A 90,716-nucleotide genomic window follows, 5' to 3' on the forward strand; every position below is an offset into this window, starting at 1 on the left:
GAATACGACCGTGTCTTCCACCATCCCCTCGCCCCACCCCGGACTGGCCGAACCCAGTGAACTGGCCCGACGGCTGGGACACGCCGGGCTGATTCCCTTCGTCGGTGGTGCGCTGTTCGTGTGGCTGCTGGTGGGCCGCATGGATCCACAGCCTTTCGCGTTCGTGGTCAGCGCCTTCACCAGCTACGCAGCCTTGGTCGTGGCCTTTTTGGGTGGCCTGCCCTGGGGCCTGGGCATGTTGAGGCAGCACTACCACCAAGCCGCCTTGCCCGCCGAAAAGCGTGGACTGGCCTGGGGCGTGGGCTACGTGATCGCCTCATGGGTGGCCCTGCAGATGCCGCCCCACGCCGGGCTGGCGGCCCTGGGCGGCCTGCTCATTGGTTGCTACCTGGTGGACCGCAAGTGCTACCCGGACCTGGGCGCGGCCGGCTGGCTCAAATTGCGTTTCCGGCTCACCGTGATGTCCAGCCTGAGTTGCTTCCTGGCCGCCGCCCAACTTTGATTTGATGGAAGAGCACGCATCCATGATCGATTACCGCATCGAGGTGGGCAGTGCCCACGCCCATCGTTTCGTGGTCACCCTGCGCATCGCGCGGCCGCAAGCCCGGCAGCGCCTGAGCTTGCCGGTCTGGATCCCCGGCAGCTATTTGGTGCGCGAGTTCGCGCGCCACCTGTCGCCGCTGTCGGCGCAGCAAGGTCAACAGGTGGCCGAGGTGGTGCAACTGGACAAGTCCAGCTGGGAGGTCGATTGCAGCGGCAAAGGCGCCTTGACCGTCAGCTACGAGGTCTATGCCTTCGACACCTCGGTGCGCGCCGCCTTCCTGGATTCGCGCCGCGGGTTTTTCAATGGCACCAGCGTGTTTCTGAAGGCCGAAGGTTTGGAAGATCAGCCCCAGCGGCTGAAGATCACCGGCCTGCCCAAGGGCTGGGGCGTGGCCACCGGACTGGCCCCGCTCAAGGTGAATGCGCAGGGCCTGGGCGACTACCAAGCGCCCGATTACGACAGCCTGGTGGATCACCCCGTCGAACTGGGCACCTTCTGGCGTGGCAGCTTCATGGCCAAGGGTGTACCGCACGAGTTCATCGTGTCCGGCGCCAGCGCCGACCTGGATGGCCCCCGCCTGCTGGCCGACACCCAGCGCATCTGCGAGGCCCAGATCGCGTTCTGGCATGGCCGCCGCAAACCGGCCTTCGACCGCTATGTTTTCATGCTCAACGCCGTCGATGATGGCTATGGCGGGCTGGAGCACCGCAACAGCACGGCCCTGATCTGCGCTCGCCGCGACCTGCCGCGCACCGGCCGCCCGGTCAGCACCGAGGCCTACCAGACCTTGCTGGGCTTGATCAGCCACGAGTACTTCCACACCTGGAACGTCAAGCGGCTCAAGCCCGCCGAGTTCGCGCCTTACGACTACACCCAGGAAAACTACACGCGCATGCTGTGGTTCTTCGAAGGCTTCACCTCGTATTACGACGACCAGTTCCTGCTGCGCACCGGCCTGATCGATGCCAAGACCTACGTCCGGTTGCTGTCCAAGACGATCAACCAGGTGCAGGCCACACCGGGACGCCACCTTTACAGCGTGGCCCAGGCCAGCTTCGACGCCTGGACCCGCTACTACCGGCCCGACGAGAACACCGCCAATGGCACGGTGAGCTACTACACCAAGGGATCGCTGGTGGGCCTGTGCCTGGACCTGAGCCTGCGCCAATGCCCCGCTGAAGGCAAAGCCACACCATCGCTGGACGGCGTGATGCTGCGCCTGTGGCAGTTGCAGCGCCCCATCCACGAATCGGACATCGCCCAGGCATTGCAACTGGAAGCCGCTGGTGGCCCTCCGGCGTGGACCGGCGAGCGCTCGTGGGCCGAACTGCTGCAGACCTGGGTGCACGGCACGGACGAACTGCCGCTGCAATCCTTGCTGGGCGCCGCGGGCGTCAACTGGATCAGCAAGCCCGCCCCCCTGGCTCAGCGCCTGGGCGTGCGACTCGGCGACGCGGGCGGCAGCCTCAAAGTGCAAGCGGTGATGCGCCATGGCGTGGCCGAGCGCGCGGGCTTGAGCGCCTCGGACGAGTTGATCGCCCTGGACGGATGGCGCCTGCGCAAGAGCGACGACCTGGCCTTGTGGCACAACGAGCGCCAAGACCAACCGCTGCTGATCTGCCGTGACCAGGCCATGTTGACCCTCACCTTGCCGGCCTTGTCGAACGGGGGCCAGGCGGGCAGGCCCAAAGGGGCCAGCGGAGACACCATCGCCTTGACCTTGGCCGAGAACCTGGACGCCCAGACCGCGCAGCGGCGCCACCAATGGCTTAAAAGCTGAACATGTCCGGGGTGCAGTCGGGTTCGCGTCGCTGGTGGTTGCTGGGTCTGGTCCTCGGGGTGGTGCTCGTGCACGCCTGGTTGACCTGGTCGATGGCCGCGTTGCTGAAAGACATGCAGACCAGCGAATCCCCCGGCATCAAGCCGATGGAAGCCACCTACCTGAGCGAACTCAAGCTCAGCGATCCGCCGGTGCTGCGCCCTTCGCCACCGCTGGCCAAACCCGGCCAGCCGCCTCGCCAGCAAGCCGCCAAGGCCATGGCACAGGCCGCTTCCACACCGGAGCAGCCACCGCCACCGGCCGAAAGCGAAAGCGCCAGCGAGCCCGAAGCCGCCTTGACCGTGGCCGAGGCGGCCAGCCCGGCAGCCTCTCCCGCCTCGGCCGATCCCATCCTGCCCGTGGCCGAGTCCGCCACTGCGAGCGAACCCAGCCAAGCCCCTGGGCCCCCTTTCGTCTGGCCGGTGGCCACGCGCGTGAGCTACAAGGTGCGCGGTTATTTCCGGGGCGAGGTGCATGGCAGCGCCAAGGTGGAGTGGGTTCGCCAGGGGCTGGACTACCAGGTGCGCGTCAACGCCATCGTCGGCCCCAGCTTCGCCCCCATTGGCTCATGGCACCTCATCAGCGCGGGCACCATCACGCCAGCCGGTTTGTCCCCCAAACGCTTCGAGCAGGTCGATCGCCTGCTGATCCGAACCTCGCTACCCCGCACCGTGGTCTTCGAAGAAGAGCAGGTGGTGCTGGATTCCGGTGAACGCGTGGCGCGGCAGCCCAACATGCAGGACGCCTCCAGCCAGTTCATCCAGCTGGCCTACCAGTTCATGATGAAGCCCGAAGCGCTGAAACCGGGCAACACGATCTACCTGCCGCTGGCCTTGCCCAAGCGGGCGGAAACCATCGCCTACGACGTGGTCGACGAGCAGGTCCTCGACACCCCCATCGGCAAAGTGCCCACCTTCCACGTCAAGCCGCGCAAGCTGTCCGCGGAAGGCGGCGTGCTGCCGGTCGAGATCTGGTTCGCGCCGGGCCTGCAGTACCTGCCGGTGCGCATCCTGGTGCACGGCAAGGATGGCAAGTCCTACATGGACATGCAGATGGAGCGGGCCCCCGAGCAGACCAAGACCGAGGCCGACGCCGCGCGCCCTACGCCGTCTAACTGAATCAAGACGCGCCGCCGACCTTGGCGGTGGCCTTGGTCAGGCGCTGCTCGATGACATTGACCGGGGCGGCCGAAGGCAGGCGCGTGCCGTCCTCGAAGAACATGGATGGGGTGCCATTCACGCGCAGCTTTTGCGCCAGGGCATTGTTGCGCTGGAGCGGCGTGGCGCACATGCCGAAGGCCTTGGCGGGCTCGGCGCCATTGAGCATCCAGTCGCGCCAGGCCTGCGTGCGGTCTTTCAGGCACCAGATGTTGTTGGCCTTGACCTTGGAATCGTCGCCCAGGATGGACACCACGAAGGTGTACACCGTCACGTCCTTGACCTGCTGCAGGTCTTTTTCAAGGCGCTTGCAGTAGCCGCAGTTGGGATCGGCGAACACCACGACGCGGCGCTTGCCGTTGCCGTTTTTCCAGACCACGGCGTCCTTGAGCGGCAGGCTGGCGAAATCGATCTGGTTGATCTCGTCCATGCGCTCTTCGGTCAGGTTGCGCTGGGTCTTGGTCTCCAGCAGATTGCCCTGGATGACGAACTCACCCTTGGGATCCGTGTAGATGATGTTGTTGCCCGAGCGCAGTTCGATCAGCCCCGGCATCGGCGTGGTCTGGGCCGAATCGATGGGCGGAAAGTCCGGCAGGTTCTGCGTCAGTTTCTGTTTGAGTTGGGCCAGTTGGGCGGCCGACAACTCGGCGGCCCACGGTGAGGAGGTCGCGGCCAACAAAACCAGGCCAGCGCCCAATGCAACGGCGCGCAGGGGGCGTTTGAAAACGGAGGGGCGATTCATGGTGGACAACCTTCTTGTGGATTCAGGCGTCAAGCGCACGGCCAACCAGCCAGCGTTTGACAGGAGACATCTGGTCTAACAGAGCCATGCCGGTGTTGCGAAGTTCCTTCAATGGTGCACGATCGTCGGCAAAGAGGCGCAGCAAGCCATCGGTGACCCCGGCCATGGCGCGGGTTGGCAACTCGCGCCGGCGAGCATAGCGCCGCAGCAAACGTTCGTCACCCGCCGTGCGCCAAGGCTCGATCTGGCGCGATTCGGTCAAGGTGGAGACCAAGGTGTCCACGTCGGCCAGGCCGAGGTTGAGCCCCTGCCCCGCCAAGGGGTGGACCTGGTGCGCGGCGTCGCCCAGCAGGACCCAACCCGGACCACTCCAGCGGTCGGCCTGGGCCAGGGCCAGGGGCCAGGCCGCCACATGGGACGCCAGGGACAGCGCCCCGACCACGGCTGAGGCGCCGGGATCGACCTCGTCCAGCGATTGCCTCAAGGCCGCCTCGAACTCGGCGGCCGGCAGCTTCACCACCTCTTGCGCGCGCGCCTTGGGCAGGGACCACACCAGCCCGTAGGATGCGCCGGGCTCGGGGTCATGGAAAGGCAGCAAGGCCAGGACATCGGGCGAGCGGAACCACTGCCGGGCAACCCCCAGGTGAGGCTGGCTGCTGCGCAGCCTGGCGGCCACGCCCCAGTGGCCGTAATCCGCCTGGGTGAAGTCCACGCCCAAGGCCGCCCGGGTGGCCGAACTCTTGCCCTCGCAGACCGCCAGCAGCTCCGCGTCCACCGCCGGGCGGCCCTCTGCCGGCGTCGGCACCACGGTGACATGCGGGGCGAACTTCAGGGCCTCGCCCAACAGCCGCTCCAGCGCCGCCGCATCGACGATCCACGCGAGCTCGGACACGCACTGCTGCCAGGCCGAGAAAGCCAGGTGGCCACGCCCATCGCCCCGAATCTGCATGTCGTGCACGGGGGTGGCGGCGGATTGCAGCGCCGGCCAAATGCGCAGCCGATCCAATAAAGCGACAGACCGGGAATTCAGCGCGTAGGTTCGAATATCCTCGGGCCTGTCCTGTGGACCCTGTTCGGTACCGGCCCAAGCCACCCGCCAGCCATTGCTGGACAGCGCCAGAGCAAGACACCGTGCCACCGCGCCCGAGCCGCTGACACACACGTCGAATTTTTTTGTCGTCATCTAGGGATTCTAGGTAATCCGGTGGCCCAAACATCAAGCCACCATCAAGTGTCGGGAACACGACATTTTTTGACCGATCAACAGGGACATTGCATTGGATCAAGCCGAACGGCCGGAACCCGCTGGCGAGATGCGCCGGGACAGGTTCTTGTCATTGATTGAGCGAAAGACCGCGCTGGGGTTCTACCTCATCGCGGCCATCGCCTGCCTGCTCGTCTGGGGCAGCGAAATGATCGCCGGCATCAGCACGCCCCATGACCGCTGGTTGCAGCCCATCCTGGCCCTGCTGATGCTGTGGATGTGGGCCATGCTGCGGCGCAACCCGCAATCCCTGATGTTCACCCAGCGCGTGGCCGTGGGGGCCATGGGCCTGTATTTCGTCATCGCCACGCTCAGCGTGCTCATTTTCAACACGCAACCCGCCTCGCCTTACTGGATCGCCACCATGTTCCAGTGGATGCCCGTGGTGGCGCTGCTGATGCACATCGCCTGGCCCTGGCGCTGGGCCGTCGGCTTCTCGGTCGGGCTGCTCGCCTTGGTGGCCATCCCCGCCTGGCTCGTGGAAGTCGATGCGCGCGATCAGATCTGGTCCGGCGTGGTCCGATCATTGGTCGTCAACGGGGTGCTGATGCAGGTGACTTTCCTGGTCAGCCTGCTCAGCGTGACCCGCCTCAAGCACGGCGTCAGCCTGGTCGTGGCGGGCGACCCCCACGGCCCCACCGACGCGCGCGATGCCCTCAATGCCTGGGTTCAGGAGCGCACCGCCGAACTGGCGCAGGCTCGGGACACCGCCGAAACCGCCTCGCTGGCCAAAAGCCGCTTCCTGGCCGTGATGAGCCACGAGCTGCGCACGCCCTTGCACGCCATGCTGGTGTCGGCCGACCTGCTGGCCGACCACCCCGAACGCGCCCGCGATCCGCGCGATGCATTGTTGATCCAGACCATCCACAGCAGCGGCCAGCATTTGCTGACCCTGATCGACCAGGTGCTGGAGCTGTCGCGCATCGAATCCGGCAAGGTCGAACCGACCCTCTCGCCCATCGACCTTTCGGCCATCGCCGACAAAGCGTTGGCCGCCGTGTCGCCCCAGGCCACCGTCAAGGGGCTGGAACTGCGCCGGCACGTCAGCCCCAGCCTGGCCTTGAGCCGCATGGGCGACGAACTCCGGCTCACCCAGGTCCTGATCAACCTGCTGGCCAATGCCATCAAGTTCACCGACCGGGGGCACGTGTCGCTCAGCATGGGCCCCAGCCCCGCCAACTCCACCGGCGGCATCGCGGGCGTGCGCCTGTCGGTCAGCGACACGGGACAAGGCATGTCGCAATCGGAGCAATCGCGCGTGTTCGAGGCCTTCTTCCAGGTGGACACCCACAGCACCCGCACCAATGGCGGGGTCGGCCTGGGCCTGACCATCACCCAGGAACTGGTGGGCCTGATGAAAGGCAGCATCAATGTGAACAGCCGCGAACGCCAGGGCACGCGCATCGACGTGGACCTGCCCCTGGCCGTGCTGGCCGATGACAAGCACGTGCCCGCGCCACGGGCGCTGGGCCGGCCCGATCTGAAAGGCACCGAAGTGCTGGTGGTGGACGACGACCCGGTCAACAGCATGCTGGCGAGCGAGGTGCTGCGCGCGGCGGGCGCCACCGTGTTCACGGCGGACACCGGCCCGGCCGCCCTGGCCTTCTTGCGCCAGCACACGCCCAACGTCGTGCTGATGGACTGGCGCATGCCGGGCATGGATGGCCTGGAAGCGACACGGCGCGTGCGCCAGGGCGAAGCCGGCGCCGCCTCGCTGGACGTGCCGGTGCTGGGACTGACGGCCAATGCTTTCTCGGAAGACCGGAGCGCCTGCCTGAACGCCGGCATGAACCACGTGCTGACGAAGCCGGTCGACCGGCAGCAATTGCTCGAAGAAATCGGATATTGGGCGACACAGTCCGCCTGAACCCGCGCCGACCGGTAAAATGGGGGGTTATCCACCCTCCTCTCCAGGAACGTCCATGAGCCTCAAATGCGGCATCGTGGGTCTGCCCAACGTCGGCAAGTCCACCCTCTTCAACGCGCTGACCAAGGCCGGCATCGCCGCCGAGAACTACCCGTTCTGCACCATCGAGCCCAATGTGGGCATCGTCGAGCTGCCTGACCCGCGTCTGGCCGCCCTGTCCGAGATTGTCAAGCCCGAACGCATCGTGCCGGCCATCGTCGAGTTCGTCGACATTGCCGGACTGGTGGCGGGCGCCTCCAAGGGTGAAGGCCTGGGCAACCAGTTCCTGGCCCACATCCGCGAAACCGACGCCATCGTGAACGTGGTGCGCTGCTTCGAAGACGAAAACGTGATCCACGTGGCCGGCAAGGTCGACCCGATCTCCGACATCGAAGTGATCCAGACCGAGCTGTGCCTGGCCGATTTGAGCTCCGTCGAAAAGGCCATCCACCGCAATGCCAAGCTCTCCCGCGCGGGCGACAAGGATGCGGCTGCATTGGTCAAGATCCTGGAAAAGATCGAAGCTGGCTTGAACGAAGCCAAGCCCGTGCGCACGCTGGGCCTGAGCAAGGACGAACTGGTGCTGATCAAGCCTCTGTGCCTGATCACCGCCAAGTCGGCCATGTTCGTGGGCAATGTGGACGAAGGCGGCTTCGAGAACAACCCTTTCCTTGACCGCCTGAAGGAATACGCCGCCGCGCAGAACGCGCCCGTCGTGGCCATCTGCGCCAAGACCGAGGCCGAGATGGCCGAGATGGAAGACGAAGACAAGCTGATGTTCCTGCAGGAGATGGGCCTGGAAGAACCCGGCCTGGACCGCCTGATCCGCGCGGCCTTCAAGCTGCTGGGCCTGCAGACCTACTTCACCGCCGGGGTGAAGGAAGTGCGCGCCTGGACGGTGCCCGTGGGCGCCACGGGACCGCAGGCCGCTGGCGTGATCCACACGGATTTCGAAAAGGGCTTCATCCGCGCGCAGACCATCGCCTTCAACGACTACATCCAGTACAAGGGCGAGCAAGGCGCCAAGGACGCGGGCAAGATGCGCGCTGAAGGCAAGGACTACATCGTCAAGGATGGCGATGTGCTGAACTTCCTCTTTTCGCCCTCCTAGCCCGTCCAAAAAAAGGGCGCCCTCCAAGGGCGCCCTTTCAGACTGGCAAGCTGTGGCGTCAGATCAATGGCGCATCGACCAGCAGGGCATCTGGTTCAGGCTTGGGGCAGGTCACCGGAACGTTCTGGCCGTTGCCATTGAACTGCAGTGTTCCCGCAGCGCTGCCCATGCCGATGACCATCGACTCGGCGGTCCCGTCAGGCTTGAACGGCCCCGCGGTCACCGTGCCATTGACCGGCAGGGACACCACGACCGGCTTGTCGCGCTGCAGCGTGGTGGCCGGAATGTCGGTTCCGCCTGGCAGCACGTTCGGGTTCGCCGGCGTGCCGTGGTCCACGATCAGCTTGAGCTCATTGACCTTGCCCTGGACAGAGGTGATGCCGGCGTCCAGCAGCCGGTTCACGGTCGAGGCCGGCAGGGTGAAGGCACCGGATGCCTGCGTGATGGACAAGGTGCCTGCGCGTTTCACGGCCAGGGGGATGACGCCGCCGACGGCCACGCCAACGTCGTACTGCTGGCCTCCGATGTCGCACTTGTAGGGCGCGTGAACAATGCCAACCAGGTTGCCCGCCGCCGCCTTGGGATAAGACAGCGGTTCACCCTCGTAGAGGGCAGGTTTGCTGGCATCCACTTGGTTTCCAACCGCGACCGACAGCAGGGCGTTGCCCTGTGAGGCAGCGCATTCTGCGTGGACTTTGACCTTGAAACCAATCTTGGATTTCAGCGTCACGTCCGCCGCGGCACCCTCGAAGCGGAACTGGATGCGCCCGTCGGCTGGTGCCGTGTATGGCCCCACGCGAAAGTCGCCCGTCTTCGGCAAGCCGACGGTGATGGCTTGCCCAGCGGTGACCGGGACGTCCGCCACGCTCAAATCGTAGAGTTTCGCCAGGTCGACGGTGGCCGGGGTCGAGCGTGTCGCACCAATGCGCAAACTGGACACCACCGCATCGGCCTTGTCGATGGCCACGAGCCCCCCCAGCGAAGAAAGCCAGGCGGGGAGCGTCAAAGCCCCGCTTCCCTGCGACAGGTAGAACGTCTGACCGGGCCCCAGTTGGACAGGCGCGATGCCCTGGATGTCAACGGTGCCTGCGATCTTGATGATCTTGAGGGTGCCCACGCTGATCTGGCACGAGATGGGCAGTGTGAAACGGCCAGTGTCGGCCCCAATGGAAGGCACCAGGGCCGGATCAAGGGCACTTGCCGTGGTGGGGGTGAGCGTGATGGCGGCCACGGCCGCCAGCGCGAACGCCGTTCGCATGCGGTTCAAGAGGGTCAAGGGGTTCACGGTATCAACTCCTAAGAGTGGTTTGAAGGAAGAGCAGCCTGCGCATTCGGACAGCGCGCGCAGACCGGCAGTAAACCGTGGCCCCGATAGGCTCGACACCGAAAATAACATATGCGTTAAACGTTACTTGAATTACGGTGAATTACACGGTGACCGCCATGCCCCACGGATCAAGCACTTATCGCCATGCGGGAATAGAGAGGAGGTTTTCTGCGACGCACGACGGAGTCCACGCCTGCGCGCAGTCGCCCCCGATTTGCACCATTCAGGCATTCGGCGTTGGTTTTGACCGACGCTCTCTCAAGGATCGCTCCCACCTGCCGAAATCCAAGGTCAGCATTTGGCGTCGACGATCGCGGCGCCTGGAGAACTTCAGATGTCGTCGAGCACCGAATCCGAGCCGCCCAGCACGGCCACCCAAAGGCAGAAACTGCGCCTGGGCGATGTGCTCGTTCAACAAAAGCTCATTTCCGAAGAACAGCTCAAACAGACGCTGGAAATGCAGCGCACGACCGGCAAAAAACTGGGCCGGCTGCTGATCGACGCGGGCGTGATCACCGAAGAGGCTTTGGCCAATACCCTGGCCCGGCAACTTCGCGCGCCCTTCGTCAACCTGAAAAGCTTCCCGCTGAAAACGGAGATGGTGCGCCTGTTGCCCGAGGCGCCAGCCCGGCGCTTCCGCGCGCTGGTGCTGGGCGAACGGGGCGAGGACTTGCTGGTGGCCATGTCCGACCCGCTGGACCTGCAGGCCTACGATGACCTGGTCAAGATCCTGAAACGCACGGTGCAGATCGCCGTGGTGGCGGAAAGCCAGTTGGCGGCCGCCTTCGACCGCCACTACCGCCGCACGGAGGAAATCTCCGGCCTGGCCAAGGCGCTGGAAAAGGACATCGGTGACGCGGTCGACTTCGGCACCTTGCAAGCCACGGCGGGCCAGGAAGGCGCGCCGGTGGTCCGGCTGCTGCAATCGATTTTCGAAGACGCCGTCCAATGCGGCGCGTCCGACGTGCACCTCGAACCTCAGGAAAACGAGCTGGTCGTGCGCAGCCGCATCGACGGTGTACTGCAGACGCAGACCCATGCCGACAAGCGCATCGCCGCCGCCATGACCCAGCGACTCAAACTGATGGCCTCGCTGGACATCTCTGAAAAACGCCTGCCGCAGGATGGCCGCTTCTCGCTGCGGCTGCGCGACCGCACGGTGGACGTGCGTCTGTCGACCCTGCCTTGCCAATACGGCGAATCGGTCGTCATGCGGCTGCTGGGCCATGGCTCGGGCGTGCGCCGCCTGGACAACATCAACATGCCCCGGGACATCCTGGACCGCTTCAAAGAGATCCTGGGACGGAGCTCAGGCATGGTGCTGGTCACCGGCCCCACTGGCTCGGGCAAGACCACCACCTTGTACGCGGCCTTGGCCGAGGTCGATTCGGAGCAGCACAAGGTCATCACGGTGGAAGACCCCGTGGAGTTCCGCCTGCCAGGCCTGACGCAGGTTCAGGTCAACGACAAGATCGACCTGAGTTTTGCCCGCGTGTTGCGCGCCACGCTGCGCCAGGATCCCGACGTGATCCTGGTGGGCGAAATGCGCGACCCCGAGACCGCCGAAATCGGCCTGCGCGCGGCCGTGACCGGCCACATGGTGCTGTCCACCCTGCACACGCGCGATGCCATGAGCACGCCTTTCCGCTTGCTGGACATGGGCGTGGCGCCCTTCATGGTGGCGACCTCCCTGCAGGCCGTCATCGCGCAGCGCCTGGTGCGCGTCAACTGCGAGACCTGCCTGGAACCGCACACCCCCACACCGCAGGAAACCGCCTGGCTGACCTCCATGATCGGCAGCGAGGTACCGGTGGCCCGGCCCATGCGGGGCCGGGGCTGCTCGGCCTGCAATGGCGGCGGCTACATCGGCCGCCGGGGCGTGTACGAGATGCTGGAGATGGACACCGTGCTGGCCCAGGCCACCACGCGCAGCGATCCCACCGAGTTCATGAAGCATGCCCGCGAGCGGATGAAGGGCAAGACCATGGCCCACCGCGCGCTGGACCTGGTCTGGCGTGGCAAGACCACGATGTCCGAAGCCATGCGACTGAGCAGCGAGATCGAATGACATGACGGCCTTTGCCTGGAAGGGCCGCAACCAACGCGGCGAATTGATGACCGGGGTGGTGGATGCGACGACCGATGGCGCGGTGGCGGATCAGTTGTTTGCCAATGGGATCACGCCTATTGAGGTCGGGTACGCTGGATCGGTGGTGGCTGAAAAGGCGGTGGACCAGCCGGCCTGGTTGAAGGCACTGACGGAAGTGCCCGTCAAAGAACTGGACGCGCTGATGTTCTCTCGGCAGATGTACACCCTGCAACGCGCGGGCGTGCCGATCTTGCGCGCCCTCGCCGGCCTGGAGTCATCCACGGACAAGCCCGCCATGAGGGCCTTGCTGGCCGACGTCAGGTCCAGCCTTGACCAAGGCAAAGACATGGCCACCGCCTTGTCGCGCCACCCCACCGTGTTCGGCAGTTTCTACATCGCCATGATGCAGGTGGGCGAGATGACCGGGCACATGGCGGAGGTGTTCTTGCGCCTGGCCGAGCACATGGAGCTGGAGATGGACACCCGCGCCCGCATCAAGCAGGCCATGCGCTACCCGACCATGGTGCTCTCGGCCATTGGCATCGCCATCGTGATCATCAATGTCTTCGTGATCCCCATCTTTGCCAAGGTATTCGCGGGCTTTCATGCCGAGCTCCCACTGATGACCAAGATCCTGCTGGGCTTTTCAGCCTTCATGGTCCAGTCCTGGCCCATGCTGCTTGCAGGCTTTGCCGCGGCCTTCTATGGCGTAAAAACCTACATCGCGACCACGGAAGGACGTTATCGCTGGGATCGCTTGAAACTCAAGCTGCCCATCATGGGGCCCATCATTCTGAAAGCCACGTTGTCACGCTTTGCCCGCAGCTTCGCGCTGTCGTCAGCCAGCGGCGTGCCCATCAGTCAAGCCTTGACCGTGGTGGCATTGACCGTGGACAACGCCTTCATCGGCAGCCGCATCGAGCTCATGCGCGATGGCGTCGAACGCGGGGAAAGCATCACGCGCTGCGCGGTGACCACCGGTGTCTTCACACCCATCGTTTTGCAGATGCTGGCCGTTGGCGAAGAAACTGGTGAGTTGGACAGCTTGCTGACCGAGGTGGCTCACATGTACGAGCGGGAAACTGACTACGCCCTCAAAGGCTTGTCCGCCGCGATCGAACCGATTCTTTTGACGGTGGTGGGCGGCATGGTGCTGGTGCTCGCGCTTGGTGTGTTCCTGCCACTGTGGAATCTGGGGCAGGCGGCCATGGGAAAAGGCTGACCATGAAATATGCCCTAAACATACAACGTTTACCGCCGATACAAGAAGCATCGGTTTCCATTTTTTGTTCTTTGCCGCTGCACATGCAGCATCATTTTCGAAAGCACATCATGAAAAAACAAGCTGGCTTCACGCTGATCGAGCTGGTCATGGTCATCGTGATCATCGGCATTTTGTCGGTGGTGGCCTTGCCCAAGTTCGTCGACTTGTCGACCGATGCCCAGAAGGCGGCCGTCAAATCGGTGGCCAGCGCGCTCAGCTCTGCCGCCGCGGTCAACTATGCGGCGCGCAAAGCCAATGTGGCCAATGGCGTGGCCGTGACGAACTGCACAGGCGTCGCCGCCGCATTGCAAGGCGGCGCTCTGCCCACCAATGGCAGCATGACCTACACCATCACGGCGGCCGCCGTTGCCGCAGATGCTTCGGTGAACTGCACGCTTTCGGACAACGCCACCACGCCCAACACTGCGACCTTCGTGGCCATCGGAATCCTCTGACTCGGCCATTTTCTGTTGGGTTTCGCCTCTTATCCAGCAAAGGGCAACATGCATCGCCAGAACGGTTTCACCCTGATCGAATTGGTGATGGTCATTGTCATCATCGGCATCTTGGCGGTAGTGGCCTTGCCCAAGTTCGTCGATCTGAGCACCGATGCCCAGGTGGCCTCACTCAGGGGCCTGAGGGGCAGCCTGGAGGCGGCTGCTGCCGCGAACTATGCCGCGCGCAAAGCCAACGCCAGCAACGGCGTGGCGATCGCGGACTGCGCTGATACCGCAGGTACGTTGGTCGGAGGCACACTCCCGACCACCAATGGCCTCACCTACACGATCACGCCGACGGCCATTGCGGCGGACGCTTTTGCGACCTGCACCATTTCTGACAGCGCCTCCACCCCCAATACCAGTACCTTCTTGGTTCAAGGCATCCCATGAGCGAAGGCCCCACCACTCAGGCGGGCTTCACCCTGGTTGAAATGGTGATGACCCTGGTCCTGGTGGGCATCGTTTCGGTCTTCGTCCTGCCACGCGTGCTGGACCTCACCATGTGGCAGCTGCGCGCCCATGGGGACGAAATGGTGGCGCAGACGCTGGCGATGGGCCGGATGGCGCTGGCACAACGCCGAGCGATCGTGGCCACCATCGCCCCCACAGGTGTGACGTTCGCCTATCAAACCAGCGGCACCGTCGTCGCCACGGTGACCTGCCCGGCCACGATCACTTCATGCATCGCCGAGGCCGCCACCCGCACCGTCACCTTCAACTCAGGCAACTCCGGCAGCGCCGTGACCTCGACCGGGGCAGCGCTCACCGTCACCGTGTCATCTGGCTCCTACAGCCAGGCCTATCAGATCGAGTCGGAAACGGGCTTGATTTACCCCTTACCTTAGCCACTTGCCAAGACCGCGGCGCCCTAGCATGAGGTCGCTCGAGCCCACCCACTGGAGTTCTCTCGTGCCAACCATGCCCGCCCATTGCCGCGCATCGCCGGCCCGCCGCGCCACTGCGGCAGGCTCCGGGACGCCTGGGCGCGAACGCATCCGTGGCATATCGCTGATCGAAGTGGTCATGTTCATCGTGATCGTCGGCGTTGCCCTGGCCGCCATCACACCAGTGTTCGTGCAGGCCACCGCCAGCAGCGTCGACCCGGCCATCAAGCGTCAGGCTCTGGCCATTGCCGAATCGGTCATGGACGAGGTTCTGCTCATGTCCAACACTTTTTGCGACTCGGACGACGACAACGCCGAGACCGCCACCAGCAGCGCCGCTTGCGCCACCCTTGCCGAGACCATGGGGCCGGAGTCGGGTGAAACGCGCTACACCACACCGCAGTTCGACAACGTCAACGACTACAACGGCTTCTCGATGACGGGCATCAAGGACATCACCAACACGGCAATGACCGGCCTGTCGAGCTACAGCGTTTCGGTGGCGGTGGCTTCTGCCGCGCTGGGCTCCATCACTGCAGGAAGCGGTGATGCGCTGCGCGTCACGGTGACGGTCACGGGCCCGTCCAACACCACCGTCGTTCTGGATGGCTACAGGAGCCGGCATGCGCCCAACGCCCCGTAGCAGCACTGCTCACCAGCGAGGGTTCACGCTGATCGAGATGATCATGGCCATCGTGATCACCGGCATCATCGGCGGGATCGTGGCCGTGTTCATGGTGAATCCGATCAAGGGCTACTTCAGCACGGCCGCCCGGGCTGGCATGGTCGACAACGCCGACCTGGCTTTGCGCCGCATGGGGCGTGACCTGCGTAGCGCGGTGCCCAACAGTGTTCGCGTGGCGCCTGGGAACCTGGCGGTGGAGTTCATTCCGCTGACCAGCGTGGCTCGCTATTACACCGAAGGCTCTGGAAAACTGGAGTTCGGCGTCACCGACACCTCGTTCGACATCATTGGCCCAGGGCTGACCCTCACAGCTTCGCAAAACTTGGTCTTCTACAACCTCGGGCCTTCGGTGACGGATGCCGATGCCTATGCCAGCAACTCGTCCGCCTTGGCCCAGGCCAGCTCCAACCGACGCACCAGCACCAATGGCGCCGGCATCTTCACCACCATCACCATGTCATCCCTGGCGGGGCTGCCGGTGAACGACATGGCCCCGCCCTATCGGGTCTATGCCGTCAATCAACCCGTGACCTACCGATGCGATCTGGCTGCGGGCACCTTGACGCGTTACTGGAACTACGGCTTTCAGGCATCGCAGCCGGACCCACCCACTGGCGCGACCACCGCCCTCGTTGCCAAAGGCGTGACCGGCTGCACCTTCAGCTATGACAGCTCAGTGGTGGCGACCCGCGCTGGCCTTGTCACCATGCGCCTGACCCTGGCTGCCCCCCCCACTGGCGGCTCCGCCGAATCCGTGAGTCTTTACCATGTCGTCCACGTCAGCAACCTGCCCTGAACCGCGCCAGCGCGGCTTCACGATGGTGAGCGCGCTGTTCATCATCGTGGTGCTGGCCGCGCTGGGCACGGCGCTTGGCAACATCAGCATGCGCCAGCATCTGGGTTCGGTTTCGGAGCTTGATGCAGCCCGTGCCGTGCTCGCCGCCCGCGCCGGCCTCGAATGGGGCGCCTTCCAGGTCCTGCGCAATCCTGCCGCCCCAGCCGCCGCGCCAGCCTGCTTCGGCGGCACGAACATGGTCCTGGCCGGTACTTTGTCCGGAATGACCGTGACGATCAGTTGCACGAGGACGCCCGGTGCCGGTACCGTCACCGATGGAGACAGCGCCCTTGTTTTCTACCAGTTGGTGGCCAACGCGTGCAATGCCCCCACCTCTGGCGCCTGTCCCGCCACGGGCACCGTGCAGCCAACGTACGTCGAGAGGCAACTCACATGGGTTCTCAGCCGATGAACGCCCGCCGCCTGCCAAGCCGGGCCACCCACGGCCTGGCCGTGCTGGTGCTGGCCTGGGTGGCCCTGCTTTGCATGGTGTCATCCGCCCGTGCGACCGCCTACGTCTTTCCCGGCACCTTGCCCGCAGGATGCAGCGGCAGCGGACCCGCATACACCTGCTCCAGCACCGTGACGCTGGCCAGCGCCGACACCGTCACGGTCAACTCGCCCAAACCCGCCACGATCACGATCAGCGGCGGCTTGACGATGAATGGCGCCAAGATCAACAACGCCGGCACCGCAGCCGACCTGACCTTGACCCTCAGCGGTGCGCTGTCGGCTTCGGCCGGCGCAGTGGTCAACGCCAATGTGACCGCCGGCAGTGTGTCAAGCAGCGGTGCGGTCACCTATGGCGGCTCTTTGACCACGACGGGTGCCGGCGCTGTCTCCCTTGGCGCCGGCACCACCGTGACCGGAACCCTGACCACCGTCACCGGCGCCATCACCTTGCTCACCGGGACGGTCAGCACTTACACCACCGTGGGCAGCATCAGCAGCGGCGGCACGGTCACGCTCAACTCCTACAACAGCGTTCTGGGGAACACCAGCGGGTACCTGATTTCTTCGGCCGGCCACAACGACTATGGCGGCAACATCACCTCCACCACCACGTATGTGAGCTTGGGGGGCTATGCCACGGTCACGGGTTCCATCACATCGCAAACCTACGTGGACATCGGCTCCAATTCGTCCGTGGGCGGATCGATCACGTCGAACTCGTCCTACATCGACACGGGGTCCTCGTCGTCCATCACGGGTTCGCTCACGACCACGGGTGCATCGGCCACGTACATCGACATCCACGGCAACACCACCGTCGGCGGCTCGATCACCTCGAAGACCTACATCAGCATGGTCAGCGGCAGCACGGTCGGTGGCGACATGGTGGCGGGTACCACGATCACCATGGGGACGGGCAGCTCGGCGACAGGCTCATGCCTGCGCTCGACCAGCTCGGGCGCGATCACCATCCCTTCGGCAGCATCCGTGGGCAGTGCCTGCTGCGGTGTCGCCCCGGCCTGCAGCAGTGCCTGCGTCAGCGGCACCCCAAAACCGCCAGCCTGCGCGGGGTCGTCCGTCTCGGCCACCTTCCAGCAGGGCGTGAACAGCTACACCGGCACGGTGGACACCATGCTGGACCCGGTGGCCACCACGGCCAACAATGGCGCGGCGACCAGCTTCATACTGGACGACGACACCGACCCACAGATCTTGCTGCGCTTCGACAACATCTTCGGCGCGGGCGCGAGTCAAATCCCTTTGGGGGCGACCATCACTTCGGCCACCTTGTCCGTCTATGTGTACGACGGCGACGCCGCCGAATCGGTGCAGCTTTACAGGATGCTGACCAGTTGGACCCAGGCTTCGAACTGGACCACGATGAGCGGTGGCGTGTCCCGCGACAACGTGGAGGCCAGGAGCGCCGAAGACTCGCACATTGGCGACACAGCACTCACCGGCTTTCAGAGCCTGGACGTCACCGCCACCCTGTCGGCCTGGTCGGCTGGCGCCACCAACAACGGCTGGCTTCTGCGGGGCGATGACGCCGCCTGGGGCATCTACTCCGCGGACTACGCCACGGCCGCCAACCGGCCAAAGCTCACGGTGGTCTACACCATGCCGGCGTCCGGTGTGGCCAGCTACACCGTGGTGCCCGCCACCACCTCGCCGTCAACCTGCTCGGCCGTCACGATCACCATCACCGCCCGCACCTCCGCGCCCGCCACCTACACGGGCTACACCGGCACCATCAACCTCACCACCTCGACCGGCAAGGGCGACTGGGCCCTGGGCGCCACGCCCACGCCATCGGGCACGCTGAACAACGGCACCGCCAACGACGGCGCGGCCACCTACACCTTCGCGGCAGGCGACAGCGGGGTCGTCAAGCTCACCTTGACCAACACCCAGGCCAACAGCCTGACGGTCAACGTGGTGGACAGCGTGATCGCCGGCTCGTCCACCACCTCTGCCTCGATGTCCTTCAGCGACAACGCCTTCATCCTGGCCGAAGACCTGTCCAGCAAGATCGCGGGCAGCGACGTGGTGGTGGCTGGCCGCAACCACGACTTCCAGGTCACCGCCATCAAGAAAGACAGCGTGACCGGGGCCTGCGGCACCGCCACCACCTACACGGGGGCCAAGACGCTGAAGATGTGGCGCACGGACTCCGGCAGCAGCTGGACCTCGCCCACGGTGGTCTCACCTACCTTGACCATTCCCAGCAGCACGCCCGGCGCCAGCAACCTGACCCTGACCTTCACCAACGGTGTGGCCACCTTTGACCTGGGCACCACCGACATCGGCCGCTACAGCCTGACCTTGCGTGACGCGACCGGCGGCTTCGCCACCGGCAACATCGACGGCTCGACCGGCACGCTCACGGTGCGCCCCTTCTCGGTGGTGATCAGCGGTATTTCGCAGGGGGCCACGAGCAACCCCAACGGATCGGCCGCCACCGACACGGTCTTTGCCAAGGCGGGCTCCAGTTTCCAGGCCACCGTGGCCGGCTACCGGTGGTCTTCCACGGCGGACACCAACGTGTCCGGGGGCGATGGCGTGCCCGATGCCAGCGCCACCCTGGCGCAGACCACGGCGGGTGGCGTGGCCCCCTCGTTCGCGAGCACCGTGACCCTGTCACCTGTGGCCGCGAGCCAGACGCCCGCGACGGGCGTGCTGGGCACCTTGAGCAATGGCACGGTGAGCAGCTTCTCCAGCGGCAGCAGCACCCCCGCCACGCTGCAATACAGCGAAGTGGGCAGCTTCCTGCTCAACACCACAGGCGTGGTCAGCAACTTCATTGCCAGCGGCCTGAGCCTGGACGCCACGGTGTTCAACGCCGCCGGCAGCCAGAACGCGCGGGTTGGCCGCTTCAAGCCTTCGCATTTCGCCTTGAGTTCGCCCAGCGTCACCCACCGATCGGCGCTGGCGTGCAGCCCGGCCTCGACCTTCACCTACCAGGGTGAACTGTTCCAGTTGGGCTTCACGCTGACAGCCCAGAACGCCAGCAATGTCACCACGGCCAACTACACCGGCACGTTTGCCAAGCTGGACCCGACCACCCCCGCGAACTTCGCGTTGACCGGGGTGGCTGGCACGCTGCCCTTGCGCACCACGGGTGGCACGCCGCGCCTCAGCCTGGGCACATCCACCGGCAGTTGGAGCAATGGCGTGGCCAGCGGCATCACCCTGACCGCCCTCGTGACCCGGGCCGCCGCCGCGGAAGACGTGCTGAGCGCCAGCCTCGGCGTGGCGCCCCAGGACAGCGACGCCACGGTCCTTGGCAGCTTCAACCTGGACAGCAGCTACCCGGCCGACTCCAGCGATGCCGCCCTCATCGGCACGCTCGACGTCCGGTTTGGCCGTTTGCGCCTGACCCCCGCCATCGGCCCTCAGGACCGCGATCTGCCGCTGTCACTGGCCGTCCAGCACTGGAACGGATCCACCTTCGTCACCAACACCCTGGACAGCTGCACCCGGATCGCCTCCACGGCGGTCAACTTTGGCCAGTACAGGCGCACCATCACGGCCACCGACACCAGCCTGAAGACCAGCCCCGTCATCCTGGCGGCGGGCACAGGCACGCTTTGGTTGAACAAGCCGTCCGGGGGCCGCGCGGGCACCTACGACGTCACCTTGAGCCTGGGCAGCAGTGCCGCTGACGCCTCCTGCATCGCCAGCCTGGGTTCAGGCACAGGCGACAGCGCCACGGTCGGCGCCAACCTGGCCTACCTGCGGGGCGCTTGGTGCGGTTCGACCTACGACAAAGACCCCTCGGCCCGGGCCACCTTCGGCCTGTTCCGGGGCTCCAACCACATGATCCATCAGCAGGAAAACTACTGATCCGATCGGAGGCCTGGGCGACCAAAAGGTTTCGCCAGCCAAAAAGTCTGGCGTCGTTCCTGCCAGTTATTCGGTCGTTTGCCGTGAATCGTCCGCCGTTACGCTCACGGACAAGGATGCCATTTCGCCATCCGCAGCAGCCATGACGACGCCCGTGAGTCCCTCCCGCCCATTCACCTTTGACGACCAGCACGCTGACTGCCAGGCCATCGGCATGGGCTGGCGCGGCCGTTCTGGCACCAAGGGGCGTGCACCATGACGACACGGTGGCCCTGGAAGCGCTCCAGCAACCTGAACCGGTTGGTGGTGGCCTGCACGAATGACAGCTTTGCCTACGTCGAGGCCAGCATCGACCTGAAACGGCCCTACGTCATCAAGCGCTGTGGCCTGGAACGCCGCGGCGAGGACAGCGCCAACGCCTTTGCCCGCCGCATCAAGGCCCTGAAGCTGCCCATCCAGGGCGTGATCGCCGTGCTGCCCTTGAACCGCACCCAGATCCTGCAGATCGAGGCGCCCGCCGTCCCTCCAGAGGAATTGAAGGCGGCCGCCCGCTGGCGCATCAAGGACCTGGTCGAGGCCCACCTGGACGACCTGACGATCGACGTCATGCGGGTGGGGGATGGCCGTCCGCGAACCCTCCAACACCTGTACGTCATTGCCGCGGCCAACGCTGCCATCCAGGACACCACGACCTTGCTGGCGGCGGCGGGCATGGAGCTCGCCGTGATCGACATCTGCGAGACCGCCCAGCGCAACCTACAGAACGCTTTCTCGGACCTGCAAGGACGGCGCGAACAGGCCTCGGCCGCGCTGATGGTGCATGAATCGCAATGCCTGCTCACCATCAGCGCCAACGAGGAGATGTTCTACACCCGTCGGCTGGACTGGGACGAGGGCGTTTTCGGGCACCAGCCTGAAGCCCGCGTGCCTGGCACCAGTCCGAGCTTTGGCCAGGAGGTGCTGTCACAGCAGGTCCTTGAGTCGGTCGACATCGTCGACTACAGCGAGGAAGTGCCCGAGTTCGGCAACGCCCACGACACACCGCGCCTGGTGATCGAGATCCAGCGCTCGATCGACGTGTGGGAGCGCTCCTGGCCGGACCTCCCATTGGCCAACCTCACGGTGCATGCCGGCGCGGGCTCGGCATCACTGGCCAGCATCATCAAACGGGATCTGGGCCTGCCGGTCGAGCCCATGGACATCCCCTCGCTGTTCCCTGGCCTGGAGGCCTCCACGGTGACGGCCGAGGTCCTGGAGGCGTGCGTGCCCCTGCTCGGCGCGCTGTTGCGCCAAGAAGTGCGCAAGCTCTGAGGTCACCCAGCATGGCCCAGCAAATCAACCTCCACCGCCCGATTCTGCTCAAGCCGAAGCTGATGTTCTCGGCCGAGACCATCGTGCAGGCCGCCGCGATCTTCAGCATCGCCGTGGTGGCGGCCTGTTGGTGGGTCACGGCCCGGGTCAACGCCTTCAAGCAAGAAAGCCTCGCCACCGAACAAAGGTACACCCAGGAGCGCGAGCAATTGCAGACGACCCTGGCCCTGCGCCCGGCGCTCGGCACGGATGTCAGTGCCCTTCAGCAGCAGTTGAAGACCATGCAGGACGCGCTGGACCAGCAGCGCCTGTCCTTCCAGGACCTGAACCTGGGCCGGACGGTGGGCGGGCGAACTTATTCGGCGATCCTCAAATTGGTGTCCGAAACCGTGCCCCCGCCTGTCTGGGTCACAGACGTCAAGGTGTCCATCGAGCGGATGGAAATCACCGGCATGACCCTGGACCCAGCCGCATTGCAGGACTGGAACCGGCGCCTGTCTGCGCACCCGCTGCTGCGCGGCCTGCACCTTGCCGCGGTCCGCGTCGAACGCGCGCCCTGGCACGCCCCTGCCGCGGCCTCTGGCGCCTCGCCTGCCGCACCGCGCGAAGCCTGGGCATTCACCTTGGTGACGGACAACTCGGTTGACGCGCCAGCGCCGGTGACCGCTTCCACCATCGCATCGGGGGCGAAATGAGCTTGAAAGCACGGTGGACCCACTACGCCGCGAAGATCAACGCGCTCAGCCTCCGTGAGCGAGGGATCCTGTTTGGGTCGGCCATGCTGGTGCTGGGCGCGGCCGCGGATTCGCTGGTGCTGTCGCCGGCCTACGCCGAACAGCAGCAGATCAAGGCCAAGCTGGCCAAGCTCTCCAATGAACTGATCGTGTTGCGGGCGCAGGTCGCCATGGGCCATCAACCCGAAGAAAAGGGCAGCCCCCGCGCAGCCCTGGTGACCGCGATCAAGCAAACGCAGCAGGCCAAGGACGCGATGGACACGCAGCTCAAGCAGGCCCTGGCCAGCCCCGAGCAAATGGCCAGGCTGCCCGATCTGATGGCCAAGGTGATGCAACAGCAAACAGGCCTGACGCTGGCCAGGCTGACCACCGCTGAACCCGACCAGGACCGCGCCCTGCTCGACAAACTGACCGCCATCTATGGGCCATTGCCCAGCCTCATGGCGCTGTCATCGACGTCCACCCCCGCGACGCTCGACGAAAAAGGCGTGCGCATGCAGGGCGTGAACGTCGGTGTGATCGGTCCTTACCTTGAATTGGCACGATACCTCGGCGACATTGAACGGGCCTTGCCGGGCCTGCGCTGGGGCGAGCTTCACCTGCACGCCGAACCTGGCAGCACCGAATCGCCACTGATGGAAGTGCGCGTCTACCTCATGGGGGCCTCGTCATGAGCCGCCATTGGCTTGTCTGGACCTGGATACCGCTCGTCGGCAGCGCCTTGGCCGCCGAGGGTCCTGCCGGCCTTGGCCGGGATCCCACCCAGATCCCGCCGTCGCTGCAACAAGCCGCGGGCCTCGGCGCCAACGAAGTCAATGGGCCGTCCGGATCGAACGCCGACACGCCGGCCCAGCCCTTTTTCATCATGACCCACGGCGGCCGCCTGGTCGTCATTCACCGGGCACATCGCCTGAAAGTGGGCGACGAGATGGACAACGCCCGCATCGTGCGCATCGACAACGACGCGGTCTGGCTCCGCGAAGACGGCCTGGTCAAACGGATGTCCATCTACCCCGACGTCCTCAAACGCCCCGCGGCCAAGCCCACCGCAGCCCCCTCCTCACCACACTCCGCGTCGTCCCGCCAACGGCACCGCCGCCCCGCCACGACAAAGAAGGATGCGCCGTGACTTCACCTCGATTCCCGATCATTTCTCATCAAGCCACACGGTGGGGGCGCACCTTGGTGGCCGGCACCTGCGCGGTATCGCTGATGGGCTGCGCCACGCCAGAACGCCATTTCGCGCGGGAGAACAGTCCCATGCTGAGCCTGCGCATGGACCTGCCCACCCGACTGGTCAGCAACGGCCTGCCCGCAGACGCATTGACCCCTGCGCCCCAGCCCCCCGTGCAAGCCGCCCCCGAGGCCCCGCGCGAGGAACGTTTCGACCTGGTCGTCAACTCTGCCGCAACGCGCAATGTCTTTCTGGCCCTGGTGGCCGACACCCGCTACAGCATGCTCCTGCACCCCGAGGTCGGCGGCACACTGTCGGTCACCCTCAAGGGTGTGACCCTGCGGGAGGCACTGGAGTCCATCCGCGACGTGTATGGCTACGACTTCAAGATCGATGGCCGGCGCATCACCATCTTTCCGCCGACCTTGCAAACGCGGCTGTTCAACGTGAACTACCTGAACTCCCAGCGTCAAGGCCACAGCGACGTGCGCGTCACCTCGGGCCAGGCACCCGCCCCGACACCCGCCGGTTCCAGCAATGGCTCGACCCCGACCACGCCCAACCCCGACACGGCCACACAACGGCAGGACAGCAGCCAGGTCTCGACCAGGTCCTCGACCGACTTGTGGTCGGAAATCACCTTGACGCTCAAGACCATGATCGGCACCGCCAACGGCCGAAGCGTGGTCACCAGCCCGCAGGCCGGCGTGATCGCGGTGCGCGCCATGCCCGACGAACTCCGGCAGATCGAATCGTTCCTGAAATCCGCCCGCTTCTCGGTCGAACGGCAAGTGATGCTGGAGGCCAAGATCCTGGAGGTCGAACTCCGGGATGGGTTCCAGAGCGGCATCGACTGGTCCATCCTGGGCACGAAGTCGGCGATCGGACAAGCCAGCGGGTATGGCGGCAACCCCTTGGTCGCCAACGGCAATGGCCTGCCAACCTTGCCAACGCCTGGCCTGGTCCTGGCCACCGACCACGTGCCCCTGCCAACGGTCGGTTCCGGCATCCTCGGCCTGTCCCTGGCCACCAAAGGCTTCGAGGCCGTGCTGGGCTTCCTGGAAACGAATGGCGAGGTGCAAGTGCTGTCCAGCCCACGGGTGGCGGCCATGAACAACCAGAAAGCGGTGCTCAAGGTAGGCACCGATGAGTTCTTCGTCACCGCCGTGCAAGGCGGCTCGATCCAGGCCGGCACGGGCACCAATGGCGGAACGGCCACCACCCTGCCCACCATCACCCTGACCCCCTTCTTTTCGGGCATCGCCCTGGACGTGACGCCCCAGATCGACGACGGCGGCATGATCACACTGCACATCCACCCCTCGGTGACGGCCGTGTCGACGGTGACCAAACAGATCGACCTGGGGGCCGTGGGCAACTACAAGTTGCCGCTGGCGTTCAGCAGTGTCAACGAGACCGACACCGTGGTCCGCATCCCCGATGGCAACATCGTGGCCATCGGCGGCTTGATGCAGATGGAATCGAACCGCACACGGTCCGGCCTGCCGGGCACGGGCGACAATCAGGTGACCAGCAGCCTGTTCGGCAACAAGGTCGAGAAAAACCGCAAGAAAGAAGTCGTGGTGCTGATCAAGCCCACCATCATCCGCAGCACCGAGGATTGGCAGGCCACGGCCTTGCAGGCGCGTGACTCGCTGGACCAGATGGATCGACAGCAACGGCGTGTGATCAAACTGGACGAGAGCGTCGAGCCCGAGGCGAAACTCACGCTGCCACCACCTCAGCCGCCTCAACCGGCCGCCAAGCCCCCGCGCTATTCACGGCTCAAGCCGCCCTCGGTGTCCGCTTCCGCGCCCACTTTGGTATCGGAGTCTTCAAGACAAGGCAGCGTGCTCCCCTGATCCAGAAAGTTGGGCAAGCCCAGCTTGTCCAGCAGGGCCGCGGCGTCGAAAGGCGCCTTCACTTTGATGTCGTTGTCGAAGTAACAATGGATGTCCCGGTGTGCTCGCTTGGGCGGCGCATGGTCTTTGTCGACCAGGTGGGCATCTTCTGGTTGCGATCCCCTTGACCAGGCCACGATGCGGTCCGCCCAGCGGTCCAAGGCCTTGTCGGTGTAGCCACTGGCGTACAACTCGGCATCGCCATGAAGGCGCAAGTACATGAAGTCGGCGGTCACGTCCTCCAGGTAGGGCCACTTGCCGGCCGTGTCGGCCACCACCAGGGCCACCTTGTGGTGGCGCAGCAGCTTGATGAAAGCCGGGTCGGCGAAACTGTCGTGGCGGATCTCGATGGCGTGGCGCACCGGGCGCTTCGCGTCGATCTCAAGGTGTTCGCGCTTGGCCATGAAGGAGTCACGCTGACGCGCCAAGGCCAGCGCCGCTTCGGTGTCGTGTGGCAAATCTTTCAGAAAAGCTTCCATCAGCTCGGCATTGAAGTGGAAGCTGGGTGGAAACTGCCAGAGCACCGGCCCCAGCTTCTGCCGCAGGCCCAACACCCCGGAGGCGAAGAAATTGGCCAATGGCTGGTGCACGTCCTGCAAGCGGCGGATGTGGGTGATGTACCGGGGGGCTTTGACACTGAAGACGAAATCGTCCGGGGTCTGCTCGTACCACTGCGCGAAGCTCGCTGGTTTTTGCATGGCGTAAAACGTGCCATTGATTTCGATGCTGGGCAGGGCATGCGACGCGAACTCCAGTTCCCGGCGTTGAACCAGCTTCTTGGGATAGAAGACGCCGCGCCACGGTTCGTAGCGCCAGCCTGAAATACCGATGCGGACAGTGCTCTGGGGAGAGGGCTTCTTTTTCATGTCCCCTTCTTTGGCAATCGGCGCGCCCACTTCCCGGCTCAAGTTTTAACTCAGCCAACCGACATTGCTGGGAGACCATTTCTTTTCGATCGAGGACGTGTATGGAAGCCCTTCAAGTAGCCGCCCCCAAGTCTGCCCCCGCAGTTCGGCCCGGCGCGCCCGGTAGTTTGTCCAGCCGGGGCAATCCAGCCCGTCAGATCCAGCACGCGGTGTCGGGCCGTGAATTCCTCACGTTCCGCCTGGGCACCGAAGAGTACGGCATCGACATCCTGAAGGTGCAGGAAATCCGCTCTTACGAGCCGCCCACCAAGATCGCCAATGCCCCGTCCTACCTCAAGGGCGTGGTCAACCTGCGCGGCGTCATCGTCCCCATCGTCGACCTGCGCGTCAAGTTCAACTGCCTCAACGCCCAGGGCGAGGTCGACATCAACGACTTCACCGTGGTCATCGTGCTGAACGTGCGCGGCCGCGTGGTCGGTGCCGTGGTCGATTCGGTGAGCGACGTGATCCAGTTGGCCGAACAGATGATCAAACCAGCGCCCGAGATGAGCGCCTCGATGGTCGACACCACCTACATCACCGGCATCGCCAACATCAGCGAACGCTTGCTGATCTTGATGGACATCGAGTCGCTGATGAGCAGCTCGGAAATGGGCCTGATCACCACCCTGGCGCCCTGAATCCGCCGCACATCACTGAGCCGCCCGTCGCAAGGTATTGACGACGGGTTGCTCCAGCACACCGCGCAGGCTCCACCAGCCTGCCAGGGCCGCCAGCACGGCGCCCACCGCCGCACCCGCCAAAGGCCACCAAAGCGGCGCACTCCAGTCGAACTCGAAGACCCAGCCGGCCAGCGCCCAGCCCACGCACAGCGCCGCGGTGGACGCCAACGCGCCCGCCAGGGCGCCCACGCCCAGCAACTCGACCCGCTGCACCTTGGCCAGCATGTGCTGAGACGCGCCCAGGGCCTTGAGCACGGCCCAGTCCTTGGCCCGCCTTTCCCTTGAAGTCAGCAGGCCCGCCATCAGCACGATCAGGCCCGCCGCCAAGGTGAAGGCGAACAAGAATTCAACCGCGGCGATCACCTGGTCCATGATCCGGCGGATCTGCAGCAAGGTGGCCGACACGTCCACCACCGTGACATTGGGGTAGGCCTGCACCAGGGTGCGGTCCAGCTTGCCGTCGGTCGGTGAGCGGTAGGAGGTGATGAAAGTCGCAGGCCAATCAGGCATCGAGGCCATGGGCGACATCACGAAGAAATTGACCCGCATGGACGACCAGTCCACCTTGCGCAAACTGGTGATGCGCGCCGTGTGGCGCATGCCGCCGATGTCGAAGGTCATGGTGTCGTGGAGGTGCAGGCCCAGGGTCTTGGCCAGGCCGGCCTCCACGCTGAGCGCACCTGGTTCGTTGGGCTGATAACGGCCTTCGACCACGGGGTTGTAGGCCGGCTGCTTCGAGGCGTAGCTCAGGTTGAACTCGCGGTCGGCCAGGCGCTGGGCCCGCTCGTCGGCGTAGTCTTCGGGGCGCACGGTCTTGCCGTTGATTTCGACCAAACGCCCGCGGATCATGGGGTACCAGTCGAAATGGGTGACGCCAGCCTTTCGCAACTGCGCCTGGAAAGGCTCGGCCTGGTCAGGCTGGATGTTGATCACGAAACGGTTGGGCGCATCGGCCGGCGTGGCCGCCCGCCAACTGGCGATCAGGTCGGTGCGCAACAGCACCAGGAGCACCAACGCCAGCAGGCCGATGGCCAGGGCGCAGACCTGCACCACGGTCTGCCCGGGCTGGGCCGTCAGCTGCCGCGTGGCCAGCACCAACCAGGGAGGCGCCACGCCACTGAGCTTGTTCAGCAAGCGCTGCAGGATGAACACCGCGAGGGCGCTCAAGGCGGCAAAGGCCACCACGGCCGCGGCCACGCCGCCCAAGGCGATGGCCCCCAGCTTGACGTCACGCGCCACCATCATCAGCAAGGCCAGCAGCGCCAGGCCACCCGCGCCCACGGCCAGCACGGAGGCGCCCTTGAGTTCGCCCACGTCACGGCGCAGCACGCGCAAGGGCGGCACCCGGGCCAGTTGCAGCACCGGCGGCAGGCCAAAGCCCACGGTCAACACCACCCCCACCCCCAGGCCCAGCACCACGGGCCAGATGCTGGGCGCCGGCAAGCCCACCGGGACCAACTCCGACAGCAGCACCACGAAGACCTGGTGGAAGCCCCAACCCAGCACCAGGCCAATGACGCTGGCCACCAAACCCACGATCAGGAACTGCAAACCATAGGTCAGGGCCATCTGGTTTTGGGGCACGCCCAGCACACGCAGCATGGCGCAATCGTCCAGGCGCCGCTGGGCAAAGTCGCGCGACACCAGGGCCACGGCCACCGCCGACAGCAAGGCGGCCAGCAAGGCCACCAGGCGAAGGAACAAGCCGGCGCGGTCCAGCGTGGCGCGCATTTCAGGGCGGCCCTGCTCCAGGGTCTCGACACGCAGGCCACGGGTCGCCTTGGATTGCTGCTCGGCCGCGGTGATGAAGGTTTTCAAAGCCTTGGCGGTCTGAGCGGTGTCGCTTGCCTTGGTCCGCGGATCGATGCCTGCATCGCCCGAACGGCCAGGCCCGGCCACCAGCAATCGGTAGGTGACGCGGCTGGCGGGCTGGATCAACTGCGTGGCCGCCAGGTCGGACTGCCGGATCATCACGCGGGGCGAGAAACTCATGAAACCGGCGCCCCGGTCGGGCTCCATGGCGATGACGGAGGCGATCAGGAAGGAGGCATCGCCCAGCCAGAGCCGGTCCCCCACCTTCAGGTTCAGCACGGGCAGCAGGGAGGCGTCCACCCAGGCCTGGCCGGCGGGGGGGCCGCCCAGCGGCGCCTTGCCGGCAGGCACCACGGTGCCGTCGGGCTTCAGGGTGCCCAGGGTGATCTGGCCTCGCAAGGGGTAGGTTTCGCTGACGGCTTTCAAAGCCACCAATTTGCTGTCGCCGCCCAACTCGTCTGGGGCACGGGCCATGCTGGGAAAGGCGGCGGTACGGGCTTGGCGCAACCCCAGCTTCCGGGCTTCGGCCGGCAGCGCTTCGGGCATGGGCTGGTCGGCCACCACCAGGGCATCCGCGGCCAGCAACTGGGCAGCATCGCGCACCAGGCCTTGCTCGATGCGGTCGGCGAAAAAACCCACGGCGGACAAGGCCGTGACGGCCAGCACCACCGCCACCAGGAGCAGGCGCAGGCTGCCCGAGCGCATGTCGCGCCAGGTCTGCTTGAGGGCCCAGCGCCAGGCTGGCACGGAGGCCGAAGGATTGATCGCCATGGGTTCGTGTCCGACCGTGTTTCGACAAGGAACGGTCATTAGAACCCAAAGCCCTTCCCCGCCAGGGCAGCGGGTCTTGCCCCGGCTCAGGCCGCGAAGCTTTCGAAGGTGCGGTCGAGCTGGGCGATCCAGCCGGCCTTGTCTTCTTTCGAGGCGAAGCTGGCCTCGAAGCTGTTGCGTGCCAGGGTGTAGGCCGCCTTGGCATCCAGGCCCAGCGCCGCGAAAGTCTCGGTGTAGTTCTGGTTCAGGTAGCCGCCAAAGTAGGCGGGGTCGTCTGAATTGATCGTCACCTTCAGGCCCAGATCGAGCAGGGACTTGAGGTTGTGCTTGTCCAGTGAGTCGAACACGCAGAGCTTGACGTTGGAGAGCGGACACACCGTCAGGGGCATGGCCTCCTTCACCAGGCGCTGCACCAGGGCCGGGTCTTCCACGCAGCGCACGCCATGGTCGATGCGCTCGACCTTGAGCACGTCGAGCGCATTGATGATGTAGGCCGGCGGGCCTTCCTCGCCTGCGTGGGCCACGACGTGCAAGCCCAGTTCGCGGCAACGCGCGAACACGCGGGCGAACTTCTCGGGTGGGTGGCCGCGCTCGCTGGAGTCCAGGCCCACGCCGACGATGAGGTGGCGCCAGGGCATGGACTCGCCCAGGGTCTTCAAGGCGTCCTCCTCGGACAAGTGCCGAAGGAAACACATGATCAGCGTCGCGCTGACCCCCAGCTCGGTCTTGGCCCGCTTGCAAGCCCGGTCCAGGCCCTTGATCACGACCTCGAAAGGCACGCCGCGGTCGGTGTGGGTTTGCGGGTCGAAAAACAACTCAGTGTGCAGCACGTTCTCCGCCGCGGCCTTGGTCAGGTAGGCCCAGGCCATGTCGTGGAAGTCTTCTTCCTTGAGCAAGACCGAGGCGCCCGCGTAGTAGATGTCGAGGAAGGTCTGCAGGTCGGTGAACGCGTAGGCAGCGCGCAAGGCCTCGACGCTGGGGTAGGACAGCGCCACGCCATTGCGCTGCGCCAGGGCGAAGATCAACTCAGGCTCGAGCGAGCCCTCGATGTGGATGTGCAACTCCGCCTTGGGCATCGCTTGCAGCAGTTCAGGCAAGCGGTCTTGTGCAATGGTCATGGCGCTCACCTCACTTGCCCGAGGGGATCGAACCGTCCACGCCCTTGACGTAGAAATTGATGCCGCCCAGGAACTTGTCATCGGCCACGGCGTCTTTGGCCAGCACGTCCTTGCCATCCTGGCCCACGATGGGTCCCTTCCAGATGACGAAGCTGCCGTCCTTCAGGCCGGCCTTGACGGTGTCCACCTTGGCTTTCAGGTCGGCCGGCACCTTGTCGGACACGGACACCAGGTCGATCGCGCCTTCCTTCACGCCCCACCACACGCCACCGGTCGACCAGGTGCCTTCCAGTGCGTCCTTGGTGGCCTTGATGTAGTAAGGCGCCCAGTTGATGATGGCCGAGGCCAGGTGCGACTTGGGACCGAACTTGCTCATGTCGGAGTCCCAGCCGAAGGCGTACTTGCCGGCCTTCTCAGCCGTTTGCAGCACCGCGCTCGAGTCGGTGTTCTGGAACAGCACGTCGGCGCCCTGGTTGATCAGGCTTTGCGCGCCTTCGGTTTCCTTCGGGGGATCGAACCAGTTGTTGATCCAGACGACCTTGGTCTTGACCTTGGGATTCACGCTTTGCGCGCCCAGGGTGAAGGCGTTGATGTTGCGGATCACTTCAGGGATGGGAATGGAGCCGACCACGCCCAGGGTGTTGGACTTGGTCATGCCCCCGGCGATCACGCCGGCCAGGTAAGCGCCTTCATAAGTGCGTGAGTCGTAGGTGCGCATGTTCGCGGCCGTCTTGTAGCCGGTGGCGTGCTCGAACTTCACGTCCTTGTTGTCGGCCGCGACCTTGAGCATGGGCTCCATGTAGCCGAAGGTGGTGCCGAAGATCAGCTTGTTGCCCTGGCCGACCATGTCGCGGATCACGCGTTCGGCGTCGGGGCCCTCGGGCACCTTTTCCACGAAGGACGTCTTGACCTTGTCGCCAAATTCTTTTTCGACCGCCAGGCGCCCTTGGTCGTGGGCATAAGTCCAGCCGGCATCGCCCACCGGGCCGACGTAGGCAAACGCGATGTTCAGGGGGCCGGAGGAAGGCGCGGCGGCCGCGGCGGAAGCCGGTTCGCTGGCGGCCGAAGCGGCCATGGACGCTTCGGTGGCGGCTTCTTTCTTGCCGCAGCCCACCAAGGCGGCGGTGGCGGCGATGCCGGCCCAGCCCGCCGCTTTCAGCCAGGAACGTTTGGTCATTGGTCGAGTCATGTCATCTCCAAGTGGGGAAAGTCAAAACACTGAGGGAATCGACAGCAGGGGCGATGATGCCCTGTCAACTGCCTGGATGGAAGGGCTTGCCCAGCGAGGCGGGCATGTTGACGCGGATCCACGTCGGATTGCGCGAGATCAGCACCAGCACCACGATGGTCGCCAGGTAGGGCAGCATGGTCAGCCACTGGCTGGGGATCTGGATGCCCTGCCCCTGCAACTGGAACTGCAGCATCGTCACGCCACCAAACAGGTAGGCCCCCAGCAAGACCCGCGCCGGGCGCCAGGTGGCGAAGGTGGTCAATGCCAGCGCGATCCAGCCTTTGCCGGCCACCATGCCCTCGACCCACAACGGCGTGTAGACCACCGACAGATAGGCACCAGCCAGCCCGCACAGCGCGCCACCACACATCACCGCGATCAGGCGGATGCGGCGCACGGGGTAGCCCAGCGCATGCGCCGATTCAGGCGATTCGCCCACGGCACGCAGGATCAGGCCCGAGCGCGAGCGGTACAGGAACCAGGTCAGGCCCGCCGTGAAGATGATCGCCAGGTAGACCAGGGGGTGCTGCTTGAACAGCGCGGGGCCGAAGAAAGGGATGTCCGACAAATAAGGGATGGCGAAATTGGGCCGCTCGGGCAATTTTTCTTGCGTGTAGCGGATGCCGGCAAACGCCGACAGGCCGGCGCCGAACAGGCTGAGGGCCAGGCCCGTGGCGTACTGGTTGGTGTTGAGCCAGATGACCAGCACCCCGAAGACGGCGGCCAGCAAGGCGCCCGCGGCCGCCCCCGCCAGGAAGGCCAGCGTGTCGCTGCCGGTGTTCACCCCGGTGGCGAAGCCGGCGATGGCGGCGACCAGCATCAGGCCCTCGGCCCCCAGGTTGACCACGCCGGAGCGCTCGTTGATCAGGAGGCCCATGGCCGCCAGGCCGAGCACGGTGCCCGCGTTCAGCGTGGCGGCCAGCAGCAAGGCCAGCGAATCGGCGGTGAAGAGGCTCATTTGGAAACCCAGCGCAGGCGTTGGTGGATGAAGGTGTCACAGGCCAGCAAGCAGAACAGCAACAAGCCCTGGAAGACACCGGTCAAGGCCTTGGGCAGGCCCAGGCGCGACTGCGCCAGCTCACCACCGATGTAGAACATGCTCATCAGCAGGGCCGAGAAGACAATGCCCACCGGGTTCAAGCGTCCCACGAAGGCCACGATGATGGCCGCGAAGCCATAACCCATCGGCACGAAAGGCGTGAGCTGGCCTTGGGGCCCCGCCGCTTCGAGCGCCCCGGCGAGGCCGGCCATGCCACCCGAGATCAGCAAGCCGGTCCACAAGGCCCGGCGCGAAGAGAAGCCCGCGTAACGCGCGGCGGCCGGTGCCAATCCCCCCACCAGCAGCTGAAAGCCGGCATAGGTGCGTGCCAGGAAAATCGCGAACACCGCCACCGCCCCCAGCGCGATGAAGATGCCGATGTTCATGCGGAAACCGCTGACGATCTTGGGAATGCGCGCGGGGTCGAGGAAGGTGATGGTTTGCGGGAAGTTGTAGCCCTGCGGGTCTTTCCAGGGGCCGTAGACCAGGTAGCTCAGCAGCATCTCGGCCACGTAGACCAGCATCAGGCTGACCAGGATCTCGCTGGCGTTGAACCGGTCACGCAACAAGGCCACGATCGCCGCCCAGGCCATGCCGCCCAGGAGGCCGGCCACCAGCACGGCCACCACGATCCAGCGGCCAGTCTCGGGCGTGGCCTGCATGGCAACCCAGCCTCCGCAGATGGCCCCGAGCACGAACTGCCCCTCGGCCCCGATGTTCCACAAATTGGCCCGGAAACACACCGCCAGGCCCAAGGCGATCAGCACCAGCGGCGTGGCCTTGATGGTCAGCTCGGTCAAGGCGTAGACATTCTTCACCGGCTCGATGAAAAACATCCGCAAGCCATCGACCGGGCTTTTGCCCAGCGCCATGAACAGGCAGGAGCCAATCAGCACCGTGACCAGCAAGGCGATGACGGGCGACCCCACCATCAGCAGCCTCGACGGCTCGGCGCGCGCTTCAAGCTTGAACATGGGCGCCCTCCCAGAGTCCACTCATCCAGATGCCGATCTGAGGGGCCGTGGCCTCGCGGGCATCAATGCTGGGCGACAAACGCCCCTGGGCCATCACCATCAACCGATCACTCACCTCGAACAACTCGTCCAGTTCTTCGCTGACGACCAACACGGCACACCCAGCGTCGCGCAGCTTCAACAACTCACCGCGGATCTGCGCAGCGGCGCCCACGTCCACGCCCCAGGTGGGTTGGGACACCAGCAGCAGTTTCGGCGAGGCGGCGATCTCGCGGCCCATGATGAATTTCTGCAGGTTGCCGCCCGACAGGCTCTTGGCCGCCGCGTTCGACCCGCCCGCTTTCACCTTGAAACGGTCGATCAGGTCGGCGGCCATGCCGTGCGTGCCCTTGATGCGCAGCCAGCCTCCCCGCCCGACGGCATCGGTGCGCGTGAGCAAGGTGTTCTGCGCCAGGGACATGATGGGCACGGCGCCCCGCCCGAGGCGCTCTTCCGGCACGCTGTGCAGGCCCTGCCGGCGACGTTCGCGCGGCGAGGCCTGGCTGATGTCCCGGCCAAACAGGCTGACCATGCCCGGCGTGGTGCGCGGGTCTTCGCCGCTCAACGCCGCCATCAAGGCCTGCTGGCCATTGCCCGACACGCCGGCGATGCCCAGGATCTCGCCAGCCTGCACGCTCAGGCAGATGTCCTGCAGGTTCACGCCAAAGGGGTCCTGCTTGGGCAGGTTCAGGTTCCGGACCACCAGGGCGGTCGCTCCCAAGACGGGCGCCACGCGGTTCAACTGGGGCGGCTCGGAACCGATCATCAGGCGCGAGAGGCTGGCATTGGTCTCTTGCCGAGGGTCGACCTCGCCGGTGACCTTGCCACCGCGCAGCACCGTGCAGCGGTGGCACAGCGCGCGGATCTCGTCCAGCTTGTGGCTGATGTAGAGGATCGAACAGCCGCGCTCGGCCAGTTGGCGCAGTGTCACGAACAGTTTTTCGACGGCTTGCGGCGTCAGCACCGAAGTCGGCTCGTCCAGGATCAGCAATTGCGGATTGGTCAGCAAGGCGCGCACGATCTCGACACGCTGTCGCTCGCCCACGCTCAAGGTGTGCACCGGGCGCCAGGGGTCGACTTCGAGGCCATAGTCGGCGGACACGGCCTGGATGCGCTCGACCACCTCGGGCAAGGTCCATTTTTTGTCCAGGCCCAGCCAGACGTTCTCGGCGGCGGTGAGCGTGTCGAACAAGGAGAAGTGCTGGAACACCATGCTGATGCCCAACGCACGCGCCTCTTGCGGCGAGCGCACCTGCACCGGCGCGTCGTTGAAGAAGATCTCACCGGCGTCCGGCTTGACGACGCCGAAGATGATCTTCATCAACGTGGATTTGCCGGCGCCGTTCTCGCCCAGCACGGCATGGATTTCACCGGGCAGCACGTGCAGGCTGACGTCGTCATTGGCCCGCACCGCGGGGTACTGCTTGGTGATGTGTTTGAGTTCTAGGCGGTACGACATAAAGGGCGCCAGAAGCGCTTCATTGATCCACTGCCCGGGGGGCCGAATGAACACATTGGCCGGCCACATACGTGCTCACCAGATTGCGCTCATCGCCCATGGTCACCCAGGCAAAGACACGCTCGTGCAAGTCGCGGGCCAGCTTGTCTTGGGCGACGCGATCCCGATGCTCGGCCACGGGGCCGTGGGCCACATGCCATGCCACCACGTCGGCCATGCAGCCGGGCTCCAGGCGTCCGATTTCATGGGCCAGACCCAGGTGGCTGGCCGCCCCCAGGGTGCAGGTGTGGAGTGCCTTCCAGGCCGACAGGCGCACGCCCTGCAAGGCCTGGATCTTGTAGGCATCGGCGATGTTGCGCAGCATGGACAGGCTGGTGCCGCCGCCCACGTCGCTGGCCAGGCTCACGTGCACGCCTTCGCGCTCGGCCTCAAGCCAGTTGAACAAACCGCTGCCCAGGAACAGGTTGGACGAGGGGCTGTGCGCGATCTGCGCGCCGTGCGCCTTGAGCACCGCGCGGTCGTTGGCGTCCAGCCAGATGCCGTGGGCCAGAACAGCGCGAGGGCCGATCAGGCCTTCGCGGTCGTAGACGTCCAGGTAACTGCGGGCGGTGGGAAACAGTTCGGCCACCCACTTCACCTCGTCCCGGTTCTCGGCCACGTGGGTCTGCATGTAGGTGCCGGCGTAGGTCTGGCACAAGCGGCCGGCCATGGTCAGTTGCTCGGGCGTGCTGGTGGGGGCGAAACGCACGGTCACGGCGAAAGACAGGCGGTCCTGGCCGTGGAAGCGATCGATCAGGTCAACGCAGTCCTTCTCGGCCTGCTCCACGTCGTCCAGCAGTCCTTCGGGCGCATGGCGGTCCATCAGCACCTTGCCGGTGATCAGGCGCATGTGGTGGGCCCTGGCCTGGTCGAACAACGCTTCAACGCTGACCTTGTGCACCGTGGGGAAAACGACCGCGCTGGTCGTGCCGTGGGCCCACAAGGCGTGCAGGAAGCGCTCGGCACCTTCATGGGCCACGGTGGGGTCGATGTAGCGGCGTTCGGCGGGGAAGGTGTAGGTGTTGAGCCAATCCAGCAACTCGGTGCCGTAGCTGGCGATCACGTCAAGCTGCGGACAGTGCACATGGGTGTCGATGAAGCCCGGCATGACGAGCTGGCCTCGGTGGTCGGCCACGGGAACATCGGCCCAGCCGGCGGGCAGTGCCTGGCTGGCGGGCTGGATGGCGGCGATGCGCTCGCCTTCGATCATCAGGAAGTGGTCGGGACGCCAGCGAACGCCCGTGGCCTCGGCGGGCGGTGCAAAGCCCGGGTCGGCGGTGAAATCCAGCAGGTCACCACGCAGCACCTGTCGGGTGGGCGCGGGCTCGGGATGGGCAAGGGGCGGGCTGGATTCGGGCATGGAAGGAAGCTCACTGCTGTCTGGCCGACGCACCCAGCACGGGCAAGGTCTCGGCGCGCAAAGGGGGACGAACCTGGTGAAGACCACGAACCACATCGCGCACTTGCTCTCGCAACCAGCGGCTGGCCGCTGAATGGTGCGTGAGATCGTGCCACAGCTGATAGTAATTCATGGCCGGGAAAGACACCGGGCACCGGACGATCTTGACCCGCAACTGTTGCGCATAGCGCTCACAAAAGCGGCGCCCCGTGGTCAGCACCAGCAGGGAGCCTGCCACCATGTAGGGCAGTTGGGCGAAGTGCGGGTTGCGCACCACGATGTTCCGGCGCAATCCTTGCATGGCCAGACGCTCGTCGATCACGCCCACGGCCCCCGGGTGCAGGGCTGGCGGCGAAATGTGTTCCGCGGTCAGGTACTGCTCGACCGACCAGGCGCGTTTGCCCTCCTTGGGCAGCCGCGCCGCGGGGTGGTCTTCAGACACCAGGCAGACCACTTCGTCGGTCAGCAGGCGGCCCAGGTGCAACTCGTCTGAAGGCTCCAGCCAGTTGCCGATGACGAGGTCGACTTCGCCCCGGGCGAGGCTGCGGCGGTGGTCGAGTTCGGCGGTCAGTTGCACGACCTCGACCTTGATGTTGGGCGCCAGCCGGCGTAGCCTCAGGGTGAGTTCGGGCAGGAAGAAAGGATCGAGGTAATCGGTGGCGGCGATGCGGAAAGTGAGCGTGGTGTTGGCCGGGTCGAAATCGCGCACGGAGTTCTTGTGGCCAAACATGCTCTGAGCATGTTGCAGGATCGCCGAAGCCGGCTCCAGCAGGCTCAGGGCGACATCGGTGGGGGCCATGGCCTGGCCGCAGCGCACCAGCAACGGGTCGCCCGTGATCTCGCGCAGCCGCTTCAACTGGGTGCTGACGGCGGGCTGGCTGGATTGAAGGCGGATGGCGGCCCGCGAGACGCTGCACTCGGTGATCACGGTGTGTAAGACCCGGATGAGGGAAAGGTCGATCTTGTCGAAAACAGCGTCCTTGCTCATATGCGCCAACTGATAGTTATTATCAGCATCATCGTATAGCGACAATGCCCGACCGCAGTACCCTCCGAAGCGGGACCCCCACTCCTTGGGTGTGCCATTCAATGAATTTTTGCTGTTCAGGAGTCTGACCATGAGCGACCCGACACCCCGTCCGATTCGCTTCTTCCACCAAGGGCAGATTCACACCGTGGAAGGCTTGCCGCCCACCACCACCGTGCTGCAATGGCTGCGCGAACAAGCGCATTGCACTGGCACCAAGGAGGGCTGCGCCGAGGGCGATTGCGGTGCTTGCACCGTCGTTGTCGGCGAGGTCGACGAATCAGGCCAGGCGCTCACCAAGACCACGGTCAATGCCTGCATCCAGTTCCTGCCCACGATGGATGGCCGCGCCTTGTTCACGGTCGAAGACCTGCAAGGCATGAACGACGGCTCGTTGCACCCTTGTCAGCAAGCCATGGTCGATTGCCACGGCTCGCAATGCGGCTTCTGCACGCCGGGCTTCGTCATGTCGCTGTGGCAGGTTTATGAAGAACAGGTGCAGCCCCTGCCCCGCCAGGATCTGGCCGATGCGCTGTCGGGCAACCTGTGCCGCTGCACCGGCTACCGCCCCATCCTGGATGCGGGCCAAAAAATGTTCGACGCACCGCGCGTGGCTTTCGATCCGGCCCCGGCATTGGCCGCCTTGAAAGCGCTGGATGCTCGCGACGAGACCTTCGTCCACGAAGCGCCAGAAGCAGGCCACCCCACCAGACGCGCCCGATTCGTCGCCCCCATGACCTTGAGCGAACTGGCCCGCTGGCGGCTGCAGATGCCGCAAGCGCGCATGCTGGCGGGCAGCACCGACGTGGGCCTGTGGGTCACCAAGCAGATGAAACCGCTGGGCGACATCCTCTACCTGGGCCGAGTCAAGGCCTTGAAGTCCATCGAGGTGAGCAGCACCGGCCTGACCATCGGTGCCGCCGCTTCGCTGGAAGACGCCTGGGCCGCCATCGTTCAGCACGTGCCCGCGCTGCGCGAGATCTGGCTGCGTTTCGCTTCGCCCCCTGTGCGCCACGCGGGCACCCTGGGCGGCAACCTCGCCAATGGCTCGCCCATCGGCGACAGTGCGCCCATGTTGCTGGCCCTGAACGCCGACGTCACCCTGCGCCAGGGCGAACGGCAGCGCACCCTGCCCTTGTCGGCCTTTTACCTCGACTACATGAAGAACGCGCTGGAGCCCGGCGAATTCCTGCAGTCCATGCACATTCCCCTGCCCAAAGCCGACGACATCGTGCGCGGCTACAAGATCTCGAAGCGGCGTGACAGCGACATCTCCGCCGTGTGCGCCGGGCTGATGCTGCGCCTGGAGGGCGAGGTGATCGCCGAAGCGCGCCTGGGCTGGGGCGGCATGGCGGCCACGGCCAAACGGGCGGCCTTGACCGAGGCCGCGCTGGTCGGCCAACCCTGGACCAAAGCCACCTTGCGCCGTGCCCAGGCGGCTTTGGCGCAAGACTTCCAACCCATGACAGACCTGCGCGCCAGCCAGGGCTACCGCTCGCGCGTGGCCGCCAACCTGCTGGAACGCTTCTGGCTTGAAACCCGGCCAGCGCACGCGCTCACCGCTGAAAAGGTGCAGGTATGGACCGCCTGACGATCAATCCCCCCATGGCCAGCAGTGCCGCTGGCAAGTCACTGCCGCATGAGTCGGCCCACCTGCACGTGGCGGGCGCCGCCCCCTACATCGATGACCTGCCCGAACTGGCCGGCACCTTGCACTGCGCGCTCGGCTTGTCCCCGGTGGCCCATGGTCGCCTGATCGGTGTTGACGTCGCCACCCTCAAGGCCATGCCGGGTGTGGTCGCGGTGCTGACAGCGCAAGACGTGCCCGGCAAGAACGATTGCGGCGCCATCATCCACGACGAGCCCATCCTGGCCGATGGCGAAGTCCATTTCCTGGGCCACCCGGTGTTCGCCGTCATCGCCACCGACCGGGAGTCGGCCCGCCGTGCAGCTGCCCGCGCCAAGGAGGTCATCCAGGTCGAGCCCCTGCCCTCACTGCTGACCATCGAGGCGGCCCACGCCGCCGGGGCTCACGTCGTCCCCCCCATGCATTTGCACCGGGGTGATGCCGCTGGCGCCATGGCCCGGGCACCGCACCAGCTGAAGGACCGTTTCTACCTGGGTGGGCAGGAGCAGTTCTACCTCGAGGGCCAGATTTCCTACGCCATCCCGCGCGAGAACAACGGCATGCTGGTGCACTGCTCCACCCAGCATCCCAGCGAAATGCAGCACCACATCGCCCAAGCTTTGAAGCTGAATTCGCACCACATCCAGGTCGAGTGTCGGCGCATGGGCGGTGGTTTCGGCGGCAAGGAATCGCAGTCGGCCGTGTTCGCCTGCATCGCGGCCATCGCCGCCCACCAACTCAAGCGCCCGGTCAAGTTGCGCGTGGACCGTGACGACGATTTCATGATCACCGGCCGGCGCCATTGCTTCATCCACGACTATGAGATCGGCCACGATGATCAAGGCCGCATCCTGGCGGCCCAGGTGAAGATGGTGTCACGTGCCGGCTGGTCGGCCGACTTGTCCCCCCCAGTGATGACGCGTGCGCTGTGCCACTTCGACAACGCCTACTGGCTGCCGAATGTGGACATGCACGGCTACTGCGCGCGCACCAACACGCAAAGCAACACCGCCTTCCGCGGCTTTGGCGGACCGCAAGGTGCGCTGGCGGTGGAAGTCGCGCTGGACAGCATCGCCCGCAAGCTCAAGCTGGATGCGCTGGACGTGCGCCTGGCCAACTTGTATGGCCTGCAAGAGAACAACGTGACACCTTATGGCCAGACCGTTGAAGACAATGTGCTGCGGCCCTTGATCGACCAGTTGGTGGCCAGCAGCGACTACCGCGCGCGCCGCGATGCGATCAACACCTTCAACGCCAGCAGCCCAGTCTTGAAGAAAGGCCTGGCCCTGACGCCCCTGAAGTTCGGCATCTCCTTCAATGTGGTGCACCTGAACCAGGCCGGCGCGCTGGTGCACATCTACACCGATGGCAGCGTGCTGGTGAACCATGGCGGCACCGAAATGGGGCAAGGCCTGAACACCAAAGTGGCGCAGATGGTGGCGCACACCTTGGGCGTGAACATGGCCAGGGTGCGCGTCACCGCCACCGACACGAACAAGGTGGTCAACACCTCGGCCACCGCCGCGTCCACAGGCTCTGACCTGAATGGCAAGGCGGCCGCCGATGCGGCAAGGCAGATCATCGAGCGGTTGACGACGTTTTTGGCCGAGCGCGAAGGCGTGCCGCTGGATGCCGTGCGCTTTGTCGACGACCACGTGGCGATTGGTGAGCAGAAGCTGCCTTTCGAACAGGTGATCAGCGAGGCCTACTTCGCCCGTGTGCAGCTGTGGTCCGACGGCTTCTACACCACGCCCAAGCTGCACTGGGACCGCGCGACCATGCAGGGCCGGCCCTTCTTCTACTTCGCGTATGGCGCAGCGGTGAGCGAGGTGCTGGTCGACACCCTGACCGGCGAATGGAAGCTGCTGCGCGCCGACGTGCTGCACGACGTGGGCCAGTCCATCAACCCGGCCGTGGACATCGGCCAGATTGAAGGCGGCTTCATCCAGGGCATGGGTTGGCTGACCAGCGAGGAGCTGTACTGGCACCCCGAAACCGGCCGCCTGATGACGCACGCGCCATCGACGTACAAGATCCCCACGGCCAGCGATTGCCCAGCCGACTTCCGCGTAGAGCTCTTCGACAATGTCAATGTGGAGGACACCATCCACCGTTCCAAAGCCGTGGGCGAGCCGCCCTTGCTGTTGCCCTTCTCGGTGTTCTTGGCGATCCGTGATGCCGTGTCCAGCGTGGGCCAGCACGCCATCGACCCGCCCCTGCGCGCACCCGCCACGCCCGAAGCCATCCTCGACGCGGTCGACGCCGTCAAGGCCGCGCTGGCCTGATGGCCATGAACAGCCTGAGCGCCCGGGCCTTGCGACGCACCGCCGAGCAATGGCGGGGATCTGGTCGGCATGCGCTGGTCATCTCGGTGGACCAGATCAAGGGCTCGACCCCGCGCGGCACTGGCACACGCATGCTGGTGTCCGCCGACCGGGTGGACGGCACCATCGGAGGGGGCCACCTCGAATGGCAGGCCATCGACCTGGCACGCCATGCCTTGCTGGAGAACGCCCAGCCGAGCACACCGTGGACGCGCACCTTTCCGCTCGGCCCCACGCTGGGCCAATGCTGCGGTGGCGTGGTGACCTTGCGCTTCGCACCGCTCGATGACGCCGCCCTCGCCGACTGGACCTTGCCCCCGCCCCGTTTCCACCTCGAACTGCACGGCGCCGGCCACGTTGGCCAGGCCATCGTCCGCCTGCTGGTGGATTTGGACTGCACCGTGCGCTGGATCGACGAGCGCGCCGAAGATGCCAGCCTGCCCAACGCAGAACAACCTGGCCTGCCCAGTGCGGACATGCTGGCCCACCTGCCGCCCCACATCCAATGGCTGGACACCGAGGCCGCCGAGCAGGAAGTGCTTGACGCTCCCCCCGGCGCCTGCCACCTGGTGCTGACCCACCGCCACGACCTGGACCTGCGCATCATCAACGCCGTGCTGCGCCGCGGCGACTTCGGCTTCGCAGGCCTGATCGGCTCGCAGACCAAACGCGCCAATTTCCTGCGCCGCCTGAGCGAGCAAGGCATCGAGCCCGAGACCCTGGACCGCCTGACCTGCCCCATCGGCCTGCCCGGTCTGCAAGGCAAGGAGCCCGCCGTCATCGCCATCGCGGTGGTGGCACAACTGCTCCAACACACTTCTGGCCACCCCGGGTAAATGCTGTCATCACAAACCCCGCCTTTGTCGATCCTCAGACACTCCGCTCGGGCCCTTCTGCGCACGATGAGCGACTCGAAGAATTCAACCAACACGCCAGGAGCCATCGATGCCATTCCGCCCCACCGCCACCAAGCTGCTGATGACGGCCACCCAAGCCGCGGTGACCGCACTCATGGTCACCGGCATGTCGAACGCCGCCACCACCACGCCTGACCCGTTTTACCAATACACGGACAGCACCCCCTTGTCCAGCATCGAGCCGGGCACGGTCCTCAAGACGCGCACGATTTCGCTCACGGTCGTGGGCATCAAGACCTCGGTGAAGGCCCTGCAACTGGTGTACCGCTCGACCGACGCCTTGCAGCGGCCCAGCACGAACGTCACGACCGTGATCCTGCCCAAGTGCACGTCCACCTGCCCGAACAAGGACAAGGTCATTTCATACCAGTCGTTCTACGACTCCTTGAACCCGGAAGACTCGCCTTCGCGGGCCTACGCTGGTGGCAAAAGGCTTCAAGACCTCATTCCAGGACTGGAGGCGCTGTTGGTCTCGCCCTATCTGCAGAAAGGGTTCACCATCATCGTCTCCGACACCGAAGGCCAGAACGCCAACTTTGCCGCGGGCCCCGAGTACGGCTACAACACGCTGGACTCGATCCGTGCCGCGCTCAATTCACCAGAGACCGGCCTGACCTGGAATGCCAAGGTCGCGATGATGGGCTACTCGGGCGGTGCGATCGCCACCGAATGGGCGGCCGAACTGGCACCGACCTACGCGCCAGACCTCAACCAGAACCTGATCGGCGCCACCTTTGGCGGCGTGCTGGTGAGCCCCGAGCACAACCTCGGCTACGTCGAAGGCGCTCCGCTCTGGGGCGGTGTGGTCGAGATGGCGTTCATCGGCATCGCGCGCTCCTACGAACTGGACATCACCAAGTACCTGTCCGACAAGGGGCTGGAGATCTACAACAAGATGAAAAGCCAGTCGATCGTGAACGTGCTTGGCCAGTACCCGAAGGTCACCTGGCAGGGCATCGTCAAGCCAGAGTATTGGGATCGGGCGAAGGTGCCAGAATATGTATCCTCGGTGAACAAGGTCATCATGGGCACGGGCGGCACACCCACCATCCCGCTTCAAATTGGCCAGGGAACGGGCGGCATCTGGGAAGGCACGAAGACATCGCCGGTCTATGGCAAGGGCGATGGTGTGATGCTCGCGGGTGATGTCCGTTCTCTCGCGCGCCAGTATTGCGCGCAAGGCGTGAAGGTGGAGCACAAGGAATATGGATCAAGCCACTTCATCACCGCGGTCAGTTGGCTGCCAGGCGCAACGTCCTGGATCAATGACCGGTTCGCCGGCAAGCCAGCGCCAGAAAACTGCGCGAGCATCGCGCCCGGCAATTCGCTGGCGCCACTGGTCTACACGCCCTGAGCGTGACGCCAACGCAACCCTTCATCCAGGAGTCGAAGGGTTGCCGGTCACGCACGCACACCATGACCATTGATGTCGCGGGCATTCTGGGCACGGACCCCTGGTTCAGGGAGGTGCCCCAATTGCTGCAGTCGACTTTGCTGCGGATCGGCGTCACACGGCGTTTGTCCCAAGGGCAGCGCCTGTTCTCGCGCGGCGATGCGACCAATGGGGTGTACGCCGTGCTTGAAGGGCGGCTGGCGGCCCTGGACGTGAACGAGCAGGGGGATGAAGCGATCCAGCTGCACCTGGAGCCCGTGTCGTGGTTCGGCGAGATGGGCCTGTATGACAGGCTGCCTCGCGTTCACCACATTCGCGCCGAGCAGCCGTCCACCGTGTTGTGGCTCAATGATCCCTTGCTCAGGGCCCACCTCGAGCAGAGCCCGCAGCATTGGCATCACTTCGGTTTGCTGTTGACGCAGAAACTTCGGCTTGCACTGTTCATGCTGGATGGGCGCAAACTGGACTCCAACGACCTGGTCGTGGCCCGCACGCTGCTGATGATCGCCCAGTGCTATGTGCCGGGCGGTGGTCCGGCCAAGTCGCGCGTGACCATCCAACAGCAGCAGGTGGCCGACATGCTGGGCATGTCGCGGCAAACGGTGAACCAGGCGCTCCAGAGCCTGAAAGCCGAAGGCATCCTGCAGCTGGCCTACGGCAAAGTCGAGATCATGGACGTGGCGGCCTTGCAGGCCAAGGTGCGCTACGAGAACTGGCTGCCGGTCACCTCCACCGGCAGATGATGTTCCCGATGCCCATGCTCACACCCGCAACTCGGTCGTGCACGGCACGTGTTCGCGAGGTGCTGGTGGACGCGGGCCGGTGAGTTCAGTGTCTGAACGGAAAACCAGCGCCTCGAATTGGTCGAGCGGCACTGGCCGGCCGAACAGGTAGCCCTGGAAGAAGTGGCAATCGTTGTCGCGCAGCCAGGCGTGCTGGTCTTCGGTTTCCACGCCCTCGGCGATCACGGTCAGGCCCAGGCTCTTGCCCAGCGCGATCAGGGTGCGGACGATGGCCATGTCGCTTGAATCGGTCGACAGGTCGCGCACGAAGGACTGGTCGATCTTGATCTGGCCCAGGGGCAGGCGCTTCAGGTAGCTCAGCGACGAGAAGCCGGTGCCGAAATCGTCCAGCGAAAAACCCACCCCATGGGCCTGCAGGGTGCCCATCTTGTGGACCACGTCCTCGATGTCCTTGACCAGCATGCTTTCGGTCAACTCCAGCTTGAGCCGCGCGGGCTGCACGCCGCTGAGCTTGACGACGTTCAACACCTGCGCCACGAAATCGGGCTGGCGAAACTGCGAGGCGCTGACGTTGACGGCCAGGGTCAGGCCAGCGGTGCGCGGGTCGTCCGCCCAGGCCACGAGTTGCGCGCAGGCGGTCCGGAGCACCCAGTCGCCGATGGGCACGATCAAACCGGTCTCTTCGGCCAGCGGGATGAATTTGCCGGGCGGGATCAGGCCCCGCTTGGGGTGCTGCCAACGCAGCAGCGCCTCGGCACCAATGATGCGGCCGTCGTCGCCGATTTGAAGCTGGTAATGCAGCAGGAAGTGCCCTTCGGCCACCGCCGTGCGCAGGTCCGCCTCGATGGCGTTGCGGGCGGTGACGTCGGCTTGCATGATCGCCATCACCAAGCCCAGCATGACCAGGCAGACGGCGTTGTTGATCCAGACACCGACAGCACGGACCTCCAGCGGCGGCAGGAATTGCAGTTCACGGAAGCCGAAGTTGCTGCCCGAGAAGAAAAGGCAGGTGGCGAAGCACAGCAAAGGCAGGCCGATGCGGAGGATGGGCTTTTCGCCACGGAACAGCAGGATGGCAGCAGCTGCCAGCGTCAGCAGGTGCATGTGCACCGAGCGCGGCACACCCTCCCAGGGCACGTCGATGAACAGGCAGAACGTGCAGATCACGACGAACAATGCAGGCACCGACAGCAGCGAGGCCGTGCGCAGCCGGTCGGTCAAGGTGCACACCAGGGCAAAACTGCCGATGGCGGCCACCGCCGAGTTCAACGCCATCGGAGCCCAGTGCGCATTCAGCGTGAAGTAAACCGCCCAGGCGCCGCCCACGGCCATGACCATGCAACTGCCCAACAGCAGCAACAACTTGACCCTGCGGCGATGCTTGTCGCTCACGCCAAGGCTGTGCAACGGCAAGGGGTCGGAAAAGATCTTCCTGAAAAACATCAAGAAACGCGGCTCAGCGGAAATTCAGTGCGAGGTTTCCGTGGCTATCGACGCCTGGGCCGCCTTCTTGACTCAGGTAAAACCCGAACCGGGGGAGCGTCCTGCCCAGCTTCGGCAAATTCACGCAAAGCGCTTGTGCACCATCACGCACAGGCCCACGTCGACCGCCATCAGGCTGGCCCGTTCTCGTCGTACCGAGGCGCGTGGCCGTCGTCCTGCGGCGTCCACCAGTTGGCCTTGGACGCGTCGAAGATGTGCAAGCCCACCTTGGTCTTGACATGGCCCTGCAGCGCGCCCGCCCGCAGGCGCAACACGCCAGGCACCGAGGTGCGCTGGCTGAACAAGGGCGAGCCACAGGTCTTGCAGAAACAGCGGTATTTGCCGGGCGAGGACTCGTAGCGCTGGATCAGGCTGATGCCCGAAAGCCAGTCCACCTGCGATTCGTCGACCGGGATGTTGGTGACAAAAGGCGTGCCCTGCGCACGGCGGCATTGGCCGCAGTGGCAGACCTGGATGGGCGGCAGATCGCCGGAGATGGTGAAGGTAACGCCTCCGCAGAGGCAGCTGCCACGGTGCATGACCGTCCTCCTGAAACTGGCGGTTTCAGGAAGTTTGACAGATGTTTTGCTTCACATCACTTGCAGTTGTTCGGCGCCGCCTTGCCGTCGAAGCGGTCCAACAGGTAAGTCATGCCACCACTCAGGCCCAGGGCGCCCAGCACGTGGTCGGTGCCCTTGACCGGCTTGTATTCCACCGTGGTCTTGCTGGCACAGTAGAAGGCCACCAGGTTGTCGACGTCGGCGATGGGCATCAGTTGATCGCCGATGCTTTCAAAGATGTGCAACGGGATCTTGGGCGCGTGCTGGCCCATCGTGTTTTCGCGGTTGACGGCCTGCATCTCAGGCAGGTCCAGGAAGTTGGGATCCTTCAGCAGTGTCGAACCCTTCTTGTAGGCGTAAGCCGTCAGCAGATTCGGCGAACCCGTCAGGCAGCGCGTGCCGATGTCCTTGATGGCCTCGACACCTGCGGGCGTGGCGTAGTCCTCGACCTTGAGCTCGGGATAGCCGCGCGACAGGCCGACCACGGCGCCCAGGTAGGCACCAGCCCAGAAGGTGCCATCGACCTTCTTGGCAACATTGATCGGATTGACTGGCAAACCGCCCTGGGCCGCACCGATGATGTTCAGCTCAGGCGCATAGGTGCCCGCCAGCTCGGCGGCCCAGGCCGTGGCGAAGCCGCCACCGGAGTAACCCAGCATGCCGACGGGCGTCGAGGCGTTCAGGCCGCTCTTGGTGAAGCGCAGGGTGGCGCGGATGCTGTCGAGCACGCCCTGGCCGCTGTTGCGCGCCACGATCCATTGCGACTCGAGGCCTTCGTAGTCGGCCATGGTCACGATGTAGCCCTTGTTCAATGCCGACTGGAAGAAGGTCTTTTCCAACAGGCTGTTGGACGTGGCCTGGCCCGAAGGCGAGCAGTCCAGCGTCAGGCTGTCATAGAAGGATTGGTAAGACAGGAGCTTGCGGCCCGTGGCGGGCGCGGCCTTGGGGATCAGGACCGTGGTCACCATGGCGACGGGCTGGCTCTTGGTGTTGGCCGAGCGGTACATCAACTGCCAGCCTTCCTTGACGCTGCTGCCCAGCGAAGCGGCTGGCAAGGCGCGGTAGCGCAGCACATTGCCTGGTGCCGCCGCGACCAACTCACTGCTCGACGGCGAGGTATAGAAGGCATCGGCGGTGGGTTTGAGCTTGGAATCGACCGTGGGGTAGATCTGCTGAGCCTGGGCCAGGCTGGTCATGGACAGGGCGCCCACGATGGCGAGACCGGCGAAATTTGTCAGATGTTTCATGTTGCTCGTTCCTTATTCCATCAGTTCAAGGCGATTGGAAAAGGAATGCGCGGCCGAGCGCTTGGCGTTTTCCCCTTGAACCAGGGAAAACACACCCACCAAACGGGGGGTTGAGCAGCCCTACTCGGCCAGCCAGCCCTCGAGCGATTGCAGCAGCACCTCGGGATCGATGGGCTTGGTGAGGTGGGCATCGAAGCCTGCCGCCGCCGTCTTCTCGCGATCCTTTTGCGCGCCCCAGCCGGTCAGGGCCACCACGCGGGTGCCTGTGAGGCCAGGCTTCTCGCGCAGCTTCGCGGCCACCGTGTAGCCGTCCATGTGGGGCAGGCCCAGGTCCAGCAGCACGACTTGAGGTTGCCAGGCGGCCGCCACCTCCAGCGCCTTGACGCCTGAGCTCGCGCCACGCACTTCGTGCCCTTCGGCTTCGAGCAACATCATCAATGTTTCGAGGCCATCCTCGTTGTCCTCCACCACCAGGATGCGGCCTCGGCCCTTGTCCATCAGCGCGGGCTCCGGGAGCGGGCCGCCCACGGGCGCTTCAGGCACGGGCACCACGCCCAGCGGCAGCTCCAGCGTGAAGGTGCTGCCTTCGTCCAGCCCTGCGCTGTGCACGCGCACCTTGCCGCCATGCATCTCCACCAGGCGCTTGACCAGCGACAGGCCGATGCCCAAGCCCCCCTGAGTGCGGCTGCCGGTGTGGGGCAACTGCGTGAAGAGCTGGAACAACTTGCCCTGGTCTTGCGGCGGGATGCCCACGCCGTTGTCCACCACCTCGATCACCACCTGGGTGCCCGACACCCAGGCGCTCAAACGCACCTCGCCACCATCGGGGGTGTACTTCGCGGCGTTGTTGAGCAGGTTGGTCACGGCCTGCACGATGCGTGCGGGGTCGGCATCGACTTTGGCGGAGTCATCGGGCAATTGCAGCGTCAGTCGATGGCCCGCGCGGTCCAGCACCGACTTCGAGGCCTCGACCGCCTGCAGAAGCAGGCTCGACACCGGCACCACCTCGCGGCGCAGCTCGATCAAGCCGCGGTTGATGCGGGACACGTCCAGCAGGTCATCGATCAACCGGGCCAGGTGGCCCGACTGCCGTTCGATCACGTCCTGGGCGTGGGCCAGGCGATGCGGTGTGTCGGCCGATTTGAGCAGTGCGGTGGCATAGCGCAGCGGCGCGATGGGGTTGCGCAGTTCGTGCGCCAACGTGGCCAGGAATTCGTCCTTGCGCTTGTCCTGCTCCGCCAGGGCGGCGGCGTCGCGCACACGTTCGATGTGCGCCCAGCAACGGTCCACCACTTCTTCCACGATGCCGATTTCATGAGCCGTCCAGCGGCGCGGCGTGGTCTGGTGCACCGCCATCATCGCCACCAGGCGGCCTGCCTTCATCAGGCCCGCGCAGATGATGGCCTTGATGCCGATGGCATTGAACATGCGGCCACCACCCTCATCGCCCAATTCGAGGTCCACGTCATCGACCACGAGGTTGTGGCCTTGGCGCAGCCTGGAGGTGGCTTGTGGCCCGAACAAATCGAGCGAATAGACGCCCGCGCTCGATGGCAAGCCCGGCACGGACCAGTCGGCGCGGATGGTGAAGCGGTCGTTGTCGGCCTCCACGTCGGCATAGGCGCAGCGCGAAGCGCCCAGGTGCTCGCCCAGCAGTTGAGCGGTCACCTCCATGAGTTGCATGGCGTCGGTCAAGGGGCGGGTGGCCTGGCCGATGCGGTCGAGCAACGACAATCTGGCCGCACTTTCGTGCCAACGGGATTCGGCCTCCTTGCGGGTGGTGATGTCGATGGCGGTGCCCAGGATGCGGGTGCACTGGCCCGCGTCGTCGAACAGCGCCCTGCCCTTGGCGGCCACCCAGCGCAGCACCTGGTCTTCTTTTCCGATGGTCCGGTATTCCACGTCGTAGACGGTGCGCATTTGCGGGTCCTGCGCCTGCTCGAAGGCCCGAACCACGTGCGCACGGTCATCGGGATGCAAGCCGTTGTAGAAGTCGCCCAGGCTGACATCGACCTCGGGGGAGATGCCGAAAATGGCCTTGACACGGGCCGGCCAGAACAGGTGGTTGGTGCGGACATCCAGGTCCCACAAACCGACCTCGGCGGCATCGATCGCCAATCGGAATTGCTCCTCTTTTTCTTCCAGCGACATGGGCTGGCGATGGACATCGGAGGGGGAGTGGTGGTTCATGCCTTCATTGTGATTCAGGAGGCGGGCATCACGGTGCAGCCTCTGGCCTGGTCCGCATCGCATTGCCATGGGCAAACAGCGTGCCTTGTCATGCGGGATCAGCTTTTGCCCTTCGATGGGCATGAAACCTGTCACCACCGAGATCGACCACACGCAGCTTCCCCAAGCCTCCTTCACCTGGCGCCCTCGCTTACGCCGACTGCTGCGAGAGACTTTCGGCCTCCACACGCTGAGGGAAGGACAAGACGCTGTCATTCAACGGATCATGCAAGGCTTGCCCACGCTGGCGGTGATGCCCACCGGCGCGGGCAAGTCGCTCTGCTACCAACTGCCGGCCTTGCTGTTGCCAGGACGAACCCTGGTGGTCTCGCCCCTGATCGCCTTGATGAAGGACCAGTGCGATGCCCTGCAGGCCATGGGCGTCCAGGCCGTGCAACTGCACAGTGCCATGACGGTGTCGGACCTCGCGGAGGCCCAAGACGCGGCGGCGTCTGGCAAGGCTCGCCTTGTGTTCACCACGCCCGAACGCCTGACCGCCCCGGACTTCCTGGCGCTGCTCGCTCGGCACCCCACCAGTTTGCTCGTGGTGGACGAAGCCCATTGCGTGTCGCAGTGGGGACATGACTTTCGGCCCGACTTCCTGGAAATCTCATCCGCACGCGCAGCGCTGGGGCAGCCCACGCTGCTGGCCCTCACCGCCACCGCCACCCAGGAAGTCATTGACGACATCGCCCGGCAGTTGGATGCCCACGACCTGGGCGTGATCAACACGGGCATCTACCGCCCCAACCTCCACTACCGCGTCAAACAGGTGGTCAATGAGTCTGAAAAATTGACACAGGCCCTGGAATTCGTGCGATCGACGCCAGGGCCTGGACTGGTCTATGGCGCCACGGTCAAGGCGGTGGAACTGGTGCACCAGGCGCTGCTGGAAGCAGGCGAGTCGGTCACCATTTACCACGGTCGGCTGGCCAAGGCCGAACGCCACGCCAACCAGGAGGCCTTCATGCGCAACGAGGCCCGGGTCATGGTGGCCACCAATGCGTTTGGCCTGGGCATCGACAAGCCCGACACACGTTTCGTGCTGCACTACCAGATGCCCTCTGGCCTGGATGCCTACTACCAGGAGTCGGGTCGGGCCGGACGTGACGGCGGGTCAGCCACCTGCCAGTTGCTCTACCTGCACCAGGACCGGGCCGTGCAGAGGTTTTTCCTGGCGGGGCGTTACCCAGAACTGCAGGACATCGACGCCTTGTACCGGGCCTTCGTGCAGGGGCCTCCCGAGGGCCAACGCTGGACCTTGGAAGGCCTCCAGGCCAGCCTGAATCGCCCAGCCAACAAGCTCCAGGTGGCGCTGCGCCTGCTGCGTCAGCAAAAAATCGTGGCGCAAAACCGATCGGGCGAACTGCGCCTGGTCCGCCAGGGCTTGAGCGATCTCGCCATGGACCAGTTGCTCGCGGCCTACCAAGACAAGCGGGAGCACGACAAAGCCAGGCTTGAGCAAATGGTGTTCTACGGACAGACCGGACTCTGCCGCTGGAAAGTTTTGCAAGCGCATTTCGACGAAGGCCAGGACTTCGAGCGGTGCGGCGGTTGCGACAACTGCCTGCGCCTGGCCACCTTGCAGCGCAAGCAGGAGGAGCGCGCCGTCGAGCCCGAGGAGCCCTCCGCCTCACCCCATGCCGTCTTTGCGGAAAAAGACCTGGTCCGCGTTCCCCGCTATGGCAAGGGCCAGGTCACCCAAGCCGATGCGGAGTCGGTCACCGTGGCCTTTCCGAACGGCGCCACCCGCTGTTTCCTGGCTTCCTTCGTGCGACACGCCAAACCCGCCGCCCGAAGTACTTCAGTTCCATGACAAACGGCCGACAGACCCCGGGCGCCTTCCTTTACCGCGCGGGAACTTTCGGGAACAAGCGCGGAAAATCAGCCATTGATGTATGATGAATATCATGCGAAATGAAAAGCCGAACAGCCGAGCTGCCTTGAAAGAGGAAACGCACGCCAGGATCGTGTCGGTCGCGGCGAGCGCGATCCGCCGCAGCGGCTATGACGGGACCGGCGTCGCAGACATCATGAAAGAGGCCGGATTGACCCACGGCGCGTTTTACGCACATTTCACCTCCCGTGAAGCCATGCTGGCCGAGGCTGCCAGGCAGGCTTGCGCGGACTCTGCCCATGCCGCGGCTCAGATGGCCGCGAGCCTGCCTGCCAAGGCGGCACTTTCCTCCATGCTCAAGGCCTACCTTTCCAAGGAGCATGCCGAGCACATCGAGGCGGGCTGCCCCCTCGCGGCGCTGGGCTCCGAAACATCACGTCAGGCACCCGAGGTGCGCCGGGTGATGACCCGCCACATCAAGGAAATGATCGACCTCATCGCCCGGCAGTCGCCGGATTGGGGACAGCCAGGTGCGCATGAGCATGCCCTGGTCATGATGTCCACGATGGTGGGTGCCCTGCTGCTGGCCCGTGTGGTGGACGAGCCCAAGCTGTCGGAGGGACTGCTGGACGCCGCCCTCAAGCACCTGACGTCTGGTGTCGGTTGAACGCACCTGCTTCATCCTTTTTTTGCCAATTCATATGATATTCATCATACCAAAATCTTCACCCCTGGACCTGACCTCACCCACTGAAGGATGGACATCATGACCAAGACAAGCCAAGTCGCCCTCGTCACAGGCGCCTCGTCGGGCATCGGACAGGCCATCGCGGAGCGCCTCGCCAAGCTCGGCTACAAGGTCTACGGCACGAGCCGGCGCGGCATTCAAACGGCGGGGCAACCGTTCGAGATGCTGGCCCTGGACGTGACCAGCGACGAGTCGGTCGATGCCGCGATTCAAACGCTCATCCGCAAGGAGGGGCACATCGATCTGCTCGTGAACAACGCTGGTTTTGGTCTGGCACCTGCCGCTGCGGAGGAAAGCTCGCTGCAGCAGGCCCAGTCGATCTTCGACACCAACTTCTTCGGCATCGTCCGCATGACACGCGCCGTGGTGCCCCACATGCGCCGCGACGGACGTGGGCGGATCATCAACATCGGTTCGGTGTTGGGCTTTCTTCCCATGCCCTACATGGCGCTTTACTCGGCCACCAAACATGCCGTCGCCGGCTACTCGGAGTCGCTCGACCATGAACTCCGCACTCACGGTATCCGCGTCTCGGTCGTCGAACCCGCCTACATCAAGACGCCCTTCGATGCGAACCAGATCGAGCCCGATGCCCCGCTTGAGACGTACCGCCGAGTCCGCGAAGGTGTGCAAAAGCGGGTCAAGGAGGTGCTGGCTGGGGCCGATGGTCCGGGGTTCGTGGCCGATGTCGTCGTGAAGGCCGCCCAGGCTGCGCGTCCGAAGACGCATTACACGCCCGGCCTCGCCGGCCGCATGCGCATGCTGCGGAATTTCGCGCCTGCGAGTGTGCTGGACGCCGGGGTTCGCAAGGATTTGCGGCTCGAAGCTTGAACCACGAACGAACGAGGAAACGCCATGAAAGCATTCATGCTGGATCGACATGGGAAGCAGCGCGCACTGCGGTTGACGGACACGCCGGAACCCGAGCTGCGCGACAACGAAGTCCTGGTGCAGGTCCATGCCGCCGGCGTGAACCTGCTGGACGCGAAGATCAAGAGCGGCGAGTTCAAGCTCATCCTGCCATACAAGCTGCCATTGATCCTGGGCCACGATGTGGCGGGCATCGTCGCCAAGGTCGGCTCATTGGTCAGTCAGTTCAAACCTGGCGATGAGGTTTTTGCGCGGCCGGATGACTTCCGGATCGGCACGTTTGCCGAGTTCGTCCCGGTCAAGGAAGCGTCGCTGTCGCTCAAACCCAAGCAGCTCACGATGGAAGAAGCAGCGTCCATCCCCCTGGTGGGCCTGACTGCCTGGCAGGCCTTGGTCGAGAAGGCTGGGTTGAAAGCGGGGCAGAAAGTCTTCATCCAGGCCGGGTCTGGCGGCGTCGGCAGCTTTGCCATTCAACTGGCCAAGCACTTGGGGGCGACCGTCGCCACCACGGCCAGCGCGGCCAACACCGCACTGGTGAAAAGTCTGGGTGCCGATGTGGTGGTTGACTACAGGACACAAGATTTTGAAGAGGTCCTCAAGGACTACGACGTGGTCCTGCACAGCCAGGATGCCGAGACGCTGCTGAAATCACTCCGCGTGCTCAAGAGAGGCGGAAAGCTCATTTCGATCTCCGGCCCACCTGACCCTTCATTTGGAAACGAGATCGCCGCGCCTTGGTTCGTCAGACTCGTCATGAGGATGTTGAGCATGCGCGTGAGAGGCCAGGCCAAACAGCGTGGCATCGACTACTCGTTCCTGTTCATGAAGGCGAATGGCGGCCAATTGCGAAAGATTGCACACCTCATCGAAGCTGGCGCTTTGCGCCCGGTGATTGACCGCGTCTTCCCCTTCAAATCCACCAATGAGGCACTGGCCTATGTCGAGGCGGGACGCGCGAAAGGCAAGGTCGTCATCACCGTCAAGTGAGACCGCTCGTCAGCGAACCTCCGACTTGGCCCGCGCCAGGATGAGCGCCCCCAGTCCCCCCGACAACAAGGAGCCGCCCAACACACCGAGCTTGAGCCGCATTTCATAGCTGGGATCCAGGCCCGCGAACGCCAGGCCACCGATGAACAGGCTCATCGTGAAGCCGATGCCGCACAGAACGCAGACCCCGAAAAACTGCGTCCAGCTGGCGCCCATCGGCCGCTTGGCCAAGCCGAAGTTGATCAGCAGCCAACTGCTGCCGAACACACCGATTGCCTTGCCCAGCAACAGACCGGCTGCAATGCCCAGGGGCAGCGGCTCCAAAAGATCCGTGGGACGCAGGCCAGCCAGCGACACGCCGGCATTGGCGAAGGCGAACATCGGCAGGATCAGGAAGGCCACCCAGGGGTGCAGGCCGTGTTCCAGCGATTCCAGAGGCGAGTGGCCGGACTTGGGGTCATGCAGGGGGATGAACAAAGCCGTCGCGACACCAGCCAGGGTCGCGTGCACGCCAGACTTCAGCACGCACAGCCACAGCAACAAACCCAGCGCGATGTAGACGTCGACGCGCATGACCCGTGCGCGGTTCAGCAGTGCCATGCCCACCAGGCACAAGGCCGCACCGCCCAGCATCGCCAGTGACAGCTGCGAGGTGTAGAACAAGGCGATCACGACGATGGCCCCCAGGTCATCGATGATGGCGACCGCGGTCAGGAAAATCTTCAGGGAAGCCGGCACCCGGGAGCCCAGCAGCATGACGATGCCGATCGCAAAGGCGATGTCGGTGGCAGCGGGAATGGCCCAGCCGCGCAAGGCGACCGGATCGCCGTGGTTGATCCCGGCGTAGATCAATGCCGGCGTCACCATGCCACCCAGCGCGGCCACCGCCGGCAATGCAGCCTGGGCGCGAGTCCTGAGCTCGCCAGCGATGAATTCGCGTTTGATTTCCAGGCCCACCAGGAAAAAGAAAATCGCCATCCAGAGGTCGTTGACCCAGACGATCAGCGGCTTCTCCAACACCAGCCCTTGCTCGCCGATGATGACGGCGCCCGGGATGCGGGTGAAGGCCAGGTAGTGCTCGGCCCACTCCGAGTTGCTGATGATGAGCGCCAGCAGGGCGGCCGCGGCCAGCACGATGCCGCCGGCTGATCCGCTGGCAAAGAACTTCTTCAAGCTTTCGGTCATCGGTGTTTCTCTAAGTTCGGTTGTCCAAAGTATCTCTGGTTCTGGGCCTTGTGCGCCAAGCTTTTGGCCTGGCGTGCAACCCACTCAAGCCTTCGGCGGTGGCACGAAGCCACCCACCAAGCCCGCCAGCAGCTTCGCAAAGTGCATCGTCACCCGATCATGGCATGGCGCCCCCAGAATCTGCACATTGACCGGCAACCCCTCTGGCGTCTGTCCCACCGGCGCACTTGTCGCTGGCAAACCCATCAGCGTCGCCGGGGCAATCCACATGAACAGGTCCGAGTAATGACGGCGCTGCCCTTTCACGTTCACCCGCCGAGTGGCCATGAAGCCGTGGTCGTGCGCAAACGCCGACGTGTAGGTGGGCGGCATCAAGACCACGTCGTAGCGCTCGAACACGGTGCTGAAGGCTTCGCGCAGGCGGTTGCTGTGTTCCACCACCGTGAACCAATCGCCCAGCTTCATGGTCATGCCCTTGGCAAACTGGTCCGTGCTGTGGGGCAGCTCCACCAGCTTGCCCAAAGCGCTCAAGATGGGCGCCGTCGCTCGACCAAATGGAGCCACCATGCCTTTGGCACGGCGTTCATCGGCCCGCAGCCACGCGGCCATCAGGCTGCCCATCTGCGTGAAATACAGTGGGTAGATGTCCTGGAGGCCCATGCCCAGCGGGCTGCCCACGTCCACGTCAACGCCGGCCGATTCCAGCGTCGCGCCCAGTTGGCGGTACACCTCGGCCATGTCGGCATCGATGGGGCAATCGGGATCGTCCACCCAGAGCAGCACGCGGTACTGATGGATGTGCTCGTGCCGTGGACGGGGCAGGTTCCCGGTCCAGCCAGGCTGCGTTGCAGGTGACGCCCCGACCAGGATGTCGAACAGCAATTGAAGGTCGTCCGCCGTGCGGGCCATCGGACCGGCCACCGCCAAGGGCGGTTCGGACACCTCGCCAGGCTCGCCGGGAATGTGACCGCGCAAGGAAATGAGGCCGTGGGTGGCCTTGTGGCCATACACGCCGCAAAAGTGGGCCGGAATGCGGATGGAGCCGCCAATGTCGCTGCCGATCTCCAGCGGCGTCATGCCAGTCGCCAAGGCGACGGCTGCACCGCCGGATGAGCCGCCGCAGGTCTTGCGCACGTCCCATGGGTTGTTCGTGGTGCCAAAGACGGGGTTGTAGGTCTGCACGTCCAAGGACTTGTAAGGCACGTTGGTTTTGCCGAAGACGATGGCACCCGAGTTCAGCACGCGTTGAATGGCGGGACCGGCTTGTGGGGGCTGGTGGTGCCGGTACTCTGGCGCACCGCCGACGCAGGGCATGCCGGGCACTTCCCAGGCGTCTTTCAGCGTCATGGGCAAGCCGTGCAAGGGGCCCCAGCTTTCGCCACGGCGGGTGGCTTGGTCGGCTTCGTCCGCGCGGGCGCGGGCGGCCTGGCGGCCATCGGCGATCACGGCATTCAGACGGGGGTTCACGGCCTCGACGCGGGCGATGCACGCTTCCAGAAGATCGCGCGAGCTGGTGGCCTGGGAACGCAGTTGGGCCAAGGCCTCGGTGGCACTGAGGTCACAAAGATGGGGTGAAGTCACGGGCACAGTCTCCGGCAGGGTGGTTGGCAAAAATTGTGCGGGCGGCATCGCCCGGCCCGGCATCCCCCTGGGACAAGTCACCAATCATTTTTGGCCAAGGCGGGACTATGCTCCGAGCATGGACTACCGCCTTCAATCGCTGCCCAGCGTGCTGCCTCAGACCTACCTCGAACTGGTGTCGGAGCTGGGTTTTTCACCGCGCGAGGTGTTGCGAAAGGCCCAGCTCACGACGCGTGATGTGAACTCGGCCAATGGCCTCGGGCCGGCGCAGTACGAAAGGTTGCTGCTGGCCGTGCGCGACACGGTGGGCGACATCGGGATTGGCATGGAAATGGGTTGGCGCTTGCCGCCCACGGCTTTCGGGGCCTTGGGCACGGCCATCCTGTCATCGGCCACCTTGCGTGATGCGCTGGCCTTGACCGAAAAGTACTGGCCCATCTACGGCATTGGCCTGACCTTCGCGGTTCGCCAGGAGCCCGGGCTTCGGGCCCTGGAATTCAACACCCTTCCCGTGCTGGTACCTCCTGCAGTTCGGCCCATGGTCTTGGAAACGGTGGTCACCAGCATGTACCGCAGCACCTTGGCGCTGGTCGGCCTCACCGCCCTGCCCTGCCAGGTGTGGTTTGATTTTGAGGAGCCGCCTTATGCGCACGAGGTGCGCCGCCGCCTGGGCGATGTGCGCTACGGCATGCCCGCCACGCAGTTGCGGCTGGATGCTTCGCGGCTGGACCAGCCGCTGCCGATGGCCAACCCGGTGAGCCTGCGCCAGGCCATGGCGCAATGCGAGGACGAGATGGCGCGGCAATCGCAGGCCAGCGCGGGGCTGGCGAACCTGGTTCAGCAGTTGTTGGCGCTGGGCGACGGTGGCTACCCCAACCTGGAAAGCGTGGCGCAGACGCTGAGCCTGTCGTCGCGCACTTTGCGGCGGCGTCTGAACGACGAGGGTGTCAGCTATCTGGAGTTGCTGAACCTGGCCCGCGCACGGGATGCGAAGACGCTGCTGATGCAACCGCACCTGGAGGTCCAGCACATCGCCGAACGGTTGGGGTATCGGCACGCGGCCAACTTTGCGCGGGCCTTCAAGGCGTGGGTGGGCGAGGCGCCCGGTGCATACCGGCTGCGCTCCAGTCACGCAACCCTGCCATGACAGATCGACTAACATGCCGCCCACGGCTGCAAGCCGCGACGTCCTGCTCAATGCGTCCATGCACAGACCTGGCAAATCCCAGACCTCAACTCAGGAGAATCCAATGGCCAGCAAGAACACGATTTGTCTCTGGTACGACGGCACCGCCCTGGAGGCCGCGAAGTTTTACGCCGACACCTTTCCCGACAGTTCGGTGGACGCCGTCCACCACGCGCCCGGCGACTTCCCTTCGGGCAAGGAAGGCCACGTGCTCACGGTCGAGTTCACGGTGATGGGCACCCCCTGCGTGGGCCTCAACGGCGGACCGCAGTTCAAGCACAGCGAAGCCTTCTCGTTCCAGGTGGCCACCGATGACCAAGCCGAAACCGACCGCTTATGGAACGCCATCGTCGACAACGGCGGCCAGGCAAGCGCCTGTGGCTGGTGCAAGGACAAATGGGGGCTGTCGTGGCAGATCTCGCCCCGCATCTTGCTTGACGCGGTCACCAACCCGGACCGCGCGGCCGCCAAGCGGGCCTTCGACGCCATGATGACGATGGGCAAGATCGACATCGCCAAGATCGAAGCCGCGTTGCGCGGCTGAGCGCCCGGCTCAAACAGGGGATTGCAGGACCGCCAGGCAAGCGTCGGCGTGGCTGGTGACCAGGCCATGGCTGGCGCCTTCGATCTCCCAGTGCCGGCTGTGCGGCAGCAGGCGGTGCAGATGGTCCACGATGGCGTGCGCCACGGGATTGGACCGCGTGCCGCACACCAGGCGCGTGGGCACGCTCAGGCGGGCCAGTTCGGCCGCGGTGTGTTCAGCGCGGGTGCAGATGTCCCAATGGCGGAGGTTGTTGTCCACCATGGTGGACATCGCTGCCTGGATGGGCGGCGGTAAGGCGGCAAAGTCATTCGCGCCGCCCCAGAAGTCGATCACTTGGCCACACACGCCGGGCAAGCCTTGGGCGGCATCATGCCGGTAGCGGCTCAAAAAAACCTGCACCTCGGCCTGCATGGGCAAGTCGTTCACGGCGTCCAGCACCCAGCTGGCCACGGGCTCGAACAGGGTCAGTTCCGCCAGCGATAAATCGCCTTTCAGGGCCTGCGCCAGCGCCACCACACCCCCGTACGAGTGGCCCACCAGGTGGATGGGGCGGTCGGTGAGTTGCGTCACGATCGCGCGCAGCACGCTCAACTCGGTGTCGATGCGGGGCGCATCGAAGTCTTGCGGATCGGGCATGCCGCCATGGCCCGGCAAACGGATGGCGATGCAGTGGTGGCTCGGCGCCAGGCGCTCCATGAGCTTCTTCCAGGTCGACGGCGTGGCATAAGAGCCGTGCACGAACACCACGGGCTCACCAGCCCCTTGCTCGACCACCCAGGGGCGAATGTCCATTCATGTCCTTCTCAGATCACCGACCCGGGATTGTGTCACCGCGGCAAGGACCTCGGCCATGGGCTCAAAACAAGAACTTTGTGCACAATCGACCAATGCACTCAAACGTCCTCACCAAACCCTCCTTGCCCTCGGTCTTGATGGTGTTGGCCATGCTCGTGAGCATGGTGCTGGCCATGCCTTCCCCAGCACTGGCCCAGACCGAAGAAGCTTCCGAGCCGGCCACCCTCCTGGAGGTCGCGCGCAAGGACCTGGACACCGTGCGGGCCACCGACGAGGACAAGCTGGACGACGCCGGCATGCTCGCGCTGCGCAAACGGGCCTTGTCTGCCCAGACCAAGGCCGAGGAAGCCGCGACCTTGATGGCCCCGGAACTGACGGCGGTGCAAGCAAGGCTGGCTGAACTGGGCACACCCGCCGCTGGCGTCAAGGAGTCGCCCGACATCGCTGCCCAACGGGCGCATTTGCTGAAATCGGTGTCCACGCTGGACTCGCAAATCAAGCTGGCGCGGCTGGTGGCGGTGGAGGCCGAACAGGCGGCAGCCACCGCGTTGGCGAATCGCCGCTCGCTGTTCAGCGCTCGCCTCGAAGAGCGCATCCCGGCCGTGCTGGGCCCTGCTTTCTGGGATGAATTGAGCGATGACTTGCCCGCGGATTGGCGCCGCCTGGAACGGTGGAATGAAGAACTGCGAGAAGGCATCGTTGTCGTGTCGCTCAGGGCCTGGCTCGCCGTGGCCGCGGCGATCGCCGTCTTGTTGCTGATGTGGGCGGTGCTCAAACGCAGTGTTGTTCACCTCAGCACGACGCGTGTGCCACCGGGCCGCCTGCGGCGCTCCCTGTACGCGGTCGGCGTCCTGGCGGTGGGCACCTTGATTCCAGGCTTGATCGCCCATGCCGTGATGCTGGGCCTGCACTCCGGTGGCGGCATATCGGAAGCCTTGACCAAGTTGGCCGAGAGCGTGGAATCCATCCTTTGGTTCGGCGGGTTTGTCACTGCCTTGGGTTCGGCCCTGCTCATGCCTGGCAAGCCTTCGTGGCGGCTGCCCCCCATCGGCAACGACACCGTGGCCAGGCTGCGCTGGTTTCCACTGGCCCTGGCCGTGGCCATCGTGCTCAGTTGGGTGTCCTCGCGCCTTTCATTGCTGGTCGATGCCAGCGTGCCCACGACCTGGGCCCTCAAGGGGCTTGGATCACTGACCTTTGTCCTGGTGCTGGGCGCCGCCCTGCTGCAACTGAAACGCTCGCACCGGGCGCAAGCGGCGCTGGCCGAAGCCGACCATGGCCATGCCCAGGATGAACCATCCCCAGGCCCGGCCACACCCCTTTGGCTGCCCACACTGCGCACGATCATGTGGGTGGTTCTGGTAGCGGCCACCTTGGCCTTGCTGTCGGGCTACATGGCCTTGGGCAGCTTCATCGTCAGCCAGTTCGTCTGGGGCCTGATCGTGCTCAGCGCGGCATACCTTGTGGCAGTGCTGGTCGATGACCTTTTCATGACGCTGCTCGCGCCCACCAGCCAGCCGTTGACATCGCTGGACAAGCCATCGTCCGCCGAGGACAAAAGCACCGCCGCCACGCCAAAGACCCGGGAGCAAGCCGCGGTGCTGCTGTCGGGCATCAGCCGCATCTTGGTGGGTCTCGTGGCCATGATCCTGCTCCTGGCGCCCTACGGCGAGGGGCCAACGGATCTGTTCCACCGAACGGGCCTGCTCAGCGAGGGGCTGTCCATCGGCGAGGTCAGCGTGAAGCCTTCGGCGCTCTTCCAGGCGGTGCTGGTGCTGGTGGTGGGGCTGTTCTCGGTGCGCCTGTTCAAGGACTGGGTGGGCACCCGCTACATGCCCACCACGCGGATGGACGTCGGCATGCGGCTGTCGGTGACGACCCTGATTGGCTATGTGGGCGCCGTGGTCGTCGTCGCGCTGGCCATGTCGGCCGTGGGGGTTGGGCTCGAACGCGTGGCTTGGGTGGCCAGCGCGCTGTCGGTGGGCATCGGCTTTGGCCTGCAGGCCGTGGTGCAGAACTTTGTCTCGGGGCTCATCTTGCTGGCCGAACGGCCCGTGAAGGTGGGCGACTGGGTGTCCCTGGCCGGGGTCGAGGGCGACATTCGACGCATCAATGTGCGCGCCACCGAGATCCAGATGGGGGACCGCTCCACCGTCATCGTGCCGAACTCCGAGTTCATCACCAAGATCGTGCGCAACGTGACCTACACCGACCCGCTGGGCATGGTGCAGATCAAGTTGCCGATGCCCCTGAGCACGGACACCCGCAAGGCCCGGCAGGTGTTGCTGGAGGCCTTCCAGGCTCATCCCGGCGTCCTGGACACGCCGGCGCCGAATGTGCAGCTCGACGGCATCGATGGCGGCAACCTCGTCTTCAATGCCACGGGCTTCGTGAGTTCGCCCCGCGCCGCCTATGGCGTGAGGAGCGACCTGCTGTTCGACGTGCTGGAGCGCCTGCGCGATGTTGAATTGCCGCTGGGCAAGCCGCCGACAATGCTGTTGTCACAAGCCATGGCGGCGTCTGGCAGCGCCCCTGAGCAGCCGCTTCCGATCTGAACCATGCCCGCCCTCCCTCTGCAGGATCCAGCCCTGCTGCGCCGGCTGCTGCGCGCCAAGGACCGCATGGACGCTGCCTCGCACGAGGCCTGGCCGGTGGAAAGGCTGGCCAGCGTCAGCGGTGTCTCGGAGGCGCACTTCGCGCGGTCGTTCAAGCAGGCTTTCGGCGTTCCACCGCACCGCTATTTGCTGACCCGCCGCATCGAACAGGCGATCACCCTGCTGCGCGACACCGAACTGGGGATCACCGAGATCGCCTTTGCCACGGGCTGGGAAAGCCTGGGCACCTTCGGCCGCACCTTCCGCGACATCGCCGGCCACAGCCCGAGTACCATGCGCCAGCAGGCCAGGGCATCGGCGCAACAGATCGAGCTGGTGCCCGGCTGCATCATGAAGGCCACGCAACGGCCCCACCTCGACACAGCAGTTTCGGAGAAGCGCAGGCGGCTGGCCCAAGGTACAAATCCGTCTTCGATCAAGGAGATGTGATGATGAACCAAGGTATCAATGTGGTGGGCTTGTACGTGGAGGACCAGGACGAGGCCCTCGCGTTCTACGTCGACAAGCTCGGGTTCCGTGTCCACACGGATGTGCGCAATGGCCAGTACCGCTGGCTGACGGTGCAGCACCCCGAGCAGTCATCGTTCCAGCTTGGCTTGTTCACGCCCGGACCGCCAACCCACGACGAAGCGACGGCCCACATGCTGCGGGCCCTCGTGGCCAAGGGCGCCATGCCACCGCTGGTGCTGAACGTGGCCGACTGCCGCGCCACCTTCGAGCAACTCCGCGCCCGTGGCGTCGAGTTCACGCAGGAGCCGGTCGAGCGCTATGGCAACGTGGATGCCGGCTTCCGCGACCCGGCCGGCAATGGCTGGAAGATGATCCAGGCGGCCGAGCGCGGTCCTTCAACCGACCGGTGAGGACGGCGGCAAGCAGTCCCACCACGGCACATCGCCGATTTCCGAGCGCAGGTGCTCGATGAAAAGCCGGGCCTTGGTGGCATGGCTGCGGCCGGGCAAACGCACCGCGTGGATGGCCGGCATGCCGGGGATGGGCGGTGCCATCGCCTCCTCCGGAAACAGCGCCACCAATTGGCCTGAGCGCAGGTGCTGTGACACAACCCACGTGGCGATGTGGAGCACCCCGATGCCTTGCAAGGCGGCTTCCAGCATGCCGTCCTTGCTGTCGGTCCGCAGGTTGCCCCGCACGGGCAAAGGCTGGTTGCGGTTGACCCCCGCATAACGCCAGATGAAGCCTGGCGATGGCGGTGTGGCCACGGTGATGCAGTTGTGCCGGAGCAGGTCCTCCGGGCTCGCGGGCCGACCCCAACGGGCCAGGTAGGCGGGGCTGGCACAGGTCACGAGGCGCACGGGTGACAGCGAAGTGGCATGCAGCTCACTGTCCGGCAACACACCAATGCGGATGGCGACGTCCATGCGCTGTTCGGACAGGTCGAGGATCTGGTCGGTCAGGTGCAGGTCTAACTCGATGTCGGGGAAGCAGCGCAAAAAGCTGGCCACCGCGCTGACCACGTGCTGCCGACCGAACACCGTGGGTGCGGTCACCGACAGCAGTCCACGTGGTTCGGCGTCACTGGCGTGGATCGACTCCTTGGCACCCGCGACCTCGCCCAGGATGTTGCGCGCCCGGGGCACGAACTGCTGGCCCGCATCGGTGAGCGACAGCCGCCGAGGGCTGCGGTGGAACAGCTTGGACCCCAACTCGCTCTCGAGCGCATCGATCTTGCGGGTCACCGATGACACGGCCACGTCCTGACGACGGGCCACTTCGGAGAAGTTGCCGGCGGTGGCCACGGCGAGGAAGGTTTCAAGGGCGTCGAACATGTCACTTCTTTGCAAATTTCGCAAACTCAATTTGCGCTCAATGGGATTGTTCTATAAAACGCAAAACTGAACAATGCCTGTTCGTCCACCCACAAACCGCGAGAAAGACCGATGAACGCTCCTGCCCCCATCCGCGCCCACGCCCGCCGTCGACTCAGCCAGCTCACGATGGCCGTGTGCGTGGCGCTGGGAAGCCTGGCCCTTGCCAGCCTGCCCAACACTGCCCGCGCGGCCGCGCCACAGCTCAAGACCCAGGCACCCGGCTGGTACCGGCTGATGGTCGGCACCGTCGAGGTCACGGCACTCAGCGATGGCACGGTGGAATTGCCGGTCGACAAGCTGCTTCACACTTCGGCCGCGCGCATCGCCAAGGGATTGAAACAAAACTTTCAGAAGGCCCCGCTGGAAACCTCGGTCAATGCCTTCCTCATCAACACCGGGGATCGCCTGGTCCTGGTGGACGCCGGCGCGGGTGCTTTGTTTGGTCCCACCCTGGGCAAGCTCGCATCGCAGATCCGCGCGGCCGGCTACCAGCCGGAGCAAGTGGACGACATCCTCATCACGCACATGCACCCGGACCATGTCGGCGGCCTGTCGGCCGATGAACAGCGGGTGTTCCCGAACGCCACGGTGCGCGCCGACAAGCAGGACGCCGACTTCTGGCTTTCGGAAGCCAAGCTGAACGCGGCGCCTGCCGAGATGAAAGGGTTCTTCCTGGGCGCCATCGCGTCGCTGACCCCCTACGTGAAAGCCGATCGCTTCAAGCCATTCGAGAAGGACGGCGAAGTGGTGCCAGGCATCCGCAGCCTGGCAACGCACGGCCACACGGCAGGTCACACGGCCTACGTCGTCGAGAGCCAAGGCCAGCGCCTGGTGCTCATCGGCGACCTGATCCACGTGGCCTCCGTGCAATTGCCCTCGCCCGAGGTGACCATCAATTTTGACTCGGACCAACCGAAGGCCGCCTCGGCGCGCGCCCGCACCTTCGCCAAGCTGGCCAAGGAAGGCAGCCTGGTGGCGGTCAGCCATTTCAGCTTCCCAGGCCTGGGGCATCTGCGCCAAGATGGCAAGGGATGGGTCTGGGTGCCCGTCGATTACAGCAGCCAGGTCCGCTGACCCGACTGGCTTGATCCGTCAACCAATGTTGACATCCGGGCATTCGTCAACCAACTTTGAAGCAAGGCTGGAGCTGGGCCGACATCGCCGAAGCCCTGGGGGTGAGCAAGCAGGCCGCGCACAAGCGCCTGGCCGGATCCGTCGGGCCCGCGGGCAGCAAGGATTAGCCAGGAGATCACCACATGTCATTCATCCATCGCCTCAAACAGCGCGTGCGCGACATGGGCACCATCAAGTCCTTGTGCCTGGGTGCTGAAGAGCACGCCCAGCAGGACGGCCAGGACAAACCTGGCGCTGAACACTTCCTGCTGTCTGCCCTGGACTTGCCCTGAAGCACGGCGTGGCACCACGCTCCTTGGCCGCCATGGGGATCGACCTGGAGGCGCTCGGTTCAGCGGCGCAGGCCGAGGTCGAGGGCATCGTCACCGCGGCCCTGGGCTGACCGACAGGAGCGCCTTGGCCGCCTCGATGCGCAGCGCCAAGGCCACGGTCTCGTCGTTCATGACCTCCAGCAGGAAGCGCCGGGGATCCAGCCCCGGACCCTGCGCTGGCGGACTGGTCGGAGCCGAAGGCAGGCTGGGCGCCAAAGGCGCCGGCCGCAACTTCGCCAAGGCCGCTTGCCAGGCGGCGGGTTGGATGCGCTGCAGGCGCGACAGCAATTCCGCCTGTCCTTCGGGGCTCGGCGGGATGTCGAGCCAGGGCGTCTCGGCGAAGATGGGGGCAAGGTCGGGCGCCACGAAAGCAGACCATTGGCCCGCCAGCACTTCACGGCCAGGCAGCATGTCTTCATGCCAGGATTCCTGAGGGAGCCGCGCAGGCGCGACGTGGCTCAGGTAACGAGCACGCAGGCAGGCCAGGAAGGCACTCGCCTCGGCCAAGGGAACGGCCTCTTCCAGCGAAAACCAGAGCTGAAAACCGTCCACGCCCGACACCGCGATGGCAGGCGCCGGCAGAGAAAGCTCGGACTGCACCGCCCGCCACACGAGCGACAACGCGTCCCAGTCGGCAGGCCTGCCCAACAGCGACAGAACCATGGCACGGACCTGCCCATCGGGCGCGGTCAGCGGATCGTACAGGCGGTGCAATTCGGAGGGCAGTCTGGTCATGGTTGGCTCACCTCGGGCGACGCACGGCGCGAACCTTACCACTGCCGCCACCGCCGCAATAAAGCAAATCGGCCCCGTCTGATTCCAGCCCGCTGACACCGGTGCCCTGCGGCATCTGCAAGCGCTCCAGCACAGCGCCAGTCTCGGCGTCGATCCGGCGCAGCTCGCTTTCGTCGTTCTCCCAGGTGCCGTGCCACAGGTCGCCATCGACCCAGGTCACCCCGGTCACGAAGCGGTTGGATTCGATGGTGCGCTTCACCGCGCCCGTGGCGGGGTCGATCTGGTGGATCTTACGATCACGGTACTGCCCTACCCACAGGCTGCCCTCGGCCCAGGTCAGGCCGGAATCGCAGCCCTTGCCGGGCGCCGGGATCGAGGCCAACACGTCGCCGCTGGCGGGATCGATCTTGTCGATGCGCGCTTCGGCGATTTGGTAAAGGTAGGTGCCGTCGAAGGCGGTGCCGGCATCGCAAGCACGGTCGAGGGTGCGGGTCGGCTCTCCGCTTCGAGGATCGAAGGCCACCAGCTTGGCGCCGGTGGCCGCCCAGACGCGGTCGCCATCGTGGGTGACGCCATGCACGTGGGTGGCGCCGGCAAAGGGGCCGTACTCGCGCACGATCTCGGCGGCGTGCACGGGGGCATCGGTGTGGTCTTGGCGGGTGGTGGTGTGGTTCATCGCGGGCGTCCTTGTGGGTGTTGATGCGCCTGAAATCGGCGCGGCAAGGTCACTTTATTCAATCGGCAGCGCAGCAGGGAGTAACAAGATTGTCGTGAATCCCGACAGCGGTGGCGACAACCAGCGCTGCGCCCGGGCCCGCCCGATCGAACGCACCTGACCGGTGGCCTCGAGCTCGGCCAACGACCGCTGAACCGTGCGCTGGCTGGCGCCAAGGGCCAAGGCCAGGGCCGAGGTCGACCACGGCGCGCCATCGGAAAACAGCGCCACCAGCGAAGCCTGCTCACCATCGATGGGTGGTGCCAACATGACGACCTCGCGCCCCCCAAGGGGCTTGAGGACAAAGCCGCGCGCGGTGGACTCGATCAGGGCCAAGCGCTTGACGAGCGCGCGCAAACGGCCGACCTCGACCCGCAGACGGGCACGGTGTGTTTCGTCCGGTCGGCGGGTGTTGAACACGCGGGCGATCAAGGCTTCCCGATCGACATCGCCTGGCCAGGCTTCGGCCAGGGCCTGTGCCAGGGCGAAAAGCAGCGGTCGGCGAGCCAGCGGCTGCCATGCTGCCCCGGTGCCCATGCCTCGCCGGCAGGCGTCCAACACCAGCGCCTCGGAAGTCAGAAGCGCTTCAACCTCGTCCAGACGCAGGGGCTGATCTCTCCCAGCCCCGAGGCGCCGGGCCGCGGTGTGGCCCAGGATGGCCCGCGTGTCCGCCACCTCCGCCAGAAGCGCTGGCACCCCTGCCCGACAGGCCGCTTCGTGAGCGCGATCAAGCGCCGCCTTGGCCGGACCGGTGCGCAAGGAACGCAGCGCCAGTTCGGCCGAGCTCAACTCGGCCACGGCCAGGAGCGATGGCGGCAGGCCCCTCTTGGACAGCAAGGCCAGCGCAGCCGCAGCTTGGTCGAGGCGCCCCATCAGCAGCCACTGGCGCGCCGCGATCAAACGCGCGTGCAAGACATTGGCAAGGTCGGCATGGGCCTCCAACGTGGCCAGCGCCGTGGCCAGCAAGCGTGGTGAACCGCCCAGATCGCGCATGGCCAAGGCCACCTCGGCTTCGGCCACGACGCAGCGCGCGCGGGCCAGCTCTTCGCGCGCCCCGAAGCCACGCGCGGCCCGGCGCAGCAACTCGCGGGCACGTGGGTGCTCGCCCAACTGCGCCATGGCGATGCCGCGCAGGGCCAGCGCAGGCGGGTCATCGCGCAAGGCAACGCGTTTGAGCGCGCCAAGCGCATCACCAGTGGCCAGGGCCCGCGCGGAGGCGGCAATCAAGGAGTCCATGGCGGGAGGTTAATCGCGCTTGACCCACAATCCCGTTCGCTCGCCAGGATTTTGCCCAAGACGCATAATTGCCAAAAACTCAAAAAGGGAGTCCGCTTGCAAAAGAATCGACCCCATGAAATTCCGCCAAGTCACACTCGCCACTGGTCAGACCTTCGACGTGCCTCAGGGCATCCAGCGCATTGATTCCAGCTCAACCCATGGCTGGCAGGTTCGTTACCAGGGCACCAAACTTTTCTCCGATGGAGAAGGTGATCCACAGCAGTCGCTGGCCAAGGCCGTGAAGGAACTGCTGGCACGCACGGCCGCGATGCCTCCGGTGCTGACCCGGGTGAACAACGGCCCCAGCATCAACAAGACTTCGGACTTGCCCGCAGGCATCTCAGGCCCGATTGTCCGGGCCCGTCCCGGACGAGCCTTGATCGCCGAGCTGTCGGTGTTGCTGCCTCGCCTGGGCCTGCAACCCAAGATCAAAAGCATCTACATCGGCAGCCAGAACACCTACACCGAGGCACGTTACCTGGCGGCCTTGGCCAAAGGCATTGAGCTGCGCAAAGCCGCCCTGGACAGCTATGAGCAGGATGCTTTGAAAGCCCACCGCCAGAACATCAAGGCGCTGAAGACGGAACTGTCGTCCCTGCGCAGCAGAGGCTGAAGTCGGGTTCAGCCTCGCTTGGCGCCCGCGGCTTTCTTGGCGCCTTTGGCACGAGCGGGCAGCCCCACTTCCCGGGCCGCTTGCTCGTTGATCCGCTCCAGGCAGAGCAGCGCATCGACGTGCGAAATGAACAGGTCGAAGTACTCCGGCGACAACTCGCGCATCACGTTCAAGGAACGGTGCACCAGGTGTTGCGAATTGAGTGGGCCTGCATTCTCGGGCAAGGATGAGCGCGACTGTGCCAAGCGTTGATCGGCGCTCAAACGCGACCACGTTCGCCTGAAGAACTGCAGGGTCTTGGGGTCGACCGGCGAATCGGGCTTCGCCTTCGTGGAGGCCGCCGGGGTCGATGGGCCGGTGGCCGCGCCCGGCTTGTGCTGTGCAAGGTGCTCCAGCAGCTTGGCCAATGCGCTTCGCCCAGGCGGCGAATCCTGCCCGACAGGGATGGCGCCCGGTGGCTCAGCCTCCGCACGGTCCACCGCCTCATTCAGGGCTTGGAGCAGCACGACCACCTTCTCGTCCAGCATGGGCCGCGCCGCGCCACCATGGTCATCGGCACGCCGCAGCAAGGACTCGATCAGGCGAAAGCGGACCGGGTCGATGCGCTGCGCGCCACGTTCACGCAAAGCGTGCAGCATGGACGTGACATCGGACGAACGGTGTTCAGTCATGCGGCGCCGAGGCCGACGACACCGTGCGCGAAGGCCGGGAGGTTGGGGCCATCTCCACGCGGCGGTTTTTTGAACGCCCTTCGGGGTTGGTGTTCGGCGCCACGGGTTGCTGGGCGCCAAAGGCCGCCGCGAACACGTCGGACGAAGGCATGCCTTCTTCGATCAGGGTCCGGGTCACGGTCAAGGCCCGCTGGGCGGAAAGCTCCCAGTTGTCGGCAAACTGTTTGCTGCCTCCACGCATTTGCCGGTCGTCGGTGAAGCCGCTGACCATCAGGATCTCGTTGCGCGACTTCAGGTAGGTGGCCAGCGGTGCGGCCAGGCTCTTGAGCAACTGCCGGCCTTCGGGTTGCAGGTCGGCGGAGCTGAGGGCGAACAGCACGCTGCCGCTGATGCCGATGCGGCCATGGTCCAAGGTCACGCGGCCCGCGGCCAGGGGGCCGGCCAGGGCCTGCTCGAGGGCCTGGCGGCGTTGCTCTTCCACTTGGTGCTGCCTGATCTCGTCCTGCAGCCGGGTCGCCAGCTCCAGTTGCGAGGCCAGCGCGAACAGCAGGATCAGCACGAAGGCCCCCAACAGGCCCGCCATCAGGTCACCGAAGACCGCCCACACGGGGGTGGACGCTTCCACGCCAGCGTCCAGATCCAGGTCGACGTCGTCCGTCGTCATGCCAGGGCTCCCTCATTGGCCGCCTTGCCGGCCAGCCGTTGCAGGTCTTCCATGATCTGCCTTTGCGACAGGATGCTCAGGTCGATCACCTCGCGGGCCTGGGCCACGTAGTAGGCCAGTTGCTCGTCGCTGCGCGACAGGGAGGCCCCCAAGGCACCCTCGATGCGCTGAAGTTGCGCCCCCAGCTTGTCGTTTGACTCGCTGAAGAGCTGCACGGCGTGGCCAAAGGCCTCACCCAGGCTGGCGACCTCGATCGCGCTGCCCGTGACCTGCGCGGCCACCTCGGCCAGCTTGCCGGCTTCGGCATCGACCTGCGCGCTGAACCTCGCCCCCACACCTTCAAGCGCGGCGGATGAGGACGCGACCATCGCATCGATGGCACCGCGTTGTTCGGTGGCGGCGCGGTTCACGCCATCAAGCAAGGTTCCCAGCGTGTCGAGCATGCGGGCACGCTCGTCCAGCAGCGCGTTGTCGCGCGCCATGCTGTCGGACAGCTTCTGACGCAGTTCAGTGATCACCTCGGCCGCGGCGCGTGGCGCTTCGGAGGCGGCCTGCACCAGCCGGGTGATCTCGGCACTGGTATGGCGAACCTGGGCCTCGGACTGGGCGGTGATCTCGCGCGCCGTGCGTTCCATGGTTTCGCACACGCTTTGCTGTTGCGCCAACGTTTGGGCACCGGCCTCTTGCCACTCACGTCGCAGAGACGCGGCCATGGCTTCCAGGGATTTCGCCATGGCGTCCACGCGTTGTTGATCTCGTTGCGCCGATTCGGACTGCAGTTGGGCATGCGCCGCGTGCACGGTGCCCAGCAAGGAGGCCGAATGCTGCTCGAAGGTCGCCGCCGCCGTGGCCAATGCTTGTTGCGTGTCTTTCGAGACCTGCTCGCTGACCCGCGCATGCTGGTCGAGCGCCTCGCTCCAGGTGCTGGTCACGCGCTGCACCGTGCTGTCCAGGCGCTCCGAGACGCCATCGAGTTGCCGGGTCACTGCGCCAGCCATCAACGCCTGCATGGACGCGGTTTCGCGCGTCATGCCCGACAACGCGGCGGCCATCTCACCCTGCCAGCCCGCGTGGCGTTGGGCCACGTCGTCCAGCAGTGAAGCGGACCGCTGCTCGAAGGCCTGGGCAAAACGCTCCTGCGATGCGCTCAGCCTGTCCGCCAGTGCCTCGCTGGAACGTTCATGGCGCGCCAGCAAGGTCTGCCAGGCCTCGGCCACGGTCGTGGTGCTGGTCTCGAAACGCGTGGACAACTGGTCAAGCTGGCCCTGCATCGTCGCGGCCAGGGCGGCATGCAGCGATGCCGTTTCACGCGCCACCCCTGCCAGCGTGGCCTCGGCCACCGGACGGATGGTGTCACCGGCGATGCGGGCGCTGTCGGTCAGGCTGGTCTGGAGCGTGCTGGCCACGGACGATGCCAGGCCGGCATAGGCGGCTTCGGCGTTCGCGTGGAAACGTGCCTGGCTGTCCAGCAAGCGGGCGTTCGAGGTCTCGGCCTGGCGCTCCATGGTCTGCATCATCGCGCGCAGGCCATCGACCAAGGCCGGCATCAATTCCGCCTGTTTTTGCAACAGGCTCAACGAGCTTTCGCGCTGGTGAACCGCCGAGAAAGTGCGCAAGGTGGTTGCAATGCGCTCATTGAGACGCTGCGCCACCTGCACCCGTTCGCGCCGGCTCAAGGCCGCCAGCAAACCCAACGCGGCCGACGCGGCCACCCCCGCCACCGAAGTGCCGAAAGCCAGGCCAAGGCCTTTGACGGGCTCGACCAGGGCATTGCGAACGGTGACCAGGTCCGTCGCCCCTTCGAGCGCCAAACCCGTGCCGCGAAGGGTGACCACCATGCCCAAGAAGGTGCCCAGCATGCCCAGCAGCACGAGCAGGCCGGCCAGGCTGGACGCCAGCGCCGGACCCGGCAAGCCGACCGGCTCACCTTCGATGCGCCGACGCACCGCGTTCTGCAAGGGCGCGGGCACCCGGTCCAGCCAGGAGCGCAAGCTGTCCAGGGGCTCGGCCATGTCTTCCAGCGCCAACGCCAGCGCGGCCGTGGTCTGCTGGAAGCGGTGGAGTTCGAACACCCCCATCAGGTAGAAAGCACCGATGAGCAGCGTCACGCCCAGGGCCAGCGGATGCCCGAGCACATAACCGGCGCCCACCCAGGCGATGACGGCCAGGCCTGCGATGACCGTGGCGTGGCGAAAAACTTTATTCATGGCGATCTGATGACGGTGTGCGTTGTGCGGCGAGCAAGCCTTCAGCAGGTTGCAGGCGCAGGTCCAGTTCAGCGAGCAGCAAGGCCCGCATGTCTTGAAGGAAGGTGTTGAACCAGGGGCCGTCCGGCTCGTTCGCCTGGCGGAGTTGTTCGAAGCGCGGCTGCAGCAGGCCCGGCACGGTGGCCAGCAGTGCCCGCTCCTGAACACCGATGACCTCTTCCATCACGCCATCCAGTTTGGCGAGCTTGACGAGTTTCGGCACCGCACTGGCCGCCAGCGTGGCCCGCAACCGGCGCCGCAGCGGTCCGATCTGGGATTCCATGGCCTGCTGGCAAGCGATGTAGCGCCTCCGGCAACCGGTGAACTCGGCCGCCATGTCCGTCGGCGGCGCGGTGATGAATTTGAGCAGCGCAGCCCGCACGCGGGCACATTCGCGCTCGTCCGCGCTGGCATTCACAGGCGCGTGCGCCCCCCCGTCGGACGGGCCAGGCGCATCGCTCAAGACCGCCGACAGCGTGAAGGTGTGCGTCCAACCGAACCACTGGGTCACCCTCTGCGCAAAATCGTCCTGGTGAGCCGTGGCACGAACGTCGTTCAATGCGGCAAGTGATCGGATGAACGCCGAGCCAGTGAATGGGGGGCTGCGCGATTCGCGCGCCATGCTGCTGCTCAAGATCGTGGTGGGGGAAAAGGGCGAAGTCTACTACCGGACAGGACGGCGCCTCCGTTCAATGCGCCGCCTGGTACCACTTGCCCAGCAACTCGCGCTCTTCTTCGGTGATGCGGGTGGCGTTGTTCATCGGCATGGCGCGCAGCATCACGGCCTGCTGGTAGATCTGCTGCTGGTGCTGGGTGATCAATGCGGGCGTGTGCAGCATGACGCCCTTGTTCGACGTTTCGGCGTTGTGGCACATCACGCAGCGCTGCTGGATGACGGCGGTGACCTGCGGCAGCATCTCGTCCTTGGGGCCGGCCGCCACAGGCGCTGATGCCGACGCGGCTGGCGTGACAGATGCCGCAGGCTTGGGCGCCGGCGCCAGCCAGATCACCACGCCCAGCAACACCGCAGCACCCGCCGCCGCCCAGCCCCAGGGCGCCGGCTTGCCGGCCACCTCGGTCTTGTGCCTGGCCACGAAAAAGTGGCGGATCAAGGCGCCCGCCAACATCAGCAAAACCAGGGCCAGCCAGTTGTGGTCGTGGCTGTAGACCCAGCCATAGTGGTTGCTGAGCATCGCGATCAGCACCGGCATCGTGAAATAAGTGTTGTGCACGCTGCGCTGCTTGCCACGCTGGCCATGCACCGGGTCCACCGGCTGGCCGTTCTTGATGCACTCGACCACGGTGCGCTGACCAGGGATGATCCAGAAGAACACGTTGGCGCTCATGGTCGTGGCCATCATGGCGCCCACCAACAGGAAGGCCGCCCGCCCCGCGAAGAGCTGCGCGGCCGCCCAGGCGGCGAACACCACCACGCCGAACAACACGGCGCCCACCAGCTTGTCGCCACCGGGCTTGCGGCCCAAAGTGCGGCAGATCAGGTCATAGACCACCCAGAAGCCGACCAGGAACAGCAAGGCAGAGGTGGCCGCGGCCATGGGCGTCCAGTTGTAGACGGACTTGTCGATCAGAAATGTGCCCGCGTTGAACAGGTAAAGCACCGTGAACAGTGCGAAGCCCGTCAACCAGGTGGAGTAGCTTTCCCAATAGAACCAGTGCAGGTGCGACGGCACTTTCTTGGGTGCCCCCAGGTACTTCTGCGGGTTGTAGAAACCGCCACCGTGCACGGCCCACAATTCGCCCCCCACGCCCTTGTCTTTCAGGGCCGGGTCAGGCGGTGGGGTCAGGCTGTTGTCCAGCCACACGAAGTAGAACGAGGAACCGATCCAGGCGATGGCCACGACCACGTGGGCCCAGCGCAGCAAGAGGTTGGCCCACTCCAGGGCGTAGTTCAGCCAGGGTGCCAAGTCTGCAAACATCGATCAACTGCCTCGGTAGGTGGAATAGGCCCAGGGGCTGACCAGCAGGGGTACGTGGTAGTGGGCCGCGTTGTCGGCGATGCCGAAGTCCAGCGGCACCTGGCCCAGGAAAGCAGGCTTGGGCAGGTCGACACCCATCTGGCGGAAATACGCCTCCACATCGAACACCAGGCGGTAGCGGCCTGGCACCAGCTCGTGGCCGGACAGCAAAGGCGCGTCCAGGCGGCCATCGGCGTTGGTGCGCGCCTGCTTGAGCAAGGCCCATTCGCCTTGCATGACGTACAGCGCCACGGACATGCCGGCGGCCGGGTGGCCATGCACGGTGTCCAGCACGTGGGTGGTCAGGCGCCCGGTGGGGCCAGCATGGGAGTGGGTGGATTCGGTCATGGATCTTGCTGTCCTGGCACGGCATGTGCCTTCAAAAAAGTGCGAATGCAAGTCGCGGGCCGTGCCATGGGAAATGATCCTGGACTTGCCTGCGGCGCACAAAACTGTATACACTTTAACCACGATGAGCGCTTCACGCAAGAACCTCCGATTGACCAAAGTCGACGCCGAGACTCTGCAGGCCACGGACCAGGTGTGCGCGGACGAAGGCGAGTTCTCAAACACTGAAGTCATCGTGGCGGCCGTGACACGCGCCATCGTGGAACACCGCCTGCAGCCCGGGGCCAAGCTGGTCGAGCAGACCATCGGCGATCGCTTCGGGGTCTCGCGCACCATCGTGAGGCAGGCGCTGATCCGCCTGTCGCAGCTCAAGCTGGTGCGCCTTGAGCCGGCGCGTGGCGCCTTCGTTTCGCAGCCCTCGATCGAGGAAGCGCGCGAGGTCTTCGCCGTGCGCCGCATGGTCGAAAGCCAGATGCTGCGCGAGCTGGTCGACAATGCCCGCCCCGCCGACATCAAGCGCCTGAAGGCCCACCTGAAAGCCGAGCGCGACGCCGTGAGCCGCATCGACGTGGCCACGCGCACCAAGCTGCTGTTCGACTTCCACGTGCGCCTGGCCGAGGTGCTGGGCAATCAGGTCCTGATCGAGCTGATCCAAGAACTGGTGTCGCGCTGCTCACTGATCACCCTGATGTACCAGTCGTCCGACGACGCTGGGGCCTCCAATGCGGAACACGTCGACATCCTGCGGGCCATCGAGGCGCGCGATGCCGACGAGGCCATCCGCCTGATGGACGAGCACCTGAACACCGTCGAACACCAATTGACCGAACACCCCCGCGTCCCCCGGCTCACGCTGACCGACGCCTTGCGACCATGACCTTGAACAACACCCCTTACCCGCGCGACCTGGTCGGCTACGGCCGCAAGCCGCCCCATGCCCAATGGCCCGGCGGCGCGCGCATCGCTGTGCAGTTCGTGCTGAACTACGAAGAAGGCGGCGAGAACAGCGTGCTGCATGGCGACCCGGGCAGCGAACAGTTCCTCAGCGAAATGTTCAACCCGGCGGCCTTCCCCGACCGGCACCTGAGCATGGAGTCGATCTACGAATACGGTTCGCGCGTGGGCGTGTGGCGCCTGCTGCGCGAGTTCGAGCAGCGCCAGTTGCCGCTCACGGTCTTCGGCGTGGGCATGGCCTTGCAGCGCCACCCCGAGCTGGCGCGGGCCTTCATCGAACTGGGCCATGAAATCGCCTGCCATGGCTGGCGCTGGATCAGCTACCAGAACATCGACGAAGCCACCGAGCGCGAGCACATGGTCCTGGGCATGCAAGCGATCGAGAAGCTCACTGGCCAGCGCCCCCTGGGCTGGTACACCGGACGCGACAGCCCCAACACCCACCGCCTGGTGGCCGACCACGGCGGCTTCGAATACGACAGCGACTACTACGGGGACGACCTGCCCTTCTGGATGCCCGTCACCAAGACGAGTGGCGAAACCGTGCAGCAACTGATCGTGCCCTACACGCTGGACGTGAACGACATGCGCTTCAGCCTGCCCCAAGGCTATTCACAGGCCGACGACTTCTTCACCTACCTGCGCGACACCTTCGACGTGCTGTATGCCGAGGGTGATCCCCATGGCCTCAATGAACCCAAGATGATGAGCGTGGGCATGCATTGCCGCCTGCTGGGCCGCCCGGGCCGCATCCGCGCCTTGCAACGGTTTCTGGACCACCTCGAAACGCACGACCAGGTCTGGGTGTGCCGACGCCTGGACATCGCGCGCCATTGGAAAGCGGTGCACCCGACATGAGCCTCACCCTCGACCAGATCAACAGCGCCGACCAGGCGGGCTTCACTGCCCTGCTGGAGGGCGTGTACGAACACTCGCCCTGGATCGCCGAGCAGGCTTGGGCACAGCGGCCTTTCAAATCGCTGCCCCATTTGAAATACGCCCTTGCGCAAGTCGTGCGCCAAGCGCCGCAGGAAGCGCAACTGGGCCTGATCCGCGCCCACCCCGAACTCGCGGGCAAGGCCGCCGTCGCCGGCCAGCTCACAGCCGAATCGACCAACGAGCAAAGCAAGGCCGGCCTCACGCATTGCACCGCCCAAGAGTTCGCCCTGTTGCAACAGCTCAACCAGGACTACAACGCGCGCTTCGGCTGGCCGTTCATCATGGCCGTGCGTGGCCCGCGCGGCCAGGGCCTGGGCCGCTCGGCCATCATCGCCACCTTCCAGCGACGCTTGGACAACCACCCGGATTTCGAGCGGGCCGAGTGTCTGCGCAACATCCACCGCATCGCCGAGATCCGCCTGAACGACAAGTTCGCCGTCAGCAACCTTGAAGGCGAACTGGTGTGGGATTGGGCCGAGGCCCTGGCCCAACACACCGACGGCATCGGGGACACCGCTGGCCAGCTGACGGTGACCTACCTGACCCCCGCCCACCAGGCCTGCGCCAGGAACCTGCAAACCTGGATGCACGACTGCGGCTTCGACGAGGTCAGCCAAGATGCCGTGGGCAATGTGGTGGGCCGCTACCAGGGCACCGACCCTGACGAGCCCTGGCTGCTCACCGGCTCGCACTTCGACACCGTGCGCAACGGCGGCAAGTACGACGGCCGGCTCGGCATCTTCGTGCCCATGGCCTGCGTGCGCCAATTGCACCGGCGCGGCCAGCGCCTGCCCTTCGGCATCGAGGTCGTGGGCTTCGCCGAAGAGGAAGGCCAGCGCTACAAGGCCACCTTCCTGGGGTCGGGCGCCCTGACCGGCGACTTCGACCCGGCCTGGCTGGACTTGGTCGATGCCGATGGCATCACCGTGCGCCAGGCCATGTTGGACGCCGGCCTGCCCGGCAAGCTCGACGCCATCCAGGCCCTCAAGCGCGACCCCGGCCAGTACAAGGCTTTCGTGGAAGTGCACATCGAACAAGGTCCCCTGCTGGACGAGATCGACATGCCCCTGGGCGTGGTCACGTCCATCAATGGCAGCGCGCGCTACAGCGGCGAAGTGGTCGGCATGGCCAGCCACGCCGGCACCACGCCCATGGACCGCCGCAAGGACGCTGCCGCCGCCGTGGCCAAGCTGCTGCTGTACGTGGAGCGCCGCGCCGGCCTGGATTTACAAAGCCCGCACGGCCCCTCGGTGGGCACCGTCGGTGTGCTGAACGTGCCGCAAGGCTCGATCAACGTCGTGCCCGGCCGCTGCCAGTTCACGCTCGACCTGCGCGCCCCCACCAACGACCAGCGCGACGCCTTGGCTGCGGACGTGGAAGGCGCCTTGCAAAGCATCTGCGAAAGGCGTGGCGTGCACTACAAGCTCGAGCGCACCATGACTGCCTCGGCGGCCCCCAGCGATCCGGCCTGGCAAGCCCGCTGGGCCCAGGCCGTCGAAGCCGTGGGCTTGCCCGCCTACACCCTGTCCAGCGGGGCCGGTCACGATGCCATGAAGCTGCACCAGGTCATGCCGCAGGCCATGCTCTTTGTTCGTGGCGGCAACGCCGGCATCAGCCACAACCCTTTAGAGACCATCACCAGCGACGACGCCCAACTGTGCGTGGACGCCTTCATGCACCTGCTGGAAAACCTATGACGACTTCATCCGCCTACCAAGCCCTTGATGCCTGGATCGACGCCCACTTTGATGATGAAGTGCGCTTTCTGCAGGCCCTGGTGCAGGTGCCCACCGACACCCCGCCCGGCCACAACGCGCCCCATGCCGAACGCACCGCCGAACTCCTGCAAAGCTTCGGCTGGCAGGCTGAAAAGCACGCCGTGCCCCACGCCGAAGTACAAGACTATGGCCTCACCAGCCTGACCAACCTGATCGTGCGCCGCCGCTTTGCCGAAGGCGGCCGCACCGTGGCGCTCAATGCGCATGGCGACGTGGTGCCACCCGGCGAAGGCTGGACGCACGCCCCCTATGGCGGCGAAGTGGTCGACGGCAAGCTCTATGGCCGCGCCAGCGCCGTCAGCAAGAGCGACTTCGCCACCTTCAGCTTTGCCTTGCGCGCGCTGGAGGCCCTGGCCGGCCAGGCTGGCGCCCCCGCGCTGAAAGGCGGCGTCGAGCTGCACTTCACCTACGACGAAGAGTTCGGCGGCGAACTCGGCCCCGGCTGGCTGCTCAAGCAAGGACTGACCAAGCCCGACCTGCTGATCGCCGCCGGTTTCAGCCACGAGGTGGTCACCGCGCACAACGGCTGCCTGCAGATGGAAGTGACCGTGCATGGCTTGATGGCTCATGCTGCGATCCCGCACACCGGCATCGATGCCTTGCACGGCGCGGTCGTGATCCTCAACGCCCTGTACGCGCAGAACACGCTCTACAAGGCGACCACGTCCAAAGTGCCGGGCATCACGCACCCTTACCTGAACGTGGGCCGCATCGAAGGCGGCACCAACACCAATGTGGTCCCCGGCAAGGTGACGCTCAAGCTCGACCGCCGCATGATCCCCGAAGAAGACCCGGTGGCGGTCGAAGCCGACATGCGCCGAGTGATCGCCGAAGCCGCCGCCACCTTCCCCGGGATCGCCGTGGACGTGAAGCGCCTGCTGCTGGCGAAGTCCTTGCAGCCTTTGCCTGGCAATGCGCCCTTGGTGGAGGCCATCCAGAAGCACGGCCAAGCGGTGTTCGGCGAAGCCATCCCCACCATGGGCACCCCCTTGTACACCGATGTGCGCCTGTACTGCGCGCAGGGCATTCCCGCCGTGATCTATGGCGCCGGGCCACGGACCGTGTTCGAGTCCAACGCCAAGCGCGCTGACGAGCACCTCGTGCTGGATGACCTGCGCAAGGCGACCAAGGTCGTTGCCCGGACATTGCTGGACCTGCTGAGCTGACCCTCCTCCCGCCAAGGGGCTCGGACATCATCGAGAATCTTGATTTTGACCAGGACAAGGTGCCCCGATGTTCAGTGAGTTGCAACCGACCAGCGTGTGGGCGCATTTCGCCACGCTGTGCCGCATCCCCCGCCAGTCCAAGCAGGAAGGCGCCCTGCGCGATCACCTGCGTGAATGGGCGCAGGCCCGCGGCCTGGCCACCTTGGTGGATTCCGCGGGCAACCTGATCATCCGCAAGCCCGCCAGCCCTGGCCGCGAGCACGTGCCCGGGATGGTGCTGCAAGGCCACCTCGACATGGTCTGCCAGAAGAACAGCGATTCACCACACGACTTCTCACGCGACCCGATCAGGCCCGTTTTGCGCGATGGTTTCCTGGTCGCCGAAGACACCACGCTGGGCGCCGACAACGGCATCGGGGTGGCCATGATCCTGAGCGTGCTCGAAGCGACGGACCTGCCCCATGGCCCCATCGAAGCCCTGTTCACCGTGGACGAGGAAGCCGGCATGGGCGGTGCCCAAGGCCTGGCCAGCGGCGTGCTGCAAGGCAACACCATGCTCAACCTGGACACCGAGGAATGGGGCGAGTTCTACCTGGGCTGCGCAGGCGGCATGGACGTGAACGTGGCCAGGCCCAGCCAGGCGCAGGCCTTGCCTGCTGGCCACGATGTCTGGAAGATCGCCCTGCGCGGTTTGCGTGGCGGCCACTCTGGGGTCAACATCCACGAAGGACGCGGCAACGCCATCAAACTGCTGGTCCGGGTGCTGCATGAGTTGGGCCGGCAACACCCTTTGCACCTGTCGGAATTGCGCGGTGGCACGGCCCGCAATGCGCTGCCCCGCGAGGCATTCGCCACGGTGGCCCTGCCCGTCGGACTCGGCGCGCCATTGGCCAAAGCCTTGGAGCAATGGCAATCGCTGTTGCGCCAGGAGCTCCTCGGCATCGAGCCCAAGCTGACACTGGATGCCGAACCAGCAGCGGCTGAACACGTTCTGCCGGCGTCAGAGCAATGGGTCTGGCTTCACAGCGTGCACGCCGCGCCCCACGGCGTGCGCCGCATGAGCCAGCGCGTGCCCGGCGTGGTCGAAACCTCGAACAACCTCGGCATGGTGGACCTGACGCCGAATGGCGGCTCTTGCAATTTCATGGTCCGCTCATTGCTCGACAGCGGCAGCCAGGCCCTGGCCGATGAAATCCTCAGCCTTTGGGCTTTGTCGGGCACGAAAGCCGAGGCCGCTGGCCAGTACCCAGGCTGGACACCCAACCCGGACTCCCGTTTGCTGAAGCTCTGCCAGCAGGTCTACCGCGACGAATTCAAAGCCGAATCGTCCGTGCAGGTCATCCATGCCGGGCTCGAATGCGGGATCATCGCCGCCAAGTACCCCGGCATTGACATCGTGTCCTTTGGCCCCACGATCCGGGGAGCCCACGCGCCCGGCGAGTCGGTGGACGTCGCCTCGGTGGCGCGAACCTGGCACTTGCTGAGCGCGATCCTGGCTGCGCACACGTGAGCGCGGGACGCCCGAGTTGCGCGCGTTGCCTGCGCCCTCGAAGCACCTGCCTGTGCACCTGGATCACCCCCACGCCGACGCAATGCGAGGTGCTGATCCTGCAGCATCCCCTGGAAGTGGCGCAGGCCAAAGGCAGTGCACGGCTGTTGCACCTGAGCCTGCCGAACAGCCGCCTGCTCATTGGCGAAACCTTCGACCCGTCCGAACTGCAAAAGCTCATGGACGCCGGCGACCGGGTCAACGTTCTGCTTTACCCCGAGGAGGCCCAAGCGCCCCCCGAAGCGGCGACTCCACTGGATCCTGCCCTGATCCGCCTGGTGGTGCTGGATGGAACGTGGCGCAAAAGCCGCAAGATGCTCCACCTCAATCCGCTGCTGGGCGAACTGCCACGGCTGGCCTTGCAGGCGCCGCCGCCCTCGCGGTACCGGATCCGCAAGGCCCACCTTCCCGGCCAGTTGTCCACCCTGGAGGCCACCTGCCTGGCGCTGCGGCAACTGGAAAGCGGGCCGGCCCACCTTGCCCCCTTGCTGGAGGCCTTTGACGCCTTCGTGACCAGCCAGGTGCGCTGATCTGCCCCGGTCCGCCTGGGCTTGTGGTCTACTCACAGGGTGGACCGTTGTGTCGATGTTTACCGGTTGCCGCCAAGTCCACGGGCGGCCTGTGTCCAAGACATCCATGCATCTGGATTCACGCCATGATTGACGCCGCCGAGCGAAGCGCCACCAGTCCCCACCAGCCGTCCCGCCAGTCCGCCACCTGGAGCATCCGCAGCAGCCTTGCCTTGCTGGCCATCGCCTGCATCCTCCCGGGCGCGCTGATGTCCACTTACTTCATCGTGTCCGACTACCGGCTGCAAAAAGGCCGCGCCATCCAGGATGCCGTGGCCACGGCCCGGGCTGCCGCCGCCAACCTGGACCGGGACCTGGCCAGCATCGAATCCGGACTGCACGTGCTGGCGACCTCCGCCGCCCTGGACGCCAACGACCTGCCAACGTTCTACCAGCAAGCCCAGCAGGCCCTGCCTTTCCAGAACATCACCAACTACGTGCTGATCGACTCGTCCGGACGGCAGCGGCTCAACACCGTGCGGCCGCTGGGGGCTCCGCTTCCGGTCAAAGGCGGACCGCCTCAGTTGCAGGACATCTTCGCCACAGGCCACACCGTCCTGACCGACCTGTTCACCGGCCCTGTGACGGGCAAGCCCATCCTGGCCATTGGCGTGCCCGTCCAACGGAACGGGAAGATCCTCTACAGCCTCAATGCCGGCCTGTTTCCAGACCGGGTGGCCAATGTGCTGATGGCGCAAAAACTGCCCCCTAACTGGATTGCCGTGGTGCTGGACAGCCGCGGCACGGTGGTCGCCCGCACGCACGAATCGAATCGGTTTCTGGGCCATTCGGCGGTGCCCGACCTGGTCCGCATGACCAGGGAACAACGGGAGGGGGTGCTGGAAACCATCACCCTGGAAGGCGTCCCGGTCATCACGGCATTCAGCCGATCGGGTACCTCGAAGTGGAGCGTGGCGATCGGCGTGCCCAAAGCCAGCCTGAACGCGGGGCTGAAGGAATCGCTGGCCATGCTGCTCGTCGTCAACGTCCTGCTGTCGGTGGCTGCAATGTGGCTGGCCTGGCGGCTGGCGATGGCCAAGGTGGTTCAGCCGGCCCACCGGCTTCTGGACCGCATGGGCAGCCTGTCCCGGGGGCTGGACCCCGGCCCACCGTCCACCACCGCAGCGTCCAGCCGCGAGTTCGTGGCCTTGGAACAAGGTTTCGCGGACATGGGTCAACGCCTGCGCGAGCATGAAGCAGCTCGCAGGGCCAAGATCGCCGCCGAGGCCGCCAACCAGGCCAAGACCGACTTCCTGTCGCGCATGAGCCACGAACTGCGCACCCCGCTGAACGCCGTGCTGGGGTTCGCCCAGGTGCTCAAGATGAACACCGCGGACCCCCTCAGTTCCAGGCAACTGGGCATGGTCAAGCAGATCGAATCCTCCGGACTGCACCTGCTGGAGATGATCGCCGATGTGCTCGACGTGTCCCGGATCGAAAGCGACAAGATCGATGTGTTCATCGAGGACGTGGACGTGCGCGCCCTGAGCCGCGATTGCCAGCAGATGGTGGCCACACAGGCTCAGGAGGCCGGCGTGCACCTGGAGATCGTCACCCAGGACGGCGTGGGCCAGGTGCGCGCCGACCGGACCCGGCTCAAGCAGGTGTTGCTGAACCTGCTCAGCAATGGTGTCAAATACAACCGCCGAGGCGGTCGCGTCAGCCTGATCCTTCAGGAGTTGGATGGCCAGATGACTTTCCGGGTCCGGGACACAGGCCTGGGCATGACGCGAGAACAGGTTCGGCACCTGTTCGAACCCTTCAACCGCCTGGGCCGCGAGAACACGTCCACCCCGGGTACGGGCATCGGCCTGGTCATCTGCAAGCGCCTGCTGGAACTGATGGGCACCAAGCTGAACGTGCGCACCATCGAAGGCGAAGGCAGCGAATTCATGTTCTCGCTGCCTTCGGCCACCACAGCCCCCGGCAAGGCACCACTCCCAGCGCAGGAGCGGCGCCCGGCCCGGCCTGCCCACGAAGACGAAGTCACCGGCCAACGCAAGGTCTTGTGCGTGGAGGACAACCAAACCAACCGCGACATCATGGTCGCGATGCTGGCCTTGCGGCCCCAGATCGAACTGGCCTTCGAGACCTCGGGCCAGGCCGCCATGGACCGGATCGAACGCGAAACCTTTGACCTGATCCTGCTGGACATGCACCTGCCCGATGCCCACGGATTGGACGTGCTCGCCTGGCTTCGGCAAGACCCGCAACGCCGGGTACCGCCCGTGGTGATCGTGTCGGCCGACGTCAGCCCCCACACCATCGCCCGCGCCGAAAGGGCCGGCGCCCGAAACTACCTGCGCAAGCCGCTGGACCTGGCGGTGACCTTGGACATGCTGGACAGCCTTCTGCAACTGCAAACCGACGAGGCCGCGCAGCCAGGCTTCTGCAAAATCTGAGTCCACGGCACGCCGGGATCGCGGCCCAAACCAGCATATATTCGAGCCTCAGGAATGCCACCGCCTCGAGGACCCAGCCCCATGCACCGCGCCCTTGCCGCCAGCCTGCTCGCCACCGCCGCCACCTTGGCGGGCACCACGGCGTTGGCCGCCGAGAAGTTCGTCTACCTGACCAACTGGTATGCGCAGGCCGAGCATGGCGGCTTCTACCAGGCCCAGGCCACCGGCCTCTATGCCAAGGCCGGCCTGGACGTCACCCTGAAAATGGGCGGCCCGCAGGTCAACATCATGCAGCTGATGCTGGCTGGCCAAGCCGACTGCGTGATGGGCTACGACGTGCAGACCATCCAATCCTGGGAACAAGGCATCAAAGCGGTGACCGTCGCCGCCGCCTTCCAAAAAGACCCCGTGGTGCTGATCACCCACCCCGACGTCAAGAAGCTGACCGATCTGAAAAGCAGAACCCTGCTGATCGGCAGCGCCGGCATGGTGACTTACTGGCCTTGGCTGAAAGGCCAGTTTGGCTTCACCGACGCCCAGATGCGTCCCTATACCTTCAACATTCAGCCCTTCCTGGCCGACAAGAACATCGCGCAGCAAGGCTACCTGGCGTCCGAGCCCTTCGCCATCCAGAAAGAAGGCAAGCTCAAGCCCAACGTCTTCATGCTGGCCGACGAAGGCTGGCCGCCTTACGCCACCGCCGTGGTCTGCATGGACAAGACCTTGAAGGAACGCCCCAAGGCCGTGGCGGCTTTCGTCAAGGCCTCCATGGAGGGCTGGAAAAGCTACCTGACCGGCGACCCCTCGCCCGCCAACGCCCTCATCAAAAAAGACAATCCCAACATGACGGATGAGCAACTGGCCTACGGCATCGCCACGCTGAAGGACACGGGCACCGTGATGGGCGGCGACGCGGCCAAGCACGGCATCGGCATCATCACCGACCAGCGCATGAAGCAGACCTATGACATGCTGGTCAAACAGAAGTTGGTGGACCCTGCCAAGGTGCCGCTCAAGCAGACCTACCGGACCGATTTCATCGTGCCGGCCAAGGTCATGCCCTGAACCCAGGAGCGGCGTGGTTTGAGCCAGCTTTCGGCGATTGACGTTCAAGGGGCCACGCAGGTCTACCCCAATGGCACGCAGGCCCTGCGGCCTGTGAACCTGTCGGTGGCGGAGGGCGAGTTCGTGACCTTGCTCGGCCCATCTGGTTGCGGCAAGAGCACCTTGCTGAGGATGATGGCCGGCTTGCTCTTGCCCACACAGGGCGGCATCGTCGTGCAGGGCCAGCGCCTTTCATTCGTGTTCCAGGATGCCACGCTGATGCCATGGGCCACCGTCCAAGGCAATGTGCGGCTGCCGCTGGACCTGGCCCACTTGCCCAAGCCCGAAGCCAATCGGCGCGTGGCCCGTGCTTTGGCGTTGGTCGGCCTGCAAGAGGCCGCGCAACTGCGGCCACGCGAATTGTCGGGCGGCATGCAGATGCGCGTGTCCATCGCCCGAGGCCTGGTGACCGAACCGCGCCTCCTGCTGATGGACGAGCCCTTTGGTGCACTGGACGAGATCACACGGCAACAACTGGACGACGAGCTGCTGAAACTTTGGCAAGCCCAAGGCCTGACCGTGGTGTTCGTGACGCATTCCATCAGCGAGGCCGTGTACCTGTCGCAACGCGTCGTGGTCATGGCCGCGCACCCCGGCCGGGTGGTGGATGAAATCAGCATTGGCGCACCCTACCCGCGTGGCGACGCCTGGCGCGCCAGCCACGCTTTCCATGCATTGGAACGGCACCTTCGCCAATGCCTGGCCGACGCCTCGAAAGCCACGGCATGAGCAAGCCATCTCAAAAGGAAGCCTTATTGCGCATCGGCCTGCCCGTGCTGGCCGCCGTCGTGCTGCTGGGGCTGTGGCAGGCCTGGGTGACGTGCTTCGAAGTCCCCGCCTACCTCGTGCCATCGCCCTGGCTCATCGGCCAGACCTTGCTGGCCGACTGGCCGCTGTTGGGCGCGGCGTTGGGCGTGACTTTGAAGATCACCCTGCTGGCCTTTGGCGCCTCGGCGGTGCTCGGCAGCCTGATCGCCTTCTTGTTCGTGCAGAGCCGCTGGATCGAAGCGGCTTTCTTTCCGTACGCGGTGCTGCTGCAGGTCACGCCCATCGTGGCCATCGCGCCGTTGATCATCATTTGGGTGAAAGACCCGACGCTGTCGCTGGTGGTGTGTGCCACGCTGGTGGCCTTGTTTCCCGTGATCGCCAACACCACGACCGGCCTGCGCAGCATCAACCCAGGGCTGGCCGATTACTTTCGGCTTCAGGGTGCGAGCCGCTGGCAGTTGCTGACGCGCCTGCGCATCCCGAGTGCACTGCCTTTTTTCATGGCGGGCTTGCGCATCTCGGGCGGGCTGTCGCTGATCGGCGCCGTGGTCGCCGAATTCGTGGCTGGCACGGGTGGCACGGGCACTGGGTTGGCCTATCAGATTCTGCAATCGGGCTACCAGCTCAACATACCCCGCCTGTTCGCCGCGCTGGTGTTGATCACCTTGAGCGGTGTCGTCCTGTTCGCCACGCTGGCCGCTCTCACCCGAGTGGTACTCGGAGGCTGGCACGAATCGGCCCGGCCACTACACTGAGCGCCTTGCCTTGATCAACTTCGCTGTACCGACCCCATGAGCTGGCTTGGCCACCTGAAACTGGATTACCGCCTGGATGGCCAGCGCACCATTGCGCACGACCTGCACCACGGTCCGCTGAGGGTCTTGCAACGCCTTTATCCCGAAGGCGATGCGGTGTGCCATCACGTGCTGGTGCACCCTCCGGGTGGCGTCGCGGGCGGCGACGTGCTCGACATCGACATCAACATGGCGCCGGGCAGCCATGCCCTGATCACCACGCCAGGCGCCACGCGCTTCTACCGCAGCGGAGGCGAACTGGCCCGGCAATCGCTGGTCGCCAGCTTGTCGGAAGGGGCACGCCTGGAATGGCTGCCCCTGGAAACCATCGCCTACCGAGGCTGCCGCGCCGAAAATCGCACGCGCTTCGAACTGGGCCCGGGCGCAGAGATGATCGGCTGGGACCTGCTTGCCCTGGGCTTGCCAGCGGCAGGCGAATTGTTCGATGACCCGGCCCACCCCGGCGCTCACTACACCCAATGCATCGAACTGCCTGGGATCTGGCTGGAGCGCGGCACCGTCCGCTCCGATGACCAACGCTTGCTGGACAGCCCGCTGGGCTGGGCGGGGCACCGGGTCATGGGCACCCTGTGGTTCGCCGCAGGCCTGCCCCTGGCCCCGAACCGCCGCAACGCGCTGCTGGAGACCGCCCGCGCCGTGGTCGACGGCCACGCCCTGCAATCCCAGGCCGGCTGCACCAGCCCGCATGCCGAGGTGGTGGTGCTGCGGGTGCTGGGCGCCAGGGTCGAACCGGTGATGCAGTTGCTGAGCGCGGTCTGGGCCCATTGGCGCGAGGCGGCCTGGCAGAAGGCACCTTGCCCCCCCAGAGTCTGGCGGACCTGAAGGCCGGCGGGCTTAGCCGATGTTCTCGGCGGTGTGCCTCACGGGCCTCCTGGCACCGAACAAGCCCGCGGCCTTCTCGTCCATGTGCCGCTCGCCATCGGGTGAAGAATCACCGCCTTCGAACTCGTCCTCGGCATCACGGTCTTCGCCCAACCCCATCACCGGCAATGGGTCGAGCGAGCGCCAGGCTGGCGTGCTGATCATCAGGCTGGCCAGCAGGCCCGACATGCGCGCGGCCCACCACACCGCCCCCACCGACACCACGGCCCCCGAGGTCTGAACGACCGTTTTCTGAACCTTGACGAGTTGGTCTTCGGAGGTGTCCGTGAACTTGAGCGACGCGGCTTGAGCATCGCCATGCGCGGTGCTGAGCGACAGGTTCAAGGCCTGCGAAGACACGCCCAGCTTCATGTCTCCCAGCATCTTGAACAGGGCTTGGCCTGGCGACATGGACAAATCCAGGTCGACGGCATCCAGCCTGAGATCGAAACTCAGGGACCGGTTCGACCCGGTGGCGCCGGACGACAGGGCATTGCCCGGGCCTCGCCCTGCCGAAGCATTTTTGCCAGCAGATGGTGTGACCTCGATCGGCCCTTCTTCTGGCGCGGCTGGAGCGGACACCGTCTCGTCGGGAGCGTTCGGGGTGGTCTGGGGTGTCTCGGGCACCTCGGGCGTTTCCGTGGCCGGGGACTCCGGCGTGGGATCGGGTCGGGTCGCTGGATTGCCGTTGGTGGGAGGAATGCCGCCTGCGCCCCCATTGGTCGCGGGGGGCTGAACCAAGATGTCCACCTGCCGCACGCTGCCCTGTGCCTGGCCATCCGAGACGGTGTAGCTGAAGCGGTCGACACCGGAGAAGCCGGCAGCGGCCTCATAGCGAACGCTGCCATCGGCCAGGATGGTCAACGTGCCGTGGCTGACAGGGCTCAGGACCACCAACTGCAGGGCGTCACCGTCCTGGTCGCTGAAGGCGTTCGACAAATCGCCGGGCGCCCAATTGACCACGGTGTTGGGCGTGGTGACCTGCAGATCACTGCTGTTCCGGGTTGGCGCGTCGTTGGCATTGGTGACCACGATGGCCATGGCTTGCTGACCGGTGAAGCTGCCATCGCTGACCTGCACCAGCACGTCATAGACATTGTCAGCATTGGCATCCGTCGGCAGCTCATGGTCAGGCGCCGCGATGAACGACAGCATGCCCGTGCTGGCATTGACCGTGAAGAGCCCCGCATCCACGCCACCGACGATGCTGTACGTCAGGGTGCTGCCGGCATCCGCGTCGGTGGCGGTGACGAGGCCCACGGCCGTGGTGTTCTCTGCCACCGCCAGACCTGCGCCACTGGTGATGACGGGGGCGTTGTCATTGGCCGGGGCGATGGACACGGTGAAAGTCTGGCTGCTGCTGGAGCCATCGGCGCTGGTCGCCAGCACGGTGATCACGTGTGACGTGCTGGCCTCGAAGTCCAGCAAGCCGCCATTGGCCACGGTGACCACACCGGTGCTGGCATTGATCGTGAAGCGCCCACCCGCGTCGTCGCTGAGCGAGTAGGTGATGGTGTTGTTGGTGCCGTCTGCATCCGTGGCATTCGCCGTGACCCCCACCACCGTGCCATTGGCGGCGTTCTCGGTCACGCTGTTGGCCGCGGCGTTGGTGTCGCTGACCGCGCCCACCGCGAACTCGTTGACATCGACCAGGTTGATCGTCATGACCTGGTTGCTGCTGGAGCCATCGGCGCTCGTGGCCACCACCGTGATCGCATGCGAGGTGGCCGCCTCGTAGTTCAGCAAACTGCCATTGGCGACGGTGACCACACCCGTGACCGCGTTGATGGCGAAACGCCCCCCGGCGTTGTCGCTCAGCGAGTAGGTGATGGTGTTGTTGGTGCCGTCTGCGTCGATGGCGTTCGCTGTGATGCCCACCACCGTGCCATTCGTGGCGTTCTCGGCCACGCTGTTCGCTGTGGCGTTGGTGTCGCTGACCGCGCCCACCGCGGATTCGTTGCCATCCGTCAGGTTGATCGTCATCACCTGGTTGCTGCTGGAACCGTCCAAGCTGGTGGCCACCACCGTGATCGCGTGGGATGTCGCCGATTCGTAGTCCAGCAAAGTGCCATTGGCCACCGTGACCACGCCCGTGACCGCGTTGATGACAAAGCGTCCACCGGCGCTGTCGCTCAGCGAGTAGGTGATGGTGTTGTTGGTGCCGTCTACATCGGTGGCGTTCGCCGTGATGCCTACCACCGTGCCATTGGCGGCATTCTCGGCCACGCTGTTTACCGCCGCGTTGGCATCACTCACGGCCCCCACGTCGAACTCGTCCGCGTCGGCCAGGTTGATCGTCATCACCTGGTTACTGCTGGAACCGTCCAAGCTGGTGGCCACCACCGTGATCGCGTGGGATGTCGCCGATTCGTAGTCCAGCAAGGT

General features: G+C 65.3%; 78 protein-coding genes. 48 read left to right on the forward strand and 30 right to left on the reverse strand.

Annotated elements, in window-relative coordinates; genetic code table 11:
- The 3 genes from ACREB4_RS11560 to ACREB4_RS11570 form a co-directional block, all read left to right on the forward strand.
- A partial coding sequence (locus ACREB4_RS11560) for a DUF3429 domain-containing protein (protein ID WP_431588369.1) occupies positions 1 to 502 on the forward strand: 502 nt, incomplete at its 5' end.
- A gap of 22 nt (positions 503 to 524) precedes the next feature.
- Positions 525 to 2,324, forward strand: coding sequence for a M61 family metallopeptidase (locus tag ACREB4_RS11565; RefSeq protein WP_431588370.1), 1,800 nt, complete (start codon positions 525 to 527; stop codon positions 2,322 to 2,324).
- 2 nt (positions 2,325 to 2,326) lie between these two features.
- Entirely contained in the window at positions 2,327 to 3,481 is a 1,155-nt protein-coding gene (locus ACREB4_RS11570) for a DUF3108 domain-containing protein (RefSeq protein ID WP_431588371.1), read from the forward strand.
- Between the two features lies 1 nt (position 3,482).
- Here the strand turns inward: ACREB4_RS11570 and ACREB4_RS11575 are convergent, their stop codons facing one another.
- On the reverse strand, positions 3,483 to 4,262 hold the full coding sequence (locus tag ACREB4_RS11575) for a DsbC family protein (RefSeq protein WP_431588372.1): 780 nt from the start codon (positions 4,260 to 4,262) through the stop codon (positions 3,483 to 3,485).
- 22 nt (positions 4,263 to 4,284) lie between these two features.
- Positions 4,285 to 5,445 carry an FAD-dependent monooxygenase gene (locus ACREB4_RS11580; RefSeq protein ID WP_431588373.1) on the reverse strand — a complete coding sequence of 387 codons (1,161 nt, stop codon included), beginning with the start codon at positions 5,443 to 5,445 and terminating at the stop codon, positions 4,285 to 4,287.
- Positions 5,446 to 5,599: 154 nt separating this feature from the next.
- On the opposite strand from ACREB4_RS11580, the gene ACREB4_RS11585 reads away from it, so the two are divergent.
- Together ACREB4_RS11585 and ychF are read left to right on the forward strand one after the other, a co-directional pair.
- Positions 5,600 to 7,393 carry a response regulator gene (locus tag ACREB4_RS11585; protein WP_431588374.1) on the forward strand — a complete coding sequence of 598 codons (1,794 nt, stop codon included), beginning with the start codon at positions 5,600 to 5,602 and terminating at the stop codon, positions 7,391 to 7,393.
- A 55-nt stretch (positions 7,394 to 7,448) separates the two neighbouring features.
- Positions 7,449 to 8,543 (forward strand): redox-regulated ATPase YchF, encoded by a 1,095-nt coding sequence (gene ychF, locus ACREB4_RS11590; RefSeq protein WP_431588375.1) that lies wholly within the window; start codon positions 7,449 to 7,451, stop codon positions 8,541 to 8,543.
- 58 nt (positions 8,544 to 8,601) lie between these two features.
- On the opposite strand, the gene ACREB4_RS11595 is transcribed toward ychF, so the two are convergent.
- Positions 8,602 to 9,828, reverse strand: coding sequence for a hypothetical protein (locus ACREB4_RS11595; RefSeq protein WP_431588376.1), 1,227 nt, complete (start codon positions 9,826 to 9,828; stop codon positions 8,602 to 8,604).
- Positions 9,829 to 10,204: 376 nt separating this feature from the next.
- On the opposite strand from ACREB4_RS11595, the gene ACREB4_RS11600 reads away from it, so the two are divergent.
- The 14 genes from ACREB4_RS11600 (at position 10,205) to ACREB4_RS11665 (ending at position 25,504) form a co-directional block, all read left to right on the forward strand.
- Complete coding sequence (locus ACREB4_RS11600) at positions 10,205 to 11,938, forward strand: GspE/PulE family protein (RefSeq protein ID WP_431588377.1); 1,734 nt, start codon at positions 10,205 to 10,207, stop codon at positions 11,936 to 11,938.
- A 1-nt stretch (position 11,939) separates the two neighbouring features.
- Complete coding sequence (locus ACREB4_RS11605; protein WP_431588378.1) at positions 11,940 to 13,181, forward strand: type II secretion system F family protein; 1,242 nt, start codon at positions 11,940 to 11,942, stop codon at positions 13,179 to 13,181.
- 110 nt (positions 13,182 to 13,291) lie between these two features.
- A complete protein-coding gene (locus ACREB4_RS11610; RefSeq protein WP_431588379.1) occupies positions 13,292 to 13,678 on the forward strand; it encodes a type II secretion system protein in 387 nt (128 codons plus the stop codon).
- A 48-nt stretch (positions 13,679 to 13,726) separates the two neighbouring features.
- A complete protein-coding gene (locus ACREB4_RS11615) occupies positions 13,727 to 14,113 on the forward strand; it encodes a pilin (RefSeq protein WP_431588380.1) in 387 nt (128 codons plus the stop codon).
- Positions 14,110 to 14,568 carry a pilus assembly FimT family protein gene (locus tag ACREB4_RS11620; RefSeq protein WP_431588381.1) on the forward strand — a complete coding sequence of 153 codons (459 nt, stop codon included), beginning with the start codon at positions 14,110 to 14,112 and terminating at the stop codon, positions 14,566 to 14,568. Before ACREB4_RS11615 ends, ACREB4_RS11620 begins: the two co-directional genes overlap by 4 nt.
- Positions 14,569 to 14,632: 64 nt before the next feature.
- Positions 14,633 to 15,250 (forward strand): type IV pilus modification PilV family protein, encoded by a 618-nt coding sequence (locus ACREB4_RS11625; RefSeq protein WP_431588382.1) that lies wholly within the window; start codon positions 14,633 to 14,635, stop codon positions 15,248 to 15,250.
- A complete protein-coding gene (locus ACREB4_RS11630) occupies positions 15,231 to 16,088 on the forward strand; it encodes a PilW family protein (protein WP_431588383.1) in 858 nt (285 codons plus the stop codon). Before ACREB4_RS11625 ends, ACREB4_RS11630 begins: the two co-directional genes overlap by 20 nt.
- Positions 16,060 to 16,539: an agglutinin biogenesis protein MshP gene (locus tag ACREB4_RS11635; protein ID WP_431588384.1), complete on the forward strand. Its 480-nt coding sequence runs from the start codon at positions 16,060 to 16,062 to the stop codon at positions 16,537 to 16,539. The genes ACREB4_RS11630 and ACREB4_RS11635 overlap by 29 nt, the downstream gene beginning before the upstream one ends.
- A complete protein-coding gene (locus ACREB4_RS11640) occupies positions 16,521 to 20,423 on the forward strand; it encodes a DUF6701 domain-containing protein (RefSeq protein ID WP_431588385.1) in 3,903 nt (1,300 codons plus the stop codon). Before ACREB4_RS11635 ends, ACREB4_RS11640 begins: the two co-directional genes overlap by 19 nt.
- A gap of 255 nt (positions 20,424 to 20,678) precedes the next feature.
- A complete protein-coding gene (locus ACREB4_RS11645) occupies positions 20,679 to 21,734 on the forward strand; it encodes a hypothetical protein (protein ID WP_431588386.1) in 1,056 nt (351 codons plus the stop codon).
- An 11-nt stretch (positions 21,735 to 21,745) separates the two neighbouring features.
- The gene (locus ACREB4_RS11650) at positions 21,746 to 22,429 is read left to right on the forward strand and encodes a PilN domain-containing protein (protein WP_431588387.1); all 684 of its coding nucleotides are present in this window, start codon (positions 21,746 to 21,748) and stop codon (positions 22,427 to 22,429) included.
- Positions 22,426 to 23,142 carry a hypothetical protein gene (locus ACREB4_RS11655; protein ID WP_431588388.1) on the forward strand — a complete coding sequence of 239 codons (717 nt, stop codon included), beginning with the start codon at positions 22,426 to 22,428 and terminating at the stop codon, positions 23,140 to 23,142. Before ACREB4_RS11650 ends, ACREB4_RS11655 begins: the two co-directional genes overlap by 4 nt.
- Entirely contained in the window at positions 23,139 to 23,597 is a 459-nt protein-coding gene (locus ACREB4_RS11660) for a hypothetical protein (RefSeq protein WP_431588389.1), read from the forward strand. The genes ACREB4_RS11655 and ACREB4_RS11660 overlap by 4 nt, the downstream gene beginning before the upstream one ends.
- Positions 23,594 to 25,504: a secretin N-terminal domain-containing protein gene (locus ACREB4_RS11665; RefSeq protein ID WP_431588390.1), complete on the forward strand. Its 1,911-nt coding sequence runs from the start codon at positions 23,594 to 23,596 to the stop codon at positions 25,502 to 25,504. The genes ACREB4_RS11660 and ACREB4_RS11665 overlap by 4 nt, the downstream gene beginning before the upstream one ends.
- Here the strand turns inward: ACREB4_RS11665 and ACREB4_RS11670 are convergent.
- Positions 25,417 to 26,409, reverse strand: a complete 993-nt coding sequence (locus ACREB4_RS11670; RefSeq protein ID WP_431588391.1) for a DUF72 domain-containing protein — start codon at positions 26,407 to 26,409, stop codon at positions 25,417 to 25,419. The genes ACREB4_RS11665 and ACREB4_RS11670 overlap by 88 nt on opposite strands.
- A 101-nt stretch (positions 26,410 to 26,510) precedes the next feature.
- On the opposite strand from ACREB4_RS11670, the gene ACREB4_RS11675 reads away from it, so the two are divergent.
- A complete protein-coding gene (locus tag ACREB4_RS11675; protein ID WP_431588392.1) occupies positions 26,511 to 27,089 on the forward strand; it encodes a chemotaxis protein CheW in 579 nt (192 codons plus the stop codon).
- 12 nt (positions 27,090 to 27,101) lie between these two features.
- On the opposite strand, the gene ACREB4_RS11680 is transcribed toward ACREB4_RS11675, so the two are convergent.
- The 8 genes from ACREB4_RS11680 to ACREB4_RS11715 form a co-directional block, all read right to left on the reverse strand.
- Positions 27,102 to 29,714: an ABC transporter permease gene (locus ACREB4_RS11680; RefSeq protein WP_431588393.1), complete on the reverse strand. Its 2,613-nt coding sequence runs from the start codon at positions 29,712 to 29,714 to the stop codon at positions 27,102 to 27,104.
- Between the two features lie 86 nt (positions 29,715 to 29,800).
- Positions 29,801 to 30,832, reverse strand: coding sequence for an adenosine deaminase (locus ACREB4_RS11685; RefSeq protein ID WP_431588394.1), 1,032 nt, complete (start codon positions 30,830 to 30,832; stop codon positions 29,801 to 29,803).
- Positions 30,833 to 30,842: 10 nt separating this feature from the next.
- Positions 30,843 to 32,009 carry a BMP family ABC transporter substrate-binding protein gene (locus tag ACREB4_RS11690; RefSeq protein ID WP_431588395.1) on the reverse strand — a complete coding sequence of 389 codons (1,167 nt, stop codon included), beginning with the start codon at positions 32,007 to 32,009 and terminating at the stop codon, positions 30,843 to 30,845.
- A 76-nt stretch (positions 32,010 to 32,085) separates the two neighbouring features.
- Positions 32,086 to 33,021 (reverse strand): ABC transporter permease, encoded by a 936-nt coding sequence (locus ACREB4_RS11695; RefSeq protein WP_431588396.1) that lies wholly within the window; start codon positions 33,019 to 33,021, stop codon positions 32,086 to 32,088.
- Positions 33,018 to 34,076, reverse strand: a complete 1,059-nt coding sequence (locus ACREB4_RS11700; RefSeq protein ID WP_431588397.1) for an ABC transporter permease — start codon at positions 34,074 to 34,076, stop codon at positions 33,018 to 33,020. The genes ACREB4_RS11695 and ACREB4_RS11700 overlap by 4 nt, the downstream gene beginning before the upstream one ends.
- Positions 34,063 to 35,574 (reverse strand): ABC transporter ATP-binding protein, encoded by a 1,512-nt coding sequence (locus ACREB4_RS11705; RefSeq protein WP_431588398.1) that lies wholly within the window; start codon positions 35,572 to 35,574, stop codon positions 34,063 to 34,065. Before ACREB4_RS11705 ends, ACREB4_RS11700 begins: the two co-directional genes overlap by 14 nt.
- A gap of 19 nt (positions 35,575 to 35,593) precedes the next feature.
- On the reverse strand, positions 35,594 to 36,973 hold the full coding sequence (guaD, locus tag ACREB4_RS11710) for a guanine deaminase (protein ID WP_431588399.1): 1,380 nt from the start codon (positions 36,971 to 36,973) through the stop codon (positions 35,594 to 35,596).
- Positions 36,974 to 36,983: 10 nt separating this feature from the next.
- Positions 36,984 to 38,000, reverse strand: coding sequence for a LysR family transcriptional regulator (locus ACREB4_RS11715; protein WP_431588400.1), 1,017 nt, complete (start codon positions 37,998 to 38,000; stop codon positions 36,984 to 36,986).
- 130 nt (positions 38,001 to 38,130) lie between these two features.
- Here ACREB4_RS11715 and xdhA point away from each other — a divergent pair, with 130 nt between their 5' ends.
- From xdhA to ACREB4_RS11740, 5 genes are all read left to right on the forward strand, one after another.
- On the forward strand, positions 38,131 to 39,630 hold the full coding sequence (gene xdhA, locus ACREB4_RS11720; RefSeq protein ID WP_431588401.1) for a xanthine dehydrogenase small subunit: 1,500 nt from the start codon (positions 38,131 to 38,133) through the stop codon (positions 39,628 to 39,630).
- A complete protein-coding gene (gene xdhB, locus ACREB4_RS11725) occupies positions 39,618 to 41,951 on the forward strand; it encodes a xanthine dehydrogenase molybdopterin binding subunit (RefSeq protein ID WP_431588402.1) in 2,334 nt (777 codons plus the stop codon). Before xdhA ends, xdhB begins: the two co-directional genes overlap by 13 nt.
- 5 nt (positions 41,952 to 41,956) lie before the next feature.
- A complete protein-coding gene (xdhC, locus tag ACREB4_RS11730) occupies positions 41,957 to 42,826 on the forward strand; it encodes a xanthine dehydrogenase accessory protein XdhC (RefSeq protein WP_431588403.1) in 870 nt (289 codons plus the stop codon).
- Positions 42,827 to 42,935: 109 nt separating this feature from the next.
- Positions 42,936 to 44,261, forward strand: coding sequence for a lipase family protein (locus ACREB4_RS11735; RefSeq protein WP_431588404.1), 1,326 nt, complete (start codon positions 42,936 to 42,938; stop codon positions 44,259 to 44,261).
- 62 nt (positions 44,262 to 44,323) lie between these two features.
- Positions 44,324 to 45,043: a Crp/Fnr family transcriptional regulator gene (locus ACREB4_RS11740; RefSeq protein ID WP_431588405.1), complete on the forward strand. Its 720-nt coding sequence runs from the start codon at positions 44,324 to 44,326 to the stop codon at positions 45,041 to 45,043.
- A gap of 18 nt (positions 45,044 to 45,061) precedes the next feature.
- Here the strand turns inward: ACREB4_RS11740 and ACREB4_RS11745 are convergent, their stop codons facing one another.
- From ACREB4_RS11745 to ACREB4_RS11760, 4 genes are all read right to left on the reverse strand, one after another.
- Positions 45,062 to 46,435, reverse strand: a complete 1,374-nt coding sequence (locus tag ACREB4_RS11745; protein WP_431588406.1) for a putative bifunctional diguanylate cyclase/phosphodiesterase — start codon at positions 46,433 to 46,435, stop codon at positions 45,062 to 45,064.
- Between the two features lie 221 nt (positions 46,436 to 46,656).
- Positions 46,657 to 47,064: a GFA family protein gene (locus ACREB4_RS11750; RefSeq protein ID WP_431588407.1), complete on the reverse strand. Its 408-nt coding sequence runs from the start codon at positions 47,062 to 47,064 to the stop codon at positions 46,657 to 46,659.
- 56 nt (positions 47,065 to 47,120) lie between these two features.
- Positions 47,121 to 48,332 (reverse strand): lipase family protein, encoded by a 1,212-nt coding sequence (locus ACREB4_RS11755; protein WP_431588408.1) that lies wholly within the window; start codon positions 48,330 to 48,332, stop codon positions 47,121 to 47,123.
- A gap of 120 nt (positions 48,333 to 48,452) precedes the next feature.
- Positions 48,453 to 50,522, reverse strand: coding sequence for an ATP-binding protein (locus tag ACREB4_RS11760; protein ID WP_431588409.1), 2,070 nt, complete (start codon positions 50,520 to 50,522; stop codon positions 48,453 to 48,455).
- A gap of 121 nt (positions 50,523 to 50,643) precedes the next feature.
- On the opposite strand from ACREB4_RS11760, the gene ACREB4_RS11765 reads away from it, so the two are divergent.
- From ACREB4_RS11765 to ACREB4_RS11780, 4 genes are all read left to right on the forward strand, one after another.
- A complete protein-coding gene (locus ACREB4_RS11765; RefSeq protein WP_431588410.1) occupies positions 50,644 to 52,377 on the forward strand; it encodes a RecQ family ATP-dependent DNA helicase in 1,734 nt (577 codons plus the stop codon).
- An 82-nt stretch (positions 52,378 to 52,459) separates the two neighbouring features.
- Positions 52,460 to 53,065, forward strand: coding sequence for a TetR/AcrR family transcriptional regulator (locus tag ACREB4_RS11770; RefSeq protein WP_431588411.1), 606 nt, complete (start codon positions 52,460 to 52,462; stop codon positions 53,063 to 53,065).
- 99 nt (positions 53,066 to 53,164) lie between these two features.
- Complete coding sequence (locus ACREB4_RS11775) at positions 53,165 to 53,977, forward strand: oxidoreductase (RefSeq protein ID WP_431588412.1); 813 nt, start codon at positions 53,165 to 53,167, stop codon at positions 53,975 to 53,977.
- A gap of 24 nt (positions 53,978 to 54,001) precedes the next feature.
- Positions 54,002 to 55,003 (forward strand): NADP-dependent oxidoreductase, encoded by a 1,002-nt coding sequence (locus tag ACREB4_RS11780; protein ID WP_431588413.1) that lies wholly within the window; start codon positions 54,002 to 54,004, stop codon positions 55,001 to 55,003.
- Between the two features lie 9 nt (positions 55,004 to 55,012).
- Here the strand turns inward: ACREB4_RS11780 and nhaA are convergent, their stop codons facing one another.
- Positions 55,013 to 56,188 (reverse strand): Na+/H+ antiporter NhaA, encoded by a 1,176-nt coding sequence (gene nhaA / locus ACREB4_RS11785; RefSeq protein WP_431588414.1) that lies wholly within the window; start codon positions 56,186 to 56,188, stop codon positions 55,013 to 55,015.
- Positions 56,189 to 56,272: 84 nt separating this feature from the next.
- Positions 56,273 to 57,769 carry an amidase family protein gene (locus ACREB4_RS11790; RefSeq protein WP_431588415.1) on the reverse strand — a complete coding sequence of 499 codons (1,497 nt, stop codon included), beginning with the start codon at positions 57,767 to 57,769 and terminating at the stop codon, positions 56,273 to 56,275.
- A 118-nt stretch (positions 57,770 to 57,887) separates the two neighbouring features.
- Here ACREB4_RS11790 and ACREB4_RS11795 point away from each other — a divergent pair, with 118 nt between their 5' ends.
- Both ACREB4_RS11795 and ACREB4_RS11800 read left to right on the forward strand, forming a co-directional pair.
- Positions 57,888 to 58,916, forward strand: coding sequence for an AraC family transcriptional regulator ligand-binding domain-containing protein (locus ACREB4_RS11795; RefSeq protein ID WP_431588416.1), 1,029 nt, complete (start codon positions 57,888 to 57,890; stop codon positions 58,914 to 58,916).
- Positions 58,917 to 59,019: 103 nt separating this feature from the next.
- The gene (locus ACREB4_RS11800) at positions 59,020 to 59,499 is read left to right on the forward strand and encodes a VOC family protein (protein ID WP_431588417.1); all 480 of its coding nucleotides are present in this window, start codon (positions 59,020 to 59,022) and stop codon (positions 59,497 to 59,499) included.
- A 9-nt stretch (positions 59,500 to 59,508) separates the two neighbouring features.
- Here the strand turns inward: ACREB4_RS11800 and ACREB4_RS11805 are convergent, their stop codons facing one another.
- Entirely contained in the window at positions 59,509 to 60,291 is a 783-nt protein-coding gene (locus ACREB4_RS11805) for an alpha/beta fold hydrolase (protein ID WP_431588418.1), read from the reverse strand.
- A 95-nt stretch (positions 60,292 to 60,386) separates the two neighbouring features.
- Here ACREB4_RS11805 and ACREB4_RS11810 point away from each other — a divergent pair, with 95 nt between their 5' ends.
- From ACREB4_RS11810 to ACREB4_RS11820, 3 genes are read left to right on the forward strand one after another with little or no spacing between them, the layout of a single operon-like run.
- Positions 60,387 to 62,849, forward strand: coding sequence for a DUF3772 domain-containing protein (locus ACREB4_RS11810; protein ID WP_431588419.1), 2,463 nt, complete (start codon positions 60,387 to 60,389; stop codon positions 62,847 to 62,849).
- A 3-nt stretch (positions 62,850 to 62,852) separates the two neighbouring features.
- Complete coding sequence (locus ACREB4_RS11815) at positions 62,853 to 63,338, forward strand: helix-turn-helix domain-containing protein (RefSeq protein WP_431588420.1); 486 nt, start codon at positions 62,853 to 62,855, stop codon at positions 63,336 to 63,338.
- 2 nt (positions 63,339 to 63,340) lie between these two features.
- Complete coding sequence (locus tag ACREB4_RS11820) at positions 63,341 to 63,769, forward strand: VOC family protein (RefSeq protein ID WP_431588446.1); 429 nt, start codon at positions 63,341 to 63,343, stop codon at positions 63,767 to 63,769.
- On the opposite strand, the gene ACREB4_RS11825 is transcribed toward ACREB4_RS11820, so the two are convergent.
- On the reverse strand, positions 63,755 to 64,693 hold the full coding sequence (locus tag ACREB4_RS11825) for a LysR family transcriptional regulator (RefSeq protein ID WP_431588421.1): 939 nt from the start codon (positions 64,691 to 64,693) through the stop codon (positions 63,755 to 63,757). The two genes, ACREB4_RS11820 and ACREB4_RS11825, sit on opposite strands and share 15 nt — an antisense overlap.
- A 111-nt stretch (positions 64,694 to 64,804) precedes the next feature.
- Between ACREB4_RS11825 and ACREB4_RS11830 the strand changes: the two genes are divergently transcribed.
- Together ACREB4_RS11830 and ACREB4_RS11835 are read left to right on the forward strand one after the other, a co-directional pair.
- Positions 64,805 to 65,809 carry an MBL fold metallo-hydrolase gene (locus ACREB4_RS11830; RefSeq protein ID WP_431588422.1) on the forward strand — a complete coding sequence of 335 codons (1,005 nt, stop codon included), beginning with the start codon at positions 64,805 to 64,807 and terminating at the stop codon, positions 65,807 to 65,809.
- Positions 65,810 to 65,991: 182 nt separating this feature from the next.
- A complete protein-coding gene (locus tag ACREB4_RS11835; RefSeq protein ID WP_431588423.1) occupies positions 65,992 to 66,141 on the forward strand; it encodes a hypothetical protein in 150 nt (49 codons plus the stop codon).
- A gap of 90 nt (positions 66,142 to 66,231) precedes the next feature.
- Here ACREB4_RS11835 and ACREB4_RS11840 read toward each other — a convergent pair whose 3' ends face one another.
- The 3 genes from ACREB4_RS11840 to ACREB4_RS11850 are packed head-to-tail and all read right to left on the reverse strand — an operon-like array spanning position 66,232 to position 68,866.
- Positions 66,232 to 66,915: a hypothetical protein gene (locus ACREB4_RS11840; RefSeq protein WP_431588424.1), complete on the reverse strand. Its 684-nt coding sequence runs from the start codon at positions 66,913 to 66,915 to the stop codon at positions 66,232 to 66,234.
- A 7-nt stretch (positions 66,916 to 66,922) separates the two neighbouring features.
- Positions 66,923 to 67,591 carry a Vgb family protein gene (locus ACREB4_RS11845; RefSeq protein WP_431588425.1) on the reverse strand — a complete coding sequence of 223 codons (669 nt, stop codon included), beginning with the start codon at positions 67,589 to 67,591 and terminating at the stop codon, positions 66,923 to 66,925.
- Between the two features lie 54 nt (positions 67,592 to 67,645).
- A complete protein-coding gene (locus ACREB4_RS11850) occupies positions 67,646 to 68,866 on the reverse strand; it encodes a helix-turn-helix domain-containing protein (protein WP_431588426.1) in 1,221 nt (406 codons plus the stop codon).
- Positions 68,867 to 68,981: 115 nt separating this feature from the next.
- Here ACREB4_RS11850 and ACREB4_RS11855 point away from each other — a divergent pair, with 115 nt between their 5' ends.
- Positions 68,982 to 69,521: a hypothetical protein gene (locus ACREB4_RS11855; protein ID WP_431588427.1), complete on the forward strand. Its 540-nt coding sequence runs from the start codon at positions 68,982 to 68,984 to the stop codon at positions 69,519 to 69,521.
- Between the two features lie 8 nt (positions 69,522 to 69,529).
- Here ACREB4_RS11855 and ACREB4_RS11860 read toward each other — a convergent pair whose 3' ends face one another.
- The 6 genes from ACREB4_RS11860 to uraH form a co-directional block, all read right to left on the reverse strand.
- The gene (locus tag ACREB4_RS11860) at positions 69,530 to 70,192 is read right to left on the reverse strand and encodes a DUF2894 domain-containing protein (RefSeq protein ID WP_431588428.1); all 663 of its coding nucleotides are present in this window, start codon (positions 70,190 to 70,192) and stop codon (positions 69,530 to 69,532) included.
- Entirely contained in the window at positions 70,185 to 70,856 is a 672-nt protein-coding gene (locus tag ACREB4_RS11865; RefSeq protein WP_431588429.1) for an OmpA family protein, read from the reverse strand. Before ACREB4_RS11865 ends, ACREB4_RS11860 begins: the two co-directional genes overlap by 8 nt.
- Entirely contained in the window at positions 70,853 to 73,063 is a 2,211-nt protein-coding gene (locus tag ACREB4_RS11870) for a DUF802 domain-containing protein (RefSeq protein WP_431588430.1), read from the reverse strand. The genes ACREB4_RS11865 and ACREB4_RS11870 overlap by 4 nt, the downstream gene beginning before the upstream one ends.
- Positions 73,056 to 73,724: a DUF3348 family protein gene (locus ACREB4_RS11875; RefSeq protein ID WP_431588431.1), complete on the reverse strand. Its 669-nt coding sequence runs from the start codon at positions 73,722 to 73,724 to the stop codon at positions 73,056 to 73,058. Before ACREB4_RS11875 ends, ACREB4_RS11870 begins: the two co-directional genes overlap by 8 nt.
- Positions 73,725 to 73,791: 67 nt before the next feature.
- Positions 73,792 to 75,039 (reverse strand): urate hydroxylase PuuD, encoded by a 1,248-nt coding sequence (locus ACREB4_RS11880; protein WP_431588432.1) that lies wholly within the window; start codon positions 75,037 to 75,039, stop codon positions 73,792 to 73,794.
- A gap of 3 nt (positions 75,040 to 75,042) precedes the next feature.
- Positions 75,043 to 75,426 carry a hydroxyisourate hydrolase gene (gene uraH / locus ACREB4_RS11885; protein ID WP_431588433.1) on the reverse strand — a complete coding sequence of 128 codons (384 nt, stop codon included), beginning with the start codon at positions 75,424 to 75,426 and terminating at the stop codon, positions 75,043 to 75,045.
- A 151-nt stretch (positions 75,427 to 75,577) separates the two neighbouring features.
- Between uraH and ACREB4_RS11890 the strand changes: the two genes are divergently transcribed.
- From ACREB4_RS11890 to ACREB4_RS11940, 11 genes are all read left to right on the forward strand, one after another.
- Entirely contained in the window at positions 75,578 to 76,303 is a 726-nt protein-coding gene (locus ACREB4_RS11890; protein WP_431588434.1) for a GntR family transcriptional regulator, read from the forward strand.
- Entirely contained in the window at positions 76,300 to 77,238 is a 939-nt protein-coding gene (gene puuE, locus ACREB4_RS11895) for an allantoinase PuuE (protein WP_431588435.1), read from the forward strand. The genes ACREB4_RS11890 and puuE overlap by 4 nt, the downstream gene beginning before the upstream one ends.
- Positions 77,235 to 79,016: a 2-oxo-4-hydroxy-4-carboxy-5-ureidoimidazoline decarboxylase gene (uraD, locus tag ACREB4_RS11900; protein ID WP_431588436.1), complete on the forward strand. Its 1,782-nt coding sequence runs from the start codon at positions 77,235 to 77,237 to the stop codon at positions 79,014 to 79,016. The genes puuE and uraD overlap by 4 nt, the downstream gene beginning before the upstream one ends.
- On the forward strand, positions 79,013 to 80,263 hold the full coding sequence (locus ACREB4_RS11905; RefSeq protein ID WP_431588437.1) for a M20 family metallopeptidase: 1,251 nt from the start codon (positions 79,013 to 79,015) through the stop codon (positions 80,261 to 80,263). Before uraD ends, ACREB4_RS11905 begins: the two co-directional genes overlap by 4 nt.
- A 67-nt stretch (positions 80,264 to 80,330) precedes the next feature.
- Positions 80,331 to 81,773, forward strand: a complete 1,443-nt coding sequence (locus ACREB4_RS11910; RefSeq protein ID WP_431588438.1) for an aminoacyl-histidine dipeptidase — start codon at positions 80,331 to 80,333, stop codon at positions 81,771 to 81,773.
- Positions 81,770 to 82,342, forward strand: a complete 573-nt coding sequence (locus ACREB4_RS11915; RefSeq protein ID WP_431588439.1) for a tRNA-uridine aminocarboxypropyltransferase — start codon at positions 81,770 to 81,772, stop codon at positions 82,340 to 82,342. The genes ACREB4_RS11910 and ACREB4_RS11915 overlap by 4 nt, the downstream gene beginning before the upstream one ends.
- A 125-nt stretch (positions 82,343 to 82,467) precedes the next feature.
- A complete protein-coding gene (locus ACREB4_RS11920; RefSeq protein ID WP_431588440.1) occupies positions 82,468 to 84,783 on the forward strand; it encodes a hybrid sensor histidine kinase/response regulator in 2,316 nt (771 codons plus the stop codon).
- A gap of 81 nt (positions 84,784 to 84,864) precedes the next feature.
- The gene (locus ACREB4_RS11925; RefSeq protein ID WP_431588441.1) at positions 84,865 to 85,848 is read left to right on the forward strand and encodes an ABC transporter substrate-binding protein; all 984 of its coding nucleotides are present in this window, start codon (positions 84,865 to 84,867) and stop codon (positions 85,846 to 85,848) included.
- Between the two features lie 18 nt (positions 85,849 to 85,866).
- Positions 85,867 to 86,616 (forward strand): ABC transporter ATP-binding protein, encoded by a 750-nt coding sequence (locus tag ACREB4_RS11930; RefSeq protein ID WP_431588442.1) that lies wholly within the window; start codon positions 85,867 to 85,869, stop codon positions 86,614 to 86,616.
- Entirely contained in the window at positions 86,613 to 87,410 is a 798-nt protein-coding gene (locus ACREB4_RS11935; RefSeq protein ID WP_431588443.1) for an ABC transporter permease, read from the forward strand. The genes ACREB4_RS11930 and ACREB4_RS11935 overlap by 4 nt, the downstream gene beginning before the upstream one ends.
- A gap of 36 nt (positions 87,411 to 87,446) precedes the next feature.
- Positions 87,447 to 88,292 carry an urease accessory protein UreD gene (locus tag ACREB4_RS11940; RefSeq protein WP_431588444.1) on the forward strand — a complete coding sequence of 282 codons (846 nt, stop codon included), beginning with the start codon at positions 87,447 to 87,449 and terminating at the stop codon, positions 88,290 to 88,292.
- Between the two features lie 12 nt (positions 88,293 to 88,304).
- Here ACREB4_RS11940 and ACREB4_RS11945 read toward each other — a convergent pair.
- Positions 88,305 to 90,716: cadherin domain-containing protein (locus ACREB4_RS11945; RefSeq protein ID WP_431588445.1), on the reverse strand; the 2,412-nt coding region annotated here is incomplete at its 5' end.

This window comes from Aquabacterium sp. (assembly GCF_050725395.1).
GTDB lineage: Bacteria > Pseudomonadota > Gammaproteobacteria > Burkholderiales > Burkholderiaceae_C > Aquabacterium.

Excerpts from the sequence above, each read along its gene's own strand:
- ACREB4_RS11565 (WP_431588370.1), top strand. The coding sequence starts at position 525 with ATGATCGATTACCGCATCGAGGTGGGCAGTGCCCACGCCCATCGTTTC.
- ACREB4_RS11570 (WP_431588371.1), top strand. The coding sequence starts at position 2,327 with ATGTCCGGGGTGCAGTCGGGTTCGCGTCGCTGGTGGTTGCTGGGTCTG.
- ACREB4_RS11575 (WP_431588372.1), bottom strand. The coding sequence starts at position 4,262 with ATGAATCGCCCCTCCGTTTTCAAACGCCCCCTGCGCGCCGTTGCATTG.
- ACREB4_RS11580 (WP_431588373.1), bottom strand. The coding sequence starts at position 5,445 with ATGACGACAAAAAAATTCGACGTGTGTGTCAGCGGCTCGGGCGCGGTG.
- ychF (WP_431588375.1), top strand. The coding sequence starts at position 7,449 with ATGAGCCTCAAATGCGGCATCGTGGGTCTGCCCAACGTCGGCAAGTCC.
- ACREB4_RS11600 (WP_431588377.1), top strand. The coding sequence starts at position 10,205 with ATGTCGTCGAGCACCGAATCCGAGCCGCCCAGCACGGCCACCCAAAGG.
- ACREB4_RS11605 (WP_431588378.1), top strand. The coding sequence starts at position 11,940 with ATGACGGCCTTTGCCTGGAAGGGCCGCAACCAACGCGGCGAATTGATG.
- ACREB4_RS11610 (WP_431588379.1), top strand. The coding sequence starts at position 13,292 with ATGAAAAAACAAGCTGGCTTCACGCTGATCGAGCTGGTCATGGTCATC.
- ACREB4_RS11615 (WP_431588380.1), top strand. The coding sequence starts at position 13,727 with ATGCATCGCCAGAACGGTTTCACCCTGATCGAATTGGTGATGGTCATT.
- ACREB4_RS11620 (WP_431588381.1), top strand. The coding sequence starts at position 14,110 with ATGAGCGAAGGCCCCACCACTCAGGCGGGCTTCACCCTGGTTGAAATG.
- ACREB4_RS11630 (WP_431588383.1), top strand. The coding sequence starts at position 15,231 with ATGCGCCCAACGCCCCGTAGCAGCACTGCTCACCAGCGAGGGTTCACG.
- ACREB4_RS11635 (WP_431588384.1), top strand. The coding sequence starts at position 16,060 with ATGTCGTCCACGTCAGCAACCTGCCCTGAACCGCGCCAGCGCGGCTTC.
- ACREB4_RS11640 (WP_431588385.1), top strand. The coding sequence starts at position 16,521 with ATGGGTTCTCAGCCGATGAACGCCCGCCGCCTGCCAAGCCGGGCCACC.
- ACREB4_RS11645 (WP_431588386.1), top strand. The coding sequence starts at position 20,679 with ATGACGACACGGTGGCCCTGGAAGCGCTCCAGCAACCTGAACCGGTTG.
- ACREB4_RS11650 (WP_431588387.1), top strand. The coding sequence starts at position 21,746 with ATGGCCCAGCAAATCAACCTCCACCGCCCGATTCTGCTCAAGCCGAAG.
- ACREB4_RS11655 (WP_431588388.1), top strand. The coding sequence starts at position 22,426 with ATGAGCTTGAAAGCACGGTGGACCCACTACGCCGCGAAGATCAACGCG.
- ACREB4_RS11660 (WP_431588389.1), top strand. The coding sequence starts at position 23,139 with ATGAGCCGCCATTGGCTTGTCTGGACCTGGATACCGCTCGTCGGCAGC.
- ACREB4_RS11670 (WP_431588391.1), bottom strand. The coding sequence starts at position 26,409 with ATGAAAAAGAAGCCCTCTCCCCAGAGCACTGTCCGCATCGGTATTTCA.
- ACREB4_RS11675 (WP_431588392.1), top strand. The coding sequence starts at position 26,511 with ATGGAAGCCCTTCAAGTAGCCGCCCCCAAGTCTGCCCCCGCAGTTCGG.
- ACREB4_RS11680 (WP_431588393.1), bottom strand. The coding sequence starts at position 29,714 with ATGGCGATCAATCCTTCGGCCTCCGTGCCAGCCTGGCGCTGGGCCCTC.
- ACREB4_RS11685 (WP_431588394.1), bottom strand. The coding sequence starts at position 30,832 with ATGACCATTGCACAAGACCGCTTGCCTGAACTGCTGCAAGCGATGCCC.
- ACREB4_RS11690 (WP_431588395.1), bottom strand. The coding sequence starts at position 32,009 with ATGACCAAACGTTCCTGGCTGAAAGCGGCGGGCTGGGCCGGCATCGCC.
- ACREB4_RS11695 (WP_431588396.1), bottom strand. The coding sequence starts at position 33,021 with ATGAGCCTCTTCACCGCCGATTCGCTGGCCTTGCTGCTGGCCGCCACG.
- ACREB4_RS11700 (WP_431588397.1), bottom strand. The coding sequence starts at position 34,076 with ATGTTCAAGCTTGAAGCGCGCGCCGAGCCGTCGAGGCTGCTGATGGTG.
- ACREB4_RS11705 (WP_431588398.1), bottom strand. The coding sequence starts at position 35,574 with ATGTCGTACCGCCTAGAACTCAAACACATCACCAAGCAGTACCCCGCG.
- guaD (WP_431588399.1), bottom strand. The coding sequence starts at position 36,973 with ATGCCCGAATCCAGCCCGCCCCTTGCCCATCCCGAGCCCGCGCCCACC.
- ACREB4_RS11715 (WP_431588400.1), bottom strand. The coding sequence starts at position 38,000 with ATGAGCAAGGACGCTGTTTTCGACAAGATCGACCTTTCCCTCATCCGG.
- xdhA (WP_431588401.1), top strand. The coding sequence starts at position 38,131 with ATGAGCGACCCGACACCCCGTCCGATTCGCTTCTTCCACCAAGGGCAG.
- xdhB (WP_431588402.1), top strand. The coding sequence starts at position 39,618 with ATGGACCGCCTGACGATCAATCCCCCCATGGCCAGCAGTGCCGCTGGC.
- xdhC (WP_431588403.1), top strand. The coding sequence starts at position 41,957 with ATGAACAGCCTGAGCGCCCGGGCCTTGCGACGCACCGCCGAGCAATGG.
- ACREB4_RS11735 (WP_431588404.1), top strand. The coding sequence starts at position 42,936 with ATGCCATTCCGCCCCACCGCCACCAAGCTGCTGATGACGGCCACCCAA.
- ACREB4_RS11740 (WP_431588405.1), top strand. The coding sequence starts at position 44,324 with ATGACCATTGATGTCGCGGGCATTCTGGGCACGGACCCCTGGTTCAGG.
- ACREB4_RS11750 (WP_431588407.1), bottom strand. The coding sequence starts at position 47,064 with ATGCACCGTGGCAGCTGCCTCTGCGGAGGCGTTACCTTCACCATCTCC.
- ACREB4_RS11755 (WP_431588408.1), bottom strand. The coding sequence starts at position 48,332 with ATGAAACATCTGACAAATTTCGCCGGTCTCGCCATCGTGGGCGCCCTG.
- ACREB4_RS11760 (WP_431588409.1), bottom strand. The coding sequence starts at position 50,522 with ATGAACCACCACTCCCCCTCCGATGTCCATCGCCAGCCCATGTCGCTG.
- ACREB4_RS11765 (WP_431588410.1), top strand. The coding sequence starts at position 50,644 with ATGAAACCTGTCACCACCGAGATCGACCACACGCAGCTTCCCCAAGCC.
- ACREB4_RS11770 (WP_431588411.1), top strand. The coding sequence starts at position 52,460 with ATGATGAATATCATGCGAAATGAAAAGCCGAACAGCCGAGCTGCCTTG.
- ACREB4_RS11775 (WP_431588412.1), top strand. The coding sequence starts at position 53,165 with ATGACCAAGACAAGCCAAGTCGCCCTCGTCACAGGCGCCTCGTCGGGC.
- ACREB4_RS11780 (WP_431588413.1), top strand. The coding sequence starts at position 54,002 with ATGAAAGCATTCATGCTGGATCGACATGGGAAGCAGCGCGCACTGCGG.
- nhaA (WP_431588414.1), bottom strand. The coding sequence starts at position 56,188 with ATGACCGAAAGCTTGAAGAAGTTCTTTGCCAGCGGATCAGCCGGCGGC.
- ACREB4_RS11795 (WP_431588416.1), top strand. The coding sequence starts at position 57,888 with ATGGACTACCGCCTTCAATCGCTGCCCAGCGTGCTGCCTCAGACCTAC.
- ACREB4_RS11800 (WP_431588417.1), top strand. The coding sequence starts at position 59,020 with ATGGCCAGCAAGAACACGATTTGTCTCTGGTACGACGGCACCGCCCTG.
- ACREB4_RS11805 (WP_431588418.1), bottom strand. The coding sequence starts at position 60,291 with ATGGACATTCGCCCCTGGGTGGTCGAGCAAGGGGCTGGTGAGCCCGTG.
- ACREB4_RS11810 (WP_431588419.1), top strand. The coding sequence starts at position 60,387 with ATGCACTCAAACGTCCTCACCAAACCCTCCTTGCCCTCGGTCTTGATG.
- ACREB4_RS11815 (WP_431588420.1), top strand. The coding sequence starts at position 62,853 with ATGCCCGCCCTCCCTCTGCAGGATCCAGCCCTGCTGCGCCGGCTGCTG.
- ACREB4_RS11820 (WP_431588446.1), top strand. The coding sequence starts at position 63,341 with ATGAACCAAGGTATCAATGTGGTGGGCTTGTACGTGGAGGACCAGGAC.
- ACREB4_RS11825 (WP_431588421.1), bottom strand. The coding sequence starts at position 64,693 with ATGTTCGACGCCCTTGAAACCTTCCTCGCCGTGGCCACCGCCGGCAAC.
- ACREB4_RS11830 (WP_431588422.1), top strand. The coding sequence starts at position 64,805 with ATGAACGCTCCTGCCCCCATCCGCGCCCACGCCCGCCGTCGACTCAGC.
- ACREB4_RS11835 (WP_431588423.1), top strand. The coding sequence starts at position 65,992 with ATGTCATTCATCCATCGCCTCAAACAGCGCGTGCGCGACATGGGCACC.
- ACREB4_RS11840 (WP_431588424.1), bottom strand. The coding sequence starts at position 66,915 with ATGACCAGACTGCCCTCCGAATTGCACCGCCTGTACGATCCGCTGACC.
- ACREB4_RS11845 (WP_431588425.1), bottom strand. The coding sequence starts at position 67,591 with ATGAACCACACCACCACCCGCCAAGACCACACCGATGCCCCCGTGCAC.
- ACREB4_RS11850 (WP_431588426.1), bottom strand. The coding sequence starts at position 68,866 with ATGGACTCCTTGATTGCCGCCTCCGCGCGGGCCCTGGCCACTGGTGAT.
- ACREB4_RS11855 (WP_431588427.1), top strand. The coding sequence starts at position 68,982 with ATGAAATTCCGCCAAGTCACACTCGCCACTGGTCAGACCTTCGACGTG.
- ACREB4_RS11860 (WP_431588428.1), bottom strand. The coding sequence starts at position 70,192 with ATGACTGAACACCGTTCGTCCGATGTCACGTCCATGCTGCACGCTTTG.
- ACREB4_RS11865 (WP_431588429.1), bottom strand. The coding sequence starts at position 70,856 with ATGACGACGGACGACGTCGACCTGGATCTGGACGCTGGCGTGGAAGCG.
- ACREB4_RS11870 (WP_431588430.1), bottom strand. The coding sequence starts at position 73,063 with ATGAATAAAGTTTTTCGCCACGCCACGGTCATCGCAGGCCTGGCCGTC.
- ACREB4_RS11875 (WP_431588431.1), bottom strand. The coding sequence starts at position 73,724 with ATGGCGCGCGAATCGCGCAGCCCCCCATTCACTGGCTCGGCGTTCATC.
- ACREB4_RS11880 (WP_431588432.1), bottom strand. The coding sequence starts at position 75,039 with ATGTTTGCAGACTTGGCACCCTGGCTGAACTACGCCCTGGAGTGGGCC.
- uraH (WP_431588433.1), bottom strand. The coding sequence starts at position 75,426 with ATGACCGAATCCACCCACTCCCATGCTGGCCCCACCGGGCGCCTGACC.
- puuE (WP_431588435.1), top strand. The coding sequence starts at position 76,300 with ATGACCTTGAACAACACCCCTTACCCGCGCGACCTGGTCGGCTACGGC.
- uraD (WP_431588436.1), top strand. The coding sequence starts at position 77,235 with ATGAGCCTCACCCTCGACCAGATCAACAGCGCCGACCAGGCGGGCTTC.
- ACREB4_RS11905 (WP_431588437.1), top strand. The coding sequence starts at position 79,013 with ATGACGACTTCATCCGCCTACCAAGCCCTTGATGCCTGGATCGACGCC.
- ACREB4_RS11910 (WP_431588438.1), top strand. The coding sequence starts at position 80,331 with ATGTTCAGTGAGTTGCAACCGACCAGCGTGTGGGCGCATTTCGCCACG.
- ACREB4_RS11920 (WP_431588440.1), top strand. The coding sequence starts at position 82,468 with ATGATTGACGCCGCCGAGCGAAGCGCCACCAGTCCCCACCAGCCGTCC.
- ACREB4_RS11925 (WP_431588441.1), top strand. The coding sequence starts at position 84,865 with ATGCACCGCGCCCTTGCCGCCAGCCTGCTCGCCACCGCCGCCACCTTG.
- ACREB4_RS11935 (WP_431588443.1), top strand. The coding sequence starts at position 86,613 with ATGAGCAAGCCATCTCAAAAGGAAGCCTTATTGCGCATCGGCCTGCCC.
- ACREB4_RS11940 (WP_431588444.1), top strand. The coding sequence starts at position 87,447 with ATGAGCTGGCTTGGCCACCTGAAACTGGATTACCGCCTGGATGGCCAG.